Below are 113133 nucleotides of genomic sequence, written 5' to 3' on the forward strand. Positions count from 1 at the left end.
CGCCTTCAAAACTCCTCGCCTTTCTCCACGGCACAGGCCCGCAGTCTGAGGCTTCGACTCTGCGCAACTTTGCTGGTGCCGCCGAGATTGTCTTCGGCCCGCACGCCGTCGTGGTTTCAGGCAAGAGGGTAGCGCTTGCGCCTATGGAGATGAGAATCCTCAGGTTTCTATTAGAAAGGCAGGGGCAGATCAGTACCCGCGAGCAACTCATTGAGGCCGTTTGGCGCGATCCACACGCTGTAGAAAGTCGGACGGTTGACGTGCATATCGGCCGGCTGCGAAAAGCGTTTGCAGGACTGCGTAATCTGGGGATTCGTACCGTGTACGGCGCAGGTTACGCTCTCGAATACCATTATCATTGATATCCGCATATCCTAGCCTCTAACGGGTTCACGGCGACGTAGGCGCCCGGATCTCTCCGGGGCTAAACAGGCGCGCTCCTAAAAGGGTCAGCGATAAAGGAAGTGCCGCCGGTGGCGTCCACATGGATGATCGGCACCAATCTCCATACTTGGCAGGTTGTCGTGCAGGAAAAAAGCCCGGCCGCGCATAAGGCCACGACGCTTGAGAAAGTGGGTGCTCTGACGTGTGGTTCACGTTACCGCCTCGGGGTTGCAAACCCAAGAAAGTTACGAAACAGACGTCGGCTTAGCAGTGTTCGGAGATGATTGAATTGAAGGCCCTGCGAATTCATTGTTGGATCGAAATGCAGCTCGATAGCTCCGGTCTTCAAATCATGCCTGGGATTAGGTTAGATCAGCCTCTGTAAACGTCCGAACCGTAATTGCCATGATGCGCTTTCGCGGAAGCCAGGATATCAGCAAAGAGTTGCACCGACCTTGGAAAGCTTCGAAACCTGCCGGTGAACAGCACCGATATCAATTTCCCTTACCCGATCCTCCCAACCATCAGAAAACTTTCTCATGACCAATCCTATCAGCGTCTATTCGATGCCCGGAACTTGTTTTTTTGATCTGGCTCCTGCTGCGGGCGGCGAGCCCTATCGCATATTCCTTTCCATTCCGGCGGAGAGACCGCCGGCGAAAGGATGGCCGCTTCTCGTCATGACCGACGGCAACGCCACTTTCCCCTTCGCGGTCGCCAGCTTGGTCACGCAGGCACCTTACCCCACCGGAACGAATGTCGCTTGGGGGGTGATCGCCGCGATCGGCTACCCCTCCGACGAGCCCTATGATCCGCTCCGCCGGTCTTGGGACCTGGGGCCTCCGCCGGTCAAATCCTATCCGCCGTTCGTTGAGGGCGGTCCGCCGGTTGTCATCGGAGGGACCGGCAAACTGCTGGATTTCATCGAGAACGAGCTTATCCCGCGGATTGCGGAGATGGTGATCTTGGATCCGATGCGCCGATCGCTTTTCGGGCATTCCTTCGGCGGCCTCTTTACTCTCTATGCCCTGTTCGAGCGCCCCGGTCTGTTTGCCAATTGGATTGCGGCCAGCCCAACCATCTATTGGGAGAACAGCGAAATCCTCAAGAACGAGGCGCAACGGCAAGACGCGCCGGGGAATGCACCCTTCCTGCATTTGTCCGCTGGGGAATACGAAGGCGATGAGCTGGCACCCTTCCAGTACCGGAACGAGGATGCCACTGCACGCCTGGAGAAGAGGAAGACGGAACGGACCGTCCTCCTGGCGCGGGAGATGGCGGAGCGATTAAACGGCACTGCCGATGGATTGCGTACCGGATTCGAGCTTTATGCCGGTGAGACCCACATGTCCGTTCTTGCGGCGGCCGTGAATCGTGCGGTTGCCATCGCATTCGCCGTCCAGAGTTGACCGACATGTGACGCTCTCCGACGTTAATCGTCCGGCCGGCCGTTCTCCCCACCCGTATGGCCCACCTCGGAGCAAGAGGCAGGGCCAGCGAATGAGGCAACGCCATAGTGAGATCGTTGATGGTGTTGCGTGGGCAACCCCCTCAGCTGGCACTGCGCTTCCGCATCATCAGCATCAAGAACGGCGCTCCGATGAGCGCGGAAACGAGACCGGCCGGGATCTGATAGGGCGATACGATCGTGCGGCCGACGAAATCAGCCGCGACCATCAGCCCCCCTCCGATCAGCGCGGCGCCGACCATTTGCGGCAGCGCGCGCGCCAATCCCGCCTCCCGCGCAAGGTGAGGTCCCATAAGGCCGATGAATGACAACGGGCCAACCGTGAGCGTCGCGGCAGCCGTCAACAATCCTGCGAGGCCAAAAAGCGCAAATCGCGATTTCGCCAATGGAATACCGACCGCCGCCGAAGGCGACGGCCCAAGCGGAAGGATGTCAAGCCAGCGGCGAGCGGCGAGCGAGACAGCGATCAGCACGGCGCCGAGCGCCGCCTCCATTGCGGCGGTCGACCCCTCGATAAGATAGGTGGACCCGCTCATCCACCGCATCAGCAGAACTGCTCTCGGATCTCCCGTCGAGCTCAACACGCCGACGACGGCATCGACCATCGCGCTTAAGGCAATGCCCGCCAGCAGGACTCGTTCAGGCGCGAAGGCCGATCGCCGGGAGCTGGCGAAGATGATAGCAAGCACACTGATCGCACCGGCCACGGCAAATGCAAATTGACCTGAAAATCCTGGAGCGACGGCAAAGAGGGCAATCGCAACGCCGAAGGTCGCGCCGGCACTGATTCCCAGAACTTCGGGACTTGCCATTTCGTTTCCGGTCAGCCGCTGAAGGATCGAGCCCGCGACCGCAAGCATCGCGCCCGATACCAGGGCGGCGAGGATTTTAGGTATTCTGATCGCAAGGACATCGACCGAAAATTCGCCGGAAGCGAGAGCCCAGCCGCCATTGACGTCGCGTCCGAGAAAAGCGCTGACCATCAACAGGACGAGCAGGCCGGCGGCCGCGATGATGACCGGTCGGGTTCCATCCCATCGACGTGGCCGTCTGAACGCCGGCGATTGCTGTAGTCTATGACGGACCTTCAGCCGCGGCAGGAGCGCGAGAAGCAGCGGCGAACCGAAGATGGCTGTCACTGCCCCCGTCGGCAAGAAATCACCAAGTCCGCCGGCGACGAGTTGCAGGATGGAGTCGGCGAAGAACAGCAGTCCGGCGCCGATCAGCGGAGACCAGAGGATGAGCTGCGCGGGACGCCGTGCTCCGGACAATCGCGCAATCGTCGGCGCGACCAGTCCAATGAAACCAATGACCCCAACGGCGCTCGTGACAAATGCAGCAAGCGCGACGGCGAGGGCGACTACAACGAAACGCAGGCGGACCAATCTGACGCCGAGTGCCGTGGAGCTGCTTTCGCCAAGATCGAGCAGCGAAAGCGGTCTCATCACGAAAGCGCTGCCGATGGCGATGACAGCCAACTTCCAAAGAAGCGACAGGGGAATGACCCAGCTTTGCTGTGCCAGCGAGCCGGCGCCCCAGATGAACAGGCTCGAGAGGTAGCGCTGGTTCAAATAGGTCAGGATGGCAGCGAGGCCGCCGCACCAAAGACTGAGAACCAGCCCCGACAGAACAAGCGAATAAGGCGAAAAACCGCGGCGCGCGCCCAGGCTGACGACGATCGCAGCAGCGGTCGCGCTGCCGATCAGAGCGACAAGATCGCGGCCGGCGCCAAGCAAGTCGGGGAGAAACAGCGATGTTACCACCAGCGCCAGGTTTGCTCCGGCCGACACGCCAAGAGTGGTAGGATCGGCGAGCGGGTTTCGCAAAACCTGCTGAAACAGCGCCCCGGACAAGGCAAGCGCGGCTCCGGCAATCAGCGCCGTCGCAAGACGGGGAAGCGTCGAATAGGTGAACACCATTCGCGTGACATCGTAATCCGGTCGAGCGATTTCTGACAGCGCAGGAGCGGCAAGAAACCACGATGCCACGCCTCCACCGCACATCAGGAGGAGGAAGACAATTGCTGGCCCGATATTGTCGCGGCGGGAAACCATCAAGCTTCCTTTTCCAGAAGATCTGTCAAGAGGCCTGCGAAACGCATGGCCTCGTTCACCATCCCGAACATCAGGGCTGGCGGCAGAATCGACAGATGGCCTGGACGCGCAAACGCAAGCCTGTTCCACAGCGGGCTCTGACCGAGTTTCGGAAGAACGTCTGGAGGAATCGGGTCAAAGGCGATCAGACGCGCGTCCGGATCGGTGACCTTGGAGAGATCTTCAATCCCGATCGTTTCAAAGCCCCAATAATTCGACTCTCTGGTCCAGGCATTCCGGACACCGATGCGCTCGAGCACATTGTGGAACAGTCCAGGACTCGAGTAGATGCGGGCATGGCGGGCATCCATGAAATTCACCAGGGCGACTGGCGGCAGGTTCTTGCCCACCAGGCGACTGCGGCATTGCGCAAAGAAGACGTCGGCTCGCGCCAGGAACTGCTCTGCTTCATTCTCACGGCCAAGCTCAACGGCCAATTTACGCGTCGCCCCGATGGCCGCGGTAAGAATAGGTCCGATGCCCGGCGTAAAGATTTCCAGCCGAACGACTTTCGCCACCGACTGAAGCTTGGGCAACAGCTCATCCAGGTAGGGTGTGGTTAAGATAATGTCGGGCTTCAGCGTGACGAGAATTTCAAAATTGACCTCGAACGAACTGCCGATATCGACGATGGATTTTGGCATCGGCGGCTCGACAACCCATCTGTCCCAATCGGCGAGGTCTGAAATCCCGACCGGAGGCAATCCGAGGGATAAAAGAGTGGACGCAAGACCGTAGTCGAGGCTGACGATCCTTGGGCCCATCGACTGTGCAAACAGCGGAGCGGGAATGAGCAAGGCCCCGGCAAATTGCAAAAAGAACCGCCGCGAAACCCCCATTGAACGGCCGGCCTCAGCAAACATAGGCCAGCGGATAGGGCAGGTTGGGCGCGGAGATCACATCCATGTCGATCCCATAGATCTCCTGTAGCGTGTTCGGCGCGAGGATCGCGTTCGGTGTTCCGCTGGCAACCACGCGACCGCATTTCAACGCATGGATCCGATCGCAGAAGCGAGCGGCCATGTTGATGTCGTGGAGAACGATGACGACACTCCTTCCACTTTCATGCGCCAAGCGTCGCACAAGTGAGAGCACCTCGACCTGATGAGCAACGTCGAGTGCCGCAGTCGGTTCGTCGAGCAACAGGCAGCGAGCATCCTGAGCGATCAGCATCGCAATCCAGGCACGTTGCCGCTCGCCGCCCGATAGCGTTCCCATGATACGGTCGGCGAACGTCTCGATATGCGTGGCTCGAAGGGCGTCCTCGACTTTCTCTTCATCGTTTTGGGTGAACCGGCCGAGCGCTCCGTGCCACGGATAACGACCGCATCCTACAAGCTCGCGGACCGTCATTTCCGATCCGGTCGTGACGTCCTGGGGCAGATATGCGACCGAACGCGCAAAGGCGCGTTCGCTATACATCCTCAGATCCTGGTTTCCGTAAGAGATCGATCCAGTGCTCGGCACAAGCTGGCGAGCCAGCATTTTGAGAAGACTGGATTTGCCGGAGCCGTTGTGGCCGACCAGCGCGATAACTTCTCCTGCCGGAAATTTAAGACTGACGTCGCAGAGAATTTCGTTCCGCTCTATCAAAAGACCTATATTTTCGGCGACAAAAGTTTCAGCCGTTCGAGGCGGATCTTGCATCGGGAGTATAGCCACGTGACATCCTTTAACCGGGTGATAGGTCGGTACTAAAGATGAGAGCAGCAATCAACTATTTTCGTTAGCCCTCCGCCTAGGTCCTCGTCATCTCGTGCGGCGACTCCGGCTTTCGGCCAGCAGCGCGGCTTCGGTGCCTCCTGCGTTATAGCGGCTGAGGGAACGAAGAAAGCCTTGAATCCTCTCATGCGTGTATCGTTCTGAAGAAATTTTTGAGATTATCGTTGTTAGCAGTCTTTTGCTGGATTTCTTGCGATGAGCTCGTCGGAGGTTAAGCAATCACAGATTGTGTAAAATGGCATAAGCTGAATTATGGAACTTCTCTATTCGGCGTGTTGAAGTCAAGCGCTGTCGAGCTTCCATTTACACCGCATCTGATGTCATTCACGGCCTTGCTTCTCTTCGGGATCGGGTCTTGCCCCTCCCATGAACTCATTCGAACTTGAGACACACCAAATCTCACAGCTCCATCCGAGGTGCGCTAAATTGAATCACTTGCCCAATCTTCATGCGCGTGGCGAATTCGTATTACAAAAATTGTCTCATCATTTTCGATCCGATAGACGATTAGATGCGCTTTGAAGGGATGAATTCTAACGGGCGGATCAATCTCATCCCGTTTGCGCGCGATGCGTGGATTGACAGCTATCAGATCAAATAATGCGAAAAGTTCATCGTGGTATCGCTTTGCTTGGTCTGCCCCGAACATACGGACACCTTGCTCGGCGATCGCAATAATGTCCTCTTCCGCTTCGGCAGAAAGCTTAAAACTCATGACTTGCTGGCACGAGCCATCGCCTCAGCAAAGAGTTCATCCTTTGATCGGACGCCGACACCGCTTTGGAGCCCGGCCTCGACGAAGCTTTGCATGGCGGCGATCTTGTCGTTTCGCGTTTGGTCGCGTCGGATCAGGTCGCGCACGTAGTCGCTAGCATTCGAATATCGCCCGGTCTTGGCCTGGGCCTCCACCCAATCCTTCATCGGGCCCGGAAGAGATACGTTCATCGTGGCCATTGATAACCTCCATTTGAAGGCAATATAACCGAATTTGGCAAAGTTTGTCAAAGACTCGAACGCCTTGATGAGATGCGGACCTGACGACTGCATCACCACTTTTGCGGCCTTCCTGGAGGTGAAGGGCCCTCCCAGGCCCTTCGGATCAGTTTGAAGATCGGCCGTTCAGCCCCACTTCATTTCTCCCTTGGCAACTTTGGAGCCTATGTCGAGCGCAACACCCATGCCAAGACCGGGGAAGCGGGCTTCCATGGCGGCCTTCAGCGCGGCGGAATCGGCTGCCTTGGCGAGTTCTTCCTCGAAAGCGAGCAGATAACTGTTCGTGTGTTCGACGGCAGACAGATCGGTTGCCGCTTCCGGCGTCATGTGGCCGGGAACGACAATCGTCGGCTTGCGGGCGCTGATCTTGTCAAGGGTGGCCACCCAAGCGGCACGCTGCTCCGATGCCTGGGTGTCGGCCGTCCACACATGAACGCCCGAGAAGATCATGACGCCCCCGAAAACAGCATTCAGCGACGGCACGAACAGGTACCGGCGATTGCTTAACCCTGCCTCGGCCGCGACAATCTCGACGGTTTCGCTATCAACTGTGAGGCTTGGAGCGTCGAAGGCTTCCGGCATGACGATGTCTGCAAGGGTCTGCGGGCCGTTCTCCTTGAGCTGCGGCCCCCAAACGGCAAGCTTTTTCTCGACGTTGCCCTTGATCGCTGCAATCGTGTCGGAGGCGGCCAGTACTTTTGCGCCGGGAAAGGCTTCGAGGACCGGCTTGAGGCTGAAGTAATAGTCCGGATCGGACTGGCTGACATAAATCGCGGTCAGCGTCTTGCCCGTGGCCTTGATGGCTTCCGCCAGCGTACGACCGTCGGGATAGCTGAACCCGCCGTCGATCAGCAACGCTTCGCTGGGGCCGGTCAGCAGCACCGGAGCACGAAAGAAGCCATTCTGACCGGCGGGGAAGTGCTTCCAGGCCAGCTTTGACCCGGCTGCGTTGCCGAGACCGGCAGGCGCAAAAACGGCAACGGCGCCGGCTGCGAGGGTGGTTTTCATGACTTCTCTCCTTGAATACATGGTTGTCTCCGATGATCGTCAGTTTCGATTTTCTGCTGCCCTGAGTGTTGCCCCCCGGCAGGCTTTGTCGGTAGTTCATGGAACGGTCTGCTGAAAATGAACGATCATGCCGCCTGAAGCTCGGCAGCAAGTCGGTCAAAGCCGCCGAATAGGGCATCGCTGCGCAGCACGCGGCGCTTGTCGCCGTCGCTGACCAAAAGCGCGGGGACACCATCCATCCGGAATGCAGCCATGAGTTGGCGGGACTTCCCGATCCCGTTGCGGTAGGCATCGAGCAGGGCCTCGTCCGGAGCCCGGACACGAGCGGCGGCATCGGGAAACCCGGCCTGATCGAGAACGTCGGCCACGACAGCGATCTCCGAGGTGTTGCGGCCGTCAACATAGCGAGCGCTTTGAAGTGCCTTCAGGGCATCACCTCCCCTGTCGAGTTGCGTCACCCCGACGGCTATGATCCCAAGCGTCGCAGGGGCGGAGTCGAACATACCGTCTGCGCGCCCGAGAACCTGATCGCGATAGAGCTGGCTGAAGACCTGCCCCGTGAGCCGGTTGATCCGCTGGTCATTATGCCAGGCATAGGCTGCGAAGCGTTCATCCAGCGGACGGGCGCCTTCGCCCGCGAAAAGCCCGCTGGGCGCAAGCTCGACGGTGAGGTTGTCGAGCATGACCAATTTGTCGAGCCCGGGCGCCGCACCATAGCACCAGCCGCAAAGCGGATCGTAGAGATAGGTAAGATGCATATCGGACCATCCTTGAAGCGACGGACAACAGATAGTGCACTTCTATTGAGTGATAAATATTGTTAAATGTGACAGAATGTATGTCAAAAACTTACAATCAAATGGAAGAAGGCTATGGAGGCTGTCAACCTCAACCGGCTGGCCTATTTTGCAGCCGTCGTCGATACCGGCTCGTTCACGAAAGCTGCCGAGCGCCTCGCGATCACGAAGACGGTCGTCAGCCAGCAGGTTGCGCGGCTGGAAGCTGAGTTGAAAACTAGCTTGCTGCTCCGGACAACACGACGCGTCGAGCCGACTGAGGCCGGCAGGCTTCTCTACGCACGCTGCGTCATGATCTTCCGCGAAGCCGGGGACGCCGTCGATGAAATCACCCGCGCAAATGCCGAGCCGACAGGCATGCTACGCATTGCTGCGCCCAATGATTATGGTGCGAGCACGATCGCTCCCATTGCTGCGGCCTTTATCCGGAAGTACCCCGCCTGCAGGGTCGAGCTTCTGCTCGCTGATACGAAGATGGATCTTATTGCCAATCAGATCGACCTGTCGATCCGCGTTGGATGGCTCGATGACTCCAGTCACCAAGCGAGACGGATCGGTTCGTTCCGGCAGTTTCTTGTGGCGTCCCCCAGCTTCTTCGCCACGCTCAGTTTGAACAGTCCAGAGGATGCGGTGGGCCAGCCGTTTATCGCCAACCTGGCCCTCAAGGAGCCGGTGGTCTGGAGGTTTATCCAGGGCGATTTCGATCGGCGGACTGTGCAGATGCAACAGAGCCTCATGAGCAATTCGACGCCTGCGGTTCTCGCGGCCACGCTTGCTGGGGCAGGAATGTCCGTGCTTCCGGATTTTCTGGCTGGAGAGCATATAGAGGCTGGCCGACTGATAAGATTGTTGCCGGACTGGAGCCTGCCGGCCGGCGGAATTTATGTCGTCTATCCGGCAGCTCGGTTTCGTCCGCGCAAGGTCACGGCTTTTGTCGCGATGCTTACGGGCAGTCGCTCGCGCGACTAGGCTGCGCCATCACGCAGCCTGAGTTGCTCCGAAGCAGCCATACGGTGGCGGGGAATTGGTATGTTGCCGCAGGGATTTGCAAAGGAAATTCCGACGCCATATTCTCGCCTTGACGGCGACCCCTTCCCGAAGTTCATTCAAGCGCTTTGGTGTAGGAAAACAAGGGCGAGCATGGGACAAGATACAAGCTACCTGCTGGAGCGGATGACGATTGTCGGTGATCTGGGGGCTGCCTCCTTCGTTCCCTGGATCCGGCGCCACGCTGCCAAGCTTGGGCTCTCGCACACCATATCTCATACGAGTTCCATGCGGATCGAACTTGAGGTTGCCGGGCCGGAGGAGTTGATCGACATGATGGAGATGGGATGCTCTCTCGGGCCTATCGACGTGTGGGTCGAGAGGATAGATCGAACGGCGATCAGCGGCGAAAGGACCTAGTCCGGGCTCTCGCGTATTTCATCCGTGCATATTATTTACTCAATGTTGCCAATGCGAAATAATTATGCAAACCTAATAAGGTTGCGGCGGAATTGCCTCGGCGCCGATGCGGGACTTGATCGGCAAGCATTTGGTTTTGTGTGGGAATTCTAGTCATGCCTTCCGATACGACGGGCTTTTGGACGCCAGTCGCCCTTTCCCGGGATTTGCCGGCCGGAACCGTCATACCGGCATGGACGGCAGCCGGATCGATTGCTCTGTGGCGCAGCGCTTCTGGACGCATATCGGCATCGGCGGATCGCTGTCCACATCGCGGCATGCGCCTGTCTCACGGCTTCGTGCGTGGCGAGGCGCTTTCTTGCATCTATCACGGCTGGAGCTATGGCCAGGCCGGAAACTGTCTCCGCATTCCCGCCCATCCGGGGCTGACGCCCCCGGAAACCATCCGTGTCGCCACCCATGATGTTGAGGAAGCGGACAGTGTGATCTGGGTGGCCGTGGGCACGCCCGTATCGAAGCCGCCGAGGCTCGAGGGCCTCATTCCCCTGCGCTCGCTGACAGCGTTCGCCGGCTTCGCCGCGATCAAGGTGGCGGCCGGCAGCAAGGCGAGCCCTGATGGTCTTGTCGAGATCGATGCATCCAGCGGGACCATCTGTCTGCTATTATCCGCCCAAGAAGACGGACGGACGCTGATCCATGTGCTGCTGAAGGGTGATGCCGGCCTTCCTGCGGGCATCGGCGCTTCACGGGCCGCCGAAAGCCTGCGGCGTCGGGCTGAGGATCTTCAGAAAAAGGAGATCGCGCAATGACCATGCAGGCGATGATCGATGAATGGTATCCGGTCGGGCTTTTCAGCCAGCTAGATGGCGCCGGTCGCACCACTGCGCTGATGGGCGAGCCGATCGAGGTGGCGCGCGATGGCGACGGCAAAGCGAAGGTGACGGCCGGAGACGGCCATGTTCTGCCGGTGCGCGTGCGTTACGGCCATGTCTGGTCCTCCCTCGGCGCGCCGAAGAAAGAACTTTTCCCCATTCCCGAGGCCGATCAACCCGGCCGCCGCTTCGTCGATGTCGGCGTGGTGCGCGTGCGCTGCTCGCCGCTCCGCGCCGTCGAGAATTTCCTCGACATCGCCCATTTTCCCTTCGTCCACACCGACATTCTCGGCGCAGAGCCGCATACGGAAGTGCAGAACTACAAGGTCGAGATCCGCGAGCAAGAAGACGAGGTCTGGGCAACGCAGGTGAAATTCTATCAGCCGCAGGCCGCCAAGTCGGCAAGCGGCGGGATCACGACGGAATACATGTACCGCGTGCCGGCACCGACCTGCTCCGTGCTTTACAAGACCTGCCCGCCGCGCCCGAGCGAATGGGATGTCATCACGCTCTTCGTGCAGCCGCTGGCCGAGGACCTGTGCGACGTCTGGCCGTGGATGGCGCTTTTCGACGACGAGACCGCGATGACCGACCTCATTCATTTCCAGCAGACGATCTTTCTGCAGGACCGTTCGATCCTCGAAAACCAGATCCCGCGGCTGCTGCCGCTCGACCCCGGCATGGAAATCCCGACGCGTGCCGATCTGACATCGATCGCCTACCGGCGCTGGCTGAAGCGTCACAACTATACCTACGGCGCACAGCTGGTGGCGCAATGAAGCTCTACGACTATATTCTCTCGCCCAGTTGCTACAAGGTGCGCCTGATGGCGGCGCTGGCCGGCGTGAAACTTGAACTGCGCCCGGTGGATTTCCATCCCGGCGCCGAGCATCGCGGCGCCGAGCTGCTTGCACTCAATCCGGCAGGCTCCATTCCGATCCTGGAGGATGGCGACCTGATCCTGACCGAATCGTCGGCGATCCTCGTCTATCTCGCCGCCAAGGCCGCACCCGAATGGCTCGGCAGCGGCAAGGCCGAGGAAGCGGCGAAGGTGCAGCAATGGCTGTCGTTCTCCGGCCGGCTGACGGCAAGCCTCGGGGCAGCGCGGCTCCATGAAATGCTGCTGCGGCCGGGCGATATCGGTGCGCTGCAGGCTCAGGGCATCGCCGCCCTTCGCGAACTTGAAGCCGGGCTTGTCGAGCAGCGTCTTCGCGGCATGTGTTTCCTCGCCGCCGACCGGCCGACAATTGCCGACATTGCCTGCTTTCCCTATGTGGCACTGGCGCCCGATGGGGGCGTCACGCTGGATGCTTATCCTGCGATCCGGCTCTGGTCCCGCGCGCTGCGCGCCCTCGACAAATTTATCGAAATGCCAGGCATTCACCGGCTGCACGAATTGAAGCCCGAACCTCAGATCGAATCGGGCGAGGCGTGAGATGGCTGGTTATCTCCTGAAGAACTGCGCAGCCGTGATCGTCGACGAGGGCAAGGGGCCGGTCGTCCACCGCAATGTCGATCTCCTGACCAGTGGTCCGGCGATCGTGGCGATCGGCGAAAATATAGGGGCAGACACGTTGCCTGCCGGCACGACCGTTCAGGATGCTGCCGGCTGGTTCGTCTATCCGGGCCTCGTCAACACCCATCATCACTTCTTCCAGTGCTTCGTGCGCAACCGCGCCGATCTCGATTGGACGAAGCTCTCGGTGATCGAGTGGCTGGACCGCATCTACCCGATCTTTTCGCAACTTAACGAGGAATGCTTTTACCACGCCTCCGTCACGGCGATGGCCGAGATGATCAAGCATGGCTGCACCACGGCCTTGGATCACCAATATAATTTCCCCCGGCACGCCGGAAAACGGTTGATCGACCGCCAGTTCGAGGCGGCCGAACTGCTCGGCATGCGCTTCCATGCCGGCCGCGGCGGCAACACCCTGCCGAAGTCGGAAGGCTCGACCATTCCCGACGAGATGCTGGAAACAACGGACGAATTCATCGCCGACTGCGCCCGGCTGATCGACACCTACCACGATATCAGCCCCTTCAGCATGCGGCAGGTCGTGGTGGCACCCTGTCAGCCGGTCAATTGCTACCGCGAGACTTTCGTGGAATCGGTGGCGCTGGCGCGTGATCGCGGCGTCATGATGCATACCCATGTCGGCGAAGGCGAAAGCCTGGTCATTCAGGCGCGCCATGGCATGCGCACGGTCGATTATTTGGAAGAACTTGGCTTTGCCGGACCCGACGCCTTCTATGCTCATTGCTGGGAGCTCAACCACGACGAACTCAGGAAGATGGCCGCCAGCGGCACCGGCGTCGCGCATTGCCCGGAACCGGTCTATCTGGTCGGCGCCGAGGTCACCGACATTCCCGCCATGGCCGCCTTCGGCTTGCGCGTCGGCCTCGGCTGTGATGGTGCTGCCTCCAACGACAATTCCAACCTGATGCACTGCCTGCACTCCGCCTACATGCTGCAATGCCTCGTCTCTTCCAGCCGTGCCCATCCCGTGCCGCCGCCGGTCGAATTCCTCGGCTACGGCACGACCGGCGGTGCCAGCCTGCTCGGCCGGCGCGATATCGGCCGGCTTGCGCCCGGCATGGCCGCCGACCTGTTTGCGATCGACACTCGGCGCATGGATTATGTCGGCACGCGCCACGATCCGCTGAGCCTGATTGCCCGCGTCGGCATCGGCATGGCGACTGACATGACGATGATCAATGGCCGCATCGTCTGGCAGAAGGGCGAATTTCCCGGGCTCGACGAAACCAAGCTGGCTGCCGATGCCGAGGCCGCACTATCCACCGTGGAATTCTAAAAAAACCAAAAGAGGGAACTGAGAACATGACCAAACTGACCCGCAGAAATCTGATGACGGCCGCTGCCGCCACCGGCCTCGCCGGCGCGCTCGGCAGCCGGCTTGCTTTCGCCGCCGACGAGCCGCTCGGCATCACGCTGGTAATCCCCTCGCCCGTCGGCGACGTTGGCTGGGGGCACGCACTTGCTGCCGGCCTCGAGCCGATCAAGGCCGCTTACGGCGACAAGGTGAAGGTCACCGTGCTTGAGAATATCGCGGAAGGTCCGGATGCCGACCGCATCATGAACAAGACCGTCGCCGACGGAAACAAGTTCCTGGTCGCCGGCTCTTTCGGTTATCAGAACGGCGCGCTGCAGATCGCCCGCCGCGATCCGAGCGTCACCGTTCTGCACGCCTCCGGCTTCCAGGTCGCTCCGAACTTCTCGCCTTTCGCCGCCAAATATTTCCAGGGCACCTATCTGCTCGGCATGGCTGCGGCAGCACTTTCCAAGACCGGCAAGCTCGGCTCTGTCTCGGCCTTTGCTATCCCCGAGCTCATTACCTCGATCAACGCCTTTACGCTCGGCGCCCAGGCCGTCAAACCCGATATCGAGGTCTCGGTGGTCTGGGTGAACTCATGGTTCGATCCGGCCAAGGAGCAGGAAGCCGCCAAGGCCCTGATCGCGCAGAAGTGCGACGTGATCTTCTCCAACGCCCAGGACACGCCGTCCGTCATCTCGGCTTGCGAGGAAGCCGGCGTTTACGCCTTCAACCTCAATTCCTCGATGAAGAAATATGCGCCCAAAACCTATCTCGGCTGCATCGCGACGGACTGGTCGCCGTTCTTCAAGGCTTCGGTCGATGCCCATCTCGCCGGCACGTTCAAGGGCGCCAATGCGTTCCTCGGCGTTGCCGACAAGGTCGTCGAAGTGGTCGACTGGAATCCTGATATTCCGGCTGACGTGATGACCAAGATCAAGGAGATCGAGGTAAAGATCGCCGACGGCAGCTTCTCGCCCTTCACCGGGCCGATCGCCAAGGCCGACGGCAGCGAAGCTGTCGCATCGGGTGCGACCATGGCCGACCCCGAGATCATCGCCATGAACTGGCACGTCAAGGGCGTGTCCACGCCGTTGCCGAAATAAGTCATGACCACCCCGCTCCTGTCGCTGCGCGGCATTTTGAAAAGTTACGGCCAGATCCATGCCAATCAGGCCATCGATCTGGACGTGGCGCCGCAATCGATTCATGCGATCCTCGGGGAGAACGGGGCGGGAAAATCGACGCTGATGAAACTGATCTACGGCGTCGAGCAACCGGACGGCGGAGAGGTCGTCTGGGAAGGAAACCCGTTGCGCCTCGCCTCCCCCGCCGAGGCGAGGCGCCACGGCATCGGCATGGTGTTCCAGCATTTCTCGCTGTTCGAGACCTTGACCGTCCTGGAGAATATTCGGCTGGTCGTGCCGGGCCGCAAGGCTGAGCTCAAGGAACGCATTCGGACGCTTGGACGGGAATTCGGCCTCGAAGTCGACCCGCTTGCTCATGTGCATGCGCTGTCCGTCGGCGAGCGGCAGCGGGTGGAGATCATCCGAAGCCTGATGACCAATCCGAAGCTGCTGATCCTCGACGAGCCGACCTCCGTCCTGCCGCCGCAACTGGTGGAGAGGCTCTTCGACACGCTGCGTCGCCTGCGCGACGGCGGCGTTTCCATCCTGTTGATCTCCCACAAGCTCGAAGAAATCCGGGCGATCTGCGACCGGGCGACGATCCTGCGCGGCGGACGCGTGACCGGGGATGTCGACCCGCGTCAACATGATGCCCATGACCTTGCCCGCATGATGATCGGCCATGACATGCCGGCTCCGATGGCGGCGCTGCCGCTGTCTGGTGGGGAAAAGCGGCTGGAGATCATCGGATTGGACTATCAGCCCGGCGATCCCTTTGCGGTGTCGCTCTCCGGCATCAGCCTCGAGGTGCGTGCCGGCGAAATCCTCGGGATCGCCGGAATTTCGGGCAACGGTCAAAGCGAGCTTGCCGCGTTGATTTCAGGCGAGACGGTGCTGGGGCGCGACCAGCGCGACCGGATCTTCATGATGGGGATGGATGTCGGCAGGCTCGATGCCGCCGCACGGCGGACGCTCGGATTTGCCTTCGTTCCGGAAGACCGGCTTGGACGCGGCGCCGTGCCCGAAATGTCGCTCGTCCTCAACAGCCTGCTGACGGCCCATCCGCTCAAGCTTTTGCGGCACGGTCTCGTCGACAGGGCGCGGGTGACGGCGTTCACCGGTGATTGCATCCGTCAGTATGATGTCCGCACTCCTGGCCCGGATGCGGAAGCCGGCACCCTGTCGGGCGGTAATCTGCAGAAGTTCATCGTTGGTCGCGAAATCATGCTGTCTCCCAAATTGCTTTTCCTGGCGCAGCCGACCTGGGGCGTCGATATCGGCGCCGCGTCCGCCATCCGCAGTCGTCTGGTCGCATTGCGCAATCAGGGCATGGCGATTCTCGTCATTTCTGAGGAGCTGGAAGAACTGTTCGAGCTCAGCGATGCCATCCAGGTGCTGCATCACGGCCGGCTCAGCCCGCCGCTCGCAACGCGAGACACGAAGCCCGAGGAGATCGGCCGATACATGATCGGGGCACAGGCCTCGCCCGAGAAAGTCCAGCAATGAGCGCTTGGTCCCTTGCTTTCGTTCCCACCCTGGTCCGCCGGGAGCGCGCTTCGCTTGCCGCGGCCCTGTGCGCGCCTGTCACTGCGCTGGCGGGAGCGATCGCACTTAATCTCGGCCTTTACGTTTTGATGGGCCGCGACCCTGTCGCGGTTGTCTATGCGATGCTTTTCGAGCCGTTCCTCTCCTGGGCGTCATTTTCGGAGGTGCTTTTAAAGGCAGGCCCGCTCCTCCTGATCGCGCAGGGGCTGGCGATCGGCTTTCGCGCCAAGGTCTTCAACATCGGCGCCGAAGGCCAGTTCATTCTTGGCGCGATCTTCGCCTCTGCCATTCCGGTCTGGTTTCCGCAAGCGACGGGCCAGTGGATCTGGCCGGCGATGCTGCTGCTCGGCGCCATCGGCGGCGCACTTTGGGCTTCTCTCACCGCCTTCTGGCGCGTGCGCCTCAACGCCAACGAGATTCTCGTTTCCCTGATGCTGAGCCTCGTTGCGGCGCAGCTGCTGAACTATCTGCTGCTCGGCCCCTGGAAGGATCCGAACGGCTTCAACTTCCCCCAGTCGGTGATGTTCCAGTACGATGCGATGGTACCGACCCTGATTGCCGGTACCCGCGTCAATGTTTCATTCCTCATCACGCTGGCTTTGTCGGTTGCGGCCTGGGTCTTCATGCAGAGGAGCTTCATCGGCTACAAGCTGCAGGTCGGTGGTCTGGCACCGCGGGCTGCCGGCTATGCCGGCTTCAAGGAAGGTTGGACGATCTGGCTTTCGCTGCTGATCGGCGGTTTTGCGGCCGGTCTTGCCGGGGCCGCCGAAGTCGCCGGCCCGCTCGGTCAGCTGCAGCGTTCGGTCGCGAGCGGTTATGGCTATGCGGCCATCATCGTCGCCTATCTCGGCGGCCTGCATCCGATCGGCATCCTGATCTCGGCGCTGGTCATGGCGGTCATCTATATCGGTGGCGACAATGCCATGGTCTCGGCCAACCTGCCGATCGCCGCCGTTCGTGTCTTCCAGGGCAGTCTGCTGCTCGCCTACCTGATCGCCGTCGCCTTTGTGCGCTATCGCCTTGAATGGCGCCGCGGCGCTCACCGGAGCCCATCATGAACGCCATCGAGTTCATTCTTGCCGGCATGCTCGCGGCTGCGACCCCGTTTCTTCTGGCAGCCCTCGGCGAACTGGTGGCCGAGCGCGCCGGCGTCCTCAACCTCGGGGTCGAGGGATTGATGGCCTTCGGTGCCGTGCTCGCCTTCATCGTCGTCTATCAGGGCGGCGGACATCTCCTGGGTTTCGTCGTCGCCGGGCTCGGCAGTGCTGTGCTTTCGCTGCTCTTTGCCTTCGTCACTCTGGGATTCCGGGCAAACCAGGTGGCGGCGGGCCTTGCCATCGGCATTCTCGGCCAGGGCCTTTCCGCGCTTTTCGGCAAGACCTATGAAAGCCTCACGGTCAGGGGACTTCCGAAGCTCGCCCTTCCGGGGCTTTCGGAATTGCCGGTTATCGGCGGCCTTTTCGTCCAGGATATCGTCGTGTGGATTTCGCTCGCCGCGACCTTCGCTCTTTGGGCCATATTTGCCTACACGAAGCTTGGTCTTATCGTCCGCGCCGTCGGCGAGAATCCCAAGGCCGCTCACGCCATCGGCTATTCGGTGTTGTCAGTCCGCGCCCTCGCCATCGCCTTCGGCGGCGCGATGGCCGGCTTCGCCGGCGCCTATGCGTCGGTAGTCTATACACCACTCTGGGCCGATGGGATGATCGCCGGGCGCGGCTGGATCGCCATTGCCCTCGTCGTCTTCGGGACCTGGCTCACCGGCCGTATCTTCCTCGGCGCCTGCCTCTTCGGCGCGGTCTCGCTGATGGGGCTGGCAGCTCAGGCAACCGGATTGGACGTTCCCTCGCAGCTGCTCTCGAGCCTGCCATATCTTGTCACGATCATCGTGCTCGGCATCATCTCCGCTGACCGCCGCCTGCTCAAACTGAACGGCGTCGCTTCGCTCGGCGAACCCTTCGAGCGATAAAGACGCGCGGCGCTGTAACGCGTCGGCGAAGAAGCCTGTGGTCAGCCGCGATCGCGTTTCCTGCGGCCGTGCGCCTCAAATTGGACGAGCAGCGACTTGAGTTCGATCTCGCGAACGCGTCTTGCCGCTTCATCCGGGCTGACCCATTCGAGAATACGCTGACCCCGCTCCTTGAAATCGCCGCTGATGTCCGTGACTTCAATCTGAAACATGTCGACGATACAGGGCGCCACATCGCCATTGTCGAGTTCTTTCAGATAAGTATAGCGGCCGACCGGCTTCTTCTTCACCACCCCGCGCACGCCTGCCTCCTCCCAGGCCTCGATTGCTGCTGCTTCGAAAGGCTTTTTCCCTTTCATCGGCCACCCTTTCGGGATGACCCAGCGCCCACTCTCGCGCGATGTGATCACCAGGATTTCGACCTCGGATCCGGCATTGCTGTGGCGGAAGCAAATAGCGCCGTATTGTTGACGGAATGCACCGACGAACAGCGTATCAGGAACAGCGGCGAGCTGCCGCAGCAGCGGCTGGGACTTGTCCGGTCGAGGCTTCCTGCTTTTTTTGCTCGCCGTCATAACGAATGAATTACCGAATTTGATTGTTGCTTCAATTGCCTGGGCGTATTTATGACAGATTTATGACAATCGGCCGCACGAGGAAGGTTTCCCAGGCATGATGAGCATTTTTCGCAAGCTGATGCCACGGGAAGACAGATTCTTTGAGATGTTTTCCAAGCACTCGAAGACCGTCGTTGCCGCCGCGCACGCCCTCGATCAACTCCTGAAGGGCAATGACGTTGAGAAAAACTGCGAACGTATCGTCGCATTGGAAAACGAGGCCGACGATGTCACGCGTGAGGTTCTTCTTGCCGTTCGACGAAGCTTCATCACGCCCTTCGACCGGGGTGACATCAAGGACCTTATTCAGTCGATGGATGATGCGATCGACATGATGCACAAGGCAGTCAAGACGATCCGTTTGTTCGAGCAATCGAGCTTCGATCCGCTCATGCAGCAGATGGGCAGCGAAATCGTCAAGGCGGCAAACCTTGTCGCGGAAGCGATACCTCTCCTCGACAGATTGGGAGCCAATGCGCAGCGTCTCACGGCCATCGCGGAGGAAGTCACCCGAGTGGAGGGACGCTCCGATGAGCTCTACGACCAGGGTTTGAAGGATCTGTTCTTGCGTCATGGCGCCAGCGGCAATGCGATGGCCTACATGATCGGAAGCGAAATCTACGGAGAACTGGAGAAAGTCGTCGACCGCTTCGAGGATGTCGCTAATGAAATCAGCGGCATTCTCATCGAGAACGTCTGATGGATGCCTCCCTCGCTCTGCCGCTGCTGGTCGGCCTAGTCGTTATCGCCTTGTTCTTCGACTTTCTCAACGGTCTGCATGACGCGGCCAATTCGATCGCCACGATCGTCTCGACCCGCGTCCTGCGGCCACAATATGCGGTCGCTTGGGCGGCGTTCTTCAATTTCATCGCATTCCTGTTCTTCGGCCTGCATGTCGCCGAAACACTGGGGACCGGCATCATCGATCCTGCGATCGTTTCGCCTCAACTGATCTTCGCAGCACTCATGGGCGCGATCATCTGGAATATCATCACCTGGATTTTCGGGATTCCGTCGAGCTCGTCGCATGCGCTTGTCGGTGGGCTGGTGGGGGCCGGTCTGGCAAAGGTGGGCTTCAACTCGATCGTCTGGAACGGCCTTCTAAAAACCGTCGGTGCAATTTTCGTGTCGCCAGCCATCGGCTTTCTACTTGCCCTGGTGCTGGTGCTCGCCGTCTCCTGGTTATTCGTCCGGCAAACGCCGTTTGCGGTGGATCGCACATTTCGCGTCATGCAATTCGTGTCCGCTTCGCTCTATTCGCTTGGCCACGGCGGAAACGATGCGCAGAAGACGATGGGCATCATCGCGGTGCTCTTGTTCAGTCAGGGATATCTTGGCCCGACCTTCTACGTGCCTTTCTGGGTGGTCATTACCTGCCAGTCGGCAATGGCTCTCGGGACGCTCTTTGGCGGATGGCGGATCGTTCATACCATGGGGTCGAAGATCACCCGACTCAACCCCATGCAAGGTTTCTGCGCAGAGACAGGCGGAGCGTTGACACTCTTCGGAGCAACGTGGCTCGGTATTCCCGTTTCGACGACGCATACCATCACCGGAGCAATCGTCGGAGTGGGCGCGGCTCGTCGTGTCTCAGCCGTGCGCTGGGGATTGGCAGGCAACATCGTGATAGCCTGGATCGTCACGATGCCGGCAGCTGCGGCAATATCCGCAGCGTTCTACGGCCTCGTATCCTTGCTGCAATGAAATGAGGGGATGGCGAGGCCAATCGCCACGCGCTGACGTTCCCCTCCCGACCTTTCCCGGTGGCAATACGGACGAATAAGGCGGGCAGAATCCGCTCTGCGGTCTGCGTGATCGCGACTTCCATATTGCGTGCACTGCACAAATAGAGCGCTCCCATGGCTGTGATTACGTTAGCAATCGCACAAAACAGAAGCAGAAAATAACAAAGCCTAATAAATAAGCACCCATCAATTCTTCGCATTTCTCCTTTTGCTTCATGCCGTTATCAATAGCTATCGAATTTGGCACAATGCTTGCAGGTTCTGAGAAGCATCGGTCAATGGCGACCGGCGCAGATAGGCGCGGCATAAGCGCCTACAATAGACACCGACGTCGCAAGGTCTTTGCTCCGGGATTCTCCCATCCCTGGACGCAATTTCCGGCGGCGTTTTTTTGTGTCCAAATTCAGCCAGCAGAGGGAACCTGCGCATGACAAAGAATTTGCAGACTGGGATTTCGACAACCGGCATGACCCGCCGCAGCATGCTCAAGACGACCGCAGCGGCTGCCCTCATCGGCGCCGTCAAGGCTGCCTTTCCGTCCGGCGCCTTCGCAGCCGGAGCTGGCCCTGAGGTGAAAGGTGCCAAGCTCGGCTTTATCGCGCTCACGGATTCCGCACCGCTCATCATCGCCAAGGAAAAGGGCTTCTTCGACAAGCATGGCCTTCCGGAAACGGATGTGGCCAAGCAGGCATCCTGGGGTGCGACCCGCGACAATCTCGTGCTGGGCGGTGCAGCAAACGGCATTGACGGTGCCCATATCCTGTCGCCGCTCCCATATCTCATGCATACCGGCAAGGTGACGCAGAACAATAAGCCGGTGCCGATGGCGATCCTCGCCCGGCTCAACCTCGACAGCCAGGGTATTTCCGTCGCCAAGGAATATGCCGAGACGGGCGTGCAGCTGGATTCCTCCAAGCTGAAGGCCGCGTTCGAGAAAAAGAAGGCGGAGGGCAAGGAGATCAAGGCTGCCATGACCTTCCCGGGCGGCACCCATGACCTCTGGATCCGCTACTGGCTCGCTGCCGGCGGCATCGATCCGAACAAAGACGTTTCGACCATCGTCGTGCCGCCGCCGCAGATGGTTGCCAACATGAAAGTCGGCAACATGGACGTCTTCTGTGTGGGCGAACCGTGGAACGAGCAACTCGTCAACCAGGGCATCGGCTTTACCGCAGCCACCACCGGCGAGCTCTGGAAGGGTCATCCTGAAAAGGCGCTCGGACTGCGCGCCGATTGGATCGAAAAGAATCCCAATGCTGCCAAGGCCCTGCTGATGGCCGTCATGGAGGCTCAGCAGTGGTGCGAAAGCATGGACAACAAGGCGGAGATGGCTGACATTCTCGGCAAGCGCCAATGGTTCAACGTTCCGACCAAGGACGTGCTCGGCCGGCTCAAGGGCGACATCAATTATGGCAACGGCCGCGATGTCAAGGCCACCGACCTCTATATGAAGTTCTGGAAAGACGGCGCCTCCTATCCGTTCAAGAGCCACGATAGCTGGTTCATGACGGAAAACATCCGCTGGGGAAATCTGCCGGCGACTACCGACATCAAGGCGCTGGTCAACCAGGTGAACCGCGAAGACATCTGGCGCGAGGCCGCCAAGGATCTTGGCGTCGCGGCGGCCGATATTCCCGCATCGTCTTCTCGCGGTAAGGAGACTTTCTTCGACGGCAAGGTCTTCGACCCTGAAAATCCCTCGGCCTATCTCGACAGCCTTTCGATCAAGGCTGTCTCCTGACCCGCTCCGGCGCGCGACGGCGCGCCGGCCTTTCATTCACGTGAGGAGCACGTTGATGTCCGCCCTGGCAAATAAAGAAAATCCCTCCACGGTCGCCACTGCCACGCCGGCGGCAAAGGTTCTGGCATTTTCCGGCAAACACGGATCGCGGATCGATTTTCGTCGAGCGGCACTGACCGCCCTTCGCAATGTCGTTCCGCCAGTCGTCGTGCTGGCACTCATCCTGCTCGTCTGGCAGGTGCTCTGTTCGTCGGCGGACGCGTCTTTGCCCTCGCCGCATCGGGTCTGGCAGGATAGTTATGACCTGATCGCCTATCCGTTTTTCAACTACGGCTCCCAGGACATCGGGCTCGGCTGGCGCGTGCTCATTTCGCTGCAGCGCGTTCTCTATGGCTTCGGGCTTGCCGCGGTCACCGGCGTCATCATCGGTGCGATCATCGGCCAGTCGGTCTGGGCGATGCGTGGCCTCGATCCGATCTTCCAGGTGCTGCGTACGGTTCCGCCGCTCGCCTGGCTGCCACTGTCGCTCGCAGCCTTCCAGGATTCCAACCCCTCGGCGATCTTCGTGATCTTCATTACGTCGATCTGGCCGGTGATTATCAACACCGCCGTCGGCGTCCGCAATATCCCGCAGGATTACCGCAATGTCGCCGAGGTGCTGCGCCTCAACCAGTTCGAGTTTTTCTGGAAGATCATGCTGCCTTCGGCAGCGCCTTACATCTTCACAGGCCTCAGGATCGGCGTCGGCCTCTCCTGGCTCGCCATCGTCGCGGCCGAAATGCTGACGGGCGGCGTCGGCATCGGCTTCTTCATCTGGGACGCATGGAACTCGTCGCGCCTTCCGGACATCATCGTCGCGCTCGCCTATATCGGCATCGTCGGCTTCGCCCTCGACAAGCTGGTGGCAGCACTCGGCAAACTCATCACCCGCGGCGCCATGGCCAACTGAGGAGCGCACCTATGAACGCCTATCTGAAACTTGATCATATCGACAAACATTTCGATCGGGGCGGCGTGCGCGCCGAGGTCCTGAAGGACATCAACCTGACGATTTCCGCGGCCGAATTCGTCTCGATCATCGGCCATTCGGGCTGCGGCAAGTCCACCCTGCTCAACCTCATCGCCGGCCTGACGCCGGTTTCGGCAGGCGCCGTGCTGCTTGAAAACCGTGAGGTCAACGGACCCGGTCCGGAGCGCGCCGTCGTCTTCCAGAACCACTCGCTGCTGCCCTGGCTGACGGTCTACGAGAACGTCAATCTCGCCGTCTCCAAGCTCTTCAGCCGAACGAAGACCAAGGCCGAGCGGCATGAGTGGGTGATGGCCAACCTCGACCTCGTGCAGATGGCGCATGCGAGGGATAAGCGGCCTTCGGAAATTTCAGGCGGCATGAAACAGCGCGTCGGCATCGCCCGCGCGCTTGCAATGGAACCGAAGATCCTGCTGCTCGACGAACCCTTCGGCGCGCTCGATGCGCTGACCCGCGCCCATCTTCAGGACGCGGTGATGGAAATCCACGCTCGCCTCGGCAACACGATGGTGATGATCACCCATGATGTCGATGAGGCGGTGCTGCTGTCCGATCGCATCGTCATGATGACCAACGGCCCGGCGGCCCGCATCGGCGAAGTGCTTGATGTGACCATGCCCCGTCCCCGCAATCGCATCGAACTCGCCTCCGACCGGACATATCTCAAATGCCGTGAAGCCGTGCTGAAGTTCCTCTACGAACGCCACCGCTTCATCGAAGCGGCGGAGTAGAGACCGGGACATAACCTCGGCGTTTGCCGGTCGTGGTCTTCTCGCCTTCGTAGCGGCGCCTGATTTCAGGCGTCGCGCCCTCTTTACTCCCCGGGCGTTGCAAAGACCGCGCTGGCATCGCTGACAATTTCCACATGGGAATATGCCGCCTGCCCTGCGGCGGTGGCGTCCGCGCGCATGATCGCGGTGACGATCCGGCCGTGCTCCTCATAGGATTTTGCCAGACGCCCGGGCAGGCGGAACTGCGCCCGCCGAAAAGGCGCAAGCCGCGCCCGTGTCTGAGTCACCATCTCGAAGACATGATCATTATGCGCGCCGCGATAAAGCCGGGTATGAAATTCGGTATTGTGCGCCGAATATTCTTCTTCCGCGCCGGCATGCACGAGCCTCACCGATCCCCGATGCTCCAGCTCCAGCGCGCGCCGTTCATCGACCGTCATACGCTCGGCCGAGAGCCTGGCGCAGATCGCTTCGAGCTCCGCCATCGCCTCGAACATCGAATGCAGATAAGCCTCGGTGACATTGGTCACGACGGCACTGCGGTTCGGCTCGCGCGCAATCAATCCCATGGCACCCAGCTCACGCAGAGCCTCGCGCACCGGCGTGCGCGAAACGTCGAAACGAGCCGCAAGCGACACCTCGTCCAGCTTCGCGCCCGGCAGGAGTTCACCCGTAACGATCATGTCGGCAATCGACCGCACCATCTGTTCGACGGTGGTTCCGGTACGGATCACTTCTCTGCGCCTAGTCTGCTTCACGATACGAATCTGCTCACATCAACACTCTGCATACAGATGACGTTCGAGGCTGGATAAGTCAAATCGGGCGGCGAAGATATTGTTAAATTTTCACTTTCCGATGCCCGAGAGACCTCGGGTAACTCGACTTTGTGCCAACTACGCAGTCACGATGAACAAGAAATATCTATTGATTACTTTTTACGCAAGAATTCGATCAATCTGTATGCACTTTGCAACGTGCAAATCTTGCTGTAACGGGATAAACTATAAAAAACAATAGATTAATTTCTGGCACATACATTGCATGCACTTTTCTGTACCCCTTCACAACCGGCCCAGCGCCGCAAGGAGCATTTCCGATGACCAAACTCCTTTCCATGAACCGCCGCAATTTCCTCCGGGCTTCCGCTGCCGGTGCGCTTGCCGGCGCCATGCCGGGCCTGATCGCCTCCTCCGCTGCAGCCCAAACCGCGCTGACCGTCGGCTTCATCTATGTCGGCCCCAAGGACGACTACGGCTATAACCAGGCGCATGCCGAAGGTGCGGCCGTCCTCAAGGCGATGCCTGGTGTGACGCTGGTCGAAGAAGAGAACGTGCCGGAGACCGTCGACGTCCAGAAGACGATGGAATCGATGATCAACCTGGATGGCGCGACCCTGCTCTTTCCGACCTCCTTCGGCTACTTCGACCCACACATGCTGGCCGTGGCCGCCAAGCATCCCGACATCCAGTTCCGCCACTGCGGCGGCCTCTGGCAGGAAGGCAAGAACCCGGCAAATACGGGCTCCTATTTCGGTTATATCTTCCAGGGCCAGTATCTGAACGGCATTGCCGCCGGCCATGCGACGAAGAGCAAGAAGATCGGCTTCGTCGCCGCCAAGCCGATCCCGCAGGTTCTGCAGAATATCAACGCCTTCCTGCTTGGGGCGCGGGCAGTCGATCCTGGTATCACCTGCCAGGTGATCTTCACCGGCGAATGGTCGCTCGCCGTCAAGGAGGCCGAAGCCACCAATGCGCTGGTCGACCAGGGCGCCGACGTCATCACCTGCCACGTCGACAGCCCCAAAGTGGTTGTCGAGACGGCTGCCGGCCGCGGCGCCTTCGTCTGCGGCTATCATGCCAACCAGAGCCCGCTTGCTCCCGAAAAATACCTCACCGGCGCCGAATGGGCCTGGGGCAACGTCTACGGCGACTTCGTCAAGAAGGCGCAGGCCGGCGAAAAGCTCGGCAACTTCGTGCGTGGCGGCCTCAAGGACGGCTTCGTGAAGATGAGCGCGCTCGGCCCCGGTGTGTCCGCCGAGGGCCGCAAGGCCTTCGAAGCCACGCAGGCCGACATGATGAAGGGCGGCTTCTCGGTCTTCAAGGGACCATTGAAGGACAACAAGGGCGACACCGTCGTGGCTGCCGACAAGAGCTACGCCGAAGACGCGATCGAGCTCGAAAGCATGAATTATCTGGTCGAGGGCGTTGTCGGGTCCACGGCGTAAACCGCGAAGGGAGAAGCGCCATGACCATCGAGGCCAATGATCCCGCAATAGCCATCGTGGAAAAACCGGTTTCCCTGCGCCCCGTCCTCGAATGGATCGCGCGGCGGGCCGAGCCTGTTGTCATCGGCCTCGCGGCCATACTGATCGGTCTTGCACTCTTCTCCCTCTTCATTCTGGCGGTCGGCAAGTCGCCGGCCACCCTCTTCCAACTGATGTACACCGGCGGCTTCGGCAGCTGGTTTTCGGTGCAGAACAGCTTAAGTCGTGCCGCACCCCTTCTCCTGACGGCACTCTGCGTCGCCCTGCCTGCCCGTCTCGGCCTCGTCATCATCGGCGGGGAAGGAGCGGTCGTGCTGGGCGGCGTTGCCGCCGCAGCCATGGCTCTGCCACTCGCCGGCACCGCGCCTGTCTTCCTCACGCTCATCCTGATGGCGATCGCCGCCATGGTGGTCGGCGGCATCTGGATCGGCCTTGCCGGTTTCCTGCGCCACTACCGCGGCGTCAACGAAACCATCTCGTCGCTGCTGCTCTCCTATATCGCCATTGCCCTGATGAACCAGTTCGTCGAAGGGCTGCTGCGCGATCCGGCAAGCCTCAACAAGCCGTCGACCAGGCCGCTGCCGGCGGAATATATGCTCGGCAATATTCCCGGCATGGACGTGCATTGGGGCCTGGTCATCGGCATCCTCGCCTGTGTGGTCTCCTGGATCGTGATCGAGGCGACGAGCTACGGTTTTGCCGCCCGCATCGCCGGCGGCAACGTGCGCGCCGCCCAGATCCAGGGACTGCCGGTCGGCAAGCTGATCGCCGGATTTACTGCGCTTGCCGGCAGTTTTGCCGGCCTGGCGGGCATGATCGAGGTGGCGGCGGTGCAGGGAAGTGCCAACGCCTCGCTTGCCGCCGGCTACGGTTATACCGGCATCCTCGTCGCCTTCCTCGCCAGGCACAATCCGCTGGCGATCATTCCGGTCGCGATTCTGCTCGGTGGCATCGATGCCTCGGGCGGCCTCATCCAGCGGCGCATGGGCCTGCCGGATGCGACGGTTCTGGTGCTGCAGGGCACGCTCTTCATCGTCATTCTGTTTTGCGAGACCTTCTACGGCCGCTTCAAGATCTTCAATCCCGACCTCTGGAAAAGGAGCCTCTGATGGAAGAGACAGGCATCGGCATCTGGGGCGTGCCGCTGGCGATCTTCGCGGGCGCCATCCGTGTTTCCACCCCTTTCATCTTCGTCAGCCTCGGCGAGACGATCACCGAACGCTCCGGCCGCATCAATCTCGGCCTGGAAGGCACGCTCGTCTTCGGCGCCATGACGGCCTATGCGGTGGCCGTCATGACCGGCTCGCCGACCCTTGGCGTGCTGGCCGCAATGGCGGCAGGCGCGATCTTCGGCCTCATCCACGGCTGGATCTGCAAGTTCCCGAAGGTCAACGACATCGCCATCGGCATCGCCATGATGCAGTTCGGTCTCGGCATGGCGTTTTTCCTCGGCAAATCCTTCATCCAGCCGGTGGCGCCGAAACTGCCCTCGATCCCGCTCGGCGGCTGGTCGAGCACTCCGCAGATCCAGGCGGCGCTCAATATCAACGTGCTGTTCTTCATCGGCGCGGCACTTGCCCTCTTCCTGTTCTGGGCCTTCAAGAACACCCGCATCGGCCTGATCCTGCGCGTCGTCGGCGACAGCACCGACGCGGCCCGGGCCATGGGCATCCACCCGGACCGGGTTCGCTTGCTGGCGACGGCAGTGGGCGGCTCGCTGGCGGCAATCGGCGGCGCCTATCTCTCGCTCTACTATCCGGGCTCCTGGAACGAAGGCATCTCGTCGGGCCAGGGCCTGATGGCCGTGGCCCTCGTCATCTTCGCCCGCTGGAACCCGATCGGCTGCTTCCTCGCTGCCCTGCTTTTCGGCGGTGCCGGCGCGCTCGGCCCGGCGCTGCAATCGGTTGGCGTCACACAAGGCTACTACCTTTTTTATGCAGCGCCTTACGTGCTCACCCTCGTCATCCTGATCGCCACGTCCTCGCCCACCCGCTCGCTCGCCGGTGCGCCGGGCGCGCTGTCGCTCACGAAATAACGGAGCTTTCCGATGAACGGACTAGGCGGTCTCAACAAATCCGAACACGGCGTCGGCATCGGCCTCGTTCAGCTCCAGCTGCCGGTGACCGTCACCAAAGCGGACTTGGCGAAACAGACGCAGGTGATCGTCGATCTGGTGGCCAAGGCGCGGCGCAACCAGCCGGGCATGGACCTCGTCATCTTTCCCGAATACGCGCTGCACGGCCTCTCCATGGACATCAATCCGGAGATCATGTGCACGCTCGAGGGGCCGGAGGTCGCGGCTTTCAAGCGGGCTTGCAGCGACAACCGGATCTGGGGCTGCTTCTCGATCATGGAGCTCAATCCCGGTGGCATGCCCTACAATTCCGGCATCGTCATCGACGACCGGGGCGAGCTGAAGCTCTATTACCGCAAGATGCATCCCTGGATCCCCGTCGAGCCGTGGGAGCCCGGCGATCTTGGCATCCCTGTCATCGATGGTCCACGGGGCGCCAAGCTCGCGCTGATCATCTGCCATGACGGCATGTTCCCGGAGATGGCGCGCGAATGTGCCTATAAGGGCGCCGAAATCATGATCCGCACGGCCGGCTACACGGCGCCGATCCGCGATGCCTGGCGCTTCACCAACCAGGCCAACGCCTTCTGCAACCTGATGGTTACCGCGAATGTCTGCATGTGCGGCTCGGACGGCACGTTCGATTCCATGGGTGAAGGCATGATCTGCAATTTCGACGGCGCGATCATCGCCCACGGCACCTCCGGCCGCGTTAACGAGATCATCACCGCAGAGGTGCGCCCTGACCTGGTGCGCGAGGCCCGGCTCGGCTGGGGGGTGGAGAACAATATCTACCAGTTCGGCCATCGCGGCTATGTCGCCGTCGCCGGCGGCGCCCAGGATGCGCCCTACACCTACATGCACGACCTTGTCGCCGGCAAATACCGCCTGCCATGGGAAGACGAGATAAAGGTCAAGGACGGCACGTCCTGCGGATTTGACAAGCCGATGCGCCGTTACGGCGAACCCCTCAAACCTGCCGCGGAATAGGAGAGAGAATCATGGACGCGATGGTCGAAACCGAAGGACATTTTATCGACGCCGATCCGTATCCGTGGCCTTATAACGGCGCTCTGCGGCCTGATAACACCGCCCTCATCATCATCGACATGCAGGCCGATTTCTGCGGCAAGGGTGGCTATGTCGACCATATGGGCTACGACCTGACGCTGGTGCAGGCGCCGATCGAACCGATCAAACGTGTGCTTGCCGCCATGCGGGCCAAGGGTTACCACATCATCCATACCCGCGAGGGCCATCGCCCCGACCTCGCCGATCTGCCGGCCAACAAACGCTGGCGCTCGCAACGGATCGGCGCCGGCATCGGCGATCCCGGCCCCTGCGGCCGCATCCTGACGCGTGGCGAACCCGGCTGGGACATCATCCCCGAACTCTACCCGATCGAAGGCGAGACGATCATCGACAAGCCCGGCAAGGGTTCGTTCTGCGCCACCGACCTCGAACTCATCCTCAACCAGAAGCGCATCGAAAACATTATCCTCACCGGAATCACCACCGATGTCTGCGTCTCGACGACGATGCGCGAGGCAAACGACCGCGGCTACGAATGCCTGCTGCTGGAAGACTGCTGTGGTGCGACCGACTACGGAAACCACCTCGCCGCCATCAAGATGGTGAAGATGCAGGGCGGCGTCTTCGGCTCAGTCTCCAATTCCGCGGCTCTAGTCGAGGCGCTACCCTGATGCCGTCATTGCGTGCCCATGTCTTTCGCGTGCCAGCCGACGGCCCCGATGACGTTGCCGGCGTCGAGGCGCTCTTTGCCAGCGGCCTTCAGGCGAACAACATCGTCGCCGTTCTCGGCAAGACGGAAGGCAACGGCTGCGTCAATGATTTTACCCGCGGTTATGCCACCCGCAGCTTCGAGACATTGTTCAGTAGATATGGCGTCGACGGCGTCTCGATCATCATGTCCGGCGGCACCGAGGGTGCGCTCTCGCCGCATTGGACGGTTTTTGCGCGTGAAACCGTAGAAACCCCGGGCGAACGGGCGCTGGCCATTGGTGTGTCGCGTACCCCCGCGCTGCCCCCCGAACATCTCGGGCGCCGGGAACAGATCCTGCTCGTTGCCGAAGGCGTGAAGTCCGCGATGAGGGATGCCGGCATCGATGATCCCGCCGATGTCCATTTCGTGCAGATCAAGTGTCCGCTGCTCACCTCGCGCCGGATTGCCGAGGCCGAGGCAGCAGGCAGGACGGTCGCAACCCACGACACGCTGAAATCCATGGGCCTCTCGCGCGGCGCTTCGGCTCTCGGCGTCGCCGTGGCACTCGGCGAGATAGATGCGACATCGATCGGCGATGCCGACATCTGCACACGTTTCGATCTCTTTTCCCGCTGCGCCTCAACCTCGTCCGGGGTCGAACTCACCGATCACGAAATCATCGTCCTCGGCATGAGCGCAAAATGGTCCGGTCCGCTGTCGATCGACCACGCGGTCATGCGGGATGCGATCGACGCGCATTCCGTCAGGAAAGCCCGCGAACGCCTGCCGGAAAACAGCCGGCTGGCGGCGGTTCTCGCCAAGGCCGAGCCGGACCCGTCCGGCAGGATCGACGGCAGGCGCCACACGATGCTCGATGACTCGGATATTGCAGGCACCCGCCATGCCCGTGCCTTCGTCGGCGGCGTTCTCGCCGGCATCTTCGGCATTACCGATCTCTATGTGTCCGGCGGCGCCGAACACCAGGCTCCGCCCGGCGGCGGTCCCGTCGCCATCATCGTCGAAAAGGAGCAATGAAGTGAGCACAGTCCGCGACACGCCCCTTCCGCAAGCCGGCAAGGCCGTCGGCATCGAGACGCTCGGCATGGCCATGCGCTTCGGCTCGTTCACCGCGCTCGACAACGTTTCGATCGCCGTTCCGGCCGGCTCTTTTCACGCGCTTCTCGGCGAAAACGGCGCTGGCAAGTCGACGCTCGTCAAATGCATCATGGGCTTTTATCACGCCACGTCAGGCTCGCTGTCGGTCGATGGCCGCGAGGTGGCGGTCGCCTCACCCAAGGATGCCGCGGCCTATGGGCTCGGCATGGTCTACCAGCATTTCACACTGGTTCCCTCTCTGACCGGCGCGGAAAACCTGGTCATCAGCCGCACCGAAGTGCCCGCGGTGATCAACTGGGCCAGGGAACGCAAGGATCTGGCGGGTTTCATGGAGCGCATGCCGTTCAAGATCCCGCTCGACAGGCCGGTGAGCGAGCTTGCGGCCGGCGAAAAGCAGAAGCTCGAAATCGTCAAGCAGCTCTATCTCGGCCGCTCCTTCCTGGTGCTCGACGAGCCGACCTCGGTGCTGACGCCGGCCGAAGCCGATGAGATGCTCGGCATCGTGCGCGGGATGACCGAGCGCGGCGAGCTCACCGTGCTGATGATTTCCCACAAGTTCCACGAGGTGACGAAGTTCGCTGATGCCGTCTCGATCCTGCGGCGCGGCAAGCTGGTCGGCACCGGCAAGGTCGGCGAGCTCTCCACCGCCGAGATGGCGGAGATGATGATCGGCGACGTCAAGCTCGCCGAGCTCGACAGCCGTCTGCCGGTGGCGGAAGCGGCCAAATCCGTGCTCACTGTAAGCCAGGTGAAAGCTCCGGATCGCTCCGGCCTGAAGACGATCGAGATCGACGCGCTGACGGTCCGCGCCGGCGAGATCGTCGGCATCGCCGGCATATCGGGTAACGGCCAGAAGGAGCTGACGGAAATTCTGGCCGGCCAGCGCCCGACCGATAGCGGTCAGGTCATGGTCAATGGCGAGACTTACGGCGCCACCCGTGACGAGACCCGCAAGAACAGGGTGCGTTTCATCCCCGAAGAGCCGTTGCAGAATGCCTGCGCACCCAAGATGACCGTGAGCGAGAACCTTGCGTTTCGCACCTTCGACTTGAAGCTGGACGGCAAGGACGCGATCTGGCTGAACAAGGGCAGCATGAAGAAGCGTGCCTCGGCGCTGATCTCCGACTTCAAGGTCAAGACGGCCTCTTCCTCCTCGCCGATCGCAGCGCTCTCGGGCGGCAACGTACAGCGTGCCGTACTGGCCCGTGAACTGACCGGCGATGTCGATCTGCTGATCGTCTCGAACCCCTGTTTCGGCCTCGATTTCTCGGCTGTTGCCGAAATCCGCGCCCGGATCATGAAGGCCCGCAATTTAGGTGCCGCCGTGCTGCTGCTTTCCGAAGACCTCGACGAATTGCTCGAGATGTCCGACCGCATCATGGTCATCTCGGAAGGCAGGCTGGTTTACGAGACACCGGCGCGTTCGGCCGATATCGGCGTGATCGGCGCCCACATGGCGGGACATCACTGATGGCGAAGATCAAGGCAGAGCCTTTCGCCTTTCCAGTGAAGCACGACGAGCTCGCCCTCATCGTCATCGACATGCAGCGCGATTTTGCCGAGCCCGGCGGCTTCGGCGCCAGCCTCGGCAATGACGTCAGCCGCATCACCAGGATCGTGCCCGACGTCAAACGCCTCATCCAGGGCTTCCGCAATGCCGGCCTGCCTGTGATCCATACGATGGAGTGCCACCGGCCTGATCTCTCCGACCTGCCGCCGGCCAAACGCGACCGCGGCAATCCTGCGCTCAGGATCGGCGACGAAGGCCCGATGGGCCGCATCCTGATCTCGGGCGAACCCGGCACGGCAATTCTTCCGGAACTCGCTCCTGTGAAGGGCGAAGTCGTCATCGAAAAGCCCGGCAAGGGCGCCTTCTACGCGACCGACCTCGGCACCGTGCTGCAGCAGAAGGGCATCAAGCAGCTCGTCTTTGCCGGTGTCACCACCGAAGTCTGCGTGCAGACGACGATGCGCGAAGCAAACGACCGCGGCTATGAATGCCTTCTCGCCGAGGAGGCGACGGAAAGTTATTTCCCCGAATTCAAAGCCGCCGCCATCGCCATGATCCGCGCCCAGGGCGCAATCGTCGGCTGGACCGCCCATGTCGACGACATTTTGGAAAGCATCGCCCATGCCTGAAACGATCCGCGAACGCCTGACGTCAGGCGGCTGGAAGGAGCTGGAATTCGGCCCTTTCCGCGATGCTGTCACCATCCACTGGATCCGCCCCTTCGAGGGTGATCAGCCGGGCGTAGCACTGTTGAAATATGAGCCCGGCGCCTCTGTTCCCCGCCATCGCCACGAGGGGCTCGAAACCATCCTGGTGCTCGATGGCGTTCAATCCGACGAGACGGGCGATTACATCAGCGGCAGTTATATCGTCAATGCGCCGGGCAGCGAACACTCGGTCTGGAGCGATACCGGCTGTATCGTGCTCATCCAGTGGGACCGGCCCGTGAAAATACTCGAAGAGGAGATTGCCTGAACCCGGCACCCGCCTTGGAGATCGGCCCGACGATCCACAAGGACATGAACGTCACAGCAGCATCGAGGCCCCTCGATCGATATAGGTATCCAGGAATTGCTCGAGCCGGGGGTTTCTCGGTTGTTTGAAGACGTCCTGCGGCGGGCCGGTGAACAGCACCTTGCCGTGATCGAGAAAGACGATCTGCTGGCCGACCGTTGCGGCAAATCCGATCTCGTGGGAGACGACGACCATCGTCATGCCCTCGGCGGCGAGATCGCGCATGACGTTCAGCACTTCGCCAGTCAACTCGGGATCGAGTGACGACGTCGGCTCGTCAAACAGCATGATCTTCGGGTTGAGGGCAAGCGCCCGGGCAATAGCGACGCGCTGCTGCTGCCCTCCCGAGAGCTGCGACGGATAGTGCCCTGCCCTGCCCTCGAGGCCGACCTTGACGAGCTGGGCCATTGCCCGCTCCTCAGCATCCTTGCGGCTCATCTTGTGAACGGTCTTCAGCGCCTCGCTGACATTGCCGAGCGCCGTCATATGCGGCCAGAGATTGAACTGCTGAAAAACCATGCCGATCTGCGATCGAATTTGCCGGTTCACTGTGGCCGGCACACGCTCCCGGACGCCCTTGGCGTTTTCCGCAAAGCCAAGCACCTCGCCGTTGACGGTAACCGTGCCTTTGGTCGATTCCTCGAGAAAGGCCATACAGCGCAGCAGCGTACTCTTCCCGGATCCGGATGGCCCGATGACGCAGGAAACCTGTCCCTGAACGATATCGAGGTCGATGCCGTGCAGCACGGTGGAGCCGCCGAAGGTCTTGACGAGATTTTTGACTGCGATTGCAGGAACGCTCATATGTTGAAAAACCTGAATCTGGTGAGTTTCGTTTCGGCGAGATGACCGAGCCAACCGGTGATTTCGACCAAGGCCCAGTAGAACAGGGCGAGCACGAAGAGCGCTTCGACGAAAGCATACTGCTGCGAGCCGATGGCGCTCAGCGTCGCCGTCAACTCCGGCACGGTAATGATCGACAGCACGGCCGTCTCCTTCATGAGAATGATCGTCATGTTGACCGAAGGCGGCAACACCAGCATGGTCATCTCCGGCAGCAATATGCGTCGGATGATCTGCCCTTGTGTCAGGCCAACGCATATCCCGGCCTCGATATGTCCCTTCGGGACGGCGGCAAAGCCCGAGCGGAAGATCTCACTGAAATAAGCCGCGCCGTAGATGGAAAGGCCGATGACGCCTGCCGGGATCGGATCGAGCGACAATCCGACGAATGGCCCGCCGTAGTAGACGAGGAATATCTGAATGAGGAACGGCGTGCCGCGGAGCACCGCGATGACAATGCCGAATGCCTTGTCCAGGATCACCCCGCCAAAACGTCTGGCAACGGCGACAAGGAAGCCGAGCACGGCAGCAGCCGGGGTGGTGATGATCCAGATGACGATGGTGACCCATGCACCGCTGAGGATTTCCGGCAAGTTGCTGAAGATCACATTGATGTCGAAGGTCATCGCGGCACCCCTGGCAGGGAGCGTTCGATCAGGCCGCCCGCAAGGGCAACGATCCAATTGATGACGAGATAGATCAGCCCGGCGGAAGCGAAAATCTCGAGCGGCAGGAAGGTGCTGCCGGCAAGGTCCTGGGCCATGCGCGTCAACTCGATGACCCCGACGACCGAGACCAGCGAAGACGCCTTCAGGATAAGGATCGCTTCGTTGACGAGCGCCGGAAAGGTCAGGCGCAGGGCGATCGGCGCCTTGATGCGGCGGAAGATCTGAACGGGTGTCATGCCGACCATTTCGGCAGACTCGACAAGGCCCGAGGGAACGCTGGAAAAACCGCCGCGCAGATTTTCAGCCTGATAGGCTGCCGTACACAGCGAAAGACCAACGACGGCCGCAACGATGCTCGGCACGTTCATGCCGATCGCCGGCAGCAGATTATAGATCAGCAGCAGCTGCACCAGCAGCGGCACTCCGCGAAAGAAGCTGATGAAAATCCGCGCCTGCAGCGCGAAGAGCCGTTGCCGCGACAGCAGCATGGCGGAAACGATGATGGCGATCGCAAAGCCGATCAGGATAGAAACCACGCTGATCGTCACCGTGTAGATCGCGGCTTGCAGAAGCAGTTCGAAAAGTTTGATGGACATGGGCGGTATTTGCCTGGGCGCTGCGGCCGTGAACTCTGATGCCACGGCAGATTGCGCCCCGACCGATGGCGGGGCGCGTTCGTTTCACCGGCAGCTAATCAGAATGCCGGGTCCTTGACAGCATCCGGCGTATCAAAAGATGCCCCGAACCATTTCTTCTGCAGCTCAGCCATGCGTCCATCTGCCTTGATCTTGAGCATCGCGGCATCGATCGCATCCATCAATGGGGCGTGATCGGCATCCTTGAGACCGATGAAGCCGAAATAGGACTTCTTCCCGAATGGCGGCTGGACGACTTCGAACGTGCCCTTTCGCTGGCTGGCGACGAAGGCGATATTCGGCAGCGAGTTGGCAACGCCGGCAATGCGCCCGGCTGCGAGATCGGCGTAGGATTCGGTAAAGGCCGGATATTCGCGCACGTCGACCTTGGTCGGCAGCGTGTCGGAGAATTCCTTCAGCTGGTCGAGCTGAGCAGTTGCCTTGCCGACGCCGATCTTCTTGCCGGCAATATCTTCCGGCTTGCTGATCGTCGTATCGCCGGCCTTCTTCAGGATCGCAATTGTCGCTTCGGCGATCGGCGGCGTGAAGCGATAGCGCTCCAAGCGCTTCTTGGTGATCGTCGCAGGACCTGCGACGACATCGAACTTGCCGGCCTCAAGCGCCGGGAAGACGCCATCCCAGGGAAGCGCCACCCACTCGATCTTGACGCCGAGTTCCTTGCCGATCTCGGCAAAGAGGTCGACGTTCAGGCCTGTGTGTTCACCGGCGTCGATATAGTCGAACGGTGCGAAAGCCGTTTCGGTGCCAACCTTGAGGGTGCCGGCTGCCTTGACGGCTGCCAGCGTGTCGGCTGCATGGGCGGAAACGGCTGCTCCGATGAGGAACGCAGCGCCGACCAGACCCTTCAGCAGTGAATGTGCCTTCATGATCATCTCTCCAGTTTTTATTCCCCCGGCGGAGGAGTTTTGTTCCCGACTTCGATTTTCCTCGGCACGGATTTCTATGCTCCGCTTTTGACTATACAAATAGATATAGGCTGGCCTAGAGTGTCAATGTAAAAGACGAGGAACGCAAAATTTGTGCCGGATGGCGTCGATCTCGCTGGCGTGCTGTTCCGCATTTGTGATCGCTGACGCCGGATGAGGTGCGGACTTGGTGTCGATTTACCAGCGTATTTTCACGGATATCGAGACGAAGATTATCAGCGGTGATTGGCGGCCCGGCGACCGCATTCCCGTCGAGCACGAGCTGGTGGCCGAATATCGGTGTTCGCGCATGACGGTCAGCAAGGCGCTGTCGGCGCTGGCCGAACGCGGCATGATCGTCAGGCGGCGAAAGACCGGTTCGTTTGTCGCATCGCCCCAGATCGACCGCACCGTGATGGATATCCAGGATATCAGCACCGAAGCGGAACTGGCCGGGCACGAACACCGCTTCGAAATCCTCGCCCGCACGGTCGGGCGCCTTGGAGAGGCGGAGGCGCAGCAGCTGTCGGAGCCTCCCGATGCAGAAGTCCTCAGGCTTCAATGCCTGCATATCGTCGATGGCAGACCGAATGCCATCGAGCGGCGGATCATCATGCTCGATGCCGTCCCACGGGCGAGAGAAGAGAGCTTCGCCTCGATCCCGCCCGGCAAATGGCTGCTTGAGCAGGTACCCTGGTCCAAGGCCAAACATGTCATCCGTGCCGTCTCGGCCGATACCGTGACGGCCCGAATCCTGCAGACGGAGAGGGGCGAGGCCTGCCTGAGCCTGATCCGCCAGACCTGGCAGAACGGGCGCACGGTGACATATGTCGAGATTACCCATCCAGGCGACCGGTTCCAGTTCGCAGGGACATTTCACCCGACGGCAATTTGAGCTGGCGAAAATCACGAGAGGCTCCGTAAGTGACCGATGAGCGCTTCAAGGCGATCCCGCTGAAAAGTTTGCAGGCGTTCGAGGCGGTGGGGCGCTGCGGCGGCGTGACGGCGGCAGCCCTCGAGCTCAAGGTGTCGCCGGGGGCCATCAGCCAGCAGATCCGCAAGATCGAAAGCTTTCTTGGAATTTCGCTTCTGGAGCGCAGCGGACGAACCATCGAGCTGACCGCCTGGGGCCGGCTCTACCATCAGGAGATATCGAAGGGGTTCGAGCAATTTGCGCTCGCCGGGCAATTGTTGGAAAAGGCGCGCAACGAGACGGCGCTGGTGCTCAGTGCGCTTTCCTCCGTTGTCAACAAATGGATCGGCAGGCGCATCTTCGACTGGCAGGCGCTTCATCCCGACGTTCCAGTGAGAATTATCGGACGCGATAAGGAGCCCCGGATCGGCTTCGACGATGTTGATTTCCGCGTCAGCTACGGATCGGACGTGCTGCAGCACGAACATTATACCGAACTGTTTCGCGATTGGGTGGTGCCTGCCTGTTCGCCGGCGCTGATGCGAGATCGCGCGCATGCGGCGCGCGATCTCTTCGAACAGCCCCTCCTCCATGTCGAGTGGGAACGGCACTTCACTCCCTACCCGAGTTGGGCGGAGTTTGCCGCCAAGGCCGGGGTCTCCTTCGATGCGGCAACGCCGGGCCTCTCCTTCACCCTGTCGAGCAGTGCGATTGACGCCGCCGTCAACAAGCGCGGTGTCGTTCTCGCGCAGATGTCGATGATATCAGATGAGCTCGAGGCGCAAACGCTCGTCATTCCCGTCGACCTGCGCATTGCTCTGCGGGAAAGCTATTTTCTCGCCTGGGATCGGGCGGCCTTGCAGAAGCCCTACGGGCGCGAATTCCGCGATTGGCTCATTGCTATTTCCCGTCAGCAGGCCCTGGCGTCCGCGCCTGCTGAATAATTTCTCAAATCGGAATCGATTTGAGAAATTATGCACCGATTCAAAAATGTTACAGCGTCCTTTGCGCGTCAGAAAAGACGCGCGGCACTGTAAGCCGATACTTTAGAAAAACTAAAACGGAACTCAGCTGCGCGATATTGATGAAAAATTGCGCCTGGCGATAATTTGCGCAGTCGCCGCCCACCGTTGGCGGCGTGGCCGACATAGCAGGAGAGCTCGATGGCGCGAACTGACAAGATGAAACTCGGGACTTTCGTCTATACGTTCGGCTTTCATCCCGCCTCCTGGCTGCATCCGGAAAGTGACGTCAACGGCGCCAACGACTTCGCTCATCTGCTCGATGTCGCCAAACGATCGGAGGCGGCCAAATTCGATTTCATGTTCATGGCGGATTCTCCTGCCGCCGCCGTCGGCGATCCGAAGGCGCTTGCCCGCATCCCGACCAAGATGAACCGTTTCGAACCGCTCTCGCTGCTTTCGGCTCTGGCCGTCACCACCAACGATCTCGGTCTCGTGGCGACGGTCTCGACGAGTTACTACGAGCCATACAATGTCGCGCGCCTGTTCGCCTCGATCGACCATTTGAGCAAGGGGCGCGTCTGCTGGAATGTCGTTACCTCCGATCACGATGAAACCGGCTACAACTTCAATCGCGAGGGGCTCGACCCGCATGCATTGCGTTACGAGCGCGGCAACGAGTTCGTCGATGTCGTATTCGGCCTCTGGGACAGCTTCGAGGAAGGCGCGCTGCTTCTCGACCGCGAAAACGGTGTCTACTATGACAAGGACAAGCACCACACGCTCAATCACAAAGGCAAGCACTTCCAGGTGCGCGGTCCCCTCAACATCGCGCGAACGCCCCAGGGCCGCCCCGTGATTGCCCAGGCGGGCGGTTCGGAACCCGGAATGGACATGGCGGCGCGCACGGCCGAGATCGTCTTCAGCCTCGCATCGAATATCGACCGGAACCGGGCCTTTTACGAAAACGTCAAACGCCGGATGCCCGCCCATGGGCGCGATCCCGACGACCTGAAAATCATGCCGGGCATCGTCATCAACGTCGGTGAAACCGAAGCCGAGGCAAAGGCGAAGGTGGACTATCTGATCGACAAGATGCATCCGGATGTCGGCCGGCTGATGCTCTCCGAATTCCTGGAAGCGGACCTGCGCGATGTCGCTCTCGACAAGCCCTTCCCCATGGATCGGCTGCCGGCGGCGCCGAAGGGATCACGCGCCTTGTTCGACGAGTTGGTCGATTTCGTCAGAAGCGGCCGCACCGTCGGCGAACTTATCCGGCACTATGCCGAGAAGCATACCGGAAATGGCATGACGGGGACGCCGGCCCAGATTGCCGACTTCATGGAGGAATGGTTCGAGACGCGCGCCGCCGACGGCTTCATCCTGATGTTCCCCACCTTGCCGTCCAGCCTCGACGACTTCGTGCGGCTGGTCCTGCCGGAGCTTCGCCGCCGCGGGTTGTTCCGTGAGGAATATGAGGGCAAGACCTTGCGCGAGAACCTCGGCCTTTCAATGCCTGTCAACCGCTTTGTCAAAACGAAAGAGCCGGCTCGATGAGTGTCGAGGCTCTGATCAGCGAAGCGGACTTCAAGCTTTCGATGCGTCATCTGGCGGGTGCCGTCAGCGTGATTACGGTCGGCGACGGGCAACACCGCACCGGCTTCACGGCAACGTCGGTCTCCTCGCTTTCGGCGGAGTTGCCGTCCGTCATGGTCAGCGTCAACCGAGCATCTTCCTCATGGCCGGCGTTGCAGCGGTACGGCTGCTTCTGCGTTAACGTGCTCGCCGCCGACCAGCAGCAGGTGGCGCAATCCTTTGCCGGTCTTGGCGGGCGAAAGGGCGCCGAACGCTACGGCGATGCGGGATGGTATCGCCTCAAGACCGGCGCGGCGGCCCTTGAAAATGCCCTGACGGCCCTGGACTGCAAGCTCGAAACCGCATTCCACTACAATTCCCATGCCGTTTTGGTCGGACATGTCTGCGCGATGGAAATCCGGCAGGGCATAGGGCCGCTCCTATATTGGCGCGGCGGCTATCATCAACTTCCGGCGGAGGTTGATCAAAACGGTCTAGCGAAGGCGCTCGGACAATAGCCCTATCGATGCGACATCCGCATTGGCAAAGGCTAGTCTGAGGTATCGCTCCTGCCCCTCCCCGAAATAGGCGCCGGGCAAGCAAACAACGCCGGATTCCTTGGCGAGTTTTTCGGCAACCTCGGAAGACGATCGATCGGCGTGAGGATGGCGGACAAAAGCGAAGTAGGCGCCGATTGCTCCGATCTGCCAATCCGGCAGCCCGGAAAAGACCTGCCTCAACGCCTCCGCCCGGCGAGCGATCTCCAGCCGGTTGCCGGCCCGCCAATCGGCGAGCGCGGGGATCGCCGATGCAACGGCGATCTGAGCCGACCGTGGCGCGCAGATTTGCATATTGTCCATCACCTTGGCGATTTCGGCGATGAGTTTGGGCCCTGCCGTGATTGCACCCAATCGATGACCGGGAATGCAGAAGGATTTCGAGAAGCTGTAGAGAAGAACGAGCGTGTCCTCCCAGCCCGGCTCGGAGAGAAGAGAGTGCGGCCTTCCGTCATCCTCGCCAAGGAAATCGCGATAGGTTTCATCGAGGATCAGCCAGGCGCCGTATTTCCGGCAAAGCATAAAAAGCTCGTGAAGCAGCCTTGGTGGATACACGGCTCCTGTGGGATTGTTGGGTGTCACGACGGCAAGCATCTTCGCGCCCGCCGCAAGCGCCGCCTCGGCTGAACCCGGATCGGGAAGAAAGCCGAAGGCGGGGTCGCAATCGACCAACCGGCGCCCGATTCCCAGCATCGATAGCGTCGTGTCGTGATTGAAATAGAAGGGTTTGGTCAGCGCGACCGTATCGCCGGCGCCCGCAAGCGCGATTGCCGCACACATGAACGCCTGATTGCAGCCGGCGGTAATATGAATATTGCCGGCGGAAAGGGCGGCACCGTAAAGCTCGGCAAGATGAGCCGCGTAGGTCTTGCGCAATAAAGGTTCACCCTCGATCGGCCCGTAACCCGTCATGGCCTGTTGCCCGGCCGCTTCGCCCAGAAGCCGCAGCATCTCCGGATGCGCGGGATAGCCGGGCACCGCTTGCGACAGATCGATGAGCGGCCCTTTTTCCCCCTTGTATTCGCGGCTCCAGGCGACGACGGAAGGAATGGGCGGGGCAGAGAGGCGGGCAACGAGCGAATTGGGTTTTGCAGCAATCATATCGATTTCTCTTTGATACTGATTGCTACAACGATACCAATTGCTTTCTCAACCTCTTTGTCTGACGAGACGGACCTGAAGCGGAGACACATGCGCATGGTGTGGGATAAAACGCGGCTGGAACAGCTGCGCGCAGAATTTGCAGATGCCAATGGCGGCGAGATATTCGACGAGAAGTTTCGCAAAGTGGCGGAGAAGATCATCTCCAAGAGCGGCACGAGACTGGCGCCCTATGCCGGAATACCGACCTTCCTCAGCGCGCCTTACATGCCGGTCGCGGCCGATGATCCTGACTTCGGCAATGTCCAGGTTGCAATCACCGGGGTCCCCATGGATCTTGGCGTCACCAATCGTCCAGGCTCGCGTTTCGGACCAAGAGCACTTCGCGCCATCGAAAGGATCGGCCCCTACAATCACGTTCTCGCCACGGCGCCGGTCTTCGATCTCAGGGTCGCCGATATCGGCGACATATCGTTCCAAAGCCGTTACCGGCTGGAGCTCAGCCATGACGACATCGAAAGACGCATCGGCCAGATCGTCGATGCCGGCGTTGCCCCGCTTTCCGTCGGCGGCGATCATTCCATCAGCCACCCGATTTTGAAGGCCATCGGCCGGCAGCAGCCAGTCGGCCTCATTCATATCGATGCTCATTGCGATACAAGCGGCGCCTTCGATCAGACGAAGTTTCATCACGGCGGGCCGTTCCGCAATGCCGTGCTGGACGGCGTGCTCGATCCGACAAGGACGATCCAGATTGGCATTCGTGGTTCAGCGGAATATTTATGGGAATTCTCCTATGCGTCGGGAATGACCGTGATCCACGCAGAGGATATCAGCGGAATGGGGATTGCGGCCGTCATTGCCAAGGCAAAATCCATCGTCGGCGACGGCCCGACCTATCTTTCCTTCGACGTCGACAGCCTCGATCCGAGCTTTGCGCCCGGCACGGGCACGCCCGAGGTCGGTGGATTGACTACACGTGAAGTCCTTGAGCTGATACGCGGGCTGAAAGGGATCAACTTAGTGGGCGGTGACGTCGTCGAAGTTGCCCCGCAATATGACGCAACGACCAACACGGCGCACGCCGCAGCACAGGTGCTCTTTGAGATCCTGAGCCTCATGGTGTTCAGTCCGTCGATCGGCAAACGCTGAGACCGACCTCTCGGTCATCTCTGGCAATTGGCCGGATGGGCCAAGACCATGTCGTTTGCGCAAAACCGCCGCATACTTTTGCGCGACATGCTTTAACCAATGCCCCTCAAAAATTCTTCGGTCTCGATGAGTTCGAGCTGCACGGAGAACCGATCGTGCAGAAGTTCCAGTGACGCGTCATGCGTATCGTCGGCGCCGCTGCAGACGGCGTCCTTCAGCACAATGACACGATAGCCGAGATCGATCGCGCCGAGCGTCGTGGCAAGCACGCAGACATCGGTTTCTCCGCCGGTTACGACAAGCGTATCGACCCGCTCCGACTGAAGGATCGCATGCAGGCGACCATCGATCCAAGGGGAGTAGGTGCGTTTGTCGAAATACCTTGCCGGCGGAACCAACGCCGCCAGCGATGAAGCCAGATCGATCAAGTCGCGCGGAAGATGTTCGCCCGTCATCATCCACCATTTCCGGTAATAGTCCCGCCATTTCCCCGGCATGTCGTCCGCACGCTCGGGTGGCAGGAAGCGAGTAAATATCGTTCGCGACGGGTGCCGACCGGCCAACTTTTCGATCTGGGGGGAGACCCGCGCCATCCAGGGTACGTGCCACGGTGTGTCTTCGGCAAACATCCGCTGCACGTCGACGCAAAGGTGCCGCCACTCGCCGACCTCGCCCATCAGATCCTCCATCCGCTCTTCGGGTCGTCAACTGTCGCACGGGGCGAAGGTTCCCCTGACCAGCGGAAGATCAGAAGTCCCTTACGCGACGGCGCCTGGAGCAATCGTCAGCAATCCGGCGGTGCTCTCAGCTTTCCGGAAGCAGTCAAGTTCGTGCAGAGGAACCGGTTTGGAGAAGAAGTAGCCTTGGAGGTCGGTGCAGCCAAGGGCGGCCAGAAAGTCGCGTTGATATTCGGTTTCGACCCCTTCAGCCGTCGTCGAGATACCGAGATTGCGGCTGAGCGCGACGATGGCGCCGATGATTGCCGCCCCGTTTGCTTTCGTGCCGAGCTGCGAGACGAATGAACGATCGATCTTGATGCGGTCGATATCGAAACGCACCAGGTGGCTGAGGCATGAATAGCCGGTTCCGAAATCATCCAGCGAAACCTGAACACCCCGGCTGCGCAGTGACTTCAGCACCGTATAAACGTCCGAATTATCTTCGATCAGCGAGGATTCGGTAAGCTCGAGCTCGAGCCGGGACGGCTGCAGGCCGCTCTCCTCAAGCACGGCGAAGACTTCCTCGGCGAAATTTGGTCTTCTCAACTGGGCGGGAGACACGTTGACCGCAACGAATGTGTCTTCCGGCCATTTGCAGGCGGCTCTGCAGGCTTCGCGTAAGACCCAGAAGCCGAGAGCGTCGATGAGGCCGCCCTCCTCGGCGACAGGGATGAAGCTGGCAGGCGTCAAGAGCCCGCGCTGGCTGTGACGCCAACGCACCAGAGCCTCCGCGCCCGACGCCGCGTATTCTGCCTCAGCGCGATGAACCGTTTGGTAATAGACCTCGAGCGATCCGAAGTCCGGCCGGTTCGCAATCGGATCGGATTGAGGAGCATCAGCGGACGAGGCCGCGCTTTTGGCCAAAACGTCCCGCAATTCGTTCTTGAGAATGTCGCGCGCATTCCTGCCGCCGTCCATGGACGGTGAATAGAGACGCCACTGGCCTCTCCCGCCCATCTTTGCCTCGTACAGCGCGACGTCGGCGTAGCGCATGATGTCATCGGCGTTCCGCCCGGCGTCCGGCACGACGGTCACGCCGATCGAGCCGCCGACGCGCGCCACCGCCTCGCCCCTCAAAAGCGCGAAGGGCTTGCCAAGTTCGGCAACGATTGCTTCGCATATTTCCGGCAAAACGTGGTCATGATCTTTGATGTCCCGGAGAAGCAGGGCGAATTCGTCGCCTCCGAGCCGGGCCAGTGTGTCGCCCGGACGAAGCAAGGAGCGGATCCGCTCTGCGGCCATCCTGATGAGTTCATCGCCGGCGGCGTGGCCGAATGTGTCGTTCACGGCTTTGAAGCGGTCGAGGTCGAGAAGTGCGACTGCCGAGCGCTCGGTCGAATTCTGCGTCTCGGCCAAGCATTCGTCGAACCTCATGGCGAACAAGGCTCGGTTGGGCAGATCCGTGAGCACATCATGCAAGGCAAGCTGCCTTGCATGCAGCTCGCTTTTCCTCAACTCGCCGAGACTGCTTCGCAGGCGCACCAGCAAGACCGAGAACAGGATCGCGATCACCAAGGCGGCAATTGAAAGCGCCGGCATCAATCGACCGATCACCCTCGAACCTGGAAGATCGGGCCGCCATACGATGAAGCCGATCGGTTCGCCGTTTGCCGTGGCGTCAATCTGGAACGCAACCTCGTTTTCGTCTGCATCGGCCGTGCGCGCGAAGCGGGCGCCGTTAAGGCCCTGTTCCCGGCTCAATTCATCCAACGCCGCACCATCGATAAATCGCACGACGATCAAGAATTGCCGCATCGGCTGCTGCTGTCCCCCGGCAACCTCGTTGATGGCGACGGCGCCCACGATCGTCGGCCGGCCCTCCAGCCGCATCAGGTTGGCCAAAGCAAGGTTGGAACGGGCGGCGCTTGCAAGGCGGGCTTCCATTGAGGACGGCGTTCGTTCGTTCAAAGCCGTGCTTCGCCTGACCCCAAGACGGGCATCCTTAAGGAGAGGCAAAAAGAGAGGCTTCATCCAGCGGTATCGCTTCTCCGTTTGAGCGTCCGCCAGCATGAGCAGTTGAGCCTTGTCATCGACGACAAAGGCCTGATCGTAGCCGAAGGCAGACATCGCCGTCTGGCTGATCGCACTCCCGGCTGCCGCCGTCAAAACGGCATCGAGGCTGGAGGAGCCTTCGGTCGCCAGGGCGGCAGGATAAACACGTGCGAGGTAACCATTGCCGAACTGCCCGATAACATGTGCGACTTGATCGACCTGTTCCCGCAGGCGGGCATTCACAAGCTGGCGCTGTCGATCAAGGGCGGCAGCGTCGCTCTCGGTTCCTGCCCAGAGCGCCGATAGCACGACGAGTCCGATCGCTCCAAGCCCGCTGACGGCAATCAGAAACAGAATTCTTCCCGAAGCGATCCAGGATTGCTGAAACGTGTTGGAGCTGGAAGGAAGAACGATGTGCAAGCGTAGACCCCTGAACACCACGACATGGGCGCATTCGTCGACGCTAACAAAGAAGCGTTCACGTAGAATTAAAGGCTGCGGCGCACTATGGGCGAGATTGAATACGCCCAAGGAGTTCCCGACGATGTTGCGCATATCCATTCAGACTATACTGCGCGGAGCGCTGATGGCGGGCGGGATGGGTATCCTACTGGCTGCGACCTCGCCGCTCGAGGTGGCCGCGCAAGATCGCACTCCCATGAGAGTTGCCGTCGAAGGTGCGTTTCCACCCTTCAACTATCTCGATGCAAATAACAAGCTTCAGGGATTCGATATCGATATCGCTAACGCCCTCTGCGAGGTCGGCAAGTTCGAATGCCAATTCATCATCGAGAAGTGGGACGACATAATTCCCAATCTCGTTGCGGAAAAATACGACGCGATCATCTCATCCATGTCGATGAGCCTTGAGCGGCGTCAAAAGGTTGCCTTCACGGAGAAATACTACAACAGCCCTTCCGTGTTCATCGCTCGGAAGGATTCGCCGATCAGCGATGTCAGCCCCGCTGGCCTCAGCGGCAAGATCCTCGGGGTGACGTCGTCGACGGCGCAGGAATCCTACGCCAACCATGTCTATCCGAAGATGAAAAAGAAGGTCTTCCGGTCTTCGCCTGAATTGTACAAGGGGTTGTCGGACGGCAGCGTCGATATCATCCTGGAGGACAAACTTGCCATCTACGACTGGATCGCCAACACGAAGGCGGGAACCTGCTGCGAGTTCAAAGGGCCGGATCTGGTCGACGTCATATACTTCGGCGAAGGTGCCGGGATCGCGCTCCGCCTGGATGACAAGGAGCGTCTGACGCGCCTGAACGAAGCGCTGAAGAGCATCAAGGCGGACGGGACCTACGATATGATCAATGCAAAATACTTCCCGTTCAGCATCCAGTAGTTCGCCGGCCAATTTTCGACAACGCGGGATGGCCGGGTTTTCGCCCGGCCATCCCTATCAAGTCCTGTGTTACGCAACCCCGGACGCAAAACCGCTGCGCACTTTTGCTGGAATTGCTCTAGGTCGCATCGCTATGCGGCTTTCGCCACCTCGCCGTGCGGATCGAGGACATATTTCGTCGCCGCTCCCTGGTCGAAGCTCTCATATCCATTGGCGGCATCGTCGAGCGGGATGACCTTGGCGTTGACGATATCGGCAATTGGCAGTCGGTCGTGGAGGATCGCCTGCATGAGCTGACGATTGTATTTGATCACCGGAGTCTGGCCTGTGTGGAAGGACTGCGCCTTGGCCCATCCGAGGCCGAAACGGAGCGAAAGATTGCCGTGTTTGGCGGCGTTGTCGACGGCGCCCGGATCCTCGGTCACGTAAAGGCCGGGAATGCCGATCGAACCCGCCGCGCGGGTAATCTCCATCATCTGATTGAGCACGATCGCCGGCTGTTCCCCGCCCGAGTGGCCGCGTGCCTCGAAGCCGACCGCATCGATGGCGCTGTCCACCTCGTTGGTTCCAACGACCTGCGCGATCATATCGCCAAGACGGTCGCTCTTCGACAGGTCGATCGGTTCGAAACCAACCTTCGCCGCATGCGCCAGGCGGTCCTTGTTGAAATCACCGATCATCACGACTGCAGCGCCGAGAATGCGAGCTGAAGCCGCAGCCGCAAGGCCGACGGGGCCAGCGCCGGCGACATAGACGGTCGAGCCGACCCCAACGCCTGCACGCACTGCGCCATGGAAGCCGGTGGGCAGAATGTCGGAGAGCATGGTGAGATCGCGGATCTTCGCCATCGCCTTGTCCCGATCAGGGATTTTCAGCAGGTTGAAATCTGCGTAGGGAATGGTGACGTAGCGTGCCTGTCCGCCGATCCAGCCCCCCATGTCGACATAACCGTAAGCACCGCCGGCGCGGGCCGGGTTTACCGTCAGGCAGACACCGGTATCCTGAGACTTGCAGCAGCGGCAACGGCCGCAGGCGACATTGAAGGGCACCGAGACGATATCGCCGATGTCGAGCATCTCGACGTCGATGCCTTTCTCGATGATCTCGCCAGTGATTTCATGACCGAGGACCAGGCCCGGCATCGCCGTCGTGCGGCCGCGGACCATGTGCTGATCGGAGCCGCAGATATTGGTCGAGATCACCTTCAGGATGACGCCGTGTTCGATGCGGCGGCCGTCGGGCGCTTCCAGCTTCGGATCGTCGATGTCGCGGACTTCGACCTTGCCCGGCCGGAGATAGACGACGCCTCTATTTTTGCTCATGGATTCCTCCCACTTTGTTTGAATGCCTCGATCTGCAACCGATGCAGTCGATGGCAACCTTCCCTCCGGCCTGCCTCCTCTGCAGCCCGGCGTCCACAACACGAGGATACCGCCGCACCGGGCGATATTTGGATTTGGCAAAAGGGACAGATTGAATGGAGAAGAGGAGCAAACGCCATGGCTTTCGCCCTTCGTTCCGCTCGTGATCGTCTGCCTGCAATCCGTCGATTTGCTGTGACAAGAGCTGGTTTCCGGCTCCAGAATCTCCTTTTCGATCGATCTCGATATCTTTCCGGATGTTTGTCCGGCGATTTCCATGAGGATGTCAGTTCTTCTACCGCTGCGGGGAGCGCCGGCGCGTCAGGCAGGCTTCCCAATCGTCCATTTCGCCAGTTTGCGAGGTAGCGCCTTGAACACCCCAAACAAACCACGGTTGACGCAAAACAGCGATCAAAAAAACGACATGGGCGCGATCCAAAGACGACAGTCGGCAAAGTCGCAATAGCTCGCTGCGCAGGGGAAATAATTGATCCCGCGAATGCGGCGGTTTTCCGGATCGCCCGGGAAGATTTGATTGCGGCCTGCGTTGAGGATGAGAGGTTTACGCGCGATGCGGCCGGCGGCTGCGGTTGACGTCGATGGCTGTGTGCCAGAGCACGGCTCCAAGGATGATCGCACCGCCGAAAAAGGTGGCAACGGGCGGCTGCTCGGAAAACAACAACCAGACCCAGAAGGGTGTGAGCACGATTTCCATCGTGCCGATCAGCGCGGCTTCTGCCGGCCGCATCCGTTTCGCTCCGGCAAGGAAGAGAACCAGCGCGAGCGAGAAATTGGTCGCACCGAAAGCAGCAAGGACGATCCAGTTGTGGAGGTCGAGCGAGCCGACCGAACCGAACGGAGCAAAGATAACCAGCGTCAGGAAGGCGCTGACCACGGTCGGCGGCAGGCTCGGCACATCAGGACTGACGCGCGGAATGATGATGACGAGCGCGAAGGACGCCGTCATGCCGAGCGCCAGCAGGTCGCCCCAACCGGTACCGCCGCCGATCGACGAGGCGACGATGACCGCAACGCCGAGGAGCGAGATGCCGCCTGCAATCAGCGTCCGCCTGGAGACCCTCTCCCGGAGGATGACCCAGCCGAGCAACGCTGCGATGAAAGGCGCGGTCGCATAGATCATCGTCACATTGGCGACGGTGGTCATGTAGAGCGCCCCGATGAAGCATACCTGACTGAAGGTCTGGCATGCGATCATAGCAAGACCGGACGGATGGAAGACGGATCGCCATTGCTGCCGTGACATGCCCCCTTCGAGGAAAAAGCAGGGGATCAGCAGAAACAGGCCGCCGAACAACGACCGCCAGGCGATCGCCGTCCATACGTCGGTCGTCAGGAGCCGCGAATAGACGCCGCTCGCGCTCCAGGCAAGCGTCGCGGCAATGATGAGAAGCACACCCTTCTCGTGCTCGCTGCCTGCGAGGCGTCTGGACGGATTTTCAATAGTCACGCAGATATTCTCAAAGAAGGAAGTCGAACGCGGCTCCTTTTTGCACCAGGAATTGACATCGGACAAACGAATAGTAGAGATGACTACCATCGATTTTTTCTATGGCTATTCCGATGCACGAGCCGATTGAGAGCGACCTGCTGAGAACCTTCCTGGTCGTTGCCGAGACATCCAATTTCTCCGCCGCCGCGCAGCGCATCGGGCGGACGCAGTCGGCCGTCAGCACCCAGATTAAGAGGCTCGAGCAGACGATCGGCGAAACGCTGTTCGATCGCGGCGCCCGCGGCGTGCTGCTCACGCGCCCGGGCATCCAACTCGTGCCCTACGCCCGCAGGATCATCGACCTCTTGAACGAGGCGGCTGCGACGATTCGCAGCAAGCCGCTGGATGGACCGGTACGCATCGGAATTCCCGAGGAATACAGCCAGACGGTGCTGCCGGCGGCCCTTGCGGCTTTCGCCGTCCGCCACCCGGCCGTCGAGGTCACTGTGTCCTGCGACTACACGGTCCGCAACCTGGCCGCCCTCGAGCGGGACGAGCTCGATCTGGCCGTCGTTTTTGACTGGAGCGACGAGACCAAAGGCGAGGTCATCTGCATTGATCCCACGGTCTGGGTCACATCGATGGTCCATCGGCTGCACGATATCGATCCCCTGCCGATTGCGATCTATCGCAATTCCACCTGGTGCCGCGATTTTGCGCTCCGGTCGCTGGAGCAGACCGGCCGCAACTACCGGATCGCCTTTATCGCCGATACGGGCTCGGGGTTGAAGAATGCCGTCATCGCCGGTCTTGCCGTCACCACGCTTTCCCGCAGCAACATCCCGCCCGGCTGCCGGGAACTCACCGCCGAAGATGGTTTCCCGCCGGTCGATTCCTCCAAGGTCGTGCTGCGCCGAAGCACCTATCGTTCCAGCGAAGCCGTCCGGGAACTAGCTGAAATGATACGGGACGCGTTCCAGCCTATCCCAGCACCTGCGATGACGTGATGCGGCGGCGCAAGCGGCGGCGGGTCTCGGACGGGCTCTCCGAAAAATTCGCCCTATAGCTTCTCGCAAAGGCTGAGGCCGAGTTGAAGCCGGTCGCCGCCGCGATGTCGGCGAAGGAGGCCGTCGTCTCGATCACCTTGCGGCGGGCCGCATTCAAGCGCAGCGCGAGATAATGCACATGCGGCGGCGCGCCGATACTCTGCTGGAAGAGATCCTGCAGATGCCGGGCGCTGATGCCCACCCTGCGGGCGAGCCGCGTGAGAATCAGAGGCTGCTCGATATGCTCCTCCATTAGTCGCACCGCTTGCGCAACACGGGGATCGTGCATGCGCAGTCCGGCCGAGGCTGCGGAAAGAGGCTCATCGGTATGGAAGGACGGCTGCTCGTAACGGAATAGCCGGCTGACCTCGAGCGCCAGCGAATAGCCTTGCCGTTGCCGGATCACCTCCAGCATCAGGTCGACGGTCGGAAGCGAACCCGAGGTCGTCAGGCGCTTGCCGTCGATGACGAAGCGATCCTTGACGGCCTGTACCTCAGGATAGGTCAGCGCAAAATCCTCATAGTCTTCCCAGTGGACGGTGGCCTGCAACCCGTCGAGCAGGCTGGCTTCGGCCAGCAGCCATGTGCCGGACTCGATGCCGGCAATCACCGTGCGATAGCGGGCAGCCTGGGAGAGCTGCATCTTCAGCGCCGGGGTCGCGCTGCGCCGCCAGTTGTAACTGGCCAGCACAAACAGCGGCGCATCCTCGGTCGTCGCCTTGAAAGCGCCTCGCGCGGGCACGGCGATATTGCTGGTGGTCAGGACCGGCGCTCCGTCCGGCGTCAGCAGCCGCCAGCGATAGAGCTCGCTGCCGGAAATGCGGTTGGCGCCGCGCAACGGCTCGATGACCGAGGCGATCAGGATCAGGTTCGCATCCGGCAGGACGAGAAGGTCGATATCGAGCCGTTCCGTCGATCGCTGCAGCAAGATCACCTCCCTTGAGTTCCGATAATGTATGGATTGCTTCCGAAATTGCAACGCATCGCCGTCCATCCTGTCGCGTAATGGGGACAAGACGAGGGAGACCAAAAACATGCCTCTTGCGATGAACCGCGATGTCTTTATCACCTGCGCCGTTACCGGTGCCGGCGATACGGTTTCCAGATCCAATCACGTGCCGATCACTCCCAAGCAGATCGCCGATTCCGCCATCGACGCGGCAAAGGCTGGTGCTGCGGTCGTTCACTGTCATGTCCGCGACCCGGAAACGGGTGCCGCCAGCCGCCGCAACGACCTCTACAGGGAAGTCACCGACCGCATCCGCTCGGCCGATATCGACGTCGTCCTCAATCTCACTGCCGGCATGGGCGGGGACCTGATCTTCGGGGATGTCGAAAAGCCGCTTCCCCTCAATCCAAAGGGAACGGATATGGCGGGCGCTACCGAGCGCGTCAGCCATGTCGCCGAATGCCTGCCTGAAATCTGCACGCTCGACTGCGGCACGATGAACTTCAATCTCGGCGACTATGTCATGACCAACACGCCGGCCATGCTGCGGGCGATGGCGAAGAAGATGACGGATCTCGGCGTGCGCCCCGAGATCGAGGCCTTCGACACCGGCCATCTCTGGTTTGCCAAGCAGCTTGCCGAGGAAGGCCTGATCGAAGACCCGGTGCTGATCCAGCTCTGCATGGGCATTCCGTGGGGCGCGCCCGACGATCTCAACACTTTCATGGCGATGGTCAACAACGTGCCTGAGAGCTGGACCTTCTCGGCCTTTTCGATTGGCCGCAACGCCATGGCCTATCCGGCGGCGGCCGTTCTCGCCGGCGGCAACGTGCGCGTCGGCCTGGAGGACAACCTCTTTGTCGGCAAGGGCCAGCTCGCCACCAATGCCGACCTCGTCGAAAAGGCCGTGCAGGTGGTCGAAGGCATGGGTGCGCGGATCATCGGTCCGGAAGACGTTCGCAAGAAACTCAAACTGACGAAGCGCTGAGGACGGCATGACTGGGATCAACAAGGCGGCTTGTATCGGCGGCGGCGTCATCGGCGGCGGATGGATCGCGCGTTTTCTGCTGGCCGGCATCGACGTGAACGTGTTCGATCCGCATCCGGAAGCGAGCCGCATCGTCGGCGAAGTGCTCGCCAACGCTGAAAAAGCCTATGCCATGCTGACCGGAGCGCCCCTGCCGCCCCGCGGCAGGCTGACCTTCTGCACGACGCTCGAGGAGGCCGTCGCCGGCGCCGACTGGATTCAGGAAAGCGTGCCGGAAAGGCTCGACCTCAAGCGCGGTGTGCTGACTGAGATCGATGCTGTGGCGCGGCCGGACGCCCTGATCGGCTCTTCCACGTCAGGCCTGCTGCCGACCGATCTGCAGCGCGACATGAAGCATCCCCAGCGCCTCTTCGTCGCTCACCCCTATAATCCCGTCTATCTGCTACCGCTCGTCGAAATCGTTGGCGGCGAAAAGACCTCGGCGGCGACCATCCGGGCGGCGATGGAAAGACTGGCTCCGATCGGCATGAAGGGCGTCCACATCGCCAAGGAGATCGAGGCCTTTGTCGGCGACCGGCTGCTCGAAGCGCTCTGGCGCGAGGCCCTGTGGCTGATCCACGACGATATTTGCACCGTCGAGACGCTTGATGACGTCATCCGCTACTCCTTCGGCCTGCGCTGGGCGCAGATGGGTCTGTTCCAGACCTACCGCATCGCCGGCGGCGAGGCCGGCATGCGCCACTTCCTCGCCCAGTTCGGCCCCTGCCTTGCCTGGCCCTGGACCAAGCTTACCGATGTCGTCGATCTCGACGATGCACTGATCGAAAAGATCGGCCGGCAATCCGACGAACAGGCGGCTGGCCTGTCGATCCGTGAACTCGAACGCATCCGCGACGAAAACCTTGTCGGCATCCTGCAGGCCCTGAAGGGCGGCGATGGCGGCAGGGGCTGGGGCGCCGGCAAGCTGCTGAAGGACTTCGAGCAATCGCTCTGGGCAGCAGGCGGCAGAGCGACCACCTCTTTCGACCCGTCGAAGCCGTTGAAGCTCGTCGAGACGAAGGTCAGCCCTGCCTGGGTCGACTATAACGGCCATATGACCGAACACCGCTACCTGCAGGTTTTTGGCGATACCTCAGATGCGCTGCTGCGCCTGATCGGCGTCGATCTCGCCTATGTCGAGGCGGGGCAGAGCTATTACACGGTGGAAACCCACATCCGTCATCTCGGCGAGGCGAAGCTCGGCCAGGCGATCCATTCGACCTGCCAGGTCCTTGATGTCGACGAGAAGCGGCTGCACGTCTTCCACACGCTTCATGATACGGCGACGGGCGAGGCGCTTGCCACGGCCGAGCACATGTTGCTGCATGTCGACAGTAAGGCCGGCAAGGCCGTGCCGGCGCCGGCTGATATCATCGACAAGGCGAAGGCGATCGCCAGAGCCCATGCGGAGTTGGCAGCGCCCGAAGGCGCCGGCCGTCACGTCGGCCAGAGGCGGTAGGAGGATCGGCATGAATTTCGGACTGAGCGAAGAACAGGAAATGATCGTCGAGACGGTCCGCGCCTTCGTCGAGACCGAAATCTATCCGCATGAAAACGAGGTCGAGCGCAGCGGCATCGTCCCGCCGGAGCTCGGAGTCGAGATCCGGCGCAAATGCGTCGATCTTGGCTTCTACGCCTGCAATTTCCCGGAAGAAGTCGGCGGCGCCGGCCTCGACCATGTCACCTTCACGCTGGTCGAGCGGGAGCTCGGGCGCGGTTCCCTCGGGCTGACGGTTTTCTTCGGCCGGCCCTCCGGCATCCTGATGGCCTGCGAGGGCGAGCAGCGCGAGCGCTATCTCCTGCCTGCGGTGCGCGGCGAGAAGATCGATGCGCTTGCCATCACCGAGCCGGACGCCGGTTCCGATATGCGCGGTATGAAATGCGCCGCCCGCCGCGACGGCAGCGATTTCGTCCTCAACGGCACGAAACATTTCATCTCGCATGCCGATGTCGCCGATTTCGTCATTGTCTTTGCCGCGACGGGCGAGGAGGAAACGCCGAAAGGTATCAAGAAGAAGATCACCGCCTTCCTGGTGGATCGCGGCACGCCGGGTTTCGAGATCCTCAAGGGCTACGATTCCGTTTCGCATCGCGGCTACCACAACTCAACGCTCAGCTTCGACGATTGCCGGATTCCCGAAGCCCAAGTGCTGGGCGAGGTGCATCGCGGCTTCGATATCGCCAATCAATGGCTCTACGGCACGCGGTTGACGGTGGCCGCCACTTGCGTCGGGCGGGCGCGGCGCGTCTTCGACATGACGCTGCCCTATGCCGCAGAGCGCAAGCAGTTCGGCAAGCCGATCGGCGCCAATCAGGGCGTGTCGTTCAAGCTTGCCGACATGATCACCGAGATCGATGCGGCCGACTGGCTGACGCTCGCCGCCGCCTGGCGGCTCGATGCCGGGCTCTCGGCAGACCGGCAGATCGCCTCGGCCAAACTCTACTCATCCGAAATGCTGGCCCGCGTCACCGATGAAGCGATTCAGATCTTCGGCGGCATGGGCCTGATGGACGACCTGCCGCTCGCCCGCTTCTGGCGCGATGCGCGCGTCGAGCGTATCTGGGACGGCACCTCTGAAATCCAGCGGCATATCATCAGCCGCGATCTGCTCAGACCCTTGGGAGCGTGAGCCGATGACATCTCGCCCGCTCGACCGCCTGCTCAGACCGCAAACGATCGCCGTCTTCGGCGGCCGCGAGGCGCGCAGGGTGATCGAGCAATGCGACCGCATGGGCTTTGCGGGCGAGATCTGGCCTGTTCATCCGAAGCTCGACGAGGTGCTCGGGCGGCCCTGCTATCGCTCCGTCTCCGACCTGCCTTCGGCGCCGGACGCCGCCTTCGTCGGCGTCAACAGGACGCTAACCGTCGAGATCGTCCGCAGCCTTTCCGAGACCGGTGCCGGCGGGGCGGTCTGTTATGCATCAGGCTTCAGCGAGGCGACGAGTGAACTCGGCGACGGCGCCGAGCTGCAGCAGGCCCTTTTGGCGGCTGCCGGCGACATGCCGATCCTCGGGCCGAATTGCTACGGCTTCATCAACGGTCTCGACGGTGCGCTGCTGTGGCCTGATCAGCATGGGATGCAGCGTATCGAACGTGGCGTCGCGATCCTCACGCAGTCCTCCAATATCGCTATCAACCTGACCATGCAGACCCGCGGCGTGCCGATCGCCTATGTGGTCACCGCAGGCAATCAGGCGCAGACATCGCTTGCCGATGTCGCCTGCGCATTGATCGACGACCCGCGTGTGACGGCGCTCGGCCTTCATGTCGAAGGTTTCGGCGATCTCTCGGCACTCGAACGCCTGGCCGCCATTGCCCGGCGGTCGAGGAAACCGATCGTCGTGTTGAAGGTCGGCAGATCCGAGCAGGCAAAACGCGCTGCGGTTTCGCATACCGCCTCGCTTGCTGGCAGCGATGCCGTCGCTGATGCCGTGCTCGCCCGCCTCGGCCTTGGCCGTGTCCAGACCTTGCCGGCGCTGCTCGAAACCCTGAAGCTGCTGCATGTCGCCGGACCGCTCGCAAGCCATTCGATCTCGTCGATGAGCTGTTCCGGTGGCGAAGCTTCGCTGATGGCGGATGCCGTCGTCGGTCGCAACGTGGAATTCCCCGCGCTGCAGCCGCAACAGTTACCCCGTCTGCGGCGGGTCCTCGGCGAGATGGTGACGCTTTCCAATCCGCTCGATTACCACACCTTCGTCTGGGGTGATCTCGCACGCCAGACCGAAGCCTTCAGTGCCATGTTCGAGGGCGCCTATGCCCTCAATCTCGTCGTCCTCGACTTCCCCCGCGGTGACCGCTGCGATGCCTCCGAATGGGCGATGACGGCGGACGCTGTCATGACGGCTGCCGCCGCAAGCGGTGCGCTGGCCGGCCTTCTGGCGACCCTTCCGGAAAACATGCCGGAGCCTATCGCCGATCGGCTGATGGCAAATGGCATCATTGCCTTCTGCGGTATCGACGAAGCCATCACGGCTGCGGAAGTCGCCGCCGGCATAGGCCAGGCGTGGATTCGCCCGCCTCCCCTGCCGCTGCTCGACGTGTCCTCTATCGATGGCGAGATCGAGACGCTGACGGAGGCCGATGCGAAGGCTGAGCTTGCCGCCTTTGGCCTTCCGGTTCCAAAGGGGCTGTTGGCTTCCTCTCCCGGTCAAGCGGCCGAGCAGGCCGAGCGGCTCGGTTTTCCCGTCGTGCTGAAAGCGCTCGGCATTGCCCACAAGACCGAGGCCGGGGCCGTTGTACTCAACCTGAAGGATATTAAGGCCGTGTCGAATGCGGCAGCGGCAATGCCGCCGAATGCCGGTTTTCTGGTCGAGAAGATGATCGATCCGCCGGTCGCCGAGCTCATTGTCGGCGCCATCCGCGACCCTGTCTTCGGATTGTCGCTCACGCTTGGAGCGGGAGGAATCTTTGTTGAATTGCTTGAGGATTCCGTCATCTTGCCACTTCCGGCGACGAAAACCGACATTCACGCGGCGATTTCACGTCTCAAGCTCGCAAAATTGATCTATGGCTATCGCGGTCGGCCAAAAGGCGATCTAGAAGCCGCTGTCGGCGCTGTCTCAGCAACGGCAGATTATGTCGTAAAGAACGCGGCATCCCTGGAGGAACTGGACATTAATCCACTGATGGTTCTTCCCGAAGGGCGTGGCGTTGCCGTCGTTGATGCTCTGATACGGCGGAGGAGGTAGCATAGGTTGAGCGATCCCATTCGCACAGGATATGACGACGGAGTGCTCGAAGTCGTCATCGACCGGCCGAAGGCGAATGCCATCGACCTTGCGACCAGCCGTGCCCTGGGGTTGATCTTCCGAGAATTCCGCGACGATCCGGCGTTGCGCGTCGCCATCGTGACAGGCGCCGGCGAGAAGTTTTTCTGTGCCGGATGGGATCTCAAGGCGGCGGCATCAGGCGACGCGGTCGACGGAGATTACGGCGTCGGCGGCTTCGGCGGGCTGCAGGAACTGCGCGACCTCAACAAGCCGGTCATTTGTGCGGTGAACGGCATCTGTTGCGGCGGTGGACTGGAGATCGCGCTATCGGCCGACCTGATCGTTGCCGCCGAGCATGCGAGTTTCGCTCTGCCGGAAATCCGCTCGGGCACGGTTGCCGATGCGGCCTCGATCAAGCTGCCGAAACGCATCCCCTATCACATAGCCATGGACATGCTTTTGACGGGACGCTGGCTCGACGTTCACGAGGCGCATCGCTGGGGTTTCGTCAACGAGATCCTACCGGCCGATCGGCTGATGGAAAGAGCCTGGGAGCTTGCCCGGCTGCTCGCGAGCGGTCCGACGCTCGTTTATGCGGCCATCAAGGAAATCGTCCGCGAGGCGGAGGGTTCGACGTTCCAGACTGCCATGAACAAGATCACCAAGCGGCAGTTTGCGACGGTCGACAGGCTCTATTCGAGCGAGGACCAATTGGAAGGCGCACGGGCTTTCGCCGAGAAGCGAAGCCCCATTTGGAAAGGAAAATAACCAGGCGGCAGCAACCGCACTGTTTTCCCGCATGATGCGGGCACCGGAGGGGGAGAGGAAACCGCCTGCGGACCAGCCCGGAAGTTCTGTCAACGCACCATAAAGAAGGAACAGGGGAATGAACGACTACACCAAATATCTCGCAAGCCGTGTCACCGCCGGCGGGCTCAGCCGCCGCGAATTCATGGGACGCGCCATGGCGGCCGGCATCACACTTGCCGTCGCCGACAAGCTCTTCACCGAAAGTGCCGAAGCCGCCGAACCGAAGCGCGGCGGCCACCTGAAGCTCGGCCTTGAAGGCGGTGCAGCCACCGATTCGAAGGACCCGGCGAAGTTCCTGTCGCAGGTCATGTTCTGCATCGGCCGCTGCTGGGGCGACATGCTGGTCGAATCCGATCCACTGACGGGTGCCGCCGTGCCCTCACTCGCCGAATCCTGGGAGCCCTCGAAGGATGCTGTCACCTGGACCTTCAAGATCCGCAAGGGCGTCAAGTTCCACGATGGCAAGGAACTGACGATCGACGACGTCGTTGCGACGCTGAAACGTCACACCGATGCGAAGTCGGAATCCGGCGCGCTCGGTGTTCTCGGCTCGATCAAAGAGATCAAGGCCGACGGCGGCAATCTAGTGCTGACGCTCAGCGAAGGCAATGCCGACATGCCGCTGCTGCTGTCCGACTACCATCTGGTCATCCAGCCGAACGGCGGCGTCGACGATCCTCTCGCCTCGATCGGCACCGGCCCCTACAAGATGACGAGCTTCGAGCCCGGCGTCCGCGCCACCTTCGAAAAGAACAAGGACGACTGGCGCACCGACCGCGGTTATGTCGATTCGATCGAGATCATCGGCATGAATGATGCCACCGCCCGCATCGCGGCCCTGTCGTCCGGCCAGGTGCATTACATTAACCGCGTCGACCCCAAGACCGTCAACCTGCTGAAGCGCGCCCCGAACGTCGAGATTCTCTCGACCGCCGGCCGCGGCCACTACGTCTTCATCATGCATTGCGACAAGGCGCCGTTCGACAACAACGACCTGCGCCTCGCCCTCAAATACGCCATGGACCGCGAGACCATGGTGGAGAAGATCCTCGGCGGTTACGGCAAGGTCGGCAACGACTTCCCGATCAACAGCACCTATGCGCTGTTTCCGGAGGGCATCGAGCAGCGCGTTTACGATCCCGACAAGGCCGCGTTCCACTACAAGAAGTCGGGCCATAGCGGTTCGGTGCTTCTGCGCACCTCCGAGGTCGCCTTCCCTGGCGGTGTCGATGCAGCCGTCCTCTACCAGGAGAGCTGCAAGAAGGCTGGCATCGAGATTGAGGTCAAGCGCGAACCGGGCGACGGCTACTGGACCAATGTCTGGAACGTCCAACCCTTCTCGACCTCCTACTGGGGTGGCCGTCCGACCCAGGACCAGATGTATTCCACCGCCTATCTCTCGACGGCGGACTGGAACGACACCAAGTTCAAGCGTCCTGACTTCGACAAGCTGCTGCTGGAGGCCCGCTCCGAGCTTGATGAAGCCAAGCGCAAGGAGATGTATCGCACCATGGCGATGACGGTGCGCGACGAAGGTGGGGTGATCCTGCCGATGTTCAACGATTTCGTGAACGCCTCCACTAAGCAGGTGAAGGGTTATGTCCACGACATCGGTAACGACATGTCGAACGGCTACGTCGCGACCCGCGTCTGGCTGGACGCCTGAGGGCATGGGGGCGTTTGCCCCTCCGATCTCCAACGAAGCCTGGACCGTGGGATGAAAACCCGCGGTCCTCCTGACGTTTTAGCGCGAGGTCCTCGCCATGACCAATCCTGCCCCAAGCAATATCTTGCCCGGCCTCGGGTTTCGGCAGCGTTTTCCGCTGCTTGCCCTTATCCTCGAGCGCTTCTTGCTCAGCATCGTCCTGCTCTTTGCCGTTTCCATCGTGATTTTCGGCGGTCTGGAAGCCCTGCCCGGCGATTTTGCCACCACCTATCTCGGCCAGTCGGCGACACCGCAGGCCGTCGCCAATATTCGAGAGGATCTCGGGCTGAACCGCCCGATCACCACGCGTTACGTCGAATGGCTCGGCAACGCCGTCCAGGGGGATTTCGGCACCTCCTGGGCCAGCAAGAATTCGGTGAGCGAACAGATTGGCAAGCGCCTTGGCAATTCGCTCTTCCTGGCGGGTTTCGCAGCGGTGATATCGGTGCCGCTCGCCGTTGGGCTCGGCATGCTGTCGGTGCATTTCCGCAACCGCCTGCCGGATAAGATCATCAACGTCATCTCACTTGCGGCGATCTCGCTGCCGGAATTCTTTGTCGGCTACCTGCTGATCCTGTTCTTCGCGGTGAAATTCGGCGTGGCCACCTTTCCAGCGACGGTCTATGACAGCATGGGTTTCGTCGAGCGGTTGAAGGCAATCGCGCTGCCGACGGCGACTCTCGTGCTCGTCGTGCTCGCGCATATGATGCGGATGACGCGGGCCGCAATCCTTTCCGTCATGTCGTCGGCCTATATGGAGACCGCGGAGCTGAAAGGCCTTAGCGCCTTCCGGTCGATCGTCAAGCATGCCGCCCCCAATGCGCTTGCGCCGATCATCAACGTCATCGCATTGACGCTTGCCTATCTCGTGGTCGGCGTCGTCGTCGTCGAAGTGGTCTTCGTCTATCCCGGCATGGGGCAGTACATGGTCGATGCGGTCACCGTGCGTGACATGCCTGTCGTGCAGGCCTGCGGCCTGATCTTCGCGGCCGTCTATATCTTCCTGAACATGACGGCCGATATTCTCGCGATTATCGCCAATCCTAGGCTGAGGCATCCGCGATGAGATTAAGAGATATTCCCATCACCGCCTGGATCGGCATGGCCGGTATCGTCATCGCCTTCATCTTCGCAATCTTCGCACCATGGATCGCTCCTTATGGCGAGACGCAGGTCGTCGGCGACGTCTGGCAGATGCCGGATGATCAATATATCTTCGGCCTCGACAATCTCGGCCGCGACATCTTCTCGCGGCTGATCTACGGCGCACGCACGACGCTGGTGGTCGCGTCCGCCGCCACCGTCATTTCCTTCTCGCTCGGCATCATCCTGAGCTTCACCGCCGCCGTCTCGCGCGGCGTGATCGACACCGTCCTCTCACGCTTCAACGATCTGATGATGTCGATCCCGACGCTGATCTTCGCACTCGTGGTTCTGGCGGTGCTACCGCAAAACATCGTCGTGCTGATCCTTGTCATGGCGATCCTCGATTCCACCCGCGTCTATCGTCTCGGCCGCGCCGTGGCGCTTGATGTCGCGGTGATGGAATTCGTCGAGGCGGCGACGTTGCGCGGCGAAGGCAAGCTCTGGATCATCTCCCGCGAAATCCTGCCGAACACGCTGTCGCCGCTGCTTGCCGAATTCGGCTTGCGCTTCGCCTTCTCGATCCTGTTTCTCTCAACGCTTTCCTTCCTCGGCCTCGGGATTCAGCCGCCCGCGGCCGATTGGGGGGGCATGGTCAAGGACAACAAGGACGGCATCATCTTCGGTATCTCGGCAGCGCTGGTGCCGGGTACCGCGATCGCGACACTTGCCGTCTGCGTCAACCTTGTCGTCGACTGGCTCCTGAAACGCACATCCAGCCTCAAGGGAGGGCGCGGCGATGCCTGAGCTTCTTTCCGTTCGCAATTTGAAGATCGAAGCAACCAGCTATCCGCCGGGTGAACCGCCGAAGCGAGTGACGATCGTCGACGGCGTTTCCTTCGACCTGCAGAAGGGCAAGGTTCTCGGCCTGATCGGGGAATCGGGCGCCGGCAAGTCGACGATCGGCCTTTCGGCACTTGCCTATGGCCGGGGCGGCGCCGAAATCACCGGCGGCGAGGTGCGGCTCGACGGCGCCGATCTCCTGGCGCTCGGCAAGAACGGCATCCGTAAAATTCGCGGCGCACGGGTCTGCTATGTCGCGCAGTCGGCCGCGGCCGCCTTCAATCCGGCGCACAGGCTCGGCGATCAGGTTATCGAAGCGTCGGTCAAGCATGGTCTGATGAGCAAAGACGAGGCGCGCAAACGGGCGCTTTATCTGTTCGGGGTTCTCGGCCTGCCCAATCCCGAAACCTTCGGCGAGCGCTTTCCTCACCAGGTCTCCGGCGGCCAACTGCAGCGGGCGATGACGGCGATGGCGCTCTGCTCCAACCCCGAACTCATCGTCTTCGACGAGCCGACGACAGCGCTTGACGTCACCACGCAGATCGACGTGCTGGCGGCGATCAAGCATGCCATCGAGGAAACGCACACGGCCGCCCTCTACATCACCCATGACCTTGCCGTCGTCGCCCAGATCTCGGACGACATCATGGTCCTGCGTTATGGCAAGCAGGTCGAATATGGCAGTGTGCAGCAGATCATCGAGGCGCCACGGGAAGACTATACCCGCGCTCTCGTCAATGTCAGGCAGGCCTATCGCGAGGAAGCCGCCGACCAGTCCACGGCACTTCTCAAGGTGGAAAATGTCAGCGCGGAATATTCCAACGGCTTCAAAGTGCTGCATGATGTCACGCTGCACGTGCCGAAGGGGCAGACGCTCGCGGTTGTCGGCGAATCCGGTTCGGGAAAATCGACCCTGGCGCGCGTCATCACCGGCCTGTTGCCGCCGAGCAGCGGGCGCATCGTCTTTGATGGCAAGCCGCTGATGCCTGATCTCAAGAGCCGGCCGAACGACGATCTGAGGCGCATCCAGCTGATCTATCAGATGGCGGATACGGCGATGAACCCGCGCCAGACGGTCCGCGACATCATCGGCCGCCCGCTGACCTTCTATTACGGCCTGAGAGGTGCCGAGAAGACCGCCCGGGTGAAGGAGCTGCTTGATCAGATCGAGATGGGCAAGGGCTTCGTCGATCGCTACCCGGCCGAACTCTCCGGCGGGCAGAAGCAGCGCGTGGCGATCGCGCGAGCGCTTGCCGCCAAGCCGGAACTCATCCTCTGCGACGAGCCGACCTCGGCGCTCGATCCGCTGGTGGCGGAGGGTATCCTCAAGCTGCTGCTGCGTCTGCAAGAAGAAGAGCAGCTGTCCTACGTCTTCATTACCCACGACATCGCAATCGTCCGGGCGATCGCCGACAGCGTGGCGGTGATGCATCGCGGCCAGCTGGTGCGGTTCGGTCCGAAATCGACGGCGCTGTCGCCGCCGTTTGACGATTACACCGATCTGCTGTTGAAATCCGTGCCGGAAATGGAAATCGGCTGGCTGGAACGGGTGCTTGCCACGCGCCGCATGGAGAGCGCCGGTAACTGACCTGACGGGGGCGGAACCCTCGTCTCATGAAATGTGCATCAAGGAATGAGCATGATCTCGCGCGGCTTCACCACCATCGAGAATGAATGGATTACGCTGAAGGATGGGACGCGACTGGCCGCGCGCATCTGGATGCCTGACGGTGCGGAGGAAGACCCCGTCCCCGCTGTCTTCGAATTCCTGCCGTATCGCAAGCGGGACGGAACCAGTTTGCGGGACGAGTCCACCTATCCGGTATTCGCTGTGGCAGGCATTGCCGGCGTGCGTGTCGATATCCGCGGATCCGGAGAATCCGACGGGGTCATCGACGGCGAATATACCGAAAGCGAGCTTGCCAATGCCTGCGAGCTGATCGCCTGGATTGCCGCGCAGCCATGGTCGAACGGCGCGGTCGGCATGATGGGCATTTCCTGGGGCGGCTTCAACAGCCTGCAGGTCGCAGCATTGCGCCCGCCGGCGCTGAAGGCCGTCATCTCGATCGCCTCGACCGTCGACCGATACAACGACGACATCCACTACAAGAACGGCTGCCATCTCTCCGCCCAGCTCTCATGGGCGGCGACGATGCTTGGCTACCAGTCGCGGCCGCCCGACCCCGCGCTTGTCGGCGAGCGCTGGAAGGAAATGTGGCTGGAACGCCTGGCAGGCGAACCCTTCTTCATGGAGGAGTGGCTGGCCCATCAGCGGCGCGACGATTTCTGGCGTCATGGCTCGATCTCGGAGGATTTTTCGAGCGTGGAAATCCCGGCGCTTGTCATCGCCGGCTGGGCCGACGGCTACCGCAATACGCCGCTGATGGCGGTCGAAGGCCTGGGCGACAAGGCGAAGGCGCTGATCGGCCCCTGGGTTCACAAATATCCGCATTTCGCCTGGCCGAAACCGCGCACCGATTTTCATGGCGAGGCAATTGCCTGGTGGAACAAATGGCTGCGGGGCGAGGACAATGGGATCGACAGGCTGCCGCAGGCCCGCGCCTATATTCTCGATGCCATCCGCCCTGCGCCGCGACGCGACAGCGATCCGGGTTTCTGGATCGCCAAGGATCTCTGGTCGCCGCCGCAGATGCAGTGCTTCTATGTCGAGCAGTTCGGCAAGCTGACCGAAGGCATGCCGATCCCGCATGCGCCCGAACATCCCGTCTATCTCCGCTCTCCGCTCGACATCGGGACGGCGTCAGGCGAGTATTTCACGCTGAAGCCCGACGCCGAAATGGCGATCGATCAGCGCTTAGACGATGCCGGCTCGCTGGTCTTCGATACGATGCCGCTTGCTGGCGATTGCGACTATCTCGGCCGGCCTGTGCTCACGCTTGCGCTGCGGTCGCAGGCGGCGGGCGGAAATCTCTGCGCCCGGCTCATCGATGTCCATCCGGATGGCACGGCAACACGTGTCGCCTTCGGCGTCGTCAATCTCACTCACAGGGACGGCAATGCAGATCCCAAGCCGCTGACACCAGGCGAGAAGGTGCCGATCCGGCTGGTGCTCGATGCCTGCGGGTATCGCTTCCGCAAGGGTCATCGCATCCGCCTTTCGCTTTCCACCGCATATTGGCCGATGATCCTGCCGCCGCCTGATGACGAGGGCATCGAGGTCGACATCGCGGCACTCGGCCTGGGGCTGCCGATGCTCGGCGAGCACCAGCGGATAGACATCAAGGAACCGGCCAATCCCGATCCGCTGCCGAAATACATCGAGCATGCGGGCGCCGTAACGAAGCGGCAGGTCGCCCGCGATCTCTCAGCCGCCCGAACGGACTATCACATCCACGAGGATACCGGGCTCACCGAACACCCTGAGACAGGTCTCTCGACCCGGCAATTGCGCGAAGAAGTCTGGTCGATTTCACCCGATAATCCCCAGTCGATGACCGGGACCTCGACCTGGACCTGCGACATGCGCCGCCCCGGCTGGTTCGTGCGGACTGTCGCGACCGCGCGTATTGCCTGCACCGGCACCGATTGGGTCATCAGCGCTGTCGTCACCGCCTTCGAGGATGACGTGCAGATCTTCGAAAAGGTCTTTGCGGAAAAGCGGATTGCGCGCGACCTGATGTGACCATCAGGCCGCAGCAAAACGCCTTATGGCCTCGCAGACGGCGCGGAAGCCGTCGCGGGCGCCTTCGCTCATGTGGCGAGCGCGCAGCCAGGCATGCACCATCTGCGGCTCCTCCCTGAACCAGACTTCGACGCCCTCCGCGGTGAGCCGGGCGGCATATTGCCGGCCGTCGTCCCGGAGCGGATCGAAATGCGCGACCGTGATGAAGGCCGGCGGCAGCCCGGCAAGCGAAGCTGCCTGCAGCGGCTCGGCGATCTCATTGCCTGCCGGCGCCTGCAGGATTTCGCGATAATAGGCGACATCCGCCGTCGTCAGGCCCGGCGCCGCGGCCATTTCGACGTAAGAGCCTGCGGCAAGGTCACCGCCAAGCGCCGGATAGATCAGAACTTGGCCGACGACTCCGGACAGGCCCTCGTCGCGCGCGCGCAATGCAAGGCCCGCCGCCAGATTGGCCCCGGCGCTGTCGCCGATCAGCACGACCTTGCTGTTGGCGGAAAGCAGATGTTTCGACACGGTAAAGCCGTCATCCGTCTGGGCCGGCCAGCGATATTCAGGGGCCAGCCGGTAATCGACCGAAACAAGTTCCGCGCCGGCAAAATCGGCGATCTCGGCGCAGATGGCATGATGGCTCTCGAGCGAACCGACAACAAAGCCGCCGCCATGAAGATAGAGCAGAATGGTGCGTGTGCTGATTTTGCGCGGGCGGTAGCGCCGGATCGGTATGCGCTGGAGCATGCCGTCCGCAAAGATCATCTCCGGGGGCAGCGGGCGGTCGAAACGCGCGCAGAGAGCGTCGTACCAATGTCGCTGCTGTTCGATCGATGCTTGAACGGCGTCTGGCGGATAGAAGGAATCGCAAATCGCCAGAAACTGCAGGATGCCCCTTTCGGTGGGGGCAGGTGGTTGAACGGACATGGAGGTCCTTTCGCGATTTGGGACATGACAGATCATGTCCCTGGCCGACTCTGTCCTCATCATGCGCCTCTGTGAGACGGACGATCTGTCTGGCCGCGACCCATGGATGTCGCGGCTTTCAAAATTCGCGATAATTTTTTCATCGCCGACCCAAGGAAAGTCATCCGAGAAACGTCTCAATCTCGAAATAGCATCTTGCTGGATAGGATGGGGTAGGTGCGGAATTGGACGCAGAGCTCATAGAACGAGCGCAGGGCGGCGACCGGGAGGCCTTCGGGCAACTGGTCTCGCGCCATTATGATTTCGTCCACGCGACCGCGTGGCGGTGGTCTGGCAGTTCCACCGATGCCGACGACATCGCCCAGGAGGTCTGCGTCAAGCTCGGCGCGGCGATCCGCAGCTTTCGCGGCGCCAGCCGCTTCAGGACATGGCTCTATACACTGACGCTGAACGCTGCCCGCGACCATAGACGCAAGCTTGCACGAGAGGAGCAGACATTCCGCGCCTACGCCGCCGAACCGCAGCAGGATGCGCCTGATGGAAATGACGACGAGCTATCGAGCGAATTATGGGCAGCCGTGCGCGCATTGCCGGAAAGGCAATGCGACGCCGTGCTGCTCGTTTACGGCGAAGGTCTCAGCCATTCGGCTGCCGCCGATGTCATGGGCTGCTCGGAGGCGACCGTGTCCTGGCAGGTTCATGAGGCGCGCAAGAGGCTGAAGACCGTGCTCGGCAAGGAAGAGGTATGACCGTGGACAAGGAACTCGAAAAGCTCTCCCGCCTGACACCGCCGGCAGCGACGCCGGAGGCGCGTGCGCGTGCGCTTACTGCCGCGATGCAGGCCTTCGACAGCCCAGGAAATAATGCAGCGACGCCCCAAGGAAATGCGAAAGGCTGGCGTCAAAGCTCCATCATCAACTGGATATGGAGCCCTGCCATGAACAAGAAATTCCTCGCTGGTTCAGCCCTTGCGACACTGCTCGTCATTCCCGCCGCCGGTTATCTCGCAATCGAACTGACCCGCAATGGATTGCCGATCACCGACCAGACCGAGATCGCCGGCAACCTCTCGCAAAATGGGGTGTCGAAACAGCCGGCCGCAACCGCGGGTCAGCCGGTCGCTGTCGCGCCGCAAGCCCCGGCCGGGAACGCCAGCCTGGCCGAGCAATCTGTCGCTGACGCCCAAGCGCTGCAGGACAAGGAGACACCGGCCCTCGCGAAATCCGGCGCGGCGCGGATGTCCGAATTCGATGCCAACGACGTCGCCGCCCTCACGAACAAGCCGGAGGGTTCTGCCGCGGCACTCGGGGCGGCCAAACGCTCGGCGCCGGCCGCTCCCGGCATTGTTCCCCAGCGGCAGTTTGCCGAACCGATGGCTGCCATCGCCCCTTCGCCTGCGCCGCCTGCGGAGGGGCGTGTCCAGGTTCAACTCGACCCCGATCGCGAGCGGTTTGCCAATGCGGCGGCAAATCCGATCAAGAGTGTGGCGACGGATCCGGTCTCGACCTTCTCCGCCGATGTCGACAGCGCGTCCTATGCCTTCGTCCGCCGGTCGTTGACAGGCGGGGCGATGCCCGATCCGCAATCGGTTCGCGTCGAGGAGATGATCAATTATTTCCCCTTTGACTGGCCGGGTCCTGACAATGCCGACCAGCCTTTCAAGGCGACCGTGACTGTCATGCCAACGCCGTGGAACCGCGACACGGAATTGATGCATGTGGCGATCAAGGGCTATGACATCGCGCCGGCGACCACGCCGCACGCCAATCTGGTCTTCCTGATCGACGTGTCGGGCTCGATGGACGAGCCGGACAAGCTGCCGCTGCTGAAGAGCGCCTTCCGGCTGCTGGTCAACAGGCTGAAAGCCGACGATACCGTCTCGATCGTCACCTATGCCGGCAATGCCGGCACGGTGCTGACGCCGACACGCGTGGCGGAGAAATCGAAGATCCTGTCGGCAATCGACAGGCTGGAGCCCGGAGGCTCGACCGGTGGCGCCGAAGGCATCGAGGCGGCCTACAATCTTGCCAAACAGGGCTTCGTCAAGGACGGCATCAACCGGGTGATGCTGGCGACGGATGGCGATTTCAATGTCGGCCCGTCGAGCGACGAGGATTTGAAGCGCATCATCGAAGAGAGGCGCAAGGACGGCATCTTCCTCACCGTTCTCGGCTTCGGACGGGGCAATCTCAACGATTCCCTGATGCAGACGCTGGCGCAGAACGGCAATGGCAGCGCAGCCTATATCGATAGCTTGGCCGAGGCGCAGAAGACGCTGGTCGAAGAGGCCGGATCGACGCTGTTTCCGATCGCCAGCGACGTCAAGTTCCAGGTCGAGTTCAACCCGGAACGGATCGCCGAGTACCGCTTGATCGGCTACGAGACGCGGGCGCTGAAGCGCGAGGATTTCAACAATGACCGCGTCGATGCCGGCGATATCGGCTCCGGCCACAGCGTCACGGCGATTTACGAGATTACGCCCAAGGGAAGCCCCGCGGTGATGAATGACGACCTGCGTTATGGCGCCGCCGATCAGGTGCCGCCCAAGACCTCCGACAGCGCCCATCAAGGCGAGCTTGCCTTCGTCAAGATGCGCTACAAGCGGCCGGGCGAGGACAAAAGCGCCCTCATCACCACTCCTGTCAACGATGGCAACGCGGTCGCCACCGTCGATGCCGCGCCGCAGGATGTCCGCTTCTCGGTGGCCGTCGCTGCCTTCGGCCAGAAACTCAGCCATGTCGCAGCCGTCGACACCTATTCCTACCAGGCGATTGCCGATCTCGCCGCGGCATCGCGAGGCACTGACGCCTTCGGCTACAGGTCGGATTTTCTTGGCCTCGTTCGGCTGGCGGACGGCCTCAGTCAACGATGAGACAAGAGGCACAAAACTGACCAAACAAGAGGCCGTCCCAAAAGGGCGGCCTCTTGTTTGGTGATCATCCCGGTCTCGCCCCGTTGGCGGTGAGATAAACAGCGTAGAGAGACGTGCTCGCGGTGATGAAGAGACGGTTTAATTTCTCTCCGCCGAAAGTGACGTTGGAGACGCCCTCGGGAATATGGATCTTGCCGATCAAAGTGCCATCCGGATCATAGGCGTGCACACCATCGCCGGCGCTCGTCCATATCTGGCCTTTCCGATCGACGCGAAAACCATCGAACAGGCCTGAGGTACATTCTGCGAAAACGCCGAGATCGCTCAACCTTCCCTCATTCGAGACCGCGAGCTTTCTGATATCACGCGGACCGCCGGGCAGGTGCGTTGCCCCGGTATCGGCAACATAGAGCACCGTCTCATCCGGGGAAAAGGCCAGTCCGTTCGGCTTGACGAAATCGGAGGTCACCTGATCGGTTGTGCCTGTTGCCGGATCATGCCGGTATACATGGCATCCGACGATTTCCGCGTCGCCATAATCGCCCTCGTAGTCATGGAGGATGCCGTAGCTCGGGTCGGTGAACCAGATAGTCCCATCGGACTTGACGGTGACGTCGTTTGGGGAATTGAGCCGTTTGCCTGCAATTCGATCGGCCAGAACGGTGATCCTGCCGTCGAATTCCGTGCGCGTTACACGGCGCGTCAGATGCTCGCAGGTGATCAGCCGGCCCTGATTGTCGACAGTGTTGCCATTCGAGTTGTTGCTGGGCGAGCGGAATACCGATGTGTGCCCGCTGGTATCGTCATAACGCATCATGCGGTCGTTGGGGATATCCGAGAAAACCAGATACCGCCCGGCGGCAAACCAGGCCGGCCCCTCCAGCCAGCGCCCGCCCGTCCAAAGACGCTCGACGCGAGCGTGACCGACGAAGCAGCTTTCAAAGCGAGGGTCGAGAACCTCAAACCCCGTCCCGTCAATTTGCCCGAACAAGATGCTCCTCCACTTCACAAAAATTGTTATCGATATCATCTTGCCGCGTTTTAACGACTTCGTACAGATGCCGATCTGCCAGCCTCTGCGAAAATTCCCAGGTAATCGTGGTTTCTCGACATTGGAATGGTGTATTCTTGTAATAATATCGATTGTAGGATGATAGCGATAACTTTATCGTGTCTTGAATTATCCAATCAGGAAGCCTTGTGAAAGCGGAGATCAGTGAAAAACGAGGATGAGCCGAAAGACAAACGTCTCAAGCCGGGAGATGCTCAAAAGCTGACGATGGCGGAGGTCGCCAAATATGTCGGCGTTTCCGCCATGACCGTTTCGCGTGCCTTTCGCCAGGATGCGAGCGTTTCCGAGGAGACTCGGAAGCGCATCATGGAGGCCGTCGACGCACTCGGCTATGTGCTCGACCTGTCTGCCGGCAGTCTTTCGTCAAGGCGAAGCGGCTTCATCGCCGCCCTGGTGCCCTCGATCAACAATTCGAATTTTTCCGACACTGCGCGGGGCATGACTGATGCACTTGAAAAGACCGGGCTTCAGCTCCTCCTCGGCTATACCGACTATTCGACGGAGAAAGAAGAAGAACTGATCGAGGCGATGCTGCGCCGCCGCCCGGAAGGCATCATCCTGACCGGTGGTTCGCACACGCCGCGCGCACGGCGCATGCTCGCGCAAGCCGACATTCCTGTTGTCGAGACGTGGGAGCTTCCGGAGGATCCGATCAATCAGGTTGTCGGTTTTTCCAACAGCGAGGCGATGGCCCTGCTGGTGCGGACACTTGCCAGTCAGGGATATCGGAAGTTCGGCTATATCGGCGGAACGACGGCGCGCGATACGCGCGGCAGCCAGCGGCGAAGCGGTTTCCAGAAGACTGTCGAAGAACTCGGCCTCGGACCGGGACGGATGATTTCCTTCGGCGTGCCGCCCATCACCATGGAACAGGGCGGCCAGGCGATCGTCAGCCTGCTGGAGCGCTGGCCGGACACGGAAGTGGTTCTTTGCGTCTCCGATCTTTCCGCCTTCGGCGCCATCATGGAATGCACGCGCCGGGGAATGAAGGTTCCAAGGGACATCGCCATTGCCGGTTTCGGCGATTATGAGATCTCGTCCATCTGTCATCCACGCATTACCACCATCAATGTGGACTGTTATGGCATCGGCCGCCAGGCGGCCGCCCGCCTGCTGGATGCCCTCCATACCGGCGAGGCGACCGGCGATGAGATCACATTAACAGGCTACAAGGTTGTCTTGCGCGAAAGCACGGATCGCAACGCCGCGCCGACCGCTTAAGTACTGCAGCGCGCCGCGCGTCTTTTTCATATGCGCGGCGCTTTAACATTTTGAATTGTTGTATAATTTTATCCTCAAATCGATTCCGATTTAAGGAATTGTGCAGTCGGTCAGAAAGCGATCTGCACTTTCATGGACTTGCTGCGGTCGCCCGCCAATTCAAAGGCGGCGACGGCCTCTTCGATCCCGAAAACACCCGTCAGCAGCGGCTTCAGATCGACGTGACGCGCATTGATCAGTTCGACGGCGAGCGCAAATTCCTCGTGAAAACGGAATGTCCCGCGCATCTCGATTTCCTTCGCAACGATCATGTTCTGCGGAATGGAAACATCGCCGCCAAGGCCGAGCTGCACGAGAACAGCGCGGGGCTTGAGCGTCTCCAGGCCGGCGCGCACCGCCCGCTCATTTCCCGACGCTTCGAACATGACATCGAAATATCCCTTTTCGGCACTGTAGGCCGCGAGGTCGGAAGCATGCGTGGCAACATTGATCGTTCGATCGGCGCCGCTGGTGCGGGCAATCGCTAGAACGCTGTCGGTCACGTCGGTCGCAACGATTTCGCGGGCGCCGAGAACGCGTGCCGCAACGATCGCCAACATCCCAATGGGGCCGCAACCGGTGACCAGCACCCGTTTGCCGAGCAGCGATCCGGCGCGGTTTGCCGCATGCAACGTCACCGCAAAGGGTTCGGCAAAGGCCGCCTCATGGATGGAAATGCCGTCCGTAACCTTGTGGCACTGCCAACGCTCCGCCACCAAGCGCTGGCGAAAGCCGCCCTGAATGTGGGGCATCGGCATGGCACTGCCGTAGAACCGCATGTTGAGGCAGTGGTTTTGCTGCCCCTTCAGGCAATATTGGCAATGATTGCACGGCCGGCTCGGAGAAACTGCGACACGGTCTCCGACGGCAAGATCGGCGACGCCGGAGCCCAGCGCCTTGACCGTTCCGGCGATCTCGTGACCGAGGATCATCGGTTCGCGCAGGCGAACTGTGCCGAAACCGCCGTGATTGTAATAATGCAGGTCTGAACCGCAGATGCCGCCTGCTTCGATGGCAATCTCCACCTGCCCGGCGCCCGCAACCTCCGGCTCGCGCTCTTCGATCCTGAGATCCTTGGCGGCATGAATGACGATGGCTTTCATATCGGGATCCTCACACGACGGGAGTTGGAAGTGCGCGACCTGAAAAATGCGCAGCGAGATTGTCTCTGACCAGTTGGCCCATGGCCTTGCGGGTCTCGACGGTGCCAGAGCCGTGGTGGGGTTGCAACACGACGTTTTGGAGTGTCAGGAAACGTGCATCGATCTTGGGTTCATTCAGGAAGACGTCAAGGCCCGCAGCCTGAATAGTGCGGTCTTGAAGGGCTGCGATCAGCGTCTCTTCGTCGACGGTCGTCCCGCGCGACACGTTGATCAAGATGCCGTTCGGACCGAGCGCTTTAAGCACCTCCGCATTGATGATCTTTATGGTCGCCTCCCCGCCGGGGACGATGACGATCAGAAAATCGGCCCAAGCGGCAAGCGCGACCAGATCGGGCTCGTAGGTGTAGGCAACATCCTGGTGATCATTGCGGGCGAAATAGGAGATGTCGCAGCCGAATGCGGCCGCCCTTCTGCCGATTGCCTTGCCGATCCGCCCCATGCCGGCGATCCCCACCTTCTTGCCCGAGACGCGCGTCACCAGCGGCATGGCGGCATTGCCCCACTGGCCGGAGCGGACGAAAACATCGGCTTGAGGGACCTGCCTCGCCGTGGCAAGCAGCAGTCCAATGGCGATATCGGCGACATCTTCGGTGAGCACGTCAGGGGTATTCGTCACGCGAATGCTGTTGGCGCGGGCATAGGATAGGTCAATGGCGTCGGTGCCGACGCCGTAACAGGAGACAATTTCCAGTTTCGGCAATTGAGCCATCAGCTCTGCGGACGCTCCGAGTTCGCCCCGGGTCGCTATGGCGCGGATATCCTTGCCGACCCTGGAAATCAGCTCGTGCCGGTCTGCCGCTTCCCAGAGGCGATGGACGCGGTAGTTCGCCTCCAGGTCTACCATGTCCCATTCCGGATAAGCTCCGGCCATCAAGATTTCTACCTTAGGCATTCCGTTTCCATCCCGCATTTTGACAGTTGATTATGTTATCGATAACATATAATTCGGAAAGGCGATGTCAAGTGAGTTTCACCGTCAGCGGCAGTTGAAGCCGTCACCCGCGGCGAAACCGGAGGAGTTATTTGCATGAAGAACTTGTTCGATCTTACCGGACGGCGTGCCCTGATCACCGGCTCGAGCCAGGGGATCGGCTATGCGCTGGCCGACGGCCTGGCGAAGTATGGCGCCGAAGTCATCATCAACGGCCGCACGCCCGAAAGCGTCAACCGCGCGGTCGAGAGTCTCAAGGACCAAGGCCTGTCTGCCCATGCGGCGATCTTCGACGTGACCAGCAAGGACGCTGCCAAAGCGGGTATCGACGCAATCGAAGCCGATATCGGGCCGCTCGACATCCTGATCAACAATGCCGGCATGCAGTTTCGCACGCCGCTGGAAGATTTTCCGGCGGACAAATGGGAGCTGCTGCTGACCACCAATATTTCGAGCGTGTTCTACGTTGGCCAGGCGGCAGCCAAACCCATGATCGCCCGCGGCCAGGGCAAGATCATCAACATCGCTTCCGTTCAAAGCGAACTGGCGCGCCCCGGCATTGCTCCCTATACGGCGACCAAGGGTGCGGTGCGCAATCTGACCCGCGGCATGTGCGCCGACTGGGCCAAGTACGGTCTGCAGATCAACGCGATTGCGCCGGGCTATTTCAAGACGCCGCTCAACCAGGCGCTCGTCGACAATCCCGAGTTCTCGTCCTGGCTCGAGAAGAGGACGCCGGCCGGGCGCTGGGGCGATGTCGAGGAACTGGTCGGCGCCGCCGTTTTCCTGTCAGGCCGCGGCTCATCCTTCATCAACGGGCATACACTTTATGTCGACGGCGGCATCACGACCTGCCTCTGATAGAGACGAAGCGATGGAATTCGGGAGAAAGGCACCGCCTCTGGCGGTCGTCGTCATGGGGGTCAGCGGCTGCGGTAAATCTTCGGTTGGAGAGCATCTCGCCGCTCGAAACGGCCTGCCGTTTCTGGAGGGCGACCAGCTCCACCCGGCTCAAAACGTCGAGAAGATGGCGCAGGGCATACCGTTGACCGACGACGACCGCCTGCCGTGGCTCGACCGGATCGGCGAGGAAATAAGGACCGCGCAAGAAGTATCGCAAGGGCTGGTGATTTCCTGTTCGGCGCTGAAGAGAAGCTATCGGGACAGGTTGAGGCAAGCGGCGGACGGGCATCTCGCCTTTGTTTTCCTGGAGGGATCCCGCGACCTGCTGCTGTCGCGGATGCAGGCCCGTCAGGGCCATTTCATGCCCGCGACTTTGCTCGACAGCCAGTTGCAGACGCTGGAGCCGCCGACCGGTGAAGCTAATGTCGTGACGGTGGCGATCGATAATACGTTGGATGATATCGTGGCACTGGCTTGCAAGGGATTGAGCGGCATGGCCGTCAACGGAGGAGATTATCATGCAGGATGACTACAGAGCAGATGTCGCCGTCATCGGTGCCGGCATCATGGGAACGGCGATCGTCACCCGATTGATCGAAACGGGGCATAAGGTATCGGTCTTCGACCTGGATACCGAAAAAGTTGCGGCTTTGCAGGCCAAGGGCGCAAGCGCGGCCGGCTCCGTGGAGGAAGCGGTTTCACGGTCGGCGTTTTGCGTGCTCAGCCTCAATCACGCAAACATCGTCCGCGCTGTCGTCTTCGGTGAAAAGGGCGTTGCGGCGGCGGCGAATGCCGACAAGGTGCTGATCGATATGTCCTCGATCGACCCGGCCGACACGGCCGACATGGCGACGCGGCTGCGTCGGGAAACCGGCATGGCATGGGTGGATTGCCCGCTCTCCGGCGGCGTGCCAGGTGCGCTCAGCGGACGCCTGACGATCATGGCCGGCGGCAGCGCTGAGGATTTCGAACGGGCACGCGTGGTGATGCGGCATCTTGCCGCCAATTACACGCTGATGGGTGTATCCGGCGCGGGGCAGACCACGAAGCTGATCAATCAGCTGTTTTGCGCCGTGCTGTTTCAGGCCGTCGCGGAGGCGGTCAAGCTCGCTGAAGCCGGCGGCGTCGATCCGGCCGCCATTCCGGCCGCCCTTGCCGGCGGCAGGGCGGACAGCCGCATATTGCAGGAATTCATGACGAAATTCGCCGCTCGGGATTTCTCGCCGACAGGCAGAATCGACAACATGTTGAAGGACCTGGATTCGCTTCAGGCCTTTGCGCTCAAGACGAAGACGCCATTGCCGATGACGGGCTCGGTGGTCGAGATTCACCGCCTGCTCTGCGCTGCCGGGCTTGGGCCAAAAGACTCGGCCGAGATGATGCGCCTTCTCGATGGATTTCAGGCCGATTGACGTCAATCTCTCCGAGAAATTCGAGATCGTCATCTTTCCGCTTGACCATCCATAAATGTTATCGATAACATATGATCCATGAAAACCGCAGCTTTGGGAGGAGCCACAGTGGAAGCCAAGAGACTGCTGGAATTCCAGTCGATCACCAAGAGCTTCGGCGGCACGCAGGCGCTGCGGGACGTCTCGATCGACCTGCGCGAAGGAGAAATCCTCGCGCTGCTGGGGGAAAACGGCGCCGGCAAATCGACACTCATCAAGACGCTTGCAGGCATCTACAAGCCCGATACCGGCGACATCCTGTTTCGCGGTCAGAGCTACCATCATCGTCCCCCGAAGCCGAACGAGCGGCAGCCGGTTGCCTTCATCCACCAGGATCTCGGTTTGATCGAGTGGATGACGGTTGGCGAGAACATGGGCCTGTCGCAGGGTTTCTCGATGCGTCGCGGCCTCATCGATTGGAACAGGACGCAGGCGCGCGCCAACGAGGCCTTGAAACTGGTCGGTTGCGACTTTGACCCCACGACGCGGGTCTCGGCATTGTCGCGCACCGAAAAGTCGCTTGTCGCCATCGCCCGTGCACTTGCCGTCGAAGCCGACGTGCTGGTGCTCGACGAGCCGACGGCGAGCCTTCCCGCCGATGAAGTCGATCGGTTGTTCAATGCGATCCGTCCGTTGAAGGATCGCGGAGTCGGCATGATCTACGTTTCCCACAGGCTGGACGAAATCTTCCGGATTGCCGATCGGGTCGCCGTTCTGCGCGACGGATGCATGGTGGGACAGAAGCCCGTCAGCGAGACCACCCCCGAAGAGCTGGTGACGATGATCATCGGCCGCAGCGGCGACAGCCTCTTTTCCAAGACCGCGATCACGCCCGGCAAGGCGATCGTCAAGGTTCGCGATCTCGTCTGCGCCGGCACGGGCCCGATATCCTTCGATATCCGCGAGGGCGAGCTTCTGGGCCTGGCTGGATTGCGCGGTGCCGGCCAGGAACGGATCGGCCGCGCCCTGTTCGGTTGCGAGCCTTTCAACGGCTCGGTTCTGCTGCATGACGGGGCCCCCGACCTTTCCAGCCCACGAGGGGCAATGGCGTCGGGCATCGGCTTGATTGCCCGCGACCGGACAGAGGAATCCGTGGCGCTCTCGCTTTCCATTCGGGAAAATACCTATCTTAATCCGGGAGCCGTCGGGCGTGGGCTTTTGTCCTTCCTGTCGCCGCGCGGCGAAGCCGACCTTGCCCATAAGATCGGCCATTCCGTCGGCCTGCGGCCGAACGACCCGGATCTGCCGGTGGAGGCCCTGTCGGGCGGCAACCAGCAGAAAGTGGTCGTCGGCCGCTGGCTGGCGACCGGCCGCAAGCTGCTGGTCGCCGAAGATCCGACCGCCGGCGTCGACATCGGCGCGCGTGCGGAGATCTACCGTCTGATCACCCAGGCGCTCGAGGCCGGTCTCGCGGTTGTCGTGGTGTCGACGGACTTCGAGGAAATCGCCCATATCTGCCACCGCGCGCTGGTTTTCTCGCGCGGCAAAATCGTCAGCGAACTGACTGGAAGCGCTCTGACGACGGAGGCGGTCATCACGGCCGCATCCGCATCGGAAGCCGCTTGAGCCATCGGGAGAACAGCCATGCAATCCATTGAATCCACGGCCCTGGAGCCGACCAAGAGCGAAATGGCCGGCCTGTCCACAGGACAGAAGATCGGACGTCTGATCCCGGTTTATGGACTGGTGATCCTGACCGTCGGCCTGATCGTGATCTTCTCGATCCTTCTGCCGGATACTTTCCCGACCGTGTTGAACGTCCGCTCGATCGTGTCCGACAAGGCTATCATCGCGCTTCTGTCGCTGGCTGCGATGATCCCGATGGCATCGGGTCGCATCGATCTGACCGTCGGCTATGGCATCGTGCTCTGGCACATTCTCGCCATCAGCCTGCAGACGGCCTACGGCCTGCCCTGGCCGGTCGCGGTCGTCATCGTGCTCGCGCTCGGTGTTCTGACCGGCTGTATCAACGGTCTGCTGGTCGAGGTTGCGAAGATCGACAGCTTCATCGCGACGCTCGGCACCGGAACGGTCCTATACGCGCTCGCGCTTTGGCACACCGGCGGTCGACAGGTGGTCGGCGTCCTGCCTGAGGGTTTCTATGCGCTGAACGGCACGATGCTGTTCGGCCTTCCGATCACCGGCTTCTACGTGCTCCTGATCGCCATCTGCATGTGGATCGTGCTCGAATACCTGCCGATCGGCCGCTATCTCTACGCCATCGGCGCCAATCCGAAGGCGGCTGCCCTCAATGGCATTCCGGTCCGCAAATTCGTGATCGGCGCGTTCGTCACCTCGGGGCTGCTCGCGGCTCTGACCGGGGTCCTGCTCGCCTCGAAGCTGCGGATCGGCCAGGCGAGCGTCGGCCTCGAATATCTCCTGCCGGCGCTTGTCGGCGCGTTCCTCGGATCGACGACGATCAAGCCCGGCCGGGTGAACGTCTGGGGCACCTTGATCGGCGTCATCATCCTGGCGGTCGGAATATCAGGAATTCAGCAATTCGGCGGGTCGTTCTTCGTCGAACCGCTGTTCAACGGCGTGACCCTGCTGATTGCCATCGGCATAGCAGGTTACGCCCAGCGCAAGCGCGGAGCTGTGAGGAGGATCACACCCGCATCCAAATGAGGATGCCGGCTGATCCCGGCATTTCATAACAAACAAAATGGAGGAGTGAACATGAAGCGCAGAACGTTATTGCAGGCAACGGTCGCAACCGTCGCCGTTATGCTCAGCATGCCGGCATTGGCCGATTCGATGGCCGACGCCAAGGCCATAGTCGAAAAGTATGCTTCCAAGGTGAACGCCTGGGATGGCCCGACGAGCGGCCCCAAGGGCGCTGCCGGAAAGAACATCGTCATTCTTGCCGGTGATATGAAAAACGGCGGCATCCTCGGCGTGGTCAATGGCGTTCAGGAAGCGGCGGGCGCGCTCGGCTGGACGGTGAAGGCGCTTGACGGCGCCGGTTCGATCGGCGGACGGACCGCGGCCTTCGGCCAGGCCATGGCGCTGAAGCCGGATGGCATCATCATCAACGGCTTTGACGCGGTCGAACAGAAGCCGGCGATGGAAGCGGCCAAGGCTGCCGGCATTCCGATGGTTTCCTGGCACGCCGCCTCGGCGGTCGGTCCGGTTCCCGAAGTCGGTGTCTTCGCAAACGTGACCACCGATGCGATGGAAGTGTCGAAGTCGGCGGCGGATTGGGCCTTTGCCGATGCCGGCGGCAAGCCGGGCGTCATCATCTTTACCGACTCCACCTATGCGATCGCGATTGCCAAGGCCGATCGCATGAAGAAGGAGATCGAGGATCTCGGCGGTACGGTGCTCGAATATGTCGACACGCCGATCGCCGAAACCTCCCAACGCATGCCGCAGCTGACCACATCGCTTCTGCAGAAGTATGGTGCGAAGTGGACGCATTCGCTGGCGATCAATGACCTCTACTACGACTTCATGGGACCTTCGCTCGCTTCGGCCGGCATTGCCGGTGATGGAAAACCGGTGAACGTCGCAGCCGGCGACGGTTCGGAGAGCGCCTATCAGCGTATCCGCGCGAAACAGTTCCAGGCCGTCACGGTCGCCGAGCCGCTCAACCTCCAGGGCTGGCAGCTCGTCGACGAACTAAACCGCGCCTTTGCGGGCGCCCCATGGTCGGGCTACGTGTCGCCGCTGCATGTGGTGACCAGCCAGAACGTCGAGTTTGACGGTGGGCCGAAGAACAGCTTCGACCCCGACAACGGTTATCGCGATCAATACAAGAAAATCTGGGGCAAATAACCCTCTCAGTCAGGGCGTATCGATCGATATGCCCTGACCTCCTGACAACATACCAACATCGATCCAGCTCCGGCGAGTTTTGGAAAAGAGAACCTATGATCATTCGTTATGCTTTGTTTGAAGGCGAAATCCATCCCGGCAGAGAAGCGGAATTCCGCGAATTCGTGCGGCAGCGGCTCGTCCCTCTCTGGACGAAATTTCCGGGCGCCGAGGAAATCCGGGTGCTGGATGGAATGGAGCGCGACGAAGGCGCCCCGATCTATGCCATGGCGCTCGCCATTCGTTATCCCGATATGGATACGGTGAACGCGGCACTTCTCTCCGATGTGCGGTCGCAGAGCCGCGAGGTCACCGGCGAACTCCTGCAGCTCTTTACCGGCAAGGTGCACCATCACGTATTCGCGGCCAACGAATATGCACCGTATATTGCCTGACATAAGGCGATCCCGACGTCCGTGACGGCTTGGGCGACTGCTTCGGTCCGCTGCCCGGCTTAAACAAAAGTAAGGGTTTGAACAAAGACCCGGAAAGCGCCCGCGGACGAGCCTCCCGGGCGCTTTTTCACGTCTGGTGCGCCGAGCATCCTCGGGCGCGCCGGATGCGTTCGTTCCGGTTGCCCGACTTTTGAGGACAATTTTCCCTCTGCGCCACTTTCATTAAACTAAATAGTCTATCGAATTAGTGGATTATATTCCATCTTACCGTGCATCGCTCCTGCAATCAGCAATCCGAAACGGGAAGATCGACGATGACATTGGCAAAGACATTCAAAATTGCGTTGTTCAGTCTGCTTGGTCTCAGTGCCATTCACGGTCCGGCGGCAGCCCAGGCAGACGCTCCCCTGCTTCCCAAAGTGCCGCCGGGCACGGTGCTGACGATCGGCGATCCGGTCACGCAGAAAGCGCTCGAAGTGTCCGGCCTGGGCAAGGAGCTCAGTTTCGAGGTCAAATGGGCCAATATCAGCGGCGGGCCGCAGACGTCGGAAGCTTTCCGCGCCCATGCACTCGATGTCGGGTCGGTGGCCGAGATCCCTTCGATCTTCGCCAACTGGAACAATCTGCCCGTCCGCAACATCGCCTATCGCGAACGCCGTGACCCGATCGCCAATCCGATCTACCGCTTCGGCATCGCGCCAGGCGCGGCGGTCAAGACGCTGGCGGATTTCCGCGGCAAGCGCATCGCTTTTAGCCCGGGACAGGCCCAGGGCACGCTCGTTCTGCGTGCCCTCAATGCCGCAGGCTTGAAGAGCGGCGACGTCACTCTGGTGGAGCTGCCGAGCACCAGCGACGTCTACCCGAAGGCATTGGCGAGCAAGCAGGTCGACATCGCGCCGCTCGGCGGCGTCTACATCAGGCGCTACATCACCCAGTACGGACCTGATGGCGCGACCCTCGTGGAACATGGCCTGCGCGATGATCCGAGCCATCTTTATGCGCCGCAATGGGTTCTGGACGATCCCGCCAAGGCGGCAGCTCTCGCCGAATATGTCGGCCTGTGGGCACGCGCCACCGAATGGGTGAACCGGAACCCGGATCTCTGGATCAAGGAATACTACGTCGGTCAGCAGGGGTTGAGCCAGGAGGACGGGGAATATCTCGTCAAGCTGACCGGCGAACAGGTCGTTCCCAGCGATTGGAGCGAAGTGAAGAAGCGCCACCAGGAAACCATCGACCTGCTGGCAGCCGAGCTCGGCTACAAGCCCTTCAATGTGGAGCAGATTTTCGACAATCGCTTCGAAAAGCTCGGCGCCGCGGCTTTGGCCAAGAGCCAGTAACGCTCGACACCCCTTCGGAGAGGAGATTTGAAGCATGGCCACCACTTGGGATGCAGATGAGGCGAAACTGTCGCGGTCGTCCGGCGGTAGAATTGTGCGGGCAGGTTCTCGCCTCGTAAGACCGGCTGGCTCCGCGGGCCCCCGCGCCCGGGGCAGGCTGGGTCCCGGACCCGCGATCCCTTTCGGGTTGCAGATCGGGCCGGTATTGCTCGTCTTGACCTGGGTCGTCGGCTCGGCGCTCGGATGGATCGATCCGCGGATCCTGTCGGCGCCGTGGACGGTGGTCGAGGCTTTCGCAAGGCTCATAGAGCAGGGTCGCCTGCAGGACAATTTCGTGACGTCGGCGACGCGCGCCCTGCTCGGCCTCAGCATCGGATTGCTCATAGGCACGATCCTGGCGGTTATCGCCGGCCTTTCCCGGATCGGCGAAGCCCTGATCGACGGGCCGGTCCAGATCAAGCGCGCGATACCGACGCTGGCCCTGATCCCCTTGCTGATCCTGTGGTTCGGCATCGGCGAGGGCATGAAGGTTACGACCATCGCGCTGGCCGTGATCGTGCCGATTTACATCCACACGCACAATGCGCTCCGCAGCATCGACAGCCGTTATGTCGAGCTGGCCGAGACCCTGCGGATGAGCCAGAAGGACTTCATCCTTCAGGTCGTGCTGCCGGGCGCCTTGCCGGGTTTCCTTCTGGGTCTGCGGTTTGCCGTCACCCTCTGCTGGGTTTCCCTCGTCGTGGTCGAGCAGATCAACGCCACCAGTGGGCTCGGTTATATGATCGATCTTGCCCGAAATTACGGGCAGACCGACGTCATTCTCGTCGGCCTGGTGGTCTATGTGCTGCTCGGTCTCGTCTCGGACGGTCTCGTCCGCCTCATCGAACAGAGGGCCCTCTCATGGCGCCGCACCCTGGCAAACTGAAGCCCGCAACCAAGGCCGTCCACGTGCGAGACCTCGCACGGCGGTTTGCGACGAAGACGATCCTCGACGGCGTCGATCTCGATATTGAGGAAGGCGAGTTCGTCGCTCTGCTTGGCCGCAGTGGCTCCGGCAAAAGCACGTTCCTCAGAGCTCTTGCCGGTCTCGATCATGGTGTCGAGGGAACCGGTACCCTCGAGACGCCGGAGAGCCTTTCGGTGGTTTTCCAGGACGCCCGCCTGCTGCCCTGGCGCACCGTCATCCAGAACGTCACGCTCGGCTTGACCGGCGCCTCCGGCCAGGAAGCCGGACGGAAGGCTTTGGCGGAAGTCGGACTTGCAGGCCGGGAAACGGCGTGGCCGAACCAGCTTTCGGGTGGCGAGCAACAGAGGGTCGCGCTTGCCCGTTCGCTAGTGCGCGAGCCGGCCCTGCTTCTCGCAGATGAGCCGTTCGGCGCGCTCGACGCGCTGACCCGGCTGAAAATGCACGATCTGCTGCGGGAGTTGTGCGCAAGACACCGTCCTGCCGTGCTGCTCGTCACCCACGACGTCGATGAGGCGATTTCGCTGGCGGACCGGATACTGGTCCTCGACGAAGGGCGCCTCATCGAGGATCTCAAGATCGATCTGCCGACGCCGCGCGATCACGGCGATCCGCGCTTTGCGCAATTCCGAATCCGCCTCCTCAGCCGGCTCGGGGTCGAGCTTCCGGGCCGCAAGGCCGCCTGACATCAGCAACAGTTCAATTTGATCCTAGGGATAAGCCAATGAGCACATCGAAACGGCAAATGCGGCTTGGCGCTTTCATCATGGCCACCGGCCATCATATCGCCGCCTGGCGCCATCCGGAGGCGCAGGCCGATGCCGGCCTCAATATCGATCATTACCGCGAACTCGCGCAGACAGCCGAACGCGGCAAATTCGATCTCGTCTTCGTCGCCGACAGCCCGGCGGGATGGGACCGCGCCAAGGACCACGAAGCGCTTCGTCGCACTGCCCAGGGCGCGCATTTCGAGCCGCTGACCCTCTGGGCGGCCCTCTCCCAGGTGACCAAACATATCGGCTTCGTCGCCACGGCATCGACGACCTACGAGGACCCCTACCTTCTCGCCCGCAGGTTTGCGTCGCTGGACTATATCTCCAAGGGTCGTGCGGCATGGAACGTCGTCACGACAGGTGCGGATGTTTCGAAGAATTTTTCAATCGCAGGCCATCCCGCCCATGCCGATCGTTATGAGCGAGCCGAGGAATTCGTCGACCTGGTGAAGGGACTGTGGGATTCTTACGAAGACGACGCCTTCATCCGCGACAAGGAAAGCGGGGTCTATCTCGATCCCGACAAGGTGCATCTCGTCGATCACAAAGGCAAGTTCTTCTCGGTGGCGGGTCCGCTCAACGTCGGCCGCCCGGTTCAGGGCTACCCTGTCATCGTGCAGGCCGGCGCATCGGAACCGGGACGCGAACTTGCCGCCCGCACGGCCGAGATGATCTTTACCGCCAACCAGACCTTCGAGGATGCGCAGGAATTCTATTCCGACGTCAAGGGGCGGCTCGCCCGCTATGGACGCCGGCCGGACGAACTGCTGATCAGTCCCGGCATATTCCCGGTTCTCGGCGGGACGGAAGCGGAAGCCCAGGCGAACTACGACCATATCCAATCGCTGGTTCATCCCTCCATCGCCTGGAATATCCTTGCCCGCCACTATAAGGGCATCGACCTTTCCGGCTACTCGCTAGATGATGCCGCCCCTCCCCTGCCCGAAAATACCGAACTCAACAAAAGCCGCCTCAAGCTGGTCTCCGATCTGGTATCGCGCAACAATCTGACGCTGCGCCAGTTTTATCTGGCGGTCGCCACCGCTCGTGGCCATCGGACGGTTGTGGGAACACCCGAGCAGATCGCTGATGCGATGCAGAGCTGGTTCGAAAACGGTGCTGCCGACGCCTTCAACATCATGCCGCCGATCCTGCCCACCGCCTTGACCGATTTTGTCGATCAGGTCGTGCCGATCCTGCGCAAACGCGGCCTGTTCCGGCACGAATACGAAGGCACGACACTGCGGGAGAACCTGGGCCTCCAACGCCCGCCGAATGGCTTTGTGGTTCAGGCGGGGCAGCAGCAGGTGCAGGTGGCCGTATGATCTCTTGAGGGGCTTTCCTCCCCTCGTCTTGTTCCAATCACACACAGAACCGCAGCATCGCATGAGCAATAATTCCGAATTTCTCTGGTATATTCCCAACGACGTCAAAGCCGGCCATCGCGGCGATTCCGCCGTCGAGAACCACAACAGCCTGGACACGCTGACCAGCCACGCAATGGCGCTGGAGGAATATGGCTGGAAGGGCGCGCTCATCGGCACCGGTTGGGGCCGCCCCGACACGTTCACCGTCGCGGCCTCGCTCGCCGCCCGGACGACTACCTTCGAACCGCTCATTGCGATCCGTCCCGGCTATTGGCGACCGGCGAATTTCGCTTCCGCGGCGGCGACGCTGGACCATCTGACCGGCGGCCGCGTGCGGATCAACGTCGTATCGGGCAAGGACAACTTGCCCGCCTACGGCGACAGCGAGGGCGATCAGGCACACCGCTATGCCAGGACCAAGGAGTTTATGCGGCTGGTCCGCAGATTGTGGACCGAAGAAAACGTCACATCCGCGGGCGAGAACTTCCGGGTCGCTGAATCCACCGTGGTGCCGCGCATCCAGGTCCGCGACGACCGTCGGCACCCCAAATTCTATTTTGGCGGCGCTTCGCAGGCGGCCGAACGGGTGGCCGCGACCGAGGCCGATGTCCAGCTCTTCTGGGGTGAGCCGCTCGACGGTGTCCGCGAACGGATCGCGCGGCTCAAGGCGTTGAGCCGGGAGCTGGACCGCGACCTCCCGCCGCTGGAATTCGGACTGCGAATAACGACTTTGGTCCGCGACACCACCGAACAGGCCTGGGCCGATGCCGAGGCGAAGGTCGCCGAGATGGCGAGAAGCAAGGGCAGCGGCTGGCATGATCACCAACGGGCGCTCGCCGTCGGCCAGCAGCGGCTGCTCGATCTGCATGAGCGCGGCGAAGTCCTCGACGACAACCTCTATACCGCGCCGGGCAAATTCGGCGGCGGCGGCGCCGGCACCACCTGGCTGGTCGGCTCGGCGGAGGACGTCGCCCGCTCGCTGCGCAAATACCAGGATCTCGGCGTCACCCAGTTTGTGCTGTCCGACACGCCCTATCTCTCCGAAATCAAACGGCAAGGCGATCAGCTTCTTCCGCTGCTGCGCGGCTGAAACCGCAGCAGCGGCGCTCCGGTACCGCCGCTGCAATTCATGCCTATTGGCGAGGCCGTTCAGAGCGGCGCGCAGTTCGCGGGCAAGCCGCCGAACCTTGTTGTTTGGGCGAGATGGGAGATTTCGCAACCACGGGGAGAGCGCTCGTCCAATCGCCCATCCGAAAAGCGCAAATGCTATCCAGATAGAGCGCCATAGCTTGCTCCGTCGGCTCCGTTTACACTCTCTAAAATATATTACTCTAATTTTTTAGGTATCGGGCCGACGTTCTTGAGAACTGTCACCTCCGCCATGATGGCGGGCCAGGCACCCGAATTTCGCATGAAATCGGCTTTTATTGCTTTGACGGATGTCCCGTATCTCAAGCGCGATTCCGGGCACAGGGTGCCCGTCGGCTGCCGAGACATTCTTCCAACAAAGCTCACCGCGGGGGAGAGTGCATATGAAGAATATCATGAGTTTCGGGGTTGTGGCGCGCTTGGCGCTTGGCTTCGGCGTTCTCCTCTTGCTGATGGTCGGCTTGACCATCTATTCGACGGAAGAAGTTGCGCAGATCAACGATAAACTTGGAGCGATCAACGACGTCAATAGCGTGAAGCAGCGGTTTGCCATCAACTATCGCGGCAGCGTCCATGATCGGGCGATTGCCATCCGTGACGTCACTCTGGTGACCTCTCCCGATGAACGGAAGACGGCCGAGGCATTGATCGAAAAGCTGGCAGCCTCTTACGCCGAGAATGAAAAGCGCATGGCGGATATGGTTGCATCTCCGGCCGGTGCGACGGAACAGGAAAAGACCATCCTCGGCGAGATCGCAGACATCCAGGCGAAGACCAATCCATTGGTCGCCCAGATCATTGCGCTGCAGGAGAAGGGCGACGGCGAGGCCGCCCGCAAGATCCTGCTCGAACAGGCGCGGCCGGCCTTCGTTGCCTGGCTCGGCGCCATTAACAAATTCATCGACTATCAGGAGGCGCTGAACAAATCGATCGGCGGCGAGGTTCGCAGCATGGCAAGCGGCTTCAAGCCATTCGCCCTGACCGCGCTTGGCATTGCGGCCATTCTTTCACTGGTTGCCGCCGCCGTGACCGCACGCACGATCGTCGGCCCGCTGGCGAAACTTCAGCTTTCGCTGAAAGCAATGGCCGACGGTAATCTCGACGGCGATCGCCGCCTCGAAGAGCGCGGCGATGAGATCGGCAAGCTCGCACGGGCGGTGGCCGGGCTGCGCGATGCAATTTCGGCAAAGGCAGAACGGGAAGCCGACGCGGAGGCGAAGCGCGCCGTGTCGGAGCGGCATCGGCTCGAGCAGGATGCCGATGAACGCCGCACCCTTGCCGAGCAGACGGACAAGGCTGTCGGCCAGCTTGGCGATGCGCTGCAGGCGCTGGCTGACGGCGACCTTACACAGCAGATAGGCACTCCGTTCATTCCCTCCTTGGAAAAGCTCAGAGCCGACTTCAATTCTGCGGTCGAAAAGCTCCGTGCCGCCATGCAGAAGGTTGCGCAGAACGCCAGCGCCATCGCCGCCGGTGCACAGGAGATCCGCTCCGCCTCGGACGATCTCGCCAAGCGGACCGAACAGCAGGCAGCCTCGGTCGAGGAAACCGCCGCTGCCCTGGAAGAAATTACGACCACCGTTGCCGACTCGAGCAACAAGGCTCAGGAAGCCGGCCAGCTCGTTCGCAAGACGAAGGACAGTGCCGAACGCTCGGGCAGCGTCGTTCGGGATGCGGTCGATGCCATGGGCAAGATCGAATCCTCCGCCACCGAAATCGGCAGCATCATCGGTGTCATCGATGAAATCGCCTTCCAGACCAATCTGCTGGCGCTGAATGCCGGTGTCGAAGCCGCACGTGCGGGTGAGGCTGGCAAGGGCTTTGCGGTCGTGGCTCAGGAAGTGCGGGAATTGGCGCAACGTTCCGCCAAGGCGGCCAAGGAAATCAAGGAACTCATCAACGCTTCGAACGGTCACGTCAAAAGCGGTGTGGCCCTGGTTGGCGAGACCGGAAAGGCGCTGAAGGAGATTGCCGAGCAGGTGCAGCAGGTCGACGGCAATGTGGGCGCCATCGTCGGCGCTTCGCAAGAGCAGGCGACGGGATTGAAAGAGATCAATACCGCCGTCAACAGGATGGATCAGGGAACGCAGCAGAACGCCGCCATGGTGGAAGAAGCCACAGCGGCGGCCCACAACCTCGCAAAGGAAGCCGATGCGCTGTTCCAGCTGCTGGGCCAGTTCAACATTGGCGGAGTGGTGGCACCGAAGCGCGTAGCGCAGCCGGCTGCCGCGGCGCCGCATGCTCAACCGGCGCCCTCGCCTGCGCGCCAGATGATTGCCAAAGTGGGCAAATCGTTCCAGACGAACGGGAATGCAGCAGTGGCCGGTGATTGGGAAGAGTTTTAAGGCGCCCTGATCTCTTTCCAGCCTCCGCTGAGAAAGCAAAAGCGGCATAATTTTGCGAAGGGCAGCGTTTGCTGCCCTTCGCATTTTCGGCCCAAAGAAGGTGAGCATGATGTTGTCCGAAAGCCGCTCACACTTTTCGGCATCATGCTCTAGTCCAGGGGCACGAACAGGCCGAGCTTGACGTCCCGCAGCACCACATTCGTATGCATGCGGCGGATCTGCGGATTGTCAGCCATGATCAGTGCGGCGATGTCGTCATAATGCTCGACGTCGCGGGCGGTGACGATCGCGATCAGATCGACCGCACCTGTGACGTAATAGACCTGCTGGATGTGATCCTGCTTTTCCGCCCAGAGGCGGAACTTCGCCAGCGCGTCGTAATTGTCCCGCTCGATCTCTATCCCGACGATGAACACCATTGCTGTGCCCGTCGCCTTGCGGTCGACGACGGCCACCTCCGCCCTGATGATCCCTTCCTCGCGCAGCCGCTTCAACCGCCTCTGCACGGCCGAGACCGACAGTCCGATCCGTTCGGCAATCGTTTCGGCTTTCAGCTGGCAGTCGCGCTGAACGATATCGAGAATGTCACGGTCAAAACGATCCAGCTGTTCCATTGTCCAATCCTAGTTCTCGCCCCGGCAATTCGCGCATCCTGCCGTACTTGCCGCACGAAGAAGATTATTTTGCATAAAATATTCAGAATAGATGAAAACTGCGCGAAAAAACCGCGTTGTTTTATCATTATCCTTCGCAAGTTCAATTCACCCGGAACCATGCATGCCAGATCAACCCTTTCCTGCTCTTCGCGTCGATGATCTCCATAAAAGCTTCGGCTCGCAACAGGTTCTCAAGGGTATCTCGACGCAGGCCGAGAAGTCCGATGTGATTTCGATCATCGGCTCGTCGGGCTCCGGCAAGAGCACCTTTCTCAGATGCATCAATTTCCTGGAAACGCCTGATCGTGGCCGCATCGCCGTGAACGGCGAGGAAATCGCGCTGAAGATGGGGCGGGGCGGCCGGCTGCAGCCGCGCAGCTGGCGGCAGATCGAACGGATACGGACCGGACTGGGGATGGTCTTCCAGAGTTTCAATCTCTGGGCCCATCGTACGGTGCTGGAAAACGTCATCGAGGCGCCGGTGCACGTCATGGGTATTTCGCGGCGCGAGGCCATCGAAAAGGCCGAGGCCCTGCTCCACAAGGTCGGGCTCTTCGATAAACGCGACGCCTATCCCGCCTTCCTCTCCGGCGGCCAGCAGCAACGCGCGGCGATTGCGAGGGCGCTGTGCGTCGATCCTGATGTCATGCTGTTCGACGAACCGACATCGGCGCTCGATCCGGAACTGGTCGGCGAGGTCCTGAAAGTCATCCGCGATCTCGCGGAAGAGGGCCGGACCATGCTGATCGTCACACATGAAATGCGCTTCGCCCGCGATGTCTCCAGCCGTGTTCTCTTCCTGCATCAGGGACGGATCGAGGAGGAAGGCCCGCCGGAGCAGATATTCGGGGCGCCCGTCAGCGCCCGCTGCCGGGAATTCACCGGCCTCAGCGCCCATTGATGCGCATCGATCTATCATCGACAACACAAACCAGGAGAATCCTGCGAATGAAACTGCTCCCCACACTGTTCGCCGGCGCGGCACTCGTGCTTTCCGCCGTCACCGCACAGGCAGAGGTCCGCTTCGGCGTCATGAACGAATCCTATCCGCCGTTCTTCGCAAAGGACGCCTCCGGCCAATGGCAGGGATGGGAAATCGACCTGATGAATGCCGTATGCGAAGAGATGAAGGAGAAATGCTCGATCGTCGAGATTTCCTGGGATGGTCTCATTCCGGCTCTCCAGAGCAAGAAGTTCGACGTGATCTGGTCGTCGATGTCGAACACCGCGGAACGCTCGAAGGTGATCGACTTCACCGACAAATATTACAACACGCCGAGCACCTTGATCGGCCCCAAGGACCAGAAGCCCGGCGCTACCGCCGAGGACGTGAAGGGCAAGACCATCGGCATCCAGGTGTCGACGATCCAGTCGGAATATTACAAGAAGTATTTCGCCGCCGCTGCGGAGGAAAAGACCTACCAGACGCTCGATGAGGCGTTCCAGGATCTTGCCTCTGGCCGTATCGACTATGTCTTCGGCGATTCACTGGCGCTTGACGCTTTCCTGAAAAGCGATGGCGGCAAGGATTGCTGCGCCAAGATGGGCGACGTTGCCGACGACAAGGAGATTCTCGGCGCCGGCGTTTCGGGCGGCCTGCGCAAGGAAGACACTGAGCTGAAGGCCAAGCTGAACACGGCGATCGCTGCCGTCCGCGCCAGTGGCCAGTATGACGCCATCAACAAGAAATACTTCGATTTCGACATCTACGGCGCAAAGTAAGCAGCCGGAACGATGGCGACCGCGCAACAAGGTATTCTGGACCTGCTGTCTCCCTATCCTCCGGGATGGGGCGGCGTCCTTTTGGCAGGTGCGGTCTCCACGATCGCCATCTCGGCTTGCGCCTTCGCGATCGGCTTGCTGCTCGGCACCGGCGGCGCACTTGGGAAGCTCTCGGGCAATCGCATGCTGCGGCTGCTGCTCGATCTCTACACCACGCTGATCCGCGCCGTTCCGGAACTGATCCTGATCGTCGGGCTCTATTATGCCGGCACTGATGGCCTCAACCGACTGCTCGCCGCGTTGGACCTGCCGCCTGTCAATGTGAACGGCTTCGTCGCGGCTATCGCCGTGCTCGGTTTTGTCCAGGGTGCCTACATGACGGAGGTGCTGCGCGGCGCGATCCTTGCCATTCCCGTCGGCCAGATCGAGGCCGCCAAGGCCTTCGGCATGGGGCCGGTGCTGAGGTTCCGCCGCGTCCTGCTGCCGGCGCTCCTACCGAACGCGCTGCCGGGTCTTGCCAATCTGTGGATGTCGGTGACCAAGGACAGCGCGCTGGTGGCAGTCGTCGGCTACCAGGAACTGGCGCTCGCCACCCGACTTGCCGGGGCAAGCACCAAGCATTACTTCGTCTTTTTCCTTGCTTCGGCCCTTCTCTATCTCGCCATCACGCTCGTTTCCAACGTCGTCTTCAAACTGATCGAGGGACGGGTACGGCGGGGGCAGCCGCGCCTTGCCTGAAGAAAGCGCCCCATGAATTTCACCTGGATCTCTTCCTATTGGCCGCTGCTTCTGACCGGCGCCTGGCAGACCGTTTGCCTGCTGGTAATCTCGGTGGTGTTCGGCTTCGTCATCGCCATAGGCCTCGCCTTCGCGCAGGTCAGCGGCGGCAGACTGACGCGGCTGCTCGCGCGGAGCTACTCCACCTTCTTTCGCGGCACGCCGCTGCTGATACAGCTATGGCTTCTCTACTACGGGGTGGGCTCACTGCTGCCCATGGTCCCCGGCATCCGCCAGAGCCTGTTCTGGCCGGTCCTGCGCGAGGGCTTCTTCTTCGCCGCCGTCAGTTTTACCCTGAACTACGCAGCCTATGAGGCAGAGGTGTTGCGCGGCGCGCTGCTTGCCGTTCCGAAGGGCGAGCTCGAAGCCGGCCGGGCCTTCGGCCTCTCACCCTGGATGCTGATCCGCCGCATCTGGCTGCCGCGCGCCATTCGCATTGCCCTGCCGACGATTGCAGGAGAAATCGTCATGCAGCTCAAGGCGACGCCGCTCGCCTTTACGGTGACGGTGATGGATCTCTATGCCGTGGCCAACAAGGTTCGGCAGGACACGCTGCTCGTCTATGAACCGTTGCTGGTCGTCACCCTCTTCTATCTCGCCCTGACCGCGGTGATCGCCCATGTCTTTCGAGGTCTCGAAGCGCAGGTGCCAATTCGCCGCTAGGTCGATGAATCCCGCTACTTTGTTTTGAAAGCCCGCAGCCGAGGACGGCGCGACAGCCTGAATGGAGATTACCTCATGAGCACCACGCGAATTCTCGACGGCGGCATGAGCCGCGAACTTCTGCGGCTCGGCGCCGAACTGAAGCAGCCCGAATGGTCGGCGCTGGCGCTGATGAATTCGCCTGACATCGTGCGAGAGGTACACCAGGAATTCATCGCCGCCGGCGCCCAGATCATTACGACGAACAGCTATGCGCTCGTGCCTTTTCACATCGGCGAAGAACGCTTTTGGACGGAGGGGCCGGCGCTGATCCGTCTTGCCGGTCGCCTGGCGCGCGACGCCGCCGATGCCGCTACCGACAGGAAGGCGCTGGTAGCTGGTTCGCTGCCGCCGATCTTCGGCTCCTACGAGCCGCAGAATTTCGAACCTTTGCGGGTGCAGGACTATCTCGCAGTGCTTGTCGAAAACCTCGCGCCCTTTGTCGATATATGGCTCGGCGAGACGCTGAGCCTGATCGCCGAAGGCGAGGCTGTCCGCAAGGCGGTAGCGGCATCAGGCAAGCCGTTTTGGATTTCCTTCACCTTGGCGGATGACGAGGCCGCGATCAAGGGCGGCGAGCCGAAGCTTCGCTCCGGCCAAAGCGTGGAGGACGCGGCATCCTGGGCGGTGTCATCAGGCGCCGAAGCCTTCCTGTTCAACTGCAGCAAGCCCGAGGTGATGCAGGCGGCGGTGGAAACCGCGGCGCGCGTGTTCCGGAAGATGGACGATCATATCGAAATCGGCGTCTATGCCAATGCCTTCGAAGGGGAAACAGGCGAGGCAGCCGCCAATGAAGGCCTGCACGACACGCGCGACGACCTGAATGACGACACCTATTCGCGCTTTGCCTGCTCCTGGGCCGAAGCCGGTGCGACGATCATCGGCGGCTGCTGCGGCATCGGCGCGGCCCATATCCATCGCCTGAGGAAGACGCTGTTGCGCTGAATAGCCGAGAGTGAGGTTGCTGCCGGCAATCGCAATTCTCGGGCTTTATTGATCCTCTCGGTGAAGTGACAGCGCGAGCGCTTTCATCCGCTTTCGGCTGATCAGCTTCGGCGCCATCACCCTGATTTCTGAAAGATGCAGGGCGCTCAGCCTCGTTTTGGCCGGGTCGGGGCGTGGTCCAGGCCGGCGGCGGCCTTCTTCAGGCAGTCGAGGTAGCGGTCCCGGTTGGCGATGCCATCGTCGCGCGGGGTGACGAGGCAGAGCGTCGCGGCTGCATGGCCTTCCTCGCCCCGCACAGGTACGGCAAAACAGTGCGTGAAGCTGTCGACGATGCTGTTGAAGGTGAAGAGACCTTCACGCTCGGCCTGGCGCACTTCGGCGATGAAGGTTTGCGGCTCGAGCCATTCGCCGTTCGGCAGGCGGAAATCCTGCGGCGGAATGAAGTTCAGGATTTCCTGATCCGACAGATGCGCGACGAGCAGGCGGCCCGACGCCGTCCACGGGATCGGCACCGACTGCCCGACATCCGTCGAAATGCGGAAGGGGCGTGCGCCTTCGCGCATGCGAACGACCGTGTATCTGTTTCCATCCAGCATGCAGAACTGCGCCGTCTCCCGCGTCTCGTCGGCAAGCTGTTCTAGTGCGGCCTCGCATTCGCGGGTGAAGTCGAAATGGTTCTCATAGGCTGCGCCGAGGAAATAGAGCTTGCGGCCGAGATAGACACGCCCCTCGCCGCCGGTGAATTCCAGAATGCCATTCTGCAGCAGCAGGTTGACGAGCTCGTAAACCGATGAGCGCGGCGCGCCGATCTGCGCGGCGATTTCATTCGGCTTCAGGGCCTGCCGTTTCTGGCGCAGGAAATCGAGGATCTCGAAGGCGCGGTCGAGCCCTCGGGCGCGTTTGCCGGCTGCTTCGTCCTGAACTGCATCCATTGCTGTCGATCCCTTTTTTTGTCCGGCCAAGCTTTTCAAGCCGTCTGCCGTATCTGTCAATCGATCCCGTCATTCCCAGGGAATGAAATTTTCCCACCCCTCTTGCGAGGTGGAAAAATCGGCATAAGATCACCTCGTCCAATATATAGATCATATGTACGCTATATTGGACACAGATGGCAAGCCGTCAACGCTGCCGCACACAAAAAAGGGGATCGAAATGAAGAATCTTGAAAACGGCACTTCCGCTTCGCTGCGCCGCCGCCTTCTCGCGGGTGCCGCCGCCGCTGCGGCACTCCTGGTCTTTTCGGCCGGTACGGCCTCGGCCGCCGCCAATTGCATCAAGGGTGACAGGAAAGCGCCCTATACGATCGGCTGGGCAAACATCTACTCGGTGCCGACCTGGATGAAGCAGACCGAAGGCACCATCACCGCTGAAGTGGAGGAGCTGAAGAAGGCGGGCCTGGTAAAGGATCTGATGATCACGGACGCGCAGGGCAATGCCCAGACGCAGATCCAGCATATCCAGTCGATGATCGACGCCAATGTCGACGCCATCGTCGTGATCGCCGGTTCCTCCAACGCGCTCGACCGCGTCATATCCGATGCCTGCGACAAGGGCATTGCCGTCGTGAATTTCGACAGTCTGGTCAATACCGACAAGGTGACGGCGAAGATCAACACCGATTCCAACGAATGGGGCGCGACCGCTGCCAAGTGGATGGTCAGCCAGCTCGGCGGCAAGGGCAAGATCATCATCATGAACGGCCCGGCCGGCATTTCGGTGAGCGATGACCGCCGCAAGGGCGCCCAGCCGGTCCTCGATGCCAATCCCGGTCTCCAGGTGATCACCGAGACGAACACGGAATATAACGTCGCCCCGGCACAGGAAGCGATGACCAGCCTGCTCTTCGCCAATCCCGAAATCGACGGCGTGCTGTCGCTCGGCGGCGCGCTATCGGCCGGCTCCGTCCTCGCCTTCGAGCGCCAGGGCCGCGACCAGGTGCCGACAACAGGCGAAAACGCCAGGCAGTTCCTGGAACTCTGGAAGGAGAAGGGACTGAAGGGCTGGGCGACCATGCAGCCCAACTGGCTCGGCGCGCTGTCCGTTTACACCGCCGTGCAGGCGCTGGAAGGCAAGGACGTTCCGGCCTTCGTCAAGGTGCCGCTGCCCGTCATCGACGACAGCACGATCGGCAGCTACCTCGCACGGGCCGACAAGTTCCCGGCTGACGGCTATATCTACTCGGACTACGACAGGGCGCTCTTCGACAAGCTGCTTGCCAAGTAATCCGCCCAAGTAATCCGGGGTTGAGGAAAACCGTCATGACGGAAGAAAGACCCTTGCTGGAAGCCCGGCAGGTGTTCAGAGGATTTTTCGGCAATCCCGTGTTGAAGTGCGTCGATATCGCCCTTCTGCCGGGCAGGGTTCACGCCCTGCTCGGCGAAAACGGCGCCGGCAAGTCCACGCTTATCAACCTCCTGTCCGGCGCTCTGCAGCCGGACGGCGGTTCCATCCTCGTCGACGGCAAGCCGGTCGAACGCTTCAGCCCGGCGGCTGCGCGCGCGGCGGGTATTGCCGTCGTTCAGCAGGAGCTGAGCCTGACGGCCAGTCTCTCGATTGCCGAAAACATCGGGCTCGGCGCATTTCCGCGCCGGTTCGGCCTCATCGATTACAGAGCGCTCCATCGCGGCGTGTTAGACGTCTGCGATATGGTGGGACTCACCGAGCCGCTCGACATGCCGGTCGCCGACCTCGCGCTCGGCCGACGCCAGATGGTGGAGATCGCCAAGGCGCTGTTCCGCAAGCCGCGTGTGCTGATCCTGGACGAGCCGACCTCATCGCTCTCCGCGCACGAAGCCGGCATCCTTGCCCGCCTGATCGAGACGCTGAGGGACCGCGGCACGGCACTTCTCTATATTTCCCACCGCCTCAATGAAGTGCAGGCGCTCTGCTCGCATGTCACCGTGCTGAAGGATGGCGTGGTCACCGCCGACCAGTCGCTGTCGGGCATCGACGGCGAAGGCCTGGTGCGCCTGATGGTCGGTCGCGAGACCGGCGACCTGTTCCCGCCGCACCTGGCAGCAGCGCCCGGCCCGATGGGCATCAGCGTCGAAGGTTTTTCCGCCGGCATGGTGCGTGACGTCGGCTTCTCCGCCCGTGCCGGCGAGATCGTCGGTATCGGCGGGCTTGTGGGGCAAGGACAGGAAGACCTGCTGCTCGGCCTCTACGGCGCGATTCCGGCCTCGGCCGCTCGCGCGGAAGTATCCGGCAAACCCGCCCTGCCCGCCGATGTCGGCGAGGCGAATGCCGCCGGCATCGTCTATGTCCCGGCCGACCGCAAGCATGAGGGACTGGTGCTGCCCCACTCCATCGCCTCCAATCTCATCCTGCCCTCGCTTGGACGGCTCGCGCGCAAATGCTTACGCGACCGGCCGGCGGAAATCGGCCTGGTCGCCGACCTCGCGCGCCGGCTGACGATCAAGGGCGACACGGCCCGCCCGGTGCAGGCGCTTTCCGGCGGCAACCAGCAGAAGGTGGCGCTCGCCAAATGGCTACCGCTCGATCCTTCCGTTCTGCTCCTCAACGATCCGACGCGCGGCGTCGACATCGAGACCAAGCGGGAAATCTACCTGATGCTCCGCGCCTTCGCCGCCGAGGGGCGGCTCGTCATTCTGGCCAGTTCCGACACGCCGGAGCTCGTGCATCTCTGTGATCGTGTCGTGGTTCTGCGCGAGGGGCGCGTCGCCGCGGTGCTGTCGCAGGATGAAATCAGCGAAGGAGCGATCGTCAGCGCGGCCATGGGCATCACCACCACGACGCAGGGAGAGGCGGCATGAGCACAAGTTCGTCCTCCCGGCTCTACGGCTCGATCCAGCTCCGCCGCAACCGCGGCCTTGCCGGCCTCTATCTGGTTGTCGCCGCGTTTCTCATTCTCTATGCGCTGCTCTTTCCCGGCATCCTTTCGATCGGCGGCTTCTCCAAGTTCACGCAGAACTGGTTCCCGCTCGCGCTCGTCACCATGGCGCAGGCGCTGCTCATGCTGAACGGCGGCATCACGCTGGCGATCGGCCCGCTCGTCAGCCTTGGAGCGGTGATTGCCGCGACGACGATGGAAGGGGCGCTCGGCGTGCCGGGCGGCATTCTTGCGGTCTCGCTTGCCGGTCTTTCGATCGGTGCCGTCATTGGCGCCATCGTCACCTATCTGAGATTGCCTGCGATCATCGTCACGCTCGCCGGCTCCTTCATCATCGGCGGGGTCGCACTCATCCTGCTGCCGCGGCCGGGTGGGTTCATTCCCGATTGGCTGTCGACGGTGCTGGCCGGCCACACGCCCGTCGCCTTCCTGCTGCTCATCGTGATCCTGGTGCTCTGGAAGGCCTTTCTTGCAACGCCGCTCGGCCTCGGCATCTACGCGGCCGGCGACAATCCGGTCGGCGCGTTCCGCTCCGGTGTCCCGGTCGAACGGGTAAAGGTTGTCGCCTTCGCCCTGTCCGGCCTTCTCGCAGCCCTAACCGGTCTCTTCGTCGCTGCGCAGACCGGGTCGGGTGATCCCGTCATCGGCACGCCCTTCACGCTGAACTCGATCGCCGCCGCCGTGCTCGGCGGCGTGGGTTTCCTCGGCGGCAAGGGCACGATGCGCGGCGCGATCTGCGGCAGCCTGCTGCTCTCGGTGATGATCAACGTCATGTTCTTCCTGGGTTTTCCGCCGGTCGCGCAATATGTCGCGCAAGGCCTGATCATCGTCGGCGCGGTCGCCGTGCCGGAACTTCTTGGGACTTGGAGAGCAAGGCGATGAACATGATCAGGTCCGCGTTCCGCAATCCGCCGCTGCTGACCTTCCTTCTGGTCGCGCTCGTCTGGATCGTCGCCAGCGTCTCGCTGCGTGGTTTCGGAGCCTATGGCCACCTGCGCTACCTGCTCGAACTCGCCGCGGTGATCGGCATTGCCGCCGCCGGCCAGACGCTTGTCATCCTGATGGGCGGCATCGATCTCTCCGTCGGCGCGGTCATAACAGTCACGGCGATCCTGCTGCCGCTGATTTCGCCCGCCTGGGACCCGACCGGCCTCGCCGGCATTGCGGCGGCCCTTGCGATCGCCACCACTATCGGCCTGATGAACGGTGCCGGTGCTGCCTATCTGCGCGTGCCGCCGATCATCATGACGCTGGCCATGGCGACCTTCCTGCAGGGGCTGCTCGTCATCGTCGCCGGCGGCAGCGCGGTCACCGTCAGCAATCCGGCGGTCATTCTGCTCGGGCAGGCGCGGCCGTTCGGCATTCCCTCAGGCATTATCCTGTGGCTCGTCGTCGCGATCGTCGTCCTGCTGCTCGTCCACCGCATGCCGATCGGCGCCCGTTTCCTGGCGCTTGGGGCGAACCCGCTGGCGGCCCGACTTTCCGGCGTCAGCGTCACGCGCAACACGCTGATCGTCCACTCTCTGTCGGGTTTTTTCGCAGGGCTCGCCGGCATTCTCGTGCTCGGCATGAACCGGCAAGGTTATGTCGGCATCGGCGATCCCTATCTGCTGACCTCGATCGCCGCCGTCGTGCTCGGCGGCACCTCCATCCTCGGCGGCCGCGGCACCTATGCCGGAACCATTCCCGGGGCAATCCTGCTCGTCACGACGACGGCGCTGATTACTGTCGTCAATGCCTCGCCCGGCTGGCGCTCGATCATGTTCGGCACCTTGATCCTTGCCCTTCTGCTCGTTTCCGGCCGCGAGGCGCGCCGATGATGGAGCGCTACGACGGGCCTGTGATCGACCCGCATCACCACCTCTGGGACTTAAGCCTAGAACGCCATCCCTGGCTGCAGAAGGCGCGCGCATCCGGCGAGGAGATGGTTTTCGGAAGCCTCGCACCGATTCTGCGCGACTATGGCATCGACGATTATCGCGCCGGTGCTGCCCGCCAGAACGTGATTGCAACCGTGCATGTGGAGGCCGGCTGGTCCGATGCGCATCCGCTGGAAGAGAGCCGCTGGCTGGATGGCCTCGACCGCAGCTCCGGTGTGGCGCATCGTTATATCGCGCGCGTGCCCCTCGACGGGCCGGACGCCATGCGCCTGCTCGAGGCGGAGGCGGCGAACCCGAATGTCGTCGGCATCCGTGATATTCTGAGCTGGCATCCGGACGCGGCGAAGAGTTTTGCGCCGCGCCCGAACCGTATGGCCGATCCCGCCTGGCGGGCGGGGCTTGCCGAGGCCACGCGGCTCGGATTGGTCTTCGATCTGATGCTCTATCCCTGGCAGATGAGCGAGGCGCTCGAACTGGTGCGCGCTTTTCCGGAAACGCTTTTTGTGCTCAACCACGGCGGCAGCCCGGCGGATCGGACGGAGGACGGCATGGCGCTCTGGCGTCGTGGTCTGCGGGCGCTTGGCAATGAGCAGAACACGCGACTGAAGATCTCCAACCTGGTCGCCTATGACAATAAGTGGACGCTCGAAAGCCTGCGGCCGGTGATCGAGCACTGCCTCGATTGTTTCGGTCCGGCGCGCGCCATGTTCGCGAGCGACTTTCCGGTTGCGGGCCTGCATGCCTCTTTCGATGAGGTCTACCAGGTTTTCCGCACGGTCGCCTCGCAGCTCTCTTACGACGAGCAGCGCGCTCTGTTCTTTGCCAGCGCCAACGACACCTATCGCCTCGGTATCGCCGATCCGGCCGAGATCAGGAGTGGCTGCCATGTCTGACCTTCATAGCGCGACGGAAAACGTGCTGATCGACGAGCGGGTGCGCGGCTTTCCGCCGGGCAATCCGCCGCTTCCGCTTGATGCAATCGGCAAACAGGGATGGAAGCCTTATGACGGCAGGATGGCCCTGCCGCTGATCTCGCTCGACCGGCAGGCTTTCTCCGGCAATGTCGAACTGATGATGGCCTATGTGAAGAGCCACGGCGCTGATATCGCGCCGCACGCCAAGACACCGATGTCGACGGCGCTGGCGGAGGCACTTCTGGCGGCAGGCGCCTGGGGCACGACGGTCGCCGATATCCGCCAGGCCGCCGTCCTGCTCAAGGCGGGACAGCGCCGGCTGATCCTTGCCAACGAGATCGGCGGGGCCGCCGCCGCCCGCCGGCTTGCGGCCCTGCTTGGCCACTATCCCGATGCGGAGCTGCATGTCTTCGTGGATTCGACAGCGCTGGTCGAGGCTCTGCGTTCCGCCTGGCAGGAACGTCCCGATCTGCCGCCTCTCGGCCTGCTGGTGGAGTTCGGCGCCGGCCGCGCCGGTGCCCGCGGCATCGACGCCGCCGAGGCAATTTTCGAGGCGATCCTTGCCGTGGAGACGCCGACCTTCCGGCTGACCGGCATCGCAGCCTATGAGGGCGCGGCGGCGACCGCTGATGCGGAAGAGACGATGCGTCGGATCGAGGCGCTGATGGCGGTGACATCAGATTTCCTGCCGAAGGTGCGCGCCCGTATAGGCAAGGAGCGGCCGCTCTTCGTGACGGCCGGCGGCTCAGTGTTTTTCGACGTGGTGATTGCCAGGCTTTCCGCCGCCGTCGCGGCCGATCCCGCCTGCCGGCTGGTGCTGCGCAGCGGCGCGATCTTCTTCCACGATCACGGCATCTACGAACGCGGCCTTGCCGGCCTCGATGCACGCGGCGGTTTCCGCATCGGCGGCGAGACGGTTTCGGCGGCCGCGGGTTTCCATCCGGCGCTGCGGCTCTGGGCTGAGGTCCTGTCCCGGCCGGAGCCGCGGCTGGCGATCTCAGGCATGGGCATGCGCGACGTGGCGATGGACCAAGGCCTGCCGCGGCCGTTGGCGCTCTATCGCAATGGTGCGTATCTCGCCGATCTCGCGGGCGCCGAAGTTTTCCGCCTCAACGATCAGCACGCCTTCATTAGCCTTGCCGACGGCAGCGGCGTCGCGGTCGGTGACGTCATCGAGTACGGCATCTCGCATCCCTGCACCTGCCTTGACCGGCATGCCATCCTCTACGGCCTCGACCCGGACCATTCGGTGACGGCGGCCTATCTGACCAGCTTCGGCTGAACTCTCCCTCCAAAAGCAAGAAAAGGAAAACCCGCAATGATCCAGCGTTATCAGAAAGGTTCGCGTATGAGCCAAGCCGTCAGCTACGGCGGTCTCGTCTATATTGCCGGCCAGGTCGCGGAAAATCGCAAGGCTGATATCGAGGACCAGACCCGCGACGTGCTCGGCAAGATCGACGCCCTTTTGAAGGAGGCCGGCATCGATCGCTCGCGCCTCATCGCCGTCAACGTCTTCCTGCCGGCGATCGTCGATTTCGAAGCGATGAACAGCGTTTATGATGACTGGATCGACATCGAAAACCCGCCGGCCCGCGCCTGCACCGAAGCTCGTCTGGCCGATCCCGATCTGCGCGTCGAAATGACCGCGATCGCCGCTCTTTGACGGCATCGCAACCGCCCGCACTGGAGACATCATGCACAGCGGTCTCGTCAATCCGATCGACTTTTTGCGCGAGGGCCGGCAAGCCGGCCACCTCGCCATTCCCTATTCGATCGACCGGTCGCCCTATTATCAGATCCGCATTCCGATCCTTCGCCTGAAAAATGGCGAGGGGCCGTCTTTGCTGCTGATGGCCGGCAATCATGGCGACGAGTATGAGGGCGAACTCCAACTCGGCCGGCTGATGCGGATGCTTGTTGTCGCCGAAATCCGCGGCGCCGTCACCATCCTGCCGATGGCGAACCTGCCGGCGGTAATGGCGGCCAAGCGCTGCTCGCCCTTCGACGGCGGCAACCTCAACCGGGCGTTTCCCGGCGATCCCAGCGGGTCACCGACGGCGCGGCTCGCGCATTTCCTCGAACACGAGCTCTTTCCGCGCCATGACGTCGTGCTCGACCTGCATTCGGGAGGCACCTCCATGACCCACCTGCCCTGCACGCTGATCGAGCGGCAGGCCGATGCCGCCCGTTTCGAACGGTCGGCTTCACTGATGCGCGCCATGGGTGCCGCGCATGCCTTCATCGCCGATAACGGGCCGACCGCACCGACATCGATGGGGGCTGCGGCAAGGGCCGGGACCATTGGTCTTTCCGGCGAGTTCGGCGGTGGCGGCACCGTGACGCCTGCGACAATGGCCTTCACTGCGGCGGCAATCGACCGGTTGCTCATCACACTCGGCATCGTCGAGCGCCCGGTGCTGTCGCGCGTGCCGCTCACCGAGCCGGGACCGTTGCAGCTGCTTGCACTATCTAGACACAGCCAGGGCATCTATGCGAACCGCAGAGGCTGGTTCGAGCCGGCCGTTGCCCTCGGCGCTACCGTTTCCGCCGGTGACCTTGCCGGATGGTATCATGACTTGGAACGCCTGGAGCAGCCGGAGGAAGAACTGCGCTTTGCCGAGAGCGGTATTGTCATTTCCCACAGACTGCATTGCGACAGCCAGGCCGGCGACTGCCTGATCCAGATCGCCGAACCCATCGCATCCTGAGGAGCGCTGATCCGCTTAAATGATTGCGTCGACCGCTGCCTTGACCCAGTCGAGGCGCTTTGCCGGTATCAGGCCGTAATTGTAGAAGTTCACGCCGTCAGCGCCGGCGTCGACGGCAGCCTTGGCGCGTGCGGCGAGCACCGCCGGCCCGCTGACTTCGGGATAGAAAACGCGCAGACCGACGCCCAGAAACTTTCCCGGTCCGATTGCCGCCCGGCCGGTCCGGATGACATCGCCGAAGGCATCCGGTTCCATGTCGTAACAGCAGAGGATCGCGCCGTCGCAGAGCTTGCCGACCGCTGTCAGATCGACGCCGCCGAGCCAGCCGTCCTTCAAGTCGATGAGCACGATGCGTGTTGCCGGATCGGCGGCCGCCTTGATCTCGCCGATCAGGCTGGTCACTGGTTCGCTGCGCCAGGTGAGATAGGCATGAAGATCGGGATGGCCTCGAAAGGCATCGGTGCCGGCTGCCGGGAAGTCCGGGAATTGTCGTTCCGGGACAGCGCGTTCGCAGAGTTCGGCGATGAAGCGCGCGACCGATCGGCGTGCACCTTCGACCGGCACGCCGGCCTTTTCGGCGCGTGCCGTGCAATGGTCGCAGAAGCAGAGCGACAGCAGGAAATCGTCTTCGGCGTTCAGGCCGACGCCGTCCTTCTCGTGATGGTATTCATGCGCGAATCCCATGAAGTTCGGGCTCTCGAGCTCCACCATATCGGGCCGGTAGTTCGTCGTGATGTCGCGAACAAGGGTAACGGCGTAGTCCCGCGCCCCCGGGCTGGAGGGGCAAAGATTGTAATAGTTGGGATTGCCGAAGGCGTTGCGCGTCACGTGATCGGGATGCAGCATGCCGAGACGGGTATTGTGCAGGCAGACCGTCCAGCAGGAGACTTTGAGACCCGTCGCCTCGCGTCCCTTGACGAGCGCTTCCAGCATGTCGCCGCGCTCAGTGACATTCCCAGCCATCAGCGGCCGGATCACTTTGTCCTGCCACAGGCTTGCGTCCGGCCGGAAGTAGACGGTCCCGTCTTCGGGGAAATAGGCCTTCTGCCGCGGGCTGCGCGGCTGCAGGAACCGGCCGGCGTGATAGGAGGTCGCCAGACTGACCGTCGTCAGGCCCGCACGGCCGCGAAGCTCGACGGCAAAGGGGTCGAGCCCCTGGTCCTGGATATCCCAGGGGTAAGTCCACATGGAAAGATGCATGGCGTGCTCCCGCTGAATCTGTCCATTTTATAGAACATGTGTCCATAATAGTGTCCAGACTGATCTTTCGGCGCGGGCGGCCATCTCAGATGTCGGCGACGAGGCCCTTGGCTTTCAGCACCGGTTCGAGATTGCTGACCTCGATGACCGATTTGCCCTGCTTATATGCCGCGATATAACCGGCCTCGGCATCTTCGCGGGTCTGTGACAGCCTGGCGACTTCCTGCGCTTCCTGGCGACGCACGACCACCAGGCCGTCGGCATCACCGGCGATGATGTCGCCGGGATGGATGATTTCGCCGCCGACGATGATCGTGTCGTTCACCGCCGCAATGGTTTCCTTCACCGTCCCCTTGATGCAGACGCTGAGCGAGAAGACCGGGAAGCCAAGCTCCCTCAGTTGCAGCGTGTCGCGCACGCCGGTGTCGGTCACGAGACCGCCGATGCCCTTTGCCAGGCAGGCATTGGCAAGTACATCGCCGAAGGATCCGGCCTCTTCGTATTCGCCCGCCGATACGACGATGATATCGCCCGGCTTTGCGTAGTTGATGGCAAGCTGTAGCATGATGTTGTCACGCGGTGCGCACTTCACCGTAAAGGCCGGACCGCACAGTTTCATGCGGTAGTCGACGGGCTTGAGGCGGGAGGAAAGGGCTCCGCGGCGCCCTTGGGCCTCGTGGATCGTCGCAGGCGAAAATTTGGAAACGGCGTCGATATCGGCTTTGCTTGGCCGTTCGGCAATATCTTTAATATGGATCATGGATGCCTCACATCGTTGGCCGACGGCGGGCATGTCCCGCCGTCTGATTTCGTTTGGATATCGTCATTGGATGGTGCCGCTGCCGATCGGCTTACGGGATCGGGTCGAACTTCAGCTCGGAGAGCGATACGACCTTGTCAGTGCGTGTCATCTTGTATTCGGTATCCGGGCCGAGCCACTTGTCCCAGATCTTGTTGATCTCGCCCGATGTGTCGAGCTTGCGAAGGATCTCGTTGATCTTGGCGGTCAGCGCCGGCTGATCCTTGGCCATGCCGATGCCGATCGGCTGGTACAGCATCGGCTCCTCGATCATCCGCATTGCCTTGCCCTTGCTCTTCGATTCATTGACGAACTTGGTCGTCGTCATGGTGTTGGCCACCATGCCGCGCGCCTTGCCCTGCTGGACGGCGAGATAGGCCGAGGCGGTATCCTGGAAGGTCAGCGGGTCGGATTTGTTGAGCTTGATCGACATCTCGGAGGTCGAACCCTTGGTCGAAGCGATACGCTGGCCCGCATAGTCGGCCTTCTTCTTGCCGGCATCGTCCGCCGGCACGATCAGCATTTCCTTGGCGAGATAATAGGGATCGCTGAACTGGATCTGCTCGGCGCGGCTGAGAGTATAGGCAAGGTTGGCAACGGTGATGTCGACGCGGCCGAGCTTGACCTCGGGCACGCGCGCCTCGACCGAAACCGGCTTGATTTCAGCCTTGACGCCCAATTCCTTGGCGATGGCGCCGCAGAGATCGACGTCGAAACCGGCCATTTCGCGGGTCTTCGGATCGGGCGAAGCGAAGGGAGGAACGTCGGCGAAAGTCGCGCAGCGCAGGGTTTTTGCCGACATGATGTTGTCGAGCTGATCGGCCTGTGCGGGCAAGGCCGCCGCCATGCCGGCAAATGCGACGGTGAGGGTTAGGCATTTCCAGTTCATTGCTGTTCTCCTTTGTTTTTGGTGGTTGGTTTCAATGCCTGAGATCAGCGAGGAAACGCTGCGCACGGGGATGGCTTGGATTGTTGAAGAATTCCTCAGGCGTCGCCATTTCGAGGATCTGGCCCGCATCGATGAACCAGACCCGATCCGCGACGTCGCGCGCGAAACCCATTTCGTGGGTGACGCAGAGCATGGTCATGCCTTCCGACGCCAGGCTCTTCATGACGGCCAGCACTTCGCCGACCATTTCAGGATCGAGCGCGCTGGTTGGCTCGTCGAACAGCATCACCGGCGGTTCCATGGCAAGGGCGCGGGCGATTGCCACCCGCTGCTGCTGGCCGCCCGAGAGTTGACCGGGATAGGCCCGCGCCTTGTCGGCCAGACCGACCCGATCGAGAAGTTTGAGGGCCTTGTCCTCTGCAATATCCGGCGCCACGCCTTTCACCCGGATCGGCGACATCGAGACGTTTTCGACCACTGAAAGGTGCGGAAACAGGTTGAAGTTCTGAAACACGAAGCCGATCCGGCTGCGCAGCGTATTGAGTTCCTTTGCCCGCATGGCGGCGTGAATGTTTTGCCCGTCGAGCGTGATCGATCCGCTGTTGATCTCTTCAAGGCGATTGATCGTGCGGATCAGCGTCGACTTTCCCGAACCGGACGGCCCGCAGATGACCACGACTTCGCCGTGCGAGACCTGCGCATCGATATCCTTCAGGACCGGATAGTCGCCGTAGCTCTTGCAGACCTGCGAAAGCCGGATCGTCTGCAATTCCTGTGCTGGAACTGACATGGTCATAGCTGCTCCGATATGATTTTCGATGGCGCGACCAACGCAGCAGAGGGAAGGTTGGAAAGTCCCGCACGCCGCCGCGTGATGCTCCGCTCGAGGCGGTTTGCGAAGTAGGTGAGCGTCCAGCAGATGGCGAAGTAGACGATCGCCAGAATGAGGAAGACCTGGAAAGGCTGCGTCAGGAGCTGGTTGTTGACCTGGCTTGCGGCAAAGGTCAGGTCCGGCACGTTGATCACGTAGCCGAGCGTCGTGTCCTTGATCGTCGAGACGAAGGTGGAGATGATGCTCGGGATCATGTTGTAGAGTGCCTGCGGCAGGATGATGAAGCGCATTGCACCGAGATAGCCGTGGCCAAGCGCACGCCCCGCGTCCATCTGGCCCGGTCCGAGCGCTACGATGCCGGCACGCACGACTTCGCTCAGGAACGCGCTCTGATAGACCACGAGCGTCGTCAGCATCGTGACGAAGCTCGGCACATCAGCGCCGGTCAGCAGCGGAACGAGGAAATAGCTCCACAGGATGAGCATCAAGAGCGGCACGCCCCTGGTGAAATAGACGAGCGCGGTGACCGGCCAGCGCAGCAGCGGCGACTTGGAGAGCCGCGCCAGTGCGAACAGGATGCTGACCGGAAAGGCGAGAGCGATGCTGAGTGCAGAAAGGATCAGCGTGTTGGCGAGCCCGCCGAGCGGCCCGTTCGGATATTGGCCGATCAGCAGCAGCAGCCAGTAGTCTTGGACGATGGCGATCATGTCGTGGATCATGCCCGCGCGCTCCTGGCAGGATCCGCGCGCATCGACAGATAGGCGCCGATGCTCATGATCACGAGCGAGAAGAAAAGGTAGAGAACCGTCCCGATCAGGTAGATCTCGAAGGTCCGGAAGCTAAGGTTCTCGATTTCCTTGACGGCGTGCGTCAGTTCCGAGGCTCCGATGACGACGGCGAGACTGCTGTTCTTGAACAGGGAAACGCTGTGATTGATGAGCGGCGGCAGGGCGTTGCGCACGCCTTGCGGCATGATGACGAAACGCATCGCCGAGAGATAGCCGTGGCCAAGCGCGCGGGCTGCCTGCATTTGGGCGGGGCTGACCGAGCGCACGCCCGACCGAAGATCTTCGCTGAAATAGGCCGCCTGACAGAGACCGAGCCCGATTACCGCAAAGATGGCCTCCGCATTATGGACGGCCAGCCATGTCGCTACTCCGCTTGGCATCAGGGTGAAAATCCCGAAGTACCACAGCATCAGCTGAACCAGGGTGGGGACGTTCCGGTGATAGGAGACGTAAGCGGCAACTAACGGATCGCCGACGCGAAAGGGCGACAAACGCAATGCCAGCAGCAGAAGTGCCAGCGCCATCGCCATAGACCAGGAGCCGGCATAGATGATGAATGTCATCTCGATGCCATGCAGCAGCATGGCGGTATATTCCGGATTTCCGAGGATTGCCGAAAGGTCGAAACCGCTCACGGGTTTGGCTCCCCGGATTGATCCGTCTTCGCTGCAGGTTGGGGCTTTGCCGTCTGCAGGCCGCCCATGACCTGCAGTGTCGGCGTGATCTCCATGTGCCCGATGTTGACGGCCACGGGGGCTGCTATGGCGAAGGCAATCGCGTCGGCGATATCGGTCGCCTGCGGCAGTTCGAAGCCATCGATGAACCGTTCCCTAATGCTGGGGTCATCGCCATGGACGTGATTGAAAATGTCAGTGGCGACCCGACCGGGGCAGATTTCCGTGACCCGTACCCGCTTGCCGAAAGCGTCGATGCGCAGCTGGTTGGACAGCATGCTCACCCCGGCCTTGGTGGCGTGATAGGATGAGTTGCCGCCGAAATTGTAGGCGCCGGCGATCGACGAGATGTTGATGACATGTCCGCGGTCGCGCGCCACCATGCCGGGCACGACCATGCGGCAGATGTGCAGGACCGCCCGGAGATTGACGTCGACGAGGAGATCGATATCGCCCTCGTCGGCTTCCAGGAATTTCTTCGGCCGGTCGACACCGGCGTTGTTGACGAGAATATCGAACTCCACCCGACGTGTGAGTTCTGCCATGGCCTGACGGTCGGTCACGTCGATGACGTGGGCGATGCAGCCCGTCCGCGCAGCCAGCTGCTGCAGCGCTTCGGCGCTGCGGGCAACCGCATGGACCTCGATGTTCTCCCGGCGGAACCGCTCCACCACGGCTGCGCCGATACCGGAAGATGCGCCGGTCACCAGTGCGGTCTTGTAGTCGGAGAATGGCATTGTCGTTCCCTTGTTGTTGATCGAGACAGTAGCGAAGCTTAAACCCCTTGCCTAAGACCGATTATCTCTGGAGCAATAAGCAACGGTTATGGAGCCGGCCCAGGCTGCTGAAGAAGAGAAAGGGCTGATGCCGGACACCACCTTGCGGCGTCCAAGCCTGAGGAAAGCAGCGACGGCTTCGCGTTGCAAAAGCAATGCGTGTCTGCAAACATGTAAGCCGCGCAGATCAGAACGGTACCCCGATCCTCATGGACATCAGACGCCTCAAATCTTTCATCGTGATCGTCGACAGCGGCAGCATCACGCGAGCGGCGGACCTTTTGCATATCGCCCAGCCGGCCCTCAGCCAGCAGCTTGCGGCACTGGAGGAACATTTCGGTCAGAAGCTGCTGATCCGCAGCCAGCAGGGCGTCAGCATGACCGATGCAGGACACGCGGTGTATCGCCATGCGCAGATTATCCTTCGGCAGATGGAGCAGGCGCAAGCGGATGCATCGGCAGCCGGCAATTCGCTTGCCGGGCGTGTGTCCGTCGGTCTCGTGCCCTTCAGCAGTGCGGCCACGCTGTCGGTCGACCTCCTGGCGGAGACCCGCAAACGGCATCCCGGTATTCTGCTGCACCTGACCGAAAGCGTCGGCCAGACCTATAGCCAGATGATCATGAACGGCCGGCTGGAGATGGCGCTTCTCCATGGAACCGGACCGATCAAAGGCGTCCGGTTCGAGCCGATCCTCAGCGAAGAGTTTTACCTTGTCGCGCATCGGGACTTTGCGATCGAAGCGGATGCGAAACCCGTTCTGGTCAATACTCTCGACGGGATGCCGCTGCTGTTGCCGCCGGCCTATAATTTCGTTCGCCGCGCGGTCGATACCGCCTTCACGCGCACCCGCACCAATTTGAAAGTCGTGGCGGAAGTCGAAATCGTCCGCACGCTCGCCCGCGCGGTGGGCAGCGGTCTCGGCGCGACGATCATGCCGAAAGCCATCGCCGACCGTATCGTATCGGAATCGAGCGAGCCGCTGATCTGCCGGCTCGTCTCGCCGCGGATCGAAGAAACCCTGTCGCTGTGCGTTTCCGATCAGAATCCCCTATCGGAACCGGCCCTTGCCGTCCGGGACATCCTTCTCGAGTTGACGGCGCACTTGAAAAACTAAAAGCTCGCTGCCGATCAGCGCATATCCTTACAAAACTGAGCTATGCGCGCGCAGCCTTCGCCGAGTTTCTCCATGCTGGTCGCGTAAGAAATGCGAAAGAAGGGGCTCATTCCGTAAGCCGCCCCTTGCACGGTCGCGACATGATGCTCGTCGACGAGCGCCATGACGAAATCGACATCGGTCTCGATCTTTCGCCCGCCCTTGCTGGTCTTGCCGATCAGCCCCGAGATATTGGGATAGATGTAGAAGGCGCCTTCGGGCCTATGGCAGCGCAGCCCTTCCACCTCAGACAATCGGTCGAGAACGAAGTCGCGTCTTTCCTTGTAGATCGCGGCACGCTCCTTCAAGAGATCCTGAGGCCCATCGAGCGCCGCGGTCGCCGCAGCCTGCGTCAGCGTCGCGATGCCGCCACCATTCTGTCCGTTGACGTTGCTGATGGCGGAGATCAAGTCTTTCGGCCCGGCACAAAAGCCGAGCCGCCAGCCTGTCATCGCGTAAGCCTTGGAGACGCCGTTCATCGTCAGGACGCGATCATAGAGCCTGGGCTCGACTTCGGCGATCGTGCAGAACTGGAAGTCGTCATAGACCAGGTGTTCGTAGATATCGTCGGTCATGATCCAGACATTGGGATGTCGCAGCATGACCTCAGCGATGGCAGCCATCTCCGCCCGGGAGCAGGCGGCTCCGGTCGGATTGTTCGGGAAATTCAGGAAGAGCCATTTGGTGCGCGGCGTGATCGCCGCCTCCAGATCCTCGGGATGCAGCTTGAAGCCGGTCTGCTCGTGGCACGGGACGGCGACCGGGACACCGCCGGCGAACTTGACGATATCCGCATAGCTGACCCAGGAGGGCGTCGGAATGACCACCTCGTCGCCGGGATTGCAGGTTGCCAGCATGGCATTGAAGATCACCTGCTTGCCGCCGCCCGAGACGACGATCTGGCTGGCATCATAGTCGAGATTGTTGTCCCGTTTGAACTTCCGGATGATGGCCGACTTGAGCACCGGCGTACCGTCCATCGGAGGATATTTCGTATCGCCGGCAAGAGCTGCCGCATGGGCCGCCTCGATCGCGTGGGCCGGAGTGGGGAAATCCGGCTCGCCGGATGAGAGGCTGACGACTTTGATCCCGTTGGCGGCCAGTTCCCTGGCGCGCTGGGTCATGGCGGCGGAGGCGGATATGGAGACGTTTTTCAGGCGGTCTGATATGGCGGACATCGCGATGGTCCTTCAATGAGAGATTGGAACGGGAGACCGCCCGCAGGCGATCAGGATTGTGTCAGTCGGCGAGTTCGGCGGCAGGCGCGATCGTGGCGCCCGCGGCTTCGATCTCGCCGCGCACGATGCCGGCAAGCTCTAAGGCGCCGGGTGTGTCGCTATGGACGAGAATGGAGCGGGCCGGCATTGCGATCACCGCTCCGTCGATTGTCTCGACGGTTCCTTCGAGCAGAAATTTCCGTACGCGTGCACGCACCGAGGCTTCGTCCTTGATGACGGCGCCAGCGAGCCCGCGCGCGACAAGTCTGCCCTCGGCATCATAGGCCCGGTCGGCAAGGAAAAGCGCCAGCGTCTTCAAATGCGCGCGTCTGGCCGCCTGCTGGATCTCGCTGCCTGAAGTGACGAAGACGACGAGGCCGGCATCCACGGTGGCGATCGCATCCATCATCAGGTCGGCCAGCACAGGATCGCGGTTGACCATATTGCCCATGGCTGCGTGGAAGCTGATATGGGACAGCGTGACACCCTCGGCTTTGGCGATCGCCATCAGGGCGCCGAGCTGATAGAGCATCTGCTGGCGAAGCTCATCTGCCGAAAACGCTATTTCGCGGCGGCCGAACCCGAGCCGATCGGGCAAGCCCGGATGCGCGCCGATGCCGACGCCGTTCAGTTTCGCAAGCCGGACCATACGCCCCATCGTATCGGGGTCGCCGCCGTGGAAACCGCAGGCGATATTGGCCGACGAGACGAGTTTCATCATCGCTTCGTCGTCGCACAGCCGGTAGGGGCCAAAACCTTCGCCCATGTCGGAATTCAGATCGATCTTCATCGGTTCTTCCTTTTGACGGCCGGTATCTTTGCTTTCATGCATGCTGCCCGTATCAGGCCATCGCCTTCAGGGCGCCCTTGACCATCCGGGATGTTTGCCTGACGTCGTCAACATAGCGGGCGACGGCCTGTTCCACCCTGCGCGCCTCCGCATGCGTCGAGCGAACGAAGCTCAGACGCGTGCCGATGCGGGCTTGCCCGAGCCGCCACAGGTCGCATTCGATCACGCCGGCGATCTTTGGATAGCCGCCGGCGGTGTTGGCATCGCTCATCTGCACGATCGGCTCGCCGCCGGGGGGGACCTGGATCACGCCGGGCACGACGCCGTGGGAGCGCATCTCAATGGACGCGGTCGGCTTGATCGGCTCGCCTGACAATCGGTAGCCCGTCCGGTCGCTTCGGGAGGAAATCCTCCACGTCTGGTTCCAGAAAGCTTCGCCATCGCCTGCGAAAAGATCGTGCTCGCCGGCCGGCAGGGCACGGATCGGCAGCGTGCCGTTGACAGCAGCCGGAAAGACATCGCGCAGTGCCACGGCCGGTTCGACGACGGCAAGACCCGAGGCCGGCAGCATGGCGATCTCTGCATCCTCGCCGACCGCGATCCGATCGCCCTTCGCCAGAGGCCGGCCGGCATTGCCCCCGAAACCGCCGCGCAGCGACGTACTTCGCGAACCCATGATGATGGGCATATCCAGCCCGCCTCCGACCGAAATATAGGAGCGCGCCAGCCGTGGAGGCTGTTTCAGTTCGAGAACCTGTCCGGGCTCCGCGATGTAAGCGCACCAGGGAAGCAATTCCGATCCGTTAAGATGAGGATTGCCGTCGGCGCCGGTCACGGCAAAGACCACGCGCTGCTCGAAACGCAGGCTGAACGGGAAGGTCTGCACCTCGATCACAGCCGCATTTTCATCATTGCCGACGAGAATGTTGCCGATCCGGACCGCAAGCGGATCCATCGCGCCGCTGGCCGATACGCCGATATCGCGATAGCCGGGGCGGCCAAGATCCTGCACCGTGTTGAACGGGCCGCTTTCGATGATCTCGATCATAGCTCGATCCTTGCCGGCAGGAACCGCACCGTATCTCCCGGCGCCATCATGGCGGGGCTCGGTAAGGTAGGGTCGAACATCTGCAGTGCCGCGAAGCCGATGGAATTCCAGCCATTCGGACCTGTGAGCATGGCGACGCCGGTCTGCATGCCGCCGATGGTCACGCAGCCCTTCGGCATCTTCAACGAGGGCACGGTCTTTCGCGGCATATAGATGCGCGGATCGAGGCCATGCAGATAGCCGAAACCGGGCGCGCTACCCAAGGCGAAGACACGGTAGGTCGCTTCATGATGGATGC

At 61.5% G+C, this 113133-nt stretch carries 109 protein-coding genes (1 of these 109 only partly in view); 73 read left to right on the plus strand and 36 right to left on the minus strand.

Features of this window, described 5'->3' with window-relative positions; genetic code table 11:
* Together HFO71_RS29755 and HFO71_RS29760 are read left to right on the plus strand one after the other, a co-directional pair.
* On the plus strand, positions 1–362 hold a 362-nt coding region (locus HFO71_RS29755), incomplete at its 5' end, for a winged helix-turn-helix domain-containing protein (RefSeq protein WP_221954511.1).
* Positions 363–923: 561 nt separating this feature from the next.
* Positions 924–1793 (plus strand): alpha/beta hydrolase, encoded by an 870-nt coding sequence (locus HFO71_RS29760; RefSeq protein ID WP_077980785.1) that lies wholly within the window; start codon positions 924–926, stop codon positions 1791–1793.
* 142 nt (positions 1794–1935) lie between these two features.
* Here the strand turns inward: HFO71_RS29760 and fhuB are convergent, their stop codons facing one another.
* The 7 genes from fhuB to HFO71_RS29795 all read right to left on the minus strand — a co-directional run bounded on the left by fhuB (position 1936) and on the right by HFO71_RS29795 (position 8426).
* On the minus strand, positions 1936–3906 hold the full coding sequence (gene fhuB, locus HFO71_RS29765) for a Fe(3+)-hydroxamate ABC transporter permease FhuB (RefSeq protein WP_131643139.1): 1971 nt from the start codon (positions 3904–3906) through the stop codon (positions 1936–1938).
* A complete protein-coding gene (locus HFO71_RS29770) occupies positions 3906–4784 on the minus strand; it encodes an iron-siderophore ABC transporter substrate-binding protein (protein WP_131643140.1) in 879 nt (292 codons plus the stop codon). The genes fhuB and HFO71_RS29770 overlap by 1 nt, the downstream gene beginning before the upstream one ends.
* A gap of 13 nt (positions 4785–4797) precedes the next feature.
* Positions 4798–5592, minus strand: coding sequence for an ABC transporter ATP-binding protein (locus tag HFO71_RS29775; RefSeq protein WP_077980788.1), 795 nt, complete (start codon positions 5590–5592; stop codon positions 4798–4800).
* 496 nt (positions 5593–6088) lie between these two features.
* Positions 6089–6382: a type II toxin-antitoxin system RelE/ParE family toxin gene (locus HFO71_RS29780; RefSeq protein ID WP_077980789.1), complete on the minus strand. Its 294-nt coding sequence runs from the start codon at positions 6380–6382 to the stop codon at positions 6089–6091.
* Entirely contained in the window at positions 6379–6621 is a 243-nt protein-coding gene (locus HFO71_RS29785) for a type II toxin-antitoxin system ParD family antitoxin (RefSeq protein ID WP_183594594.1), read from the minus strand. Before HFO71_RS29785 ends, HFO71_RS29780 begins: the two co-directional genes overlap by 4 nt.
* Positions 6622–6786: 165 nt before the next feature.
* A complete protein-coding gene (locus HFO71_RS29790) occupies positions 6787–7689 on the minus strand; it encodes an MBL fold metallo-hydrolase (protein WP_077980791.1) in 903 nt (300 codons plus the stop codon).
* A 104-nt stretch (positions 7690–7793) separates the two neighbouring features.
* Positions 7794–8426 (minus strand): DsbA family protein, encoded by a 633-nt coding sequence (locus tag HFO71_RS29795; RefSeq protein WP_131641894.1) that lies wholly within the window; start codon positions 8424–8426, stop codon positions 7794–7796.
* A 114-nt stretch (positions 8427–8540) separates the two neighbouring features.
* Between HFO71_RS29795 and HFO71_RS29800 the strand changes: the two genes are divergently transcribed.
* From HFO71_RS29800 to HFO71_RS29845, 10 genes are all read left to right on the plus strand, one after another.
* A complete protein-coding gene (locus tag HFO71_RS29800) occupies positions 8541–9434 on the plus strand; it encodes a LysR family transcriptional regulator (RefSeq protein ID WP_168285498.1) in 894 nt (297 codons plus the stop codon).
* Positions 9435–9605: 171 nt separating this feature from the next.
* Positions 9606–9872 carry an acylphosphatase gene (locus HFO71_RS29805; RefSeq protein WP_027668792.1) on the plus strand — a complete coding sequence of 89 codons (267 nt, stop codon included), beginning with the start codon at positions 9606–9608 and terminating at the stop codon, positions 9870–9872.
* A 155-nt stretch (positions 9873–10027) separates the two neighbouring features.
* Positions 10028–10681 carry a Rieske 2Fe-2S domain-containing protein gene (locus HFO71_RS29810; RefSeq protein ID WP_077980794.1) on the plus strand — a complete coding sequence of 218 codons (654 nt, stop codon included), beginning with the start codon at positions 10028–10030 and terminating at the stop codon, positions 10679–10681.
* Positions 10678–11523: an aromatic ring-hydroxylating oxygenase subunit alpha gene (locus HFO71_RS29815; RefSeq protein ID WP_077980795.1), complete on the plus strand. Its 846-nt coding sequence runs from the start codon at positions 10678–10680 to the stop codon at positions 11521–11523. Before HFO71_RS29810 ends, HFO71_RS29815 begins: the two co-directional genes overlap by 4 nt.
* Positions 11520–12179: a glutathione S-transferase family protein gene (locus HFO71_RS29820; RefSeq protein ID WP_132612745.1), complete on the plus strand. Its 660-nt coding sequence runs from the start codon at positions 11520–11522 to the stop codon at positions 12177–12179. The genes HFO71_RS29815 and HFO71_RS29820 overlap by 4 nt, the downstream gene beginning before the upstream one ends.
* A gap of 1 nt (position 12180) precedes the next feature.
* On the plus strand, positions 12181–13560 hold the full coding sequence (locus HFO71_RS29825; protein ID WP_077980797.1) for an amidohydrolase: 1380 nt from the start codon (positions 12181–12183) through the stop codon (positions 13558–13560).
* Between the two features lie 26 nt (positions 13561–13586).
* Positions 13587–14684, plus strand: a complete 1098-nt coding sequence (locus HFO71_RS29830; RefSeq protein ID WP_017958144.1) for a BMP family ABC transporter substrate-binding protein — start codon at positions 13587–13589, stop codon at positions 14682–14684.
* 3 nt (positions 14685–14687) lie between these two features.
* Positions 14688–16211 carry an ABC transporter ATP-binding protein gene (locus tag HFO71_RS29835; RefSeq protein ID WP_221988799.1) on the plus strand — a complete coding sequence of 508 codons (1524 nt, stop codon included), beginning with the start codon at positions 14688–14690 and terminating at the stop codon, positions 16209–16211.
* Complete coding sequence (locus HFO71_RS29840; RefSeq protein ID WP_221988800.1) at positions 16208–17308, plus strand: ABC transporter permease; 1101 nt, start codon at positions 16208–16210, stop codon at positions 17306–17308. Before HFO71_RS29835 ends, HFO71_RS29840 begins: the two co-directional genes overlap by 4 nt.
* A complete protein-coding gene (locus HFO71_RS29845; protein ID WP_132612739.1) occupies positions 17305–18216 on the plus strand; it encodes an ABC transporter permease in 912 nt (303 codons plus the stop codon). The genes HFO71_RS29840 and HFO71_RS29845 overlap by 4 nt, the downstream gene beginning before the upstream one ends.
* 41 nt (positions 18217–18257) lie before the next feature.
* Here the strand turns inward: HFO71_RS29845 and HFO71_RS29850 are convergent, their stop codons facing one another.
* Complete coding sequence (locus HFO71_RS29850) at positions 18258–18791, minus strand: NUDIX hydrolase (protein WP_132612737.1); 534 nt, start codon at positions 18789–18791, stop codon at positions 18258–18260.
* Between the two features lie 97 nt (positions 18792–18888).
* On the opposite strand from HFO71_RS29850, the gene HFO71_RS29855 reads away from it, so the two are divergent.
* The 5 genes from HFO71_RS29855 to HFO71_RS29875 all read left to right on the plus strand — a co-directional run bounded on the left by HFO71_RS29855 (position 18889) and on the right by HFO71_RS29875 (position 24077).
* Positions 18889–19533 carry a DUF47 domain-containing protein gene (locus HFO71_RS29855; protein ID WP_025398338.1) on the plus strand — a complete coding sequence of 215 codons (645 nt, stop codon included), beginning with the start codon at positions 18889–18891 and terminating at the stop codon, positions 19531–19533.
* On the plus strand, positions 19533–20537 hold the full coding sequence (locus HFO71_RS29860; protein WP_025398337.1) for an inorganic phosphate transporter: 1005 nt from the start codon (positions 19533–19535) through the stop codon (positions 20535–20537). The genes HFO71_RS29855 and HFO71_RS29860 overlap by 1 nt, the downstream gene beginning before the upstream one ends.
* A gap of 468 nt (positions 20538–21005) precedes the next feature.
* Positions 21006–22319, plus strand: a complete 1314-nt coding sequence (locus tag HFO71_RS29865; protein ID WP_025398336.1) for a CmpA/NrtA family ABC transporter substrate-binding protein — start codon at positions 21006–21008, stop codon at positions 22317–22319.
* Between the two features lie 55 nt (positions 22320–22374).
* Positions 22375–23268 carry a nitrate ABC transporter permease gene (gene ntrB / locus HFO71_RS29870; protein ID WP_132612733.1) on the plus strand — a complete coding sequence of 298 codons (894 nt, stop codon included), beginning with the start codon at positions 22375–22377 and terminating at the stop codon, positions 23266–23268.
* Positions 23269–23279: 11 nt separating this feature from the next.
* Positions 23280–24077 carry an ABC transporter ATP-binding protein gene (locus tag HFO71_RS29875; RefSeq protein WP_132612731.1) on the plus strand — a complete coding sequence of 266 codons (798 nt, stop codon included), beginning with the start codon at positions 23280–23282 and terminating at the stop codon, positions 24075–24077.
* A gap of 83 nt (positions 24078–24160) precedes the next feature.
* Here HFO71_RS29875 and HFO71_RS29880 read toward each other — a convergent pair whose 3' ends face one another.
* Positions 24161–24835, minus strand: a complete 675-nt coding sequence (locus HFO71_RS29880; RefSeq protein WP_077980804.1) for a GntR family transcriptional regulator — start codon at positions 24833–24835, stop codon at positions 24161–24163.
* 341 nt (positions 24836–25176) lie between these two features.
* Between HFO71_RS29880 and HFO71_RS29885 the strand changes: the two genes are divergently transcribed.
* From HFO71_RS29885 to HFO71_RS29925, 9 genes are read left to right on the plus strand one after another with little or no spacing between them, the layout of a single operon-like run.
* Positions 25177–26304, plus strand: coding sequence for a BMP family ABC transporter substrate-binding protein (locus HFO71_RS29885; RefSeq protein WP_168337841.1), 1128 nt, complete (start codon positions 25177–25179; stop codon positions 26302–26304).
* 20 nt (positions 26305–26324) lie between these two features.
* A complete protein-coding gene (locus HFO71_RS29890) occupies positions 26325–27452 on the plus strand; it encodes an ABC transporter permease (RefSeq protein ID WP_132612727.1) in 1128 nt (375 codons plus the stop codon).
* Positions 27452–28378, plus strand: a complete 927-nt coding sequence (locus HFO71_RS29895) for an ABC transporter permease (protein WP_025398330.1) — start codon at positions 27452–27454, stop codon at positions 28376–28378. The genes HFO71_RS29890 and HFO71_RS29895 overlap by 1 nt, the downstream gene beginning before the upstream one ends.
* A 12-nt stretch (positions 28379–28390) precedes the next feature.
* Positions 28391–29407, plus strand: a complete 1017-nt coding sequence (locus HFO71_RS29900) for a formamidase (protein ID WP_132612725.1) — start codon at positions 28391–28393, stop codon at positions 29405–29407.
* An 11-nt stretch (positions 29408–29418) separates the two neighbouring features.
* A complete protein-coding gene (gene biuH / locus HFO71_RS29905; protein ID WP_132612723.1) occupies positions 29419–30120 on the plus strand; it encodes a biuret amidohydrolase in 702 nt (233 codons plus the stop codon).
* Complete coding sequence (atzD, locus tag HFO71_RS29910; RefSeq protein ID WP_221988801.1) at positions 30120–31175, plus strand: cyanuric acid amidohydrolase; 1056 nt, start codon at positions 30120–30122, stop codon at positions 31173–31175. The genes biuH and atzD overlap by 1 nt, the downstream gene beginning before the upstream one ends.
* 1 nt (position 31176) lies before the next feature.
* Complete coding sequence (locus tag HFO71_RS29915) at positions 31177–32727, plus strand: ABC transporter ATP-binding protein (protein ID WP_132612719.1); 1551 nt, start codon at positions 31177–31179, stop codon at positions 32725–32727.
* Positions 32727–33395: a cysteine hydrolase family protein gene (locus tag HFO71_RS29920; protein ID WP_011654382.1), complete on the plus strand. Its 669-nt coding sequence runs from the start codon at positions 32727–32729 to the stop codon at positions 33393–33395. Before HFO71_RS29915 ends, HFO71_RS29920 begins: the two co-directional genes overlap by 1 nt.
* Positions 33388–33741: a cupin domain-containing protein gene (locus HFO71_RS29925; protein WP_025398324.1), complete on the plus strand. Its 354-nt coding sequence runs from the start codon at positions 33388–33390 to the stop codon at positions 33739–33741. The genes HFO71_RS29920 and HFO71_RS29925 overlap by 8 nt, the downstream gene beginning before the upstream one ends.
* 51 nt (positions 33742–33792) lie before the next feature.
* On the opposite strand, the gene HFO71_RS29930 is transcribed toward HFO71_RS29925, so the two are convergent.
* The 4 genes from HFO71_RS29930 to HFO71_RS29945 all read right to left on the minus strand — a co-directional run bounded on the left by HFO71_RS29930 (position 33793) and on the right by HFO71_RS29945 (position 36813).
* Positions 33793–34584, minus strand: a complete 792-nt coding sequence (locus HFO71_RS29930; RefSeq protein ID WP_132612717.1) for an amino acid ABC transporter ATP-binding protein — start codon at positions 34582–34584, stop codon at positions 33793–33795.
* Positions 34581–35249, minus strand: a complete 669-nt coding sequence (locus HFO71_RS29935) for an amino acid ABC transporter permease (RefSeq protein WP_062944044.1) — start codon at positions 35247–35249, stop codon at positions 34581–34583. Before HFO71_RS29935 ends, HFO71_RS29930 begins: the two co-directional genes overlap by 4 nt.
* The gene (locus HFO71_RS29940) at positions 35246–35887 is read right to left on the minus strand and encodes an amino acid ABC transporter permease (protein ID WP_221957411.1); all 642 of its coding nucleotides are present in this window, start codon (positions 35885–35887) and stop codon (positions 35246–35248) included. Before HFO71_RS29940 ends, HFO71_RS29935 begins: the two co-directional genes overlap by 4 nt.
* A 98-nt stretch (positions 35888–35985) precedes the next feature.
* Complete coding sequence (locus HFO71_RS29945) at positions 35986–36813, minus strand: transporter substrate-binding domain-containing protein (protein ID WP_221988802.1); 828 nt, start codon at positions 36811–36813, stop codon at positions 35986–35988.
* A gap of 226 nt (positions 36814–37039) precedes the next feature.
* Here HFO71_RS29945 and HFO71_RS29950 point away from each other — a divergent pair, with 226 nt between their 5' ends.
* From HFO71_RS29950 to HFO71_RS29965, 4 genes are all read left to right on the plus strand, one after another.
* The gene (locus HFO71_RS29950; protein WP_221988803.1) at positions 37040–37747 is read left to right on the plus strand and encodes a UTRA domain-containing protein; all 708 of its coding nucleotides are present in this window, start codon (positions 37040–37042) and stop codon (positions 37745–37747) included.
* A gap of 29 nt (positions 37748–37776) precedes the next feature.
* Positions 37777–38709 (plus strand): LysR family transcriptional regulator, encoded by a 933-nt coding sequence (locus HFO71_RS29955; RefSeq protein WP_221988804.1) that lies wholly within the window; start codon positions 37777–37779, stop codon positions 38707–38709.
* A gap of 219 nt (positions 38710–38928) precedes the next feature.
* On the plus strand, positions 38929–40284 hold the full coding sequence (locus HFO71_RS29960; RefSeq protein WP_077980819.1) for an LLM class flavin-dependent oxidoreductase: 1356 nt from the start codon (positions 38929–38931) through the stop codon (positions 40282–40284).
* A complete protein-coding gene (locus HFO71_RS29965; RefSeq protein WP_221988805.1) occupies positions 40281–40820 on the plus strand; it encodes a flavin reductase family protein in 540 nt (179 codons plus the stop codon). The genes HFO71_RS29960 and HFO71_RS29965 overlap by 4 nt, the downstream gene beginning before the upstream one ends.
* On the opposite strand, the gene HFO71_RS29970 is transcribed toward HFO71_RS29965, so the two are convergent.
* On the minus strand, positions 40797–41960 hold the full coding sequence (locus HFO71_RS29970; protein ID WP_221988806.1) for an aminotransferase: 1164 nt from the start codon (positions 41958–41960) through the stop codon (positions 40797–40799). The genes HFO71_RS29965 and HFO71_RS29970 overlap by 24 nt on opposite strands.
* A gap of 96 nt (positions 41961–42056) precedes the next feature.
* On the opposite strand from HFO71_RS29970, the gene speB reads away from it, so the two are divergent.
* A complete protein-coding gene (gene speB / locus HFO71_RS29975) occupies positions 42057–43112 on the plus strand; it encodes an agmatinase (protein WP_132612707.1) in 1056 nt (351 codons plus the stop codon).
* Positions 43113–43204: 92 nt separating this feature from the next.
* On the opposite strand, the gene HFO71_RS29980 is transcribed toward speB, so the two are convergent.
* Together HFO71_RS29980 and HFO71_RS29985 are read right to left on the minus strand one after the other, a co-directional pair.
* The gene (locus HFO71_RS29980; RefSeq protein ID WP_221988807.1) at positions 43205–43789 is read right to left on the minus strand and encodes a cysteine hydrolase family protein; all 585 of its coding nucleotides are present in this window, start codon (positions 43787–43789) and stop codon (positions 43205–43207) included.
* A gap of 81 nt (positions 43790–43870) precedes the next feature.
* Complete coding sequence (locus HFO71_RS29985; RefSeq protein ID WP_221988872.1) at positions 43871–46264, minus strand: putative bifunctional diguanylate cyclase/phosphodiesterase; 2394 nt, start codon at positions 46262–46264, stop codon at positions 43871–43873.
* 103 nt (positions 46265–46367) lie between these two features.
* Here HFO71_RS29985 and HFO71_RS29990 point away from each other — a divergent pair, with 103 nt between their 5' ends.
* Complete coding sequence (locus HFO71_RS29990; RefSeq protein WP_168256893.1) at positions 46368–47174, plus strand: transporter substrate-binding domain-containing protein; 807 nt, start codon at positions 46368–46370, stop codon at positions 47172–47174.
* A 131-nt stretch (positions 47175–47305) separates the two neighbouring features.
* Here HFO71_RS29990 and fdhA read toward each other — a convergent pair whose 3' ends face one another.
* Together fdhA and HFO71_RS30000 are read right to left on the minus strand one after the other, a co-directional pair.
* Positions 47306–48496, minus strand: a complete 1191-nt coding sequence (fdhA, locus tag HFO71_RS29995; RefSeq protein WP_020047878.1) for a formaldehyde dehydrogenase, glutathione-independent — start codon at positions 48494–48496, stop codon at positions 47306–47308.
* Between the two features lie 601 nt (positions 48497–49097).
* Entirely contained in the window at positions 49098–50003 is a 906-nt protein-coding gene (locus tag HFO71_RS30000) for a DMT family transporter (RefSeq protein WP_221988809.1), read from the minus strand.
* Between the two features lie 113 nt (positions 50004–50116).
* On the opposite strand from HFO71_RS30000, the gene HFO71_RS30005 reads away from it, so the two are divergent.
* Positions 50117–50992, plus strand: coding sequence for a LysR substrate-binding domain-containing protein (locus HFO71_RS30005; protein WP_025398309.1), 876 nt, complete (start codon positions 50117–50119; stop codon positions 50990–50992).
* Here the strand turns inward: HFO71_RS30005 and HFO71_RS30010 are convergent.
* Complete coding sequence (locus HFO71_RS30010; RefSeq protein WP_077980824.1) at positions 50967–52025, minus strand: GlxA family transcriptional regulator; 1059 nt, start codon at positions 52023–52025, stop codon at positions 50967–50969. The genes HFO71_RS30005 and HFO71_RS30010 overlap by 26 nt on opposite strands.
* 40 nt (positions 52026–52065) lie before the next feature.
* On the opposite strand from HFO71_RS30010, the gene bcoG reads away from it, so the two are divergent.
* From bcoG to HFO71_RS30060, 10 genes are all read left to right on the plus strand, one after another.
* On the plus strand, positions 52066–52968 hold the full coding sequence (gene bcoG, locus HFO71_RS30015) for a 3-dehydrocarnitine:acetyl-CoA trimethylamine transferase BcoG (RefSeq protein ID WP_221988810.1): 903 nt from the start codon (positions 52066–52068) through the stop codon (positions 52966–52968).
* Between the two features lie 7 nt (positions 52969–52975).
* Positions 52976–54466, plus strand: coding sequence for a carnitine 3-dehydrogenase (locus tag HFO71_RS30020; RefSeq protein WP_132612701.1), 1491 nt, complete (start codon positions 52976–52978; stop codon positions 54464–54466).
* Positions 54467–54476: 10 nt separating this feature from the next.
* A complete protein-coding gene (locus HFO71_RS30025) occupies positions 54477–55637 on the plus strand; it encodes an acyl-CoA dehydrogenase family protein (RefSeq protein WP_132612699.1) in 1161 nt (386 codons plus the stop codon).
* A 4-nt stretch (positions 55638–55641) separates the two neighbouring features.
* The gene (locus HFO71_RS30030; protein WP_221988811.1) at positions 55642–57696 is read left to right on the plus strand and encodes an acetate--CoA ligase family protein; all 2055 of its coding nucleotides are present in this window, start codon (positions 55642–55644) and stop codon (positions 57694–57696) included.
* A 6-nt stretch (positions 57697–57702) separates the two neighbouring features.
* Positions 57703–58485: a carnitinyl-CoA dehydratase gene (locus HFO71_RS30035; protein ID WP_221959750.1), complete on the plus strand. Its 783-nt coding sequence runs from the start codon at positions 57703–57705 to the stop codon at positions 58483–58485.
* A 118-nt stretch (positions 58486–58603) separates the two neighbouring features.
* A complete protein-coding gene (locus tag HFO71_RS30040; RefSeq protein ID WP_168285536.1) occupies positions 58604–60193 on the plus strand; it encodes an ABC transporter substrate-binding protein in 1590 nt (529 codons plus the stop codon).
* A 97-nt stretch (positions 60194–60290) separates the two neighbouring features.
* A complete protein-coding gene (locus tag HFO71_RS30045) occupies positions 60291–61298 on the plus strand; it encodes an ABC transporter permease (RefSeq protein ID WP_027668833.1) in 1008 nt (335 codons plus the stop codon).
* Complete coding sequence (locus tag HFO71_RS30050; RefSeq protein WP_221985353.1) at positions 61295–62122, plus strand: ABC transporter permease; 828 nt, start codon at positions 61295–61297, stop codon at positions 62120–62122. The genes HFO71_RS30045 and HFO71_RS30050 overlap by 4 nt, the downstream gene beginning before the upstream one ends.
* The gene (locus HFO71_RS30055) at positions 62115–63746 is read left to right on the plus strand and encodes an ABC transporter ATP-binding protein (RefSeq protein ID WP_221968747.1); all 1632 of its coding nucleotides are present in this window, start codon (positions 62115–62117) and stop codon (positions 63744–63746) included. The genes HFO71_RS30050 and HFO71_RS30055 overlap by 8 nt, the downstream gene beginning before the upstream one ends.
* 51 nt (positions 63747–63797) lie before the next feature.
* Entirely contained in the window at positions 63798–65801 is a 2004-nt protein-coding gene (locus HFO71_RS30060; RefSeq protein ID WP_221968757.1) for a CocE/NonD family hydrolase, read from the plus strand.
* Positions 65802–65804: 3 nt separating this feature from the next.
* Here the strand turns inward: HFO71_RS30060 and HFO71_RS30065 are convergent, their stop codons facing one another.
* Complete coding sequence (locus HFO71_RS30065) at positions 65805–66716, minus strand: alpha/beta hydrolase (protein WP_221968759.1); 912 nt, start codon at positions 66714–66716, stop codon at positions 65805–65807.
* Between the two features lie 224 nt (positions 66717–66940).
* On the opposite strand from HFO71_RS30065, the gene HFO71_RS30070 reads away from it, so the two are divergent.
* Positions 66941–67465 (plus strand): RNA polymerase sigma factor, encoded by a 525-nt coding sequence (locus tag HFO71_RS30070; protein ID WP_221949216.1) that lies wholly within the window; start codon positions 66941–66943, stop codon positions 67463–67465.
* Positions 67462–69588 carry a vWA domain-containing protein gene (locus tag HFO71_RS30075; protein WP_221985355.1) on the plus strand — a complete coding sequence of 709 codons (2127 nt, stop codon included), beginning with the start codon at positions 67462–67464 and terminating at the stop codon, positions 69586–69588. The genes HFO71_RS30070 and HFO71_RS30075 overlap by 4 nt, the downstream gene beginning before the upstream one ends.
* 64 nt (positions 69589–69652) lie before the next feature.
* On the opposite strand, the gene HFO71_RS30080 is transcribed toward HFO71_RS30075, so the two are convergent.
* A complete protein-coding gene (locus tag HFO71_RS30080) occupies positions 69653–70579 on the minus strand; it encodes an SMP-30/gluconolactonase/LRE family protein (protein WP_221968764.1) in 927 nt (308 codons plus the stop codon).
* Positions 70580–70804: 225 nt separating this feature from the next.
* On the opposite strand from HFO71_RS30080, the gene HFO71_RS30085 reads away from it, so the two are divergent.
* Positions 70805–71881, plus strand: a complete 1077-nt coding sequence (locus HFO71_RS30085) for a LacI family DNA-binding transcriptional regulator (RefSeq protein WP_221988812.1) — start codon at positions 70805–70807, stop codon at positions 71879–71881.
* A gap of 110 nt (positions 71882–71991) precedes the next feature.
* Here the strand turns inward: HFO71_RS30085 and HFO71_RS30090 are convergent, their stop codons facing one another.
* Together HFO71_RS30090 and HFO71_RS30095 are read right to left on the minus strand one after the other, a co-directional pair.
* Positions 71992–73023, minus strand: a complete 1032-nt coding sequence (locus HFO71_RS30090) for an L-idonate 5-dehydrogenase (RefSeq protein WP_221968767.1) — start codon at positions 73021–73023, stop codon at positions 71992–71994.
* A 10-nt stretch (positions 73024–73033) separates the two neighbouring features.
* On the minus strand, positions 73034–73975 hold the full coding sequence (locus tag HFO71_RS30095) for a 2-hydroxyacid dehydrogenase (RefSeq protein ID WP_221968770.1): 942 nt from the start codon (positions 73973–73975) through the stop codon (positions 73034–73036).
* A gap of 135 nt (positions 73976–74110) precedes the next feature.
* Between HFO71_RS30095 and HFO71_RS30100 the strand changes: the two genes are divergently transcribed.
* From HFO71_RS30100 to HFO71_RS30160, 13 genes are all read left to right on the plus strand, one after another.
* On the plus strand, positions 74111–74875 hold the full coding sequence (locus HFO71_RS30100) for an SDR family oxidoreductase (RefSeq protein ID WP_221988813.1): 765 nt from the start codon (positions 74111–74113) through the stop codon (positions 74873–74875).
* Positions 74876–74888: 13 nt separating this feature from the next.
* On the plus strand, positions 74889–75446 hold the full coding sequence (locus HFO71_RS30105; protein ID WP_207160166.1) for a gluconokinase: 558 nt from the start codon (positions 74889–74891) through the stop codon (positions 75444–75446).
* Positions 75436–76329, plus strand: coding sequence for an NAD(P)-dependent oxidoreductase (locus HFO71_RS30110; RefSeq protein ID WP_207160027.1), 894 nt, complete (start codon positions 75436–75438; stop codon positions 76327–76329). Before HFO71_RS30105 ends, HFO71_RS30110 begins: the two co-directional genes overlap by 11 nt.
* Positions 76330–76437: 108 nt before the next feature.
* Positions 76438–77934, plus strand: a complete 1497-nt coding sequence (locus HFO71_RS30115) for a sugar ABC transporter ATP-binding protein (RefSeq protein ID WP_221968773.1) — start codon at positions 76438–76440, stop codon at positions 77932–77934.
* Positions 77935–77952: 18 nt separating this feature from the next.
* Positions 77953–78993, plus strand: a complete 1041-nt coding sequence (locus tag HFO71_RS30120; protein WP_077980844.1) for an ABC transporter permease — start codon at positions 77953–77955, stop codon at positions 78991–78993.
* A 51-nt stretch (positions 78994–79044) separates the two neighbouring features.
* The gene (locus tag HFO71_RS30125) at positions 79045–80142 is read left to right on the plus strand and encodes an ABC transporter substrate-binding protein (RefSeq protein ID WP_221968775.1); all 1098 of its coding nucleotides are present in this window, start codon (positions 79045–79047) and stop codon (positions 80140–80142) included.
* 95 nt (positions 80143–80237) lie between these two features.
* Entirely contained in the window at positions 80238–80576 is a 339-nt protein-coding gene (locus HFO71_RS30130) for a hypothetical protein (RefSeq protein WP_077980845.1), read from the plus strand.
* A 314-nt stretch (positions 80577–80890) separates the two neighbouring features.
* On the plus strand, positions 80891–81916 hold the full coding sequence (locus HFO71_RS30135; RefSeq protein ID WP_221968778.1) for an ABC transporter substrate-binding protein: 1026 nt from the start codon (positions 80891–80893) through the stop codon (positions 81914–81916).
* Positions 81917–81950: 34 nt separating this feature from the next.
* Positions 81951–82841: an ABC transporter permease gene (locus tag HFO71_RS30140; RefSeq protein ID WP_131641935.1), complete on the plus strand. Its 891-nt coding sequence runs from the start codon at positions 81951–81953 to the stop codon at positions 82839–82841.
* Positions 82817–83566, plus strand: a complete 750-nt coding sequence (locus HFO71_RS30145) for an ABC transporter ATP-binding protein (protein WP_077980848.1) — start codon at positions 82817–82819, stop codon at positions 83564–83566. The genes HFO71_RS30140 and HFO71_RS30145 overlap by 25 nt, the downstream gene beginning before the upstream one ends.
* A 38-nt stretch (positions 83567–83604) precedes the next feature.
* The gene (locus tag HFO71_RS30150) at positions 83605–84978 is read left to right on the plus strand and encodes an LLM class flavin-dependent oxidoreductase (RefSeq protein ID WP_221968780.1); all 1374 of its coding nucleotides are present in this window, start codon (positions 83605–83607) and stop codon (positions 84976–84978) included.
* 61 nt (positions 84979–85039) lie between these two features.
* Complete coding sequence (locus tag HFO71_RS30155; RefSeq protein ID WP_221968782.1) at positions 85040–86110, plus strand: LLM class flavin-dependent oxidoreductase; 1071 nt, start codon at positions 85040–85042, stop codon at positions 86108–86110.
* Between the two features lie 442 nt (positions 86111–86552).
* Entirely contained in the window at positions 86553–88514 is a 1962-nt protein-coding gene (locus HFO71_RS30160) for a HAMP domain-containing methyl-accepting chemotaxis protein (RefSeq protein ID WP_221959732.1), read from the plus strand.
* A 149-nt stretch (positions 88515–88663) separates the two neighbouring features.
* Here the strand turns inward: HFO71_RS30160 and HFO71_RS30165 are convergent, their stop codons facing one another.
* On the minus strand, positions 88664–89128 hold the full coding sequence (locus HFO71_RS30165) for an Lrp/AsnC family transcriptional regulator (protein ID WP_221959731.1): 465 nt from the start codon (positions 89126–89128) through the stop codon (positions 88664–88666).
* A gap of 163 nt (positions 89129–89291) precedes the next feature.
* Between HFO71_RS30165 and HFO71_RS30170 the strand changes: the two genes are divergently transcribed.
* The 5 genes from HFO71_RS30170 (at position 89292) to HFO71_RS30190 (ending at position 93316) form a co-directional block, all read left to right on the plus strand.
* Positions 89292–90071: an ABC transporter ATP-binding protein gene (locus tag HFO71_RS30170; RefSeq protein ID WP_130671271.1), complete on the plus strand. Its 780-nt coding sequence runs from the start codon at positions 89292–89294 to the stop codon at positions 90069–90071.
* 47 nt (positions 90072–90118) lie between these two features.
* Positions 90119–90892, plus strand: coding sequence for a transporter substrate-binding domain-containing protein (locus HFO71_RS30175; protein ID WP_062940416.1), 774 nt, complete (start codon positions 90119–90121; stop codon positions 90890–90892).
* A 12-nt stretch (positions 90893–90904) separates the two neighbouring features.
* Positions 90905–91630, plus strand: coding sequence for an ABC transporter permease (locus HFO71_RS30180; RefSeq protein ID WP_221959730.1), 726 nt, complete (start codon positions 90905–90907; stop codon positions 91628–91630).
* A gap of 12 nt (positions 91631–91642) precedes the next feature.
* A complete protein-coding gene (locus HFO71_RS30185; RefSeq protein ID WP_221968785.1) occupies positions 91643–92332 on the plus strand; it encodes an ABC transporter permease in 690 nt (229 codons plus the stop codon).
* Between the two features lie 75 nt (positions 92333–92407).
* Positions 92408–93316 (plus strand): homocysteine S-methyltransferase family protein, encoded by a 909-nt coding sequence (locus tag HFO71_RS30190; protein ID WP_221959729.1) that lies wholly within the window; start codon positions 92408–92410, stop codon positions 93314–93316.
* 146 nt (positions 93317–93462) lie between these two features.
* On the opposite strand, the gene HFO71_RS30195 is transcribed toward HFO71_RS30190, so the two are convergent.
* Positions 93463–94248 (minus strand): IclR family transcriptional regulator, encoded by a 786-nt coding sequence (locus HFO71_RS30195; protein WP_003555474.1) that lies wholly within the window; start codon positions 94246–94248, stop codon positions 93463–93465.
* Positions 94249–94468: 220 nt separating this feature from the next.
* On the opposite strand from HFO71_RS30195, the gene HFO71_RS30200 reads away from it, so the two are divergent.
* From HFO71_RS30200 to HFO71_RS30235, 8 genes are read left to right on the plus strand one after another with little or no spacing between them, the layout of a single operon-like run.
* A complete protein-coding gene (locus HFO71_RS30200) occupies positions 94469–95539 on the plus strand; it encodes an ABC transporter substrate-binding protein (protein ID WP_221968787.1) in 1071 nt (356 codons plus the stop codon).
* Positions 95540–95574: 35 nt separating this feature from the next.
* On the plus strand, positions 95575–97089 hold the full coding sequence (locus HFO71_RS30205; RefSeq protein WP_221968788.1) for a sugar ABC transporter ATP-binding protein: 1515 nt from the start codon (positions 95575–95577) through the stop codon (positions 97087–97089).
* Positions 97086–98048, plus strand: coding sequence for an ABC transporter permease (locus HFO71_RS30210; RefSeq protein WP_221968789.1), 963 nt, complete (start codon positions 97086–97088; stop codon positions 98046–98048). Before HFO71_RS30205 ends, HFO71_RS30210 begins: the two co-directional genes overlap by 4 nt.
* The gene (locus tag HFO71_RS30215) at positions 98045–98986 is read left to right on the plus strand and encodes an ABC transporter permease (protein ID WP_025398268.1); all 942 of its coding nucleotides are present in this window, start codon (positions 98045–98047) and stop codon (positions 98984–98986) included. Before HFO71_RS30210 ends, HFO71_RS30215 begins: the two co-directional genes overlap by 4 nt.
* The gene (locus HFO71_RS30220) at positions 98983–99939 is read left to right on the plus strand and encodes an amidohydrolase family protein (protein ID WP_221959725.1); all 957 of its coding nucleotides are present in this window, start codon (positions 98983–98985) and stop codon (positions 99937–99939) included. The genes HFO71_RS30215 and HFO71_RS30220 overlap by 4 nt, the downstream gene beginning before the upstream one ends.
* Complete coding sequence (locus HFO71_RS30225) at positions 99932–101242, plus strand: alanine racemase (protein WP_221959724.1); 1311 nt, start codon at positions 99932–99934, stop codon at positions 101240–101242. Before HFO71_RS30220 ends, HFO71_RS30225 begins: the two co-directional genes overlap by 8 nt.
* Before the next feature lie 36 nt (positions 101243–101278).
* On the plus strand, positions 101279–101623 hold the full coding sequence (locus HFO71_RS30230; protein WP_024320306.1) for a RidA family protein: 345 nt from the start codon (positions 101279–101281) through the stop codon (positions 101621–101623).
* A 31-nt stretch (positions 101624–101654) separates the two neighbouring features.
* Positions 101655–102668 (plus strand): succinylglutamate desuccinylase/aspartoacylase family protein, encoded by a 1014-nt coding sequence (locus tag HFO71_RS30235; RefSeq protein WP_221968790.1) that lies wholly within the window; start codon positions 101655–101657, stop codon positions 102666–102668.
* A gap of 15 nt (positions 102669–102683) precedes the next feature.
* Here HFO71_RS30235 and HFO71_RS30240 read toward each other — a convergent pair whose 3' ends face one another.
* The 7 genes from HFO71_RS30240 to HFO71_RS30270 form a co-directional block, all read right to left on the minus strand.
* Complete coding sequence (locus HFO71_RS30240) at positions 102684–103868, minus strand: hypothetical protein (RefSeq protein WP_221968791.1); 1185 nt, start codon at positions 103866–103868, stop codon at positions 102684–102686.
* Between the two features lie 85 nt (positions 103869–103953).
* Positions 103954–104628 (minus strand): 4-carboxy-4-hydroxy-2-oxoadipate aldolase/oxaloacetate decarboxylase, encoded by a 675-nt coding sequence (locus HFO71_RS30245; RefSeq protein ID WP_131664852.1) that lies wholly within the window; start codon positions 104626–104628, stop codon positions 103954–103956.
* Between the two features lie 91 nt (positions 104629–104719).
* Entirely contained in the window at positions 104720–105556 is an 837-nt protein-coding gene (locus HFO71_RS30250; RefSeq protein ID WP_221968793.1) for an ABC transporter substrate-binding protein, read from the minus strand.
* A gap of 31 nt (positions 105557–105587) precedes the next feature.
* The gene (locus HFO71_RS30255; protein WP_221968795.1) at positions 105588–106352 is read right to left on the minus strand and encodes an amino acid ABC transporter ATP-binding protein; all 765 of its coding nucleotides are present in this window, start codon (positions 106350–106352) and stop codon (positions 105588–105590) included.
* Positions 106349–107107, minus strand: a complete 759-nt coding sequence (locus HFO71_RS30260; RefSeq protein WP_077980868.1) for an amino acid ABC transporter permease — start codon at positions 107105–107107, stop codon at positions 106349–106351. The genes HFO71_RS30255 and HFO71_RS30260 overlap by 4 nt, the downstream gene beginning before the upstream one ends.
* Entirely contained in the window at positions 107104–107811 is a 708-nt protein-coding gene (locus HFO71_RS30265; protein ID WP_221968797.1) for an amino acid ABC transporter permease, read from the minus strand. Before HFO71_RS30265 ends, HFO71_RS30260 begins: the two co-directional genes overlap by 4 nt.
* Positions 107808–108587, minus strand: a complete 780-nt coding sequence (locus HFO71_RS30270; RefSeq protein WP_221988814.1) for an SDR family oxidoreductase — start codon at positions 108585–108587, stop codon at positions 107808–107810. The genes HFO71_RS30265 and HFO71_RS30270 overlap by 4 nt, the downstream gene beginning before the upstream one ends.
* Before the next feature lie 194 nt (positions 108588–108781).
* Between HFO71_RS30270 and nac the strand changes: the two genes are divergently transcribed.
* Positions 108782–109741: a nitrogen assimilation transcriptional regulator NAC gene (nac, locus tag HFO71_RS30275; RefSeq protein WP_221985361.1), complete on the plus strand. Its 960-nt coding sequence runs from the start codon at positions 108782–108784 to the stop codon at positions 109739–109741.
* 14 nt (positions 109742–109755) lie between these two features.
* On the opposite strand, the gene HFO71_RS30280 is transcribed toward nac, so the two are convergent.
* From HFO71_RS30280 to pxpB, 4 genes are all read right to left on the minus strand, one after another.
* Positions 109756–110958, minus strand: coding sequence for a pyridoxal phosphate-dependent aminotransferase (locus HFO71_RS30280; protein WP_221985362.1), 1203 nt, complete (start codon positions 110956–110958; stop codon positions 109756–109758).
* Between the two features lie 61 nt (positions 110959–111019).
* Positions 111020–111787: a 5-oxoprolinase subunit PxpA gene (locus tag HFO71_RS30285; RefSeq protein ID WP_025398259.1), complete on the minus strand. Its 768-nt coding sequence runs from the start codon at positions 111785–111787 to the stop codon at positions 111020–111022.
* Between the two features lie 52 nt (positions 111788–111839).
* Positions 111840–112835: a 5-oxoprolinase subunit C family protein gene (locus tag HFO71_RS30290; RefSeq protein ID WP_221985363.1), complete on the minus strand. Its 996-nt coding sequence runs from the start codon at positions 112833–112835 to the stop codon at positions 111840–111842.
* On the minus strand, positions 112832–113133 hold the 3' end of the coding sequence (gene pxpB, locus HFO71_RS30295) for a 5-oxoprolinase subunit PxpB (RefSeq protein WP_221985364.1). Its footprint extends 406 nt past the window's final position; the window shows 302 of its 708 coding nt (coding positions 407–708); its start codon lies beyond the right edge, outside the window — the gene reads right to left on this strand; its stop codon occupies positions 112832–112834. Before pxpB ends, HFO71_RS30290 begins: the two co-directional genes overlap by 4 nt.

This window comes from Rhizobium laguerreae, assembly GCF_019778565.1.
Taxonomy (GTDB): Bacteria; Pseudomonadota; Alphaproteobacteria; order Rhizobiales; family Rhizobiaceae; genus Rhizobium; species Rhizobium laguerreae.

What these genes read in the sequence shown, in the direction of transcription:
- HFO71_RS29960 (WP_077980819.1), top strand. Translation starts at nt 38,929, where the DNA reads ATGGCGCGAACTGACAAGATGAAACTCGGGACTTTCGTCTATACGTTC.
- HFO71_RS30100 (WP_221988813.1), top strand. Translation starts at nt 74,111, where the DNA reads ATGAAGAACTTGTTCGATCTTACCGGACGGCGTGCCCTGATCACCGGC.
- HFO71_RS29820 (WP_132612745.1), top strand. Translation starts at nt 11,520, where the DNA reads ATGAAGCTCTACGACTATATTCTCTCGCCCAGTTGCTACAAGGTGCGC.
- HFO71_RS29935 (WP_062944044.1), bottom strand. Translation starts at nt 35,249, where the DNA reads ATGACCTTCGACATCAATGTGATCTTCAGCAACTTGCCGGAAATCCTC.
- HFO71_RS30145 (WP_077980848.1), top strand. Translation starts at nt 82,817, where the DNA reads ATGGCGCCGCACCCTGGCAAACTGAAGCCCGCAACCAAGGCCGTCCAC.
- HFO71_RS30170 (WP_130671271.1), top strand. Translation starts at nt 89,292, where the DNA reads ATGCCAGATCAACCCTTTCCTGCTCTTCGCGTCGATGATCTCCATAAA.
- HFO71_RS29770 (WP_131643140.1), bottom strand. Translation starts at nt 4,784, where the DNA reads ATGGGGGTTTCGCGGCGGTTCTTTTTGCAATTTGCCGGGGCCTTGCTC.
- HFO71_RS29840 (WP_221988800.1), top strand. Translation starts at nt 16,208, where the DNA reads ATGAGCGCTTGGTCCCTTGCTTTCGTTCCCACCCTGGTCCGCCGGGAG.
- HFO71_RS29810 (WP_077980794.1), top strand. Translation starts at nt 10,028, where the DNA reads ATGCCTTCCGATACGACGGGCTTTTGGACGCCAGTCGCCCTTTCCCGG.
- HFO71_RS29925 (WP_025398324.1), top strand. Translation starts at nt 33,388, where the DNA reads ATGCCTGAAACGATCCGCGAACGCCTGACGTCAGGCGGCTGGAAGGAG.
- HFO71_RS30020 (WP_132612701.1), top strand. Translation starts at nt 52,976, where the DNA reads ATGACTGGGATCAACAAGGCGGCTTGTATCGGCGGCGGCGTCATCGGC.
- HFO71_RS29845 (WP_132612739.1), top strand. Translation starts at nt 17,305, where the DNA reads ATGAACGCCATCGAGTTCATTCTTGCCGGCATGCTCGCGGCTGCGACC.
- HFO71_RS30290 (WP_221985363.1), bottom strand. Translation starts at nt 112,835, where the DNA reads ATGATCGAGATCATCGAAAGCGGCCCGTTCAACACGGTGCAGGATCTT.
- HFO71_RS30120 (WP_077980844.1), top strand. Translation starts at nt 77,953, where the DNA reads ATGCAATCCATTGAATCCACGGCCCTGGAGCCGACCAAGAGCGAAATG.
- HFO71_RS29855 (WP_025398338.1), top strand. Translation starts at nt 18,889, where the DNA reads ATGATGAGCATTTTTCGCAAGCTGATGCCACGGGAAGACAGATTCTTT.
- HFO71_RS29885 (WP_168337841.1), top strand. Translation starts at nt 25,177, where the DNA reads ATGACCAAACTCCTTTCCATGAACCGCCGCAATTTCCTCCGGGCTTCC.
- HFO71_RS30195 (WP_003555474.1), bottom strand. Translation starts at nt 94,248, where the DNA reads ATGGATGCAGTTCAGGACGAAGCAGCCGGCAAACGCGCCCGAGGGCTC.
- nac (WP_221985361.1), top strand. Translation starts at nt 108,782, where the DNA reads ATGCGTGTCTGCAAACATGTAAGCCGCGCAGATCAGAACGGTACCCCG.
- HFO71_RS30255 (WP_221968795.1), bottom strand. Translation starts at nt 106,352, where the DNA reads ATGACCATGTCAGTTCCAGCACAGGAATTGCAGACGATCCGGCTTTCG.
- HFO71_RS29815 (WP_077980795.1), top strand. Translation starts at nt 10,678, where the DNA reads ATGACCATGCAGGCGATGATCGATGAATGGTATCCGGTCGGGCTTTTC.
- HFO71_RS30065 (WP_221968759.1), bottom strand. Translation starts at nt 66,716, where the DNA reads ATGTCCGTTCAACCACCTGCCCCCACCGAAAGGGGCATCCTGCAGTTT.
- HFO71_RS29875 (WP_132612731.1), top strand. Translation starts at nt 23,280, where the DNA reads ATGAACGCCTATCTGAAACTTGATCATATCGACAAACATTTCGATCGG.
- HFO71_RS30040 (WP_168285536.1), top strand. Translation starts at nt 58,604, where the DNA reads ATGAACGACTACACCAAATATCTCGCAAGCCGTGTCACCGCCGGCGGG.
- speB (WP_132612707.1), top strand. Translation starts at nt 42,057, where the DNA reads ATGGTGTGGGATAAAACGCGGCTGGAACAGCTGCGCGCAGAATTTGCA.
- fhuB (WP_131643139.1), bottom strand. Translation starts at nt 3,906, where the DNA reads ATGGTTTCCCGCCGCGACAATATCGGGCCAGCAATTGTCTTCCTCCTC.
- HFO71_RS29990 (WP_168256893.1), top strand. Translation starts at nt 46,368, where the DNA reads ATGTTGCGCATATCCATTCAGACTATACTGCGCGGAGCGCTGATGGCG.
- HFO71_RS29835 (WP_221988799.1), top strand. Translation starts at nt 14,688, where the DNA reads ATGACCACCCCGCTCCTGTCGCTGCGCGGCATTTTGAAAAGTTACGGC.
- HFO71_RS29780 (WP_077980789.1), bottom strand. Translation starts at nt 6,382, where the DNA reads ATGAGTTTTAAGCTTTCTGCCGAAGCGGAAGAGGACATTATTGCGATC.
- HFO71_RS30010 (WP_077980824.1), bottom strand. Translation starts at nt 52,025, where the DNA reads ATGGACGGCGATGCGTTGCAATTTCGGAAGCAATCCATACATTATCGG.
- HFO71_RS30260 (WP_077980868.1), bottom strand. Translation starts at nt 107,107, where the DNA reads ATGATCCACGACATGATCGCCATCGTCCAAGACTACTGGCTGCTGCTG.
- HFO71_RS30110 (WP_207160027.1), top strand. Translation starts at nt 75,436, where the DNA reads ATGCAGGATGACTACAGAGCAGATGTCGCCGTCATCGGTGCCGGCATC.
- HFO71_RS30220 (WP_221959725.1), top strand. Translation starts at nt 98,983, where the DNA reads ATGATGGAGCGCTACGACGGGCCTGTGATCGACCCGCATCACCACCTC.
- HFO71_RS29795 (WP_131641894.1), bottom strand. Translation starts at nt 8,426, where the DNA reads ATGCATCTTACCTATCTCTACGATCCGCTTTGCGGCTGGTGCTATGGT.
- HFO71_RS29980 (WP_221988807.1), bottom strand. Translation starts at nt 43,789, where the DNA reads ATGGGCGAGGTCGGCGAGTGGCGGCACCTTTGCGTCGACGTGCAGCGG.
- HFO71_RS30230 (WP_024320306.1), top strand. Translation starts at nt 101,279, where the DNA reads ATGATCCAGCGTTATCAGAAAGGTTCGCGTATGAGCCAAGCCGTCAGC.
- HFO71_RS29825 (WP_077980797.1), top strand. Translation starts at nt 12,181, where the DNA reads ATGGCTGGTTATCTCCTGAAGAACTGCGCAGCCGTGATCGTCGACGAG.
- HFO71_RS30150 (WP_221968780.1), top strand. Translation starts at nt 83,605, where the DNA reads ATGAGCACATCGAAACGGCAAATGCGGCTTGGCGCTTTCATCATGGCC.
- HFO71_RS29940 (WP_221957411.1), bottom strand. Translation starts at nt 35,887, where the DNA reads ATGTCCATCAAACTTTTCGAACTGCTTCTGCAAGCCGCGATCTACACG.
- HFO71_RS30240 (WP_221968791.1), bottom strand. Translation starts at nt 103,868, where the DNA reads ATGCATCTTTCCATGTGGACTTACCCCTGGGATATCCAGGACCAGGGG.
- HFO71_RS30050 (WP_221985353.1), top strand. Translation starts at nt 61,295, where the DNA reads ATGAGATTAAGAGATATTCCCATCACCGCCTGGATCGGCATGGCCGGT.
- HFO71_RS30190 (WP_221959729.1), top strand. Translation starts at nt 92,408, where the DNA reads ATGAGCACCACGCGAATTCTCGACGGCGGCATGAGCCGCGAACTTCTG.
- HFO71_RS30140 (WP_131641935.1), top strand. Translation starts at nt 81,951, where the DNA reads ATGGCCACCACTTGGGATGCAGATGAGGCGAAACTGTCGCGGTCGTCC.
- HFO71_RS30200 (WP_221968787.1), top strand. Translation starts at nt 94,469, where the DNA reads ATGAAGAATCTTGAAAACGGCACTTCCGCTTCGCTGCGCCGCCGCCTT.
- HFO71_RS30165 (WP_221959731.1), bottom strand. Translation starts at nt 89,128, where the DNA reads ATGGAACAGCTGGATCGTTTTGACCGTGACATTCTCGATATCGTTCAG.
- HFO71_RS30090 (WP_221968767.1), bottom strand. Translation starts at nt 73,023, where the DNA reads ATGAAAGCCATCGTCATTCATGCCGCCAAGGATCTCAGGATCGAAGAG.
- HFO71_RS30185 (WP_221968785.1), top strand. Translation starts at nt 91,643, where the DNA reads ATGAATTTCACCTGGATCTCTTCCTATTGGCCGCTGCTTCTGACCGGC.
- HFO71_RS30045 (WP_027668833.1), top strand. Translation starts at nt 60,291, where the DNA reads ATGACCAATCCTGCCCCAAGCAATATCTTGCCCGGCCTCGGGTTTCGG.
- HFO71_RS30130 (WP_077980845.1), top strand. Translation starts at nt 80,238, where the DNA reads ATGATCATTCGTTATGCTTTGTTTGAAGGCGAAATCCATCCCGGCAGA.
- HFO71_RS29830 (WP_017958144.1), top strand. Translation starts at nt 13,587, where the DNA reads ATGACCAAACTGACCCGCAGAAATCTGATGACGGCCGCTGCCGCCACC.
- HFO71_RS30270 (WP_221988814.1), bottom strand. Translation starts at nt 108,587, where the DNA reads ATGCCATTCTCCGACTACAAGACCGCACTGGTGACCGGCGCATCTTCC.
- HFO71_RS30285 (WP_025398259.1), bottom strand. Translation starts at nt 111,787, where the DNA reads ATGAAGATCGATCTGAATTCCGACATGGGCGAAGGTTTTGGCCCCTAC.
- HFO71_RS30205 (WP_221968788.1), top strand. Translation starts at nt 95,575, where the DNA reads ATGACGGAAGAAAGACCCTTGCTGGAAGCCCGGCAGGTGTTCAGAGGA.
- HFO71_RS30105 (WP_207160166.1), top strand. Translation starts at nt 74,889, where the DNA reads ATGGAATTCGGGAGAAAGGCACCGCCTCTGGCGGTCGTCGTCATGGGG.
- HFO71_RS29805 (WP_027668792.1), top strand. Translation starts at nt 9,606, where the DNA reads ATGGGACAAGATACAAGCTACCTGCTGGAGCGGATGACGATTGTCGGT.
- HFO71_RS30075 (WP_221985355.1), top strand. Translation starts at nt 67,462, where the DNA reads ATGACCGTGGACAAGGAACTCGAAAAGCTCTCCCGCCTGACACCGCCG.
- HFO71_RS30180 (WP_221959730.1), top strand. Translation starts at nt 90,905, where the DNA reads ATGGCGACCGCGCAACAAGGTATTCTGGACCTGCTGTCTCCCTATCCT.
- HFO71_RS29760 (WP_077980785.1), top strand. Translation starts at nt 924, where the DNA reads ATGACCAATCCTATCAGCGTCTATTCGATGCCCGGAACTTGTTTTTTT.
- HFO71_RS29930 (WP_132612717.1), bottom strand. Translation starts at nt 34,584, where the DNA reads ATGAGCGTTCCTGCAATCGCAGTCAAAAATCTCGTCAAGACCTTCGGC.
- atzD (WP_221988801.1), top strand. Translation starts at nt 30,120, where the DNA reads ATGCCGTCATTGCGTGCCCATGTCTTTCGCGTGCCAGCCGACGGCCCC.
- HFO71_RS29890 (WP_132612727.1), top strand. Translation starts at nt 26,325, where the DNA reads ATGACCATCGAGGCCAATGATCCCGCAATAGCCATCGTGGAAAAACCG.
- HFO71_RS29970 (WP_221988806.1), bottom strand. Translation starts at nt 41,960, where the DNA reads ATGATTGCTGCAAAACCCAATTCGCTCGTTGCCCGCCTCTCTGCCCCG.
- HFO71_RS29800 (WP_168285498.1), top strand. Translation starts at nt 8,541, where the DNA reads ATGGAGGCTGTCAACCTCAACCGGCTGGCCTATTTTGCAGCCGTCGTC.
- HFO71_RS30280 (WP_221985362.1), bottom strand. Translation starts at nt 110,958, where the DNA reads ATGTCCGCCATATCAGACCGCCTGAAAAACGTCTCCATATCCGCCTCC.
- HFO71_RS30160 (WP_221959732.1), top strand. Translation starts at nt 86,553, where the DNA reads ATGAAGAATATCATGAGTTTCGGGGTTGTGGCGCGCTTGGCGCTTGGC.
- biuH (WP_132612723.1), top strand. Translation starts at nt 29,419, where the DNA reads ATGGACGCGATGGTCGAAACCGAAGGACATTTTATCGACGCCGATCCG.
- HFO71_RS29900 (WP_132612725.1), top strand. Translation starts at nt 28,391, where the DNA reads ATGAACGGACTAGGCGGTCTCAACAAATCCGAACACGGCGTCGGCATC.
- HFO71_RS29965 (WP_221988805.1), top strand. Translation starts at nt 40,281, where the DNA reads ATGAGTGTCGAGGCTCTGATCAGCGAAGCGGACTTCAAGCTTTCGATG.
- HFO71_RS29895 (WP_025398330.1), top strand. Translation starts at nt 27,452, where the DNA reads ATGGAAGAGACAGGCATCGGCATCTGGGGCGTGCCGCTGGCGATCTTC.
- HFO71_RS29790 (WP_077980791.1), bottom strand. Translation starts at nt 7,689, where the DNA reads ATGTATTCAAGGAGAGAAGTCATGAAAACCACCCTCGCAGCCGGCGCC.
- HFO71_RS30025 (WP_132612699.1), top strand. Translation starts at nt 54,477, where the DNA reads ATGAATTTCGGACTGAGCGAAGAACAGGAAATGATCGTCGAGACGGTC.
- HFO71_RS29785 (WP_183594594.1), bottom strand. Translation starts at nt 6,621, where the DNA reads ATGGCCACGATGAACGTATCTCTTCCGGGCCCGATGAAGGATTGGGTG.
- HFO71_RS30135 (WP_221968778.1), top strand. Translation starts at nt 80,891, where the DNA reads ATGACATTGGCAAAGACATTCAAAATTGCGTTGTTCAGTCTGCTTGGT.
- HFO71_RS30210 (WP_221968789.1), top strand. Translation starts at nt 97,086, where the DNA reads ATGAGCACAAGTTCGTCCTCCCGGCTCTACGGCTCGATCCAGCTCCGC.
- HFO71_RS29850 (WP_132612737.1), bottom strand. Translation starts at nt 18,791, where the DNA reads ATGACGGCGAGCAAAAAAAGCAGGAAGCCTCGACCGGACAAGTCCCAG.
- HFO71_RS30030 (WP_221988811.1), top strand. Translation starts at nt 55,642, where the DNA reads ATGACATCTCGCCCGCTCGACCGCCTGCTCAGACCGCAAACGATCGCC.
- HFO71_RS30055 (WP_221968747.1), top strand. Translation starts at nt 62,115, where the DNA reads ATGCCTGAGCTTCTTTCCGTTCGCAATTTGAAGATCGAAGCAACCAGC.
- HFO71_RS29775 (WP_077980788.1), bottom strand. Translation starts at nt 5,592, where the DNA reads ATGCAAGATCCGCCTCGAACGGCTGAAACTTTTGTCGCCGAAAATATA.
- HFO71_RS30125 (WP_221968775.1), top strand. Translation starts at nt 79,045, where the DNA reads ATGAAGCGCAGAACGTTATTGCAGGCAACGGTCGCAACCGTCGCCGTT.
- bcoG (WP_221988810.1), top strand. Translation starts at nt 52,066, where the DNA reads ATGCCTCTTGCGATGAACCGCGATGTCTTTATCACCTGCGCCGTTACC.
- HFO71_RS30155 (WP_221968782.1), top strand. Translation starts at nt 85,040, where the DNA reads ATGAGCAATAATTCCGAATTTCTCTGGTATATTCCCAACGACGTCAAA.
- fdhA (WP_020047878.1), bottom strand. Translation starts at nt 48,496, where the DNA reads ATGAGCAAAAATAGAGGCGTCGTCTATCTCCGGCCGGGCAAGGTCGAA.
- HFO71_RS29860 (WP_025398337.1), top strand. Translation starts at nt 19,533, where the DNA reads ATGGATGCCTCCCTCGCTCTGCCGCTGCTGGTCGGCCTAGTCGTTATC.
- HFO71_RS30250 (WP_221968793.1), bottom strand. Translation starts at nt 105,556, where the DNA reads ATGAACTGGAAATGCCTAACCCTCACCGTCGCATTTGCCGGCATGGCG.
- HFO71_RS30235 (WP_221968790.1), top strand. Translation starts at nt 101,655, where the DNA reads ATGCACAGCGGTCTCGTCAATCCGATCGACTTTTTGCGCGAGGGCCGG.
- HFO71_RS29865 (WP_025398336.1), top strand. Translation starts at nt 21,006, where the DNA reads ATGACAAAGAATTTGCAGACTGGGATTTCGACAACCGGCATGACCCGC.
- HFO71_RS30225 (WP_221959724.1), top strand. Translation starts at nt 99,932, where the DNA reads ATGTCTGACCTTCATAGCGCGACGGAAAACGTGCTGATCGACGAGCGG.
- HFO71_RS30095 (WP_221968770.1), bottom strand. Translation starts at nt 73,975, where the DNA reads ATGCCTAAGGTAGAAATCTTGATGGCCGGAGCTTATCCGGAATGGGAC.
- HFO71_RS30175 (WP_062940416.1), top strand. Translation starts at nt 90,119, where the DNA reads ATGAAACTGCTCCCCACACTGTTCGCCGGCGCGGCACTCGTGCTTTCC.
- HFO71_RS30215 (WP_025398268.1), top strand. Translation starts at nt 98,045, where the DNA reads ATGAACATGATCAGGTCCGCGTTCCGCAATCCGCCGCTGCTGACCTTC.
- HFO71_RS29945 (WP_221988802.1), bottom strand. Translation starts at nt 36,813, where the DNA reads ATGAAGGCACATTCACTGCTGAAGGGTCTGGTCGGCGCTGCGTTCCTC.
- HFO71_RS30060 (WP_221968757.1), top strand. Translation starts at nt 63,798, where the DNA reads ATGATCTCGCGCGGCTTCACCACCATCGAGAATGAATGGATTACGCTG.
- ntrB (WP_132612733.1), top strand. Translation starts at nt 22,375, where the DNA reads ATGTCCGCCCTGGCAAATAAAGAAAATCCCTCCACGGTCGCCACTGCC.
- HFO71_RS30005 (WP_025398309.1), top strand. Translation starts at nt 50,117, where the DNA reads ATGCACGAGCCGATTGAGAGCGACCTGCTGAGAACCTTCCTGGTCGTT.
- HFO71_RS29920 (WP_011654382.1), top strand. Translation starts at nt 32,727, where the DNA reads ATGGCGAAGATCAAGGCAGAGCCTTTCGCCTTTCCAGTGAAGCACGAC.
- HFO71_RS30245 (WP_131664852.1), bottom strand. Translation starts at nt 104,628, where the DNA reads ATGATCCATATTAAAGATATTGCCGAACGGCCAAGCAAAGCCGATATC.